This window comes from Shewanella insulae, assembly GCF_009831655.1.
Taxonomy (GTDB): Bacteria; Pseudomonadota; Gammaproteobacteria; order Enterobacterales; family Shewanellaceae; genus Shewanella; species Shewanella insulae.
The window spans coordinates 1-115,343 of the sequence record NZ_WRPA01000013.1; the positions used below are offsets into that span (position 1 = coordinate 1).

101 protein-coding genes, 1 other RNA gene and 1 pseudogene are annotated in these 115,343 nt (G+C 53.8%); 52 read left to right on the forward strand and 51 right to left on the reverse strand.

What is annotated here, in order from left to right; all coding sequences use genetic code 11:
• Window positions 1-123: 123 nt before the first annotated feature.
• Window positions 124-435 carry a hypothetical protein gene (locus GNT65_RS14180; RefSeq protein WP_070992475.1) on the reverse strand — a complete coding sequence of 104 codons (312 nt, stop codon included), beginning with the start codon at window positions 433-435 and terminating at the stop codon, window positions 124-126.
• Between the two features lie 916 nt (window positions 436-1,351).
• Complete coding sequence (locus GNT65_RS14185; protein ID WP_160797295.1) at window positions 1,352-3,529, reverse strand: OmcA/MtrC family decaheme c-type cytochrome; 2,178 nt, start codon at window positions 3,527-3,529, stop codon at window positions 1,352-1,354.
• Window positions 3,530-4,047: 518 nt separating this feature from the next.
• Here GNT65_RS14185 and GNT65_RS14190 point away from each other — a divergent pair.
• Together GNT65_RS14190 and GNT65_RS14195 are read left to right on the forward strand one after the other, a co-directional pair.
• Complete coding sequence (locus GNT65_RS14190; RefSeq protein WP_160797297.1) at window positions 4,048-5,025, forward strand: LysR family transcriptional regulator; 978 nt, start codon at window positions 4,048-4,050, stop codon at window positions 5,023-5,025.
• A complete protein-coding gene (locus GNT65_RS14195) occupies window positions 5,012-5,965 on the forward strand; it encodes a LysR family transcriptional regulator (RefSeq protein ID WP_160797299.1) in 954 nt (317 codons plus the stop codon). Before GNT65_RS14190 ends, GNT65_RS14195 begins: the two co-directional genes overlap by 14 nt.
• Window positions 5,966-6,024: 59 nt before the next feature.
• Here the strand turns inward: GNT65_RS14195 and GNT65_RS14200 are convergent, their stop codons facing one another.
• The 6 genes from GNT65_RS14200 to GNT65_RS14225 all read right to left on the reverse strand — a co-directional run bounded on the left by GNT65_RS14200 (window position 6,025) and on the right by GNT65_RS14225 (window position 15,722).
• On the reverse strand, window positions 6,025-8,241 hold the full coding sequence (locus tag GNT65_RS14200) for a PAS domain-containing protein (RefSeq protein WP_160797301.1): 2,217 nt from the start codon (window positions 8,239-8,241) through the stop codon (window positions 6,025-6,027).
• Window positions 8,242-8,358: 117 nt separating this feature from the next.
• Entirely contained in the window at window positions 8,359-8,961 is a 603-nt protein-coding gene (locus tag GNT65_RS14205) for a TatD family nuclease-associated radical SAM protein (protein ID WP_160797303.1), read from the reverse strand.
• A gap of 143 nt (window positions 8,962-9,104) precedes the next feature.
• Complete coding sequence (locus tag GNT65_RS14210; RefSeq protein ID WP_160797305.1) at window positions 9,105-12,242, reverse strand: efflux RND transporter permease subunit; 3,138 nt, start codon at window positions 12,240-12,242, stop codon at window positions 9,105-9,107.
• A complete protein-coding gene (locus tag GNT65_RS14215; protein ID WP_160797539.1) occupies window positions 12,242-13,456 on the reverse strand; it encodes an efflux RND transporter periplasmic adaptor subunit in 1,215 nt (404 codons plus the stop codon). The genes GNT65_RS14210 and GNT65_RS14215 overlap by 1 nt, the downstream gene beginning before the upstream one ends.
• Before the next feature lie 237 nt (window positions 13,457-13,693).
• A complete protein-coding gene (gene srmB / locus GNT65_RS14220) occupies window positions 13,694-14,914 on the reverse strand; it encodes an ATP-dependent RNA helicase SrmB (RefSeq protein ID WP_160797307.1) in 1,221 nt (406 codons plus the stop codon).
• 88 nt (window positions 14,915-15,002) lie between these two features.
• Complete coding sequence (locus GNT65_RS14225) at window positions 15,003-15,722, reverse strand: tRNA1(Val) (adenine(37)-N6)-methyltransferase (RefSeq protein WP_160797309.1); 720 nt, start codon at window positions 15,720-15,722, stop codon at window positions 15,003-15,005.
• A gap of 475 nt (window positions 15,723-16,197) precedes the next feature.
• On the opposite strand from GNT65_RS14225, the gene brnQ reads away from it, so the two are divergent.
• The 4 genes from brnQ (at window position 16,198) to recJ (ending at window position 21,309) form a co-directional block, all read left to right on the forward strand.
• Window positions 16,198-17,529 (forward strand): branched-chain amino acid transport system II carrier protein, encoded by a 1,332-nt coding sequence (gene brnQ / locus GNT65_RS14230; RefSeq protein WP_160797311.1) that lies wholly within the window; start codon window positions 16,198-16,200, stop codon window positions 17,527-17,529.
• A gap of 78 nt (window positions 17,530-17,607) precedes the next feature.
• On the forward strand, window positions 17,608-18,519 hold the full coding sequence (gene xerD, locus GNT65_RS14235) for a site-specific tyrosine recombinase XerD (RefSeq protein WP_160797313.1): 912 nt from the start codon (window positions 17,608-17,610) through the stop codon (window positions 18,517-18,519).
• 220 nt (window positions 18,520-18,739) lie between these two features.
• Window positions 18,740-19,465, forward strand: coding sequence for a bifunctional protein-disulfide isomerase/oxidoreductase DsbC (dsbC, locus tag GNT65_RS14240; protein ID WP_160797315.1), 726 nt, complete (start codon window positions 18,740-18,742; stop codon window positions 19,463-19,465).
• A gap of 119 nt (window positions 19,466-19,584) precedes the next feature.
• Complete coding sequence (recJ, locus tag GNT65_RS14245; RefSeq protein ID WP_160797317.1) at window positions 19,585-21,309, forward strand: single-stranded-DNA-specific exonuclease RecJ; 1,725 nt, start codon at window positions 19,585-19,587, stop codon at window positions 21,307-21,309.
• A gap of 97 nt (window positions 21,310-21,406) precedes the next feature.
• Here recJ and GNT65_RS14250 read toward each other — a convergent pair whose 3' ends face one another.
• Complete coding sequence (locus GNT65_RS14250; RefSeq protein WP_160797319.1) at window positions 21,407-22,258, reverse strand: DMT family transporter; 852 nt, start codon at window positions 22,256-22,258, stop codon at window positions 21,407-21,409.
• A 629-nt stretch (window positions 22,259-22,887) separates the two neighbouring features.
• On the opposite strand from GNT65_RS14250, the gene GNT65_RS14255 reads away from it, so the two are divergent.
• Window positions 22,888-23,373 carry a hypothetical protein gene (locus tag GNT65_RS14255; RefSeq protein WP_160797321.1) on the forward strand — a complete coding sequence of 162 codons (486 nt, stop codon included), beginning with the start codon at window positions 22,888-22,890 and terminating at the stop codon, window positions 23,371-23,373.
• On the opposite strand, the gene GNT65_RS14260 is transcribed toward GNT65_RS14255, so the two are convergent.
• Complete coding sequence (locus tag GNT65_RS14260; protein ID WP_160797323.1) at window positions 23,336-24,538, reverse strand: IS4 family transposase; 1,203 nt, start codon at window positions 24,536-24,538, stop codon at window positions 23,336-23,338. The genes GNT65_RS14255 and GNT65_RS14260 overlap by 38 nt on opposite strands.
• Before the next feature lie 205 nt (window positions 24,539-24,743).
• Here GNT65_RS14260 and GNT65_RS14265 point away from each other — a divergent pair, with 205 nt between their 5' ends.
• Both GNT65_RS14265 and GNT65_RS14270 read left to right on the forward strand, forming a co-directional pair.
• Window positions 24,744-25,154, forward strand: a complete 411-nt coding sequence (locus GNT65_RS14265; protein ID WP_160797325.1) for a DUF4279 domain-containing protein — start codon at window positions 24,744-24,746, stop codon at window positions 25,152-25,154.
• Between the two features lie 139 nt (window positions 25,155-25,293).
• Window positions 25,294-25,590: a hypothetical protein gene (locus GNT65_RS14270; RefSeq protein WP_160797327.1), complete on the forward strand. Its 297-nt coding sequence runs from the start codon at window positions 25,294-25,296 to the stop codon at window positions 25,588-25,590.
• Window positions 25,591-26,025: 435 nt separating this feature from the next.
• Here GNT65_RS14270 and GNT65_RS14275 read toward each other — a convergent pair whose 3' ends face one another.
• Window positions 26,026-27,183, reverse strand: coding sequence for a membrane dipeptidase (locus tag GNT65_RS14275; protein WP_160797328.1), 1,158 nt, complete (start codon window positions 27,181-27,183; stop codon window positions 26,026-26,028).
• Window positions 27,184-27,315: 132 nt separating this feature from the next.
• Window positions 27,316-27,987: a type 1 glutamine amidotransferase domain-containing protein gene (locus GNT65_RS14280; RefSeq protein ID WP_160797330.1), complete on the reverse strand. Its 672-nt coding sequence runs from the start codon at window positions 27,985-27,987 to the stop codon at window positions 27,316-27,318.
• A 110-nt stretch (window positions 27,988-28,097) separates the two neighbouring features.
• Here GNT65_RS14280 and GNT65_RS14285 point away from each other — a divergent pair, with 110 nt between their 5' ends.
• A complete protein-coding gene (locus GNT65_RS14285) occupies window positions 28,098-28,979 on the forward strand; it encodes a LysR family transcriptional regulator (protein ID WP_041508553.1) in 882 nt (293 codons plus the stop codon).
• A gap of 1 nt (window position 28,980) precedes the next feature.
• Here GNT65_RS14285 and GNT65_RS14290 read toward each other — a convergent pair whose 3' ends face one another.
• Window positions 28,981-29,565 carry a TetR/AcrR family transcriptional regulator gene (locus GNT65_RS14290; RefSeq protein ID WP_160797332.1) on the reverse strand — a complete coding sequence of 195 codons (585 nt, stop codon included), beginning with the start codon at window positions 29,563-29,565 and terminating at the stop codon, window positions 28,981-28,983.
• 13 nt (window positions 29,566-29,578) lie between these two features.
• Entirely contained in the window at window positions 29,579-31,003 is a 1,425-nt protein-coding gene (locus tag GNT65_RS14295; protein ID WP_160797334.1) for a coniferyl aldehyde dehydrogenase, read from the reverse strand.
• 250 nt (window positions 31,004-31,253) lie between these two features.
• Here GNT65_RS14295 and GNT65_RS14300 point away from each other — a divergent pair, with 250 nt between their 5' ends.
• The 3 genes from GNT65_RS14300 to GNT65_RS14310 all read left to right on the forward strand — a co-directional run bounded on the left by GNT65_RS14300 (window position 31,254) and on the right by GNT65_RS14310 (window position 32,831).
• Window positions 31,254-31,631 carry a SpoIIAA family protein gene (locus GNT65_RS14300; protein ID WP_160797336.1) on the forward strand — a complete coding sequence of 126 codons (378 nt, stop codon included), beginning with the start codon at window positions 31,254-31,256 and terminating at the stop codon, window positions 31,629-31,631.
• 187 nt (window positions 31,632-31,818) lie between these two features.
• Window positions 31,819-32,250 (forward strand): universal stress protein, encoded by a 432-nt coding sequence (locus tag GNT65_RS14305; RefSeq protein ID WP_160797338.1) that lies wholly within the window; start codon window positions 31,819-31,821, stop codon window positions 32,248-32,250.
• A gap of 137 nt (window positions 32,251-32,387) precedes the next feature.
• Complete coding sequence (locus GNT65_RS14310) at window positions 32,388-32,831, forward strand: universal stress protein (protein WP_160797340.1); 444 nt, start codon at window positions 32,388-32,390, stop codon at window positions 32,829-32,831.
• Window position 32,832: 1 nt separating this feature from the next.
• Here GNT65_RS14310 and GNT65_RS14315 read toward each other — a convergent pair whose 3' ends face one another.
• Window positions 32,833-33,411 (reverse strand): TetR/AcrR family transcriptional regulator, encoded by a 579-nt coding sequence (locus GNT65_RS14315; RefSeq protein WP_160797342.1) that lies wholly within the window; start codon window positions 33,409-33,411, stop codon window positions 32,833-32,835.
• Between the two features lie 131 nt (window positions 33,412-33,542).
• Between GNT65_RS14315 and GNT65_RS14320 the strand changes: the two genes are divergently transcribed.
• Complete coding sequence (locus GNT65_RS14320; RefSeq protein ID WP_160797344.1) at window positions 33,543-34,583, forward strand: alkene reductase; 1,041 nt, start codon at window positions 33,543-33,545, stop codon at window positions 34,581-34,583.
• Between the two features lie 135 nt (window positions 34,584-34,718).
• Here the strand turns inward: GNT65_RS14320 and GNT65_RS14325 are convergent, their stop codons facing one another.
• The gene (locus GNT65_RS14325; protein WP_160797345.1) at window positions 34,719-36,890 is read right to left on the reverse strand and encodes a TonB-dependent siderophore receptor; all 2,172 of its coding nucleotides are present in this window, start codon (window positions 36,888-36,890) and stop codon (window positions 34,719-34,721) included.
• 271 nt (window positions 36,891-37,161) lie between these two features.
• Here GNT65_RS14325 and GNT65_RS14330 point away from each other — a divergent pair, with 271 nt between their 5' ends.
• Both GNT65_RS14330 and GNT65_RS14335 read left to right on the forward strand, forming a co-directional pair.
• Entirely contained in the window at window positions 37,162-38,160 is a 999-nt protein-coding gene (locus tag GNT65_RS14330) for a zinc metalloprotease (protein WP_160797347.1), read from the forward strand.
• Window positions 38,161-38,164: 4 nt separating this feature from the next.
• Entirely contained in the window at window positions 38,165-38,554 is a 390-nt protein-coding gene (locus tag GNT65_RS14335; RefSeq protein ID WP_160797349.1) for a hypothetical protein, read from the forward strand.
• Window positions 38,555-38,575: 21 nt separating this feature from the next.
• Here the strand turns inward: GNT65_RS14335 and GNT65_RS14340 are convergent, their stop codons facing one another.
• From GNT65_RS14340 to GNT65_RS14355, 4 genes are read right to left on the reverse strand one after another with little or no spacing between them, the layout of a single operon-like run.
• Window positions 38,576-39,337 (reverse strand): sulfite exporter TauE/SafE family protein, encoded by a 762-nt coding sequence (locus GNT65_RS14340; RefSeq protein WP_160797351.1) that lies wholly within the window; start codon window positions 39,335-39,337, stop codon window positions 38,576-38,578.
• Between the two features lie 43 nt (window positions 39,338-39,380).
• Window positions 39,381-39,935 (reverse strand): DUF924 family protein, encoded by a 555-nt coding sequence (locus GNT65_RS14345; protein ID WP_160797353.1) that lies wholly within the window; start codon window positions 39,933-39,935, stop codon window positions 39,381-39,383.
• A gap of 54 nt (window positions 39,936-39,989) precedes the next feature.
• On the reverse strand, window positions 39,990-41,558 hold the full coding sequence (locus tag GNT65_RS14350; protein ID WP_160797355.1) for a PH domain-containing protein: 1,569 nt from the start codon (window positions 41,556-41,558) through the stop codon (window positions 39,990-39,992).
• A 3-nt stretch (window positions 41,559-41,561) separates the two neighbouring features.
• Window positions 41,562-42,155 (reverse strand): PH domain-containing protein, encoded by a 594-nt coding sequence (locus tag GNT65_RS14355; RefSeq protein WP_160797357.1) that lies wholly within the window; start codon window positions 42,153-42,155, stop codon window positions 41,562-41,564.
• A 78-nt stretch (window positions 42,156-42,233) separates the two neighbouring features.
• Here GNT65_RS14355 and GNT65_RS14360 point away from each other — a divergent pair, with 78 nt between their 5' ends.
• Entirely contained in the window at window positions 42,234-42,581 is a 348-nt protein-coding gene (locus GNT65_RS14360) for a winged helix-turn-helix domain-containing protein (RefSeq protein WP_181006310.1), read from the forward strand.
• A gap of 57 nt (window positions 42,582-42,638) precedes the next feature.
• Here the strand turns inward: GNT65_RS14360 and GNT65_RS14365 are convergent, their stop codons facing one another.
• Window positions 42,639-42,962: a DUF2956 domain-containing protein gene (locus GNT65_RS14365; protein WP_160797361.1), complete on the reverse strand. Its 324-nt coding sequence runs from the start codon at window positions 42,960-42,962 to the stop codon at window positions 42,639-42,641.
• A 186-nt stretch (window positions 42,963-43,148) separates the two neighbouring features.
• Between GNT65_RS14365 and GNT65_RS14370 the strand changes: the two genes are divergently transcribed.
• Together GNT65_RS14370 and GNT65_RS14375 are read left to right on the forward strand one after the other, a co-directional pair.
• A complete protein-coding gene (locus GNT65_RS14370) occupies window positions 43,149-44,459 on the forward strand; it encodes a short-chain fatty acid transporter (protein WP_160797363.1) in 1,311 nt (436 codons plus the stop codon).
• Between the two features lie 109 nt (window positions 44,460-44,568).
• Window positions 44,569-46,434, forward strand: a complete 1,866-nt coding sequence (locus tag GNT65_RS14375; protein ID WP_160797382.1) for an ABC transporter transmembrane domain-containing protein — start codon at window positions 44,569-44,571, stop codon at window positions 46,432-46,434.
• A 67-nt stretch (window positions 46,435-46,501) separates the two neighbouring features.
• Here GNT65_RS14375 and GNT65_RS14380 read toward each other — a convergent pair whose 3' ends face one another.
• A complete protein-coding gene (locus GNT65_RS14380) occupies window positions 46,502-47,485 on the reverse strand; it encodes a DUF4382 domain-containing protein (protein WP_160797384.1) in 984 nt (327 codons plus the stop codon).
• Between the two features lie 255 nt (window positions 47,486-47,740).
• On the opposite strand from GNT65_RS14380, the gene GNT65_RS14385 reads away from it, so the two are divergent.
• Complete coding sequence (locus GNT65_RS14385) at window positions 47,741-48,256, forward strand: lipocalin family protein (protein WP_160797386.1); 516 nt, start codon at window positions 47,741-47,743, stop codon at window positions 48,254-48,256.
• 54 nt (window positions 48,257-48,310) lie between these two features.
• On the opposite strand, the gene GNT65_RS14390 is transcribed toward GNT65_RS14385, so the two are convergent.
• From GNT65_RS14390 to GNT65_RS14400, 3 genes are all read right to left on the reverse strand, one after another.
• Window positions 48,311-49,906, reverse strand: coding sequence for an AMP-binding protein (locus GNT65_RS14390; RefSeq protein ID WP_160797388.1), 1,596 nt, complete (start codon window positions 49,904-49,906; stop codon window positions 48,311-48,313).
• A 314-nt stretch (window positions 49,907-50,220) separates the two neighbouring features.
• Complete coding sequence (ccoG, locus tag GNT65_RS14395) at window positions 50,221-51,663, reverse strand: cytochrome c oxidase accessory protein CcoG (protein ID WP_160797390.1); 1,443 nt, start codon at window positions 51,661-51,663, stop codon at window positions 50,221-50,223.
• 179 nt (window positions 51,664-51,842) lie between these two features.
• A complete protein-coding gene (locus GNT65_RS14400) occupies window positions 51,843-53,291 on the reverse strand; it encodes a sigma-54 interaction domain-containing protein (RefSeq protein ID WP_160797392.1) in 1,449 nt (482 codons plus the stop codon).
• A gap of 506 nt (window positions 53,292-53,797) precedes the next feature.
• Here GNT65_RS14400 and GNT65_RS14405 point away from each other — a divergent pair.
• Window positions 53,798-56,374 carry a TonB-dependent receptor plug domain-containing protein gene (locus GNT65_RS14405; protein WP_160797394.1) on the forward strand — a complete coding sequence of 859 codons (2,577 nt, stop codon included), beginning with the start codon at window positions 53,798-53,800 and terminating at the stop codon, window positions 56,372-56,374.
• 128 nt (window positions 56,375-56,502) lie between these two features.
• Here the strand turns inward: GNT65_RS14405 and GNT65_RS14410 are convergent, their stop codons facing one another.
• Window positions 56,503-57,042 (reverse strand): thioredoxin family protein, encoded by a 540-nt coding sequence (locus GNT65_RS14410; RefSeq protein WP_160797396.1) that lies wholly within the window; start codon window positions 57,040-57,042, stop codon window positions 56,503-56,505.
• A 197-nt stretch (window positions 57,043-57,239) separates the two neighbouring features.
• Between GNT65_RS14410 and GNT65_RS14415 the strand changes: the two genes are divergently transcribed.
• Together GNT65_RS14415 and GNT65_RS14420 are read left to right on the forward strand one after the other, a co-directional pair.
• On the forward strand, window positions 57,240-58,838 hold the full coding sequence (locus tag GNT65_RS14415; RefSeq protein WP_181006305.1) for a S10 family serine carboxypeptidase-like protein: 1,599 nt from the start codon (window positions 57,240-57,242) through the stop codon (window positions 58,836-58,838).
• Window positions 58,839-58,859: 21 nt separating this feature from the next.
• Complete coding sequence (locus tag GNT65_RS14420; RefSeq protein WP_160797398.1) at window positions 58,860-59,474, forward strand: LysE family translocator; 615 nt, start codon at window positions 58,860-58,862, stop codon at window positions 59,472-59,474.
• Window positions 59,475-59,578: 104 nt separating this feature from the next.
• Here GNT65_RS14420 and GNT65_RS14425 read toward each other — a convergent pair whose 3' ends face one another.
• Window positions 59,579-59,896, reverse strand: a complete 318-nt coding sequence (locus tag GNT65_RS14425) for a DUF3144 domain-containing protein (RefSeq protein ID WP_160797400.1) — start codon at window positions 59,894-59,896, stop codon at window positions 59,579-59,581.
• 118 nt (window positions 59,897-60,014) lie between these two features.
• Window positions 60,015-60,551: a type II secretion system protein gene (locus GNT65_RS14430; protein WP_160797402.1), complete on the reverse strand. Its 537-nt coding sequence runs from the start codon at window positions 60,549-60,551 to the stop codon at window positions 60,015-60,017.
• Between the two features lie 134 nt (window positions 60,552-60,685).
• Here GNT65_RS14430 and ung point away from each other — a divergent pair, with 134 nt between their 5' ends.
• Window positions 60,686-61,354: a uracil-DNA glycosylase gene (gene ung, locus GNT65_RS14435; RefSeq protein ID WP_160797404.1), complete on the forward strand. Its 669-nt coding sequence runs from the start codon at window positions 60,686-60,688 to the stop codon at window positions 61,352-61,354.
• Window positions 61,355-61,533: 179 nt separating this feature from the next.
• Entirely contained in the window at window positions 61,534-62,127 is a 594-nt protein-coding gene (locus GNT65_RS14440) for a hypothetical protein (protein WP_160797406.1), read from the forward strand.
• A gap of 15 nt (window positions 62,128-62,142) precedes the next feature.
• Here the strand turns inward: GNT65_RS14440 and GNT65_RS14445 are convergent, their stop codons facing one another.
• Window positions 62,143-62,601 (reverse strand): copper resistance protein NlpE, encoded by a 459-nt coding sequence (locus GNT65_RS14445; protein ID WP_160797408.1) that lies wholly within the window; start codon window positions 62,599-62,601, stop codon window positions 62,143-62,145.
• Window positions 62,602-62,918: 317 nt separating this feature from the next.
• Between GNT65_RS14445 and GNT65_RS14450 the strand changes: the two genes are divergently transcribed.
• On the forward strand, window positions 62,919-63,728 hold the full coding sequence (locus GNT65_RS14450; protein WP_160797410.1) for a transporter substrate-binding domain-containing protein: 810 nt from the start codon (window positions 62,919-62,921) through the stop codon (window positions 63,726-63,728).
• Window positions 63,729-63,749: 21 nt separating this feature from the next.
• Here the strand turns inward: GNT65_RS14450 and GNT65_RS14455 are convergent, their stop codons facing one another.
• From GNT65_RS14455 to GNT65_RS14465, 3 genes are all read right to left on the reverse strand, one after another.
• A complete protein-coding gene (locus GNT65_RS14455; protein WP_244952193.1) occupies window positions 63,750-64,361 on the reverse strand; it encodes a 5-formyltetrahydrofolate cyclo-ligase in 612 nt (203 codons plus the stop codon).
• Window positions 64,362-64,949: 588 nt separating this feature from the next.
• Window positions 64,950-65,130, reverse strand: a non-coding RNA gene (ssrS, locus tag GNT65_RS14460) — 6S RNA.
• Window positions 65,131-65,207: 77 nt separating this feature from the next.
• Window positions 65,208-65,516: a cell division protein ZapA gene (locus GNT65_RS14465; RefSeq protein ID WP_160797414.1), complete on the reverse strand. Its 309-nt coding sequence runs from the start codon at window positions 65,514-65,516 to the stop codon at window positions 65,208-65,210.
• Window positions 65,517-65,799: 283 nt separating this feature from the next.
• On the opposite strand from GNT65_RS14465, the gene GNT65_RS14470 reads away from it, so the two are divergent.
• From GNT65_RS14470 to gcvP, 6 genes are all read left to right on the forward strand, one after another.
• A complete protein-coding gene (locus GNT65_RS14470; RefSeq protein ID WP_160797416.1) occupies window positions 65,800-66,372 on the forward strand; it encodes a UPF0149 family protein in 573 nt (190 codons plus the stop codon).
• A 61-nt stretch (window positions 66,373-66,433) separates the two neighbouring features.
• Window positions 66,434-67,675: a 2-octaprenyl-6-methoxyphenyl hydroxylase gene (gene ubiH, locus GNT65_RS14475; protein WP_160797417.1), complete on the forward strand. Its 1,242-nt coding sequence runs from the start codon at window positions 66,434-66,436 to the stop codon at window positions 67,673-67,675.
• A gap of 11 nt (window positions 67,676-67,686) precedes the next feature.
• Window positions 67,687-68,895 (forward strand): FAD-dependent oxidoreductase, encoded by a 1,209-nt coding sequence (locus GNT65_RS14480; protein WP_160797419.1) that lies wholly within the window; start codon window positions 67,687-67,689, stop codon window positions 68,893-68,895.
• Between the two features lie 474 nt (window positions 68,896-69,369).
• Complete coding sequence (gcvT, locus tag GNT65_RS14485; RefSeq protein ID WP_160797421.1) at window positions 69,370-70,464, forward strand: glycine cleavage system aminomethyltransferase GcvT; 1,095 nt, start codon at window positions 69,370-69,372, stop codon at window positions 70,462-70,464.
• Window positions 70,465-70,657: 193 nt separating this feature from the next.
• Window positions 70,658-71,047: a glycine cleavage system protein GcvH gene (gene gcvH, locus GNT65_RS14490; protein WP_160797423.1), complete on the forward strand. Its 390-nt coding sequence runs from the start codon at window positions 70,658-70,660 to the stop codon at window positions 71,045-71,047.
• A gap of 168 nt (window positions 71,048-71,215) precedes the next feature.
• Complete coding sequence (gene gcvP / locus GNT65_RS14495; protein ID WP_160797425.1) at window positions 71,216-74,104, forward strand: aminomethyl-transferring glycine dehydrogenase; 2,889 nt, start codon at window positions 71,216-71,218, stop codon at window positions 74,102-74,104.
• A gap of 406 nt (window positions 74,105-74,510) precedes the next feature.
• Here the strand turns inward: gcvP and GNT65_RS14500 are convergent, their stop codons facing one another.
• Complete coding sequence (locus GNT65_RS14500; protein WP_160797427.1) at window positions 74,511-75,335, reverse strand: hypothetical protein; 825 nt, start codon at window positions 75,333-75,335, stop codon at window positions 74,511-74,513.
• A gap of 174 nt (window positions 75,336-75,509) precedes the next feature.
• Window positions 75,510-78,236: a DEAD/DEAH box helicase gene (locus GNT65_RS14505; RefSeq protein ID WP_160797429.1), complete on the reverse strand. Its 2,727-nt coding sequence runs from the start codon at window positions 78,234-78,236 to the stop codon at window positions 75,510-75,512.
• A 234-nt stretch (window positions 78,237-78,470) separates the two neighbouring features.
• Here GNT65_RS14505 and GNT65_RS14510 point away from each other — a divergent pair, with 234 nt between their 5' ends.
• Both GNT65_RS14510 and GNT65_RS14515 read left to right on the forward strand, forming a co-directional pair.
• Window positions 78,471-78,860, forward strand: coding sequence for a hypothetical protein (locus GNT65_RS14510; protein ID WP_160797431.1), 390 nt, complete (start codon window positions 78,471-78,473; stop codon window positions 78,858-78,860).
• 224 nt (window positions 78,861-79,084) lie between these two features.
• Complete coding sequence (locus GNT65_RS14515) at window positions 79,085-79,540, forward strand: GIY-YIG nuclease family protein (RefSeq protein ID WP_144201949.1); 456 nt, start codon at window positions 79,085-79,087, stop codon at window positions 79,538-79,540.
• 61 nt (window positions 79,541-79,601) lie between these two features.
• On the opposite strand, the pseudogene GNT65_RS20660 reads toward GNT65_RS14515, so the two are convergent.
• Window positions 79,602-79,703: pseudogene (locus GNT65_RS20660) on the reverse strand (dCMP deaminase family protein); the annotation flags it as partial.
• A gap of 299 nt (window positions 79,704-80,002) precedes the next feature.
• On the opposite strand from GNT65_RS20660, the gene GNT65_RS14520 reads away from it, so the two are divergent.
• Window positions 80,003-82,417, forward strand: a complete 2,415-nt coding sequence (locus GNT65_RS14520; RefSeq protein ID WP_160797433.1) for a hypothetical protein — start codon at window positions 80,003-80,005, stop codon at window positions 82,415-82,417.
• A gap of 180 nt (window positions 82,418-82,597) precedes the next feature.
• Here the strand turns inward: GNT65_RS14520 and GNT65_RS14525 are convergent, their stop codons facing one another.
• The 4 genes from GNT65_RS14525 to GNT65_RS14540 all read right to left on the reverse strand — a co-directional run bounded on the left by GNT65_RS14525 (window position 82,598) and on the right by GNT65_RS14540 (window position 85,645).
• Window positions 82,598-83,788 (reverse strand): serine hydrolase domain-containing protein, encoded by a 1,191-nt coding sequence (locus GNT65_RS14525; protein ID WP_160797435.1) that lies wholly within the window; start codon window positions 83,786-83,788, stop codon window positions 82,598-82,600.
• Between the two features lie 189 nt (window positions 83,789-83,977).
• Window positions 83,978-84,310, reverse strand: coding sequence for a hypothetical protein (locus tag GNT65_RS14530; protein WP_160797437.1), 333 nt, complete (start codon window positions 84,308-84,310; stop codon window positions 83,978-83,980).
• A gap of 99 nt (window positions 84,311-84,409) precedes the next feature.
• Window positions 84,410-84,850 carry a dCMP deaminase family protein gene (locus GNT65_RS14535; protein ID WP_160797439.1) on the reverse strand — a complete coding sequence of 147 codons (441 nt, stop codon included), beginning with the start codon at window positions 84,848-84,850 and terminating at the stop codon, window positions 84,410-84,412.
• A 246-nt stretch (window positions 84,851-85,096) separates the two neighbouring features.
• Window positions 85,097-85,645 (reverse strand): DUF2726 domain-containing protein, encoded by a 549-nt coding sequence (locus tag GNT65_RS14540; protein WP_160797441.1) that lies wholly within the window; start codon window positions 85,643-85,645, stop codon window positions 85,097-85,099.
• A gap of 223 nt (window positions 85,646-85,868) precedes the next feature.
• Here GNT65_RS14540 and GNT65_RS14545 point away from each other — a divergent pair, with 223 nt between their 5' ends.
• The gene (locus GNT65_RS14545; RefSeq protein WP_160797443.1) at window positions 85,869-87,119 is read left to right on the forward strand and encodes a serine hydrolase domain-containing protein; all 1,251 of its coding nucleotides are present in this window, start codon (window positions 85,869-85,871) and stop codon (window positions 87,117-87,119) included.
• Between the two features lie 23 nt (window positions 87,120-87,142).
• Here GNT65_RS14545 and GNT65_RS14550 read toward each other — a convergent pair whose 3' ends face one another.
• Window positions 87,143-88,039 (reverse strand): AraC family transcriptional regulator, encoded by an 897-nt coding sequence (locus GNT65_RS14550; RefSeq protein WP_160797445.1) that lies wholly within the window; start codon window positions 88,037-88,039, stop codon window positions 87,143-87,145.
• 216 nt (window positions 88,040-88,255) lie between these two features.
• On the opposite strand from GNT65_RS14550, the gene GNT65_RS14555 reads away from it, so the two are divergent.
• From GNT65_RS14555 to GNT65_RS14565, 3 genes are all read left to right on the forward strand, one after another.
• Window positions 88,256-88,744, forward strand: a complete 489-nt coding sequence (locus GNT65_RS14555) for a (R)-mandelonitrile lyase (protein WP_160797447.1) — start codon at window positions 88,256-88,258, stop codon at window positions 88,742-88,744.
• A gap of 104 nt (window positions 88,745-88,848) precedes the next feature.
• Complete coding sequence (locus GNT65_RS14560; protein WP_244952194.1) at window positions 88,849-89,199, forward strand: cyclophilin-like fold protein; 351 nt, start codon at window positions 88,849-88,851, stop codon at window positions 89,197-89,199.
• Between the two features lie 53 nt (window positions 89,200-89,252).
• Window positions 89,253-90,476, forward strand: coding sequence for an MFS transporter (locus tag GNT65_RS14565; protein WP_160797451.1), 1,224 nt, complete (start codon window positions 89,253-89,255; stop codon window positions 90,474-90,476).
• Between the two features lie 118 nt (window positions 90,477-90,594).
• Here the strand turns inward: GNT65_RS14565 and GNT65_RS14570 are convergent, their stop codons facing one another.
• From GNT65_RS14570 to GNT65_RS14585, 4 genes are all read right to left on the reverse strand, one after another.
• A complete protein-coding gene (locus tag GNT65_RS14570) occupies window positions 90,595-91,662 on the reverse strand; it encodes an alpha/beta hydrolase (RefSeq protein ID WP_181006306.1) in 1,068 nt (355 codons plus the stop codon).
• A gap of 284 nt (window positions 91,663-91,946) precedes the next feature.
• Window positions 91,947-92,267, reverse strand: a complete 321-nt coding sequence (locus GNT65_RS14575; protein WP_160797453.1) for a carboxymuconolactone decarboxylase family protein — start codon at window positions 92,265-92,267, stop codon at window positions 91,947-91,949.
• A gap of 155 nt (window positions 92,268-92,422) precedes the next feature.
• Entirely contained in the window at window positions 92,423-93,466 is a 1,044-nt protein-coding gene (locus GNT65_RS14580) for a substrate-binding domain-containing protein (RefSeq protein WP_160797455.1), read from the reverse strand.
• 277 nt (window positions 93,467-93,743) lie between these two features.
• Window positions 93,744-93,992, reverse strand: a complete 249-nt coding sequence (locus GNT65_RS14585) for a DUF3297 family protein (RefSeq protein WP_160797457.1) — start codon at window positions 93,990-93,992, stop codon at window positions 93,744-93,746.
• 178 nt (window positions 93,993-94,170) lie between these two features.
• Here GNT65_RS14585 and GNT65_RS14590 point away from each other — a divergent pair, with 178 nt between their 5' ends.
• Entirely contained in the window at window positions 94,171-94,557 is a 387-nt protein-coding gene (locus GNT65_RS14590) for a ribosome recycling factor family protein (RefSeq protein WP_160797459.1), read from the forward strand.
• An 81-nt stretch (window positions 94,558-94,638) separates the two neighbouring features.
• On the opposite strand, the gene GNT65_RS14595 is transcribed toward GNT65_RS14590, so the two are convergent.
• Together GNT65_RS14595 and GNT65_RS14600 are read right to left on the reverse strand one after the other, a co-directional pair.
• Window positions 94,639-95,571 (reverse strand): hypothetical protein, encoded by a 933-nt coding sequence (locus tag GNT65_RS14595; protein ID WP_160797461.1) that lies wholly within the window; start codon window positions 95,569-95,571, stop codon window positions 94,639-94,641.
• On the reverse strand, window positions 95,564-97,282 hold the full coding sequence (locus GNT65_RS14600; RefSeq protein WP_160797463.1) for a hypothetical protein: 1,719 nt from the start codon (window positions 97,280-97,282) through the stop codon (window positions 95,564-95,566). The genes GNT65_RS14595 and GNT65_RS14600 overlap by 8 nt, the downstream gene beginning before the upstream one ends.
• Before the next feature lie 538 nt (window positions 97,283-97,820).
• Here GNT65_RS14600 and GNT65_RS14605 point away from each other — a divergent pair.
• Window positions 97,821-98,483, forward strand: coding sequence for a LysE family translocator (locus tag GNT65_RS14605; protein ID WP_160797465.1), 663 nt, complete (start codon window positions 97,821-97,823; stop codon window positions 98,481-98,483).
• 139 nt (window positions 98,484-98,622) lie between these two features.
• Window positions 98,623-99,192 (forward strand): SOS response-associated peptidase, encoded by a 570-nt coding sequence (locus tag GNT65_RS14610; RefSeq protein ID WP_160797467.1) that lies wholly within the window; start codon window positions 98,623-98,625, stop codon window positions 99,190-99,192.
• Window positions 99,193-99,222: 30 nt separating this feature from the next.
• Here the strand turns inward: GNT65_RS14610 and GNT65_RS14615 are convergent, their stop codons facing one another.
• Window positions 99,223-100,995, reverse strand: a complete 1,773-nt coding sequence (locus GNT65_RS14615) for an N-acetylglutaminylglutamine amidotransferase (RefSeq protein ID WP_160797469.1) — start codon at window positions 100,993-100,995, stop codon at window positions 99,223-99,225.
• Window positions 100,996-101,201: 206 nt separating this feature from the next.
• Between GNT65_RS14615 and GNT65_RS14620 the strand changes: the two genes are divergently transcribed.
• The 5 genes from GNT65_RS14620 (at window position 101,202) to GNT65_RS14640 (ending at window position 107,550) form a co-directional block, all read left to right on the forward strand.
• A complete protein-coding gene (locus GNT65_RS14620) occupies window positions 101,202-102,155 on the forward strand; it encodes an ATP-grasp domain-containing protein (RefSeq protein ID WP_160797471.1) in 954 nt (317 codons plus the stop codon).
• Window positions 102,140-102,967 carry a class II glutamine amidotransferase gene (locus GNT65_RS14625; RefSeq protein ID WP_160797473.1) on the forward strand — a complete coding sequence of 276 codons (828 nt, stop codon included), beginning with the start codon at window positions 102,140-102,142 and terminating at the stop codon, window positions 102,965-102,967. Before GNT65_RS14620 ends, GNT65_RS14625 begins: the two co-directional genes overlap by 16 nt.
• Before the next feature lie 173 nt (window positions 102,968-103,140).
• Window positions 103,141-103,374: a hypothetical protein gene (locus tag GNT65_RS14630; RefSeq protein WP_160797475.1), complete on the forward strand. Its 234-nt coding sequence runs from the start codon at window positions 103,141-103,143 to the stop codon at window positions 103,372-103,374.
• Between the two features lie 213 nt (window positions 103,375-103,587).
• A complete protein-coding gene (locus GNT65_RS14635) occupies window positions 103,588-105,156 on the forward strand; it encodes a sensor domain-containing diguanylate cyclase (protein ID WP_160797477.1) in 1,569 nt (522 codons plus the stop codon).
• A gap of 207 nt (window positions 105,157-105,363) precedes the next feature.
• Window positions 105,364-107,550, forward strand: a complete 2,187-nt coding sequence (locus GNT65_RS14640; protein ID WP_160797479.1) for an OsmC domain/YcaO domain-containing protein — start codon at window positions 105,364-105,366, stop codon at window positions 107,548-107,550.
• Between the two features lie 109 nt (window positions 107,551-107,659).
• On the opposite strand, the gene GNT65_RS14645 is transcribed toward GNT65_RS14640, so the two are convergent.
• Window positions 107,660-108,145, reverse strand: a complete 486-nt coding sequence (locus GNT65_RS14645; RefSeq protein ID WP_160797481.1) for a hypothetical protein — start codon at window positions 108,143-108,145, stop codon at window positions 107,660-107,662.
• Between the two features lie 196 nt (window positions 108,146-108,341).
• Between GNT65_RS14645 and GNT65_RS14650 the strand changes: the two genes are divergently transcribed.
• Window positions 108,342-109,679 carry a phosphatase PAP2 family protein gene (locus tag GNT65_RS14650; protein WP_160797483.1) on the forward strand — a complete coding sequence of 446 codons (1,338 nt, stop codon included), beginning with the start codon at window positions 108,342-108,344 and terminating at the stop codon, window positions 109,677-109,679.
• Between the two features lie 59 nt (window positions 109,680-109,738).
• On the opposite strand, the gene GNT65_RS14655 is transcribed toward GNT65_RS14650, so the two are convergent.
• Both GNT65_RS14655 and GNT65_RS14660 read right to left on the reverse strand, forming a co-directional pair.
• Window positions 109,739-110,491 (reverse strand): sporulation protein, encoded by a 753-nt coding sequence (locus GNT65_RS14655; RefSeq protein WP_160797485.1) that lies wholly within the window; start codon window positions 110,489-110,491, stop codon window positions 109,739-109,741.
• Window positions 110,492-110,628: 137 nt separating this feature from the next.
• Window positions 110,629-111,519, reverse strand: a complete 891-nt coding sequence (locus tag GNT65_RS14660; protein WP_160797487.1) for a LysR family transcriptional regulator — start codon at window positions 111,517-111,519, stop codon at window positions 110,629-110,631.
• A gap of 178 nt (window positions 111,520-111,697) precedes the next feature.
• Here GNT65_RS14660 and GNT65_RS14665 point away from each other — a divergent pair, with 178 nt between their 5' ends.
• The 4 genes from GNT65_RS14665 (at window position 111,698) to GNT65_RS14680 (ending at window position 113,448) form a co-directional block, all read left to right on the forward strand.
• Window positions 111,698-112,003 (forward strand): monooxygenase, encoded by a 306-nt coding sequence (locus GNT65_RS14665; protein WP_160797489.1) that lies wholly within the window; start codon window positions 111,698-111,700, stop codon window positions 112,001-112,003.
• Window positions 112,004-112,014: 11 nt separating this feature from the next.
• Window positions 112,015-112,395, forward strand: coding sequence for a hypothetical protein (locus GNT65_RS14670; RefSeq protein WP_160797491.1), 381 nt, complete (start codon window positions 112,015-112,017; stop codon window positions 112,393-112,395).
• A gap of 93 nt (window positions 112,396-112,488) precedes the next feature.
• A complete protein-coding gene (locus tag GNT65_RS14675) occupies window positions 112,489-112,734 on the forward strand; it encodes a hypothetical protein (protein ID WP_160797545.1) in 246 nt (81 codons plus the stop codon).
• 243 nt (window positions 112,735-112,977) lie between these two features.
• Window positions 112,978-113,448 (forward strand): cupin domain-containing protein, encoded by a 471-nt coding sequence (locus GNT65_RS14680; RefSeq protein ID WP_160797493.1) that lies wholly within the window; start codon window positions 112,978-112,980, stop codon window positions 113,446-113,448.
• Between the two features lie 80 nt (window positions 113,449-113,528).
• Here GNT65_RS14680 and GNT65_RS14685 read toward each other — a convergent pair whose 3' ends face one another.
• The gene (locus GNT65_RS14685) at window positions 113,529-114,974 is read right to left on the reverse strand and encodes a phospholipase D-like domain-containing protein (protein ID WP_160797495.1); all 1,446 of its coding nucleotides are present in this window, start codon (window positions 114,972-114,974) and stop codon (window positions 113,529-113,531) included.
• Window positions 114,975-115,343: the final 369 nt, after the last annotated feature.

The following is a 115,343-nucleotide window of genomic DNA, read 5'->3' on the forward strand; positions in this document are numbered from 1 at the left end:
AAAAGTAGCACTGATCGCCTGCATGCGAAAGCTCATCGTGATCTTGAATACCATGCTTAAAAGCGAGGAGCTGTGGTGCGCAAAAAACGGATAAATATATTGACTAAACACCACAGTCACTTGTTATGTGCCGACCATAGACCACACTATTTGAGATGGTGATTTACTTTGCGCTATTTTTTTAGCTTCTTCAATTGTTTGACAACCTACTGAATCAGGCCAAGTAGGCTCGTCACTTTCTGTGGCATGCTTAAAGCGCACGTAATATAAAACGCCAAGCTGATTTAAAGGCTCAGGTTTTTCGTCAGGTTCTAATTGATCATCAGCTTTTGCTAGCTCAAACCACCAATCGTAATTGAGGCTGATTATATCAACAGGCTTCTCTATTGAATTTGCGTAAAACCATATACCAGATTCAACGATTGATAGAGTCATAATTCTTTAGGCACATAACGCTTATTAGCGAGAATGCCGCCTATGTAAATCACTCCCTACTAATATACATCGCGGCAAACTTTTTTAAATATCTGAAATTTATATCAATAACAGCATTACATAACAAGGACAAAATAAGCAGCCCGAAAATAAAGCGAGACTTCATTTAACGAGACCTCCACTACTCCCTATTAAATGGCTGATGCTCAGTTTTTTACTAGATTTAATCAATTCGTTACGAAATTTCAAAAAACAAAGCGAGAACAGCAAGATTACATAGTAGGAAGCGAAAGGGGTGCTTTTTTGCTAAATCCCATTATACCTGTATAGATGCGCAGTCTAGCGAGTAGAGTTTGGCAACCTGCCGAACACTCATCTAGCCCTCCTACTTACATCAAATGAGGCCAAATCGAAGAAACGTTGGATACCGAGTGCAGATACGGCTGTGACCTTCGGTTTCAGGGCCGCTCTTTGACATCCATGTCATCGCGGCATTTGTGAGTCCATTCACGTCAGATGCTGCCGTAGAGCGGCCAAGGATGGCTTTATAGCGTGTCACAGCAGTATCTGCACATAAGCTCACCGCAGGTGATAGATTGCCATGAAGGTACGACCTTCAACTCGCGTCCCAACAACACACACGATAGTCGCTACAACGGCGAAATTTGCACATCGCCGCCGGGCAGGCGTTAGATTGCCACGAAGGTGCAACCTTCAACTCGCATTCCAACAACAAACCCGGTAGACGCTACAACACAGAAAATTCGCCAGAGGAAAGGCATAAACTCGCCATGCCGGGCGCTCCTTAACCCCACTCGCTAAACCAAAAGTTTAGCGACAAAAAAAGGCACCCGAAGGTGCCTTTGACATTGCAGGGTGGAACTCGGTGCTCGGTGAGGGCGAGCACCTTTGGGTCTTACAGTTGATGACCGTGAGCGTGCATCAGCTTCTCAGGTGTATGGCAGGTCGCACAGGCTTCGCGTGCCGCCTTGGCGCTGGCCTTGTCGGCACCTATGTAGGCGCCGTTGCCTTCCATGTGAGCCACGGCCGCCTCCGAGAGATATTTCTGGTGACAGCTCATGCAGGCTGCGGCATCGGATGAGGCATACCAGGTCGCTACCGGATTGACCGCAGGGTCGTTGCTCTTACCTGGGATGAAGCTAGGTACCGTATGGGCTTGTCCTGGGTTACGACCCAGCTCAAAGCCATAGGACAGGCCGCCCCAGCCTTGCTCGGCCGAGTGACAGGTCATGCAGTCGGTCTTTAGCAGGGTGCCGCTACCGCCATGGCCATTGTCATGGCCTTTCGCCTTGTGGGCCTTGTACATAAAGCTGGTGGACTTCATCTCACCCCAGGCAACGGCGTCACCGTTGGCGTCTTCGACCGCGCCCAGCTTCTTGTCATTGGTGTGGCAGGCGATACAGTTGACGCCGTTTGAGTCATGATAGAACTCAAAGCTGTGGCAGCCATAGCAACTTTGACTGTCGATGATGGCGCGGCGATCGGCCACCACGGCTTCACTGTCATCAAGCACGGTGCGTAAGGCATCGGTCTGCACATAGGCAGGGTAGGCGTTGTCGGCATCGCAGCTAACACGGGTGCCGCTGCCTTCTGCAAAGCAAACCTTGAGTACAGGCAGGATTTCCAGCGAGCGTGAGGCGATGTCGGCTGGGAAGTTCATCGCGACCTTTACACTGACGCTGTTGTCGGCATTCCAGGTCGCCTTGGTGGGATCTTTGATGTCGATACGGCGCTGGCTGTAGGGCGACTGATCATAGTCGGGATAATCTTTCTCGACGTCCCAGCTCACCACCATGTAAGGCTTGCTGTAGCCAAGCTTGTAGACCTCTTGCTGGCTCACCAGGTTACCGGCTGGATCTGTGATGGCCATGTCGAAACTGATCTCGTTGGCGGCAGAGATGGCGACCTTGTTGATGGTGACATCATAGTCTTTGGCTGCCTGATAGGGTTTGGCATGATCGCCATGCACCGCGGCGCTATGACAGTCGGTGCAGCTCAGCGCCGGGTTCTTGTCTGACTGATGCTGGGCTGGCGAGTCGGTATGACAACCAGTACAGGCGTTGGCATTGGCGTTGGCGAGCCAGAGATCTTTGTCTGCCAAGTTGTCATCTTCGACATGGCAGGCCGCGCAGTCCATGAAGGGTTTTGTCGGGAAGGCGGGGTAGTCGAAGGCATGATCGCCACCGTAACCGGCGATGGTGTATGGCATGGGCACCACATTGCCATCTGCGTCTTTACCTTCACGGTGTGGCCCCATATGGATGGCATGGACCATGTGGCCAAACTCGACAGAGATGGCATTGGGATCTGTGACTATACCGTTATGGCAGGCCTGGCAGTTCTCCAGATCCAGGCGACGTCCACCGTGTGCCTTGAGGCTATCGGCTTGGTGGCAGGTGTAGCAGGTCTGCATGGTCACCAGCTCTCGGCTCTCTATGCCTTCGCTGCCATTGGTGGAGGGGATCCAGTCGAAGTGAGCATTTTCGGCCAGTTCATGGCCTGAGTCATATTCGAACTGCATCTCGATGGCGATACGTTGGGTCAGGTCAGGGTTAAACTCGATACCGGCGGCATCTTCGGCGGTGAGCAGGTTGGTATTAAAGGTGTAGGTGTAGCTGCCGTCGTTATGATCGACTAGGCATTCGATACAGTCTTTAATCTTCTCGAAACCTTGCTCAAAGGTGGTGCCGTCGTCGTTGGTGGTGTCGTTGAGCAGGGATATCCATTGTTTCAGGTCGCTGCCTTCATGGGTTTGCAGCTGTGCCAATGAGAAGCGGAAATCGTGAAACGGATTCTCACCAGTTAAACCAAACAGGCCTACGCCTTGGCGGTTTTCCAGCTCAAAGTCGACGCTTATGATGCCGTCGGCATAGCTTGCCTTGTTGATATTGGCGATAGCTTCTTCTGCCATGTCAATATGTAAACCGACGGCGCCAGGTGTGCCCGGTGTACCGGGTTGACCATTTTCACCGTCGATACCATCTTTTCCATCATTCCCATCTCCACAGGCCGACAGCATCATTGCCGAAGCGATAAGTGCCGCCAGTGTGGTTGTTTTTGTTGTTATCATCATTTTTTCTCCAAGATAAACCACTGGGGTATAGCCAGGAGAAATGTTAAAGAAGCGGGCTTTTGTCAGATATGAAGCACATCACCTTAACAATAAAGTTTTCAGCTGTATAAAACACTGCCTGGCTTGATGTTTGTTTGGTGTTTGCTTTGCTGGTGCGACTATTTTTAGTGCGGTGGTCTGTTTGGCTTGCTATTACCAGTGAGACATCTCGATTTTTAGAAAGTGGAACTCTCATATTCATATTATGCAAATGGCAAAAATGAATTTTATCTTCAGAGGTCTATGTCTATCTATCATCATGTTTAATATGAAGTATTCTGTTTTTATGGTGTCGGGTTATTCCCGGCTGTCGGTTATCTGTGTCAGAGAGGCATGGCATTTTTCGATGTCACATATTTAACAAATGCACGGGGAAAGAGATAAAAGTTTGCACTGGGTAAACGTAATGCCAGGTGACTTAGCGTACATTAGCTAACGGCACTAAAGCCTAATTTAAGGGCGATTCTTCAAGGAGAGGCATGAGCAAGATTAATACTAATACCCTGTTCAATATTAAAGTGTTTGTCTTACTGTTTGATACCTTAAATGCCACTGAGGTGGCCCAGCAACTCGGGGTGGCATCTTCTAAAGTCAGCCGGAGTTTAAAGGCATTACGCCACTCCTTCGATGAACCCTTGTTTGTCCGCAGGCAGCATGGTTTCGAACATACGCCTTTTGCCCAGAGTATCTATCCTCACCTGAAGCAGATGTTAGCCCTGTCTGAGGCGAGTCTCTCCTGTGCCAGTAAGGATACCGAGCAGTCTCATACCGAGCTGACGATTGCCTGCCCGCCTCCTATTTCACTAAACCTGTTAAGTTATCTGCATGACAAGGCCTCTCAGCTTAAGCAGAGTTATACCTTCAATATTAAGCCTTGTAGCAATGATATTGACAAGCTGCTTATTCGTCAGAATGTGGATTTAGCCATTACCCTGAGGGCATTTAATTCTGAACGGTTATCGTCTGACTTTGTCGCGCGGGCAGACGCCTATGTGCTGGTAGGCAACCAGCAGCATCCGATTTTTCATCACGAAGCTCGGGCGGATATTGAGGCTATGCTGCAATATCCCTATATAAGCTTTAACGGTCATGAGCTGGAGCAGGAACATGACCCGCTTACCCTCTATGCATTAGACAGGGGATTGCCCATTAACCTGGTTGCCAAGGTCTGTTTGCTGTCGGATCTCATGATTCAGCTGGAGCGTAGCGATGCGTTAACCCTTATCTGTTATCGCGATGCGGTCGCCTTCCTATGTGCTAAGGCAAATCTGTCGGCCCTGGCGTTGCCGGAGGATCAAAACAGGCTACTCAATCGCCGCGCCGATGGTCATCGTCACTACTTAACCAAGCTCAGAGAAGGGGGGAACAGGCCGCCATGGTTGGAGCAGGAGATAGCTTCCTATATCCAGGGAAATGTTATTCTCAACTGTGAAGGAGCTGGCTATGCCAAAGGATAAGCTGCTGGATATTTCCCTGTCGACCATAGAGATATTCTGCCAGGTGTATGTGAAGAAGAACGCCATCGAGGTGGCAAATCATTTAGACCTGTCACAGCCCAAGGTAAGCCGTGCCCTGGCGGCACTGCGTAACGTATTCGATGATCCTTTGTTTATTCGCAGGGAAAGCCAGTTTCAAGCGACAGACAGGGCCCACGACCTCTACCCTCTGTTTAACGAGATGCTGGCGTGTCGTCAGCAAGTGGATCTCTTGATGCGTGGTGTGACTGGGGCGGTTCACGACCATGTTGAAATCGCCACAGTGCCTCAGTTGGAAGTTAATTTAACCCAAAGCGTCAAGCAGGCCGCTTATCGTGTCTTTGACAGCGAGTTGATGGTGAGCACGTCCCCCTGGGGCGAGTTAACCCAGCAACAACTGCTCAACGACGAGATCGCCGCTGCAATCTGTTTCGAGCGGGCAAATGATCGCGCCATCTTGTCTAAATCCGTTATTCAGCATCGTGGCGGCTATCTTGTTGCTCGGGAAGATCATCCCATCTGGCAGGCGCCCAATGTGGATAACATGATCGATTACCCCTTGGTTAAGCTGAGGACCATGCCGTTCCCCGCCAACAAGTCGCCGCTGGGAAATTATGCCAAGCGAGTCGGGAAGCAGTTAGAGATCTATGCCACGGCGCCCGACTTGGGTAGTGCGGCTAACAGCCTGTTAAAGTCAGATGCCATCATTATCATCGGCGTGAAGGGAGCCGTAAATTTCTTGAGAAACATCAAAGGGCTGCGCGCGCAGCAGATAGAGCTTGTGCAGGACAACATCATCTTGGAAAACTTCAGCCACCCCACAGTCTATCTATGGCTAAGGCTCGATGCGAGTGGCAAGGTGACGACGCCATTTTGGCTGCAACACTGCCTGGAAGATTACATCCTTTCCATGCATCAGTAATGCTGACTCCGTCAGGCGTCTAGTGTGGGCTTTAGTTTTGCCGCATTAGTCTTGCCGCGTTAGTTTTGCCTCGTAAACGCCTGGCAAATATTCTGCTCACCGATCTGCTTGGCGCGCTTGAGTGCCACCTCGGCGTTACTCAGATACTGCTCCAGGTTCTGGCCTGTCTGATAGCTGGCGATCCCCATGCAGATCCCAGTACCCAGGCCTATCTCGTTGAGGCCATTTAACGACTTCACCGCGAAGTGGTGGGCGTCGTCCGAGTTGGTATCCGGCAGTATCACGATCAGCTTGCCCAGCTGCCAGTGAGACATCTGGTAGTTGACCGGCAGGGTTCTGAGGATATGGATCTCCACCTCGCGCTGACGGTTCTCCAGCTGGCCGATATCACTCATGTGGCTCAGCATGCTCTCGGCGGTGATGTCGATCAGCAGCAGGCTGGAGTGCTCGCGACTGACGGGGCTGAGTGACTTGAAGTAGTCGTCCAGATCCCTGAGGTTCACCAGGATGGCGCTGCGGTGGGGGATGAAGTCGCCGGTGTCTTGCAGCAAAGCGCGCTTCTGCGCCTGCTCCAGGGTGCAGACGATATGTTCTATCTCACCGGCGGCGTCCAGGTGCCCCTTGAGGGTCGCCTGCAGGCAGGTGTTCTCCTTGCTGTTGGGGTCGCAGAGGATCTGTCCCTTCCAGCTGCCCTGTAGCAAGATCTGCTGGGTGATCCTCGGCCACTGGGAGCTGAGGTCATTATTGAGCAGATCGGTGAGGTTCTTGCCCTGAATATCATGGATGGAGACCAGCTGCATGAAGGCCTGGTTGGCCAGCTCAAGCATGCCGTTGGCCTGTACCAGGGCGCAGGGGATGGCGTTGTCGTTCAGCAGCTCGTTGAGCTTAGCCTGATGCTGAGCCTTTCTCAGCTGAGACACATCCTCGAAGGTGACCAGATAATATTTTTCCTGACGGCTGCGGCGCGGCGAGCTGGTGACTGTGATCGCCAGATGACTGCCGCCGGGCGAGTCGAAGTCGATAACCCCTTGCCACTTGTTATTGGCCTCAAGCTGGGCAGCGACCTCGGCGTACTGTTCGTTCTCGAACTGCAGGATCCGCTGCAGGTTACGATCTTGCAGCTCGTCCAAGGGCAGGCATAGCAGCTCGGCGGCCTTCTCGTTGGCGGTCATCACCCGGTTCTTGTCGTTGATGATCACGCAGCCGATATCCTGGTGGAACAGGCGGTGGGCCAGTTCTATGCTGTATTCTCGCGAGCGCTGGCCGATGCGGTAGGAGTGGCTCAGCAGGATCAGCGCCAACGCCAGCAGGGTAAGCACCACGGCGCCGACGATAAGTATGTTACGCCACTCGGAGAACAGCTCGGCGATGGCGTCGTTGCGCACATAGGAGACCAGGTAGTATTCCCGGCGCGTCTCATACTGGGTTGTCAGCTCTATCTTGAGGTAGACAAAGGTGGCGTCGTCGCCATGGAACTGGCCGAAGTTGCTCATGGCCATCTTGCGCCACAGCGCCGGATAGGTCTGACGCAGGCTGCCGCCCATGGTATCCGGGATGCGGTTGATGGTCGGCTTGGTCTCGGCGCCTGCGTATAGCAAGCCCTGGGTGTCGAGCATCAAGAGTGGCGACTCGGCGCTGGAATAGGCGGGTCTGATGCTTTTCAGCATGCGGCTCATGGACTGGTAGGTCAGCAGGTAACCGCGAATGCTCTGATCGGGATTCTCCAGCCAGGCCAGTTGATACAGGTAAGGTTCCAACTTGCCCTTGATGGGGGTGAACTCCAATGGCGAAGTATAGACCTCGTTGCCGCCCATGTTGCGTGCGCCGCCCAGCAACGAGGGCGGCAGGGGATCGCGGCTAAAGTCGTTGGTGGTGGAAAACTTAAACTTGCCCTGGGGATCGAACAGGGCGATGTCCAGCAACTCGGGGATATTGCGTATCATCACCTCCCAGCTTTCCTGCAGCTTGCGTTGGCGCACCTCGCTGGGGATGGTCAGGTAGCGTTTGAGTAGCTCGTCGTTGGCAAACATCTGGGTACGAAACTGCTGGAAGGAGACCTTGTCGGCGATCAGGGTGCCGACAGATTGTAGCTCGCTGTATCTCTGGGTGGCCCAATCTTCCTGTAGGCGACGCTCGCCCAGGGTGATGATGACGTTGGTGAGGAGCAAGACGCTGATCAGCAAGATGATGATCTGGGTGACCACCGAGAAGATGCGTTGCGCAGACCAGTGCAGCCCCTGTCCGGCGATCAGTTGTGGTTGTTTCTGCGTCAGCATTGCAAGCGGTGTTTCCCCAGTGATATTGCGGCTATGTTAGCATGATTTTCGCCGCAGAACACAGTCGGTTACAAACCGGCAACGCCTGAGTAAATCATCGGATGACGCCTTGGTAATTCAACCGACGACGCCAAGCTTTCTGTGTTTAAACTGCGCCTTGGCATCGAGCACCAGGGCGCGGCACCTGTCGATATCCACCCCTTCCAAGCCATCTATGGCCGACACCTGTACCTGATCGATATAGTCAGGAGCCAGACGGATAAAGTCCCATAGCGCCTGATAGGCCCCCTTGAGCTTGGGCTGACAGTGTTTTAGGTAGGCGGCCTCTGTATCGGCATTGAGCGAGATGGAGAGGGCGTCGACCACCTCGGCAAGCTCGGGCAGTATGTTGCGCCGATGGAACAGGTTACCAAGCCCGTCTGTGTTGACCCTAACTCGGCCGCCGCGGCGTTTTATCTCACTTGCCACGCCAAGCAAGGTGTCGAGGTTGAGGGTGGGCTCGCCATAGCCGCAGAACACATATTCGTCGAACTGACTGACCTCGCCAAGCAGGGGGATGATCTCCTCGCGCTTGGGTTGATGGTCGAGATCCAGCTGATACTCGTGTACCTGCTTGCTGCCGTTATGCTTGGGGCAGAACTGGCAGCGCAGGGTGCAGCGCCCGGTGATGTTGAGGTAGCGGCTGTTGCGAATATCGTAGACTAAGGTGGACTGGCTCATGGCTCTCACGGGTAAGCTGTGTTGAACAAGCCCCTGGAAAGGCGGCCTGCAAAGGTGATGGCATGAGTCTACCGCTTTTGACGCGGCGAAAACCTCTGCTGGATCAAAAAGGGAGGCTTAGCCTCCCTTTGAATTTAGATAGATTAGGACTGTTCACCCTCGATGCGATAGCTGCGGGGTTGCCACCACCAACGGAAGAGGCGTCTGATATCGTTGAGAATGATATAGAGCACGGGTACCAGCACCAGGGTCACCACAGTCGAGAAGAGGATACCGAAGGCCAGCGAGGTGGCCATGGGGATCACTATCTGCGCCTGTAGGCTGCGCTCTAGGATGATGGGTACCAGGCCGACGAAGGTGGTCATAGAAGTAAGGATGATCGCCCTAAAACGATAACAGCCTGCGTCTATGGCCGCCTCTTTCAGCGGCAGGCCCTGGGCCCGGGCGCGGTTAACAAAGTCCACAAGGATCAGCGAGTCGTTTACCACAACCCCGGCCAGCGCCACGATACCACACAGGCTGAGCACGCTCATGGAGAGCCCCAGGATGAAGTGGCCGAACAAGGCGCCGATGATACCAAAGGGGATCACCGACATGATGATCAGCGGCTGGCTGTAGGACTTGAGCGGAATCGCCATCAGCGCATAGATGGTGAACATGGCAAAGAAGAAGCCCTGGATCAGGCCTATCATGGCGCTCTGCTCATCGGCGCTGCCACCATCTAGCGTGGTGGAGATGTGGCGATACTTGCTCTCAAGATAAGGCAGGAAGTCCTTCTGGATCTCACCTACCACCTTAGAGGGCTCCACCACATTCTTGTTGGCGTTGGCGATAACCGTGATGGCGCGACGGCCGTCGACACGGGTGATCGAAGAGTAGGAATCACCCAGCTCTATGCTCGCCACAGTGGAGAAGGGCACAGAGGTGCCTTGGGGCGTACGGATCATCATGTTTTCCAGATGCCCCAGGGTGCGGCGCTGCTCCAGCGGGTAGCGCACCATCACCTTGACCTCTTCCTTGTTGCGCAAAATACGCTGGGCCTCATAGCCGTAGAAGCCGTAACGCACCTGGCTGGCTAGATCCGACAGGGTCAGTCCCAGGGCCTCGGCCTCGGGTTTGATCGCCAGGCGGATCTCGTGGCTGCCGGAGGAGTAGTTGTCCGAGATGTCATACACCCCCTCGTAGGTGCGTAGCTTCTGCTTCAGCTCGTCGGCGGCTTGGGAGAGCTGCTCGAGATCGCTCGAGGTGAGCCTGAAGGAGATATCGCCGCCGGCGTCGTTGGTGCTGGCGTTGATGTTAAGCTTCTTCACCGAGATCAGCTCAGGCAGCGCCTTACGCCAGGCATCGGCGATAGTGACGCCGTCTACCTCCCTGTCTTCACCCTTGGTCAGCTCGGCGAAGATGAAGGCCGAGGTACGCGAGCCCATGTTGATGAAGCTGTGCTTCACCACTGGGTTGCCGTACTCGTCTTCCATCTGGTCATTCATTACATAGAGGGCGTTCTCGATCTCCTTGACCACCTTGAGGGTGTTAGCCTCTGAGCTGCCCACATCCATCTCCAGCCTCACCTGAATGAAGTCAGAGGGGATATCGGGGAAGAAGACCCAGCGTACCTTACCGCTGGCGACCAGGGCCACGGATAGAATAAGCACGCCCACGAAGGTGGCGACCACATTGTATCTGTGCTCGATACAGCGACCGATGAAGCTGCGGTAGCTGTGGTGGATAAAGTGTTGCACCTTGTTGTTAAGCGCCAGCTTAAAGCGCACGAAACGGTTGGGATTAGGGTTCGGGCGACGCGGCTTAAGGTGAGCCAGGTGCGCAGGCAGGATCAGCTTGGACTCCACCAGTGAGAAGGCGAGACAGAGGATCACCACCAGGCCGATGGACTTCCAGATGATCGCCATGGGGCCGGACACCATCAGCATGGGGATAAAGGCCGCTATTGTGGTCAACACGCCAAAGGTGGCGGGCATGGCGACCTTGTGGGCCCCCTTGATCACATTATCCAGCGAGTGACCGTGGCGTTCGATCTCCGTATAGGCACTCTCGCCGATCACTATGGCGTCATCCACCACTATCCCCAACACCAGAATAAAGGCGAACAGGGTCAGCATGTTGATCGACAGCGAGAAGGGTTCCAGGGGCATCAGCAGCATGGCGCCGAGGAAACAGACCGGCAGGCCCACCATTACCCAGAAGGCCAGACGCAAGTCGAGGAACAGCGCCAGGATGATAAATACCAAGAGGGCGCCGTAGAACATGTTCGACAGCATCATGTTGAGACGCCCCTTGAGGTAGTGGGTCAGGTCGCCCCAGGTGTCTAACTGGGCGCTGGCGGGCAGGGTGGCGCGGCGCTCCTCCACATAGGCTTTCACCTGAGAGGAGATATCCAGCGCGTTCTGATCGTCGACGCTCAGCACCTCGATGATGGCCGCGGGTTTGCCGTTGAAGCGGGTATATTCCAGACGCTCCTCGAAGTCATCGCGAATGTTGGCCACCTCGGGCAGCATGATGCGGCTGCCATCTTTGCGGGTCTTAACCACTATCTTGGCAAAGTCTTCGCCCGTGTAGGCCTGGCCCTTGGTGCGCAGCAGTATGTCGCCATCTTCGGCGCGAATCGAGCCGCCGGGCAGATCGATGGAGGAGTTACGCACCGCCATCGCCACATCGGCGAAGCTCAGGCCATATTCACGCAGCTTGTCTTCCGACACTTCTATGCCGATCTCATAGTCGCGCACACCTGTAACCTGGGCGCGGGTGACGGCGGGCAGGGCGGTGATATCTTCGCGTATGCTCTTGGCCAGCTCCTTCATCTCGTGTAGGTTCATGTCGCCATACACTGAGACCCAGATGACGTTGTTTTCCGGTTTGATGCGGAAGATGTTGGGCTTCTCGATATTGTCGGGGAAGGTGGCGATGGCGTCGATACGCAGCTTGGCCTCGTCCAGGATATCCTGGGCATCGAAGCCGTCTTCAACCTCTATGGTGACGCTGCCAGAGCCTTCGCTGGCGACCGAGGTCACCTTCTTGATGCCGCTGATATCCTGGATCGCCTCTTCGATCTTGATATTGATCCCCTCTTCGATCTCTTGAGGGGCGGCGCCGGGATAGGCGACAGAGATCTGTAGATAGTTGAGCTCGAAGGAGGGGAAGACCTCCTTGTTGATCAACAGGGTACTGAACAGGCCGCCGATAAGTAGCGCAAACATCAAGAGGTTGGCCGCCACGCTGTTGCGGGCAAACCAGGCAATGATGCCTTTACGGGTATTGGTCTCCATTACTGATCACCTGCTGCCACTAGGGTCTGCTGGTTATCTTCCTCCTGATCTTGGCTCTGGGACTTGTCCTCTTCGCCGATCACCTTCACCAGCTGGCCTGTGGCCATGTTGTTGATTGTGGTCAGTGAGATGCGCTCGCCATCTTTCAGGCTGTCCTTGATATAGACCTTGTCGATACCGCTACGCACCACGTTGACCTCACGCATTTCCAGCGTGTTGTCGTCGCGTACCACGGCGACTTGATGATCCCTGACGATATAGCGGGGCAGCTTGACGATCCCATCAACCGTGCGGCCCTTGATGATGGCGTTGACGAAGCTGCCATACTTGAGCGGCAATTGGCCTTCGGCCTTGTTCTGTCTTAAGTAAGGGTCTTTCACCTCGGCCACCAGATAGACCATGCGGTTATCGGCGTCGATCACCCCTTCGCTGCGCACTATCTTGCCTATCCAGCTCACGGTGCGGCCCGCCAGTTCGGCGCTCAGGGTCACCTGGGTGTCGGGATTGTCGATAGACTCCAGGTAGGCCAGCTCATGGTTGGCTAACGGCAGACGGATCTCGGCGACGCGGGTGTCGTATAGCTCGCCCAGGTTAGTGCCCAGGGTGACATATTGACCCAGATCCACGTTGCGAGCCTTGATGATGCCGTCGAACGGCGCGCGTATGGTGGTACGCTCCAGGTTGCGCTGAGCACGTGCCAGGGCCGCCTCGGCAAATTTGACGTTGGCCTGCTCCTTCTTAAGCTGAGGCACACGCAGGCCCAGCTCAGGCGGTACGCCGCCGTCGTATCCCTTCCAGTCGTTCTTAGCCACTTCGCCGCGGGCGACCTCTTCATCCAGCGCCGCCTTGGCCTGGGCCAGGGTGGCCTGGGCTTGCATCAGATCTGCCTCATAATCCGAGGGTTCGATCTGCGCCAGCATATCACCGCGCTTGACTATGCCACCGGCGACAAACTTGTCCGAGATGGTCAGCATGCGTCCTTGCACCTCTGTAACCAACTGGGTTTTGTTCTTGGGTAGCACCACCCCGTAGGAGGGCAAATTTAATGAAACGGTTTCACTCCGTACCGGCATCACGTCCACTATAGGGACCGGCATCTCTTCCTCTTTCTGCTCTGGGGCTTCCTGAGTACTCATCAAGAGGGCGGCAAACAGGCCGAAGACGATCAGGATGAGGATGGGGGGGAAAACTCTTCGTAGGATAATTTTTATCATTGACTTCATGCTATTCCGTGCTGAGCGAATGCCCTATAAATTACCAGAGTCTCCTCTGTGCGCAAAAGTCTTTTTGTAAATAAAATGTGTCAAATTTACTCTGTTAAACCAATTTAACATATTGAAAATCAAGTGAAGCTAGCGATACTTGCTATCGACTTGTTAAATTGCCAAAAAAAAAGCGCCCCTGAGGGACGCTTTTATCGCCGAGATGGCGGGGGGGTACCGATGCAGACGCTAGCGCTTCTTCTTGGCTTTCTTAGGGCTCTTCTTGTCGCCGCTCTTCACCTTCTTCTTGGTGGGTACCTTGGCTTCCTTGTGCTTAGGACGCAGCGAGTCGATCACCCGGCGCTTCAGTGGCTGCTCGATATAGCGCTCGATCTTGACGATGACGCGCATGTCGTGGGCTTCCACCAGGGAGATGGCCGTGCCCTTGTTGCCGGCGCGGCCGGTTCGACCTATTCGGTGCACATAGGTGTCTGCCGAGCGCGGCATATCGAAGTTGATCACATGAGTGATGCCGTCGATGTCGATACCGCGGGCCGCCACATCTGTGGCCAGCAGCACGTTAACCTCGCCCTTGGTGAAGCGGCCCAGCGCCTGAAAGCGCGCCTTCTGCTCCATGTCGCCGCGCATGAAGGCGCAGTTGATACCGGCCTGTTGCAGCTGACCTTCCAGGCTGGCTACGACCTCGCGAGTCTTAACGAAGACGATGGCGCGGCTGACCTCTTCACGCTTGAGAATGTCGCACAGCAGGGCAAACTTATGATCTTTGTCGTCGGCCAGGTGCAGCCATTGGTGGATCTTGGCTTTCTCACTGCGGGGTGGTTTGGTCTCTATGGTCACCGGATTGGTCAGCAGCATCTCGGCGAAGCGGCTCACGCCACCCCCTTCCAGGGTCGCCGAGAACAGCATGTTGTGCTTACGCTGCTGCGCCTCGATGGCGATAGACTGCACCGCGGAGGAGAAACCCATGTCCAGCATGCGGTCGGCCTCGTCGAGCACCAAGATCTCCACCGACTGGGCATCGAAGAGTTCCTTGTCCAGGTACTCCATCAGACGGCCGGGTGTAGCCACCAGGATGTCGATGTTTTCCTTGAGCGCCTGCTCCTGGGGGGCGTAAGGCACTCCGCCTGTGATGATGGCGATATCCAGGCCCAGGTCGGTGGCTAGGTGGCAGGCGTATCTGTGTACCTGGCTGGCCAGCTCTCGGGTCGGGGCGAGGATAAGCACGCGCGCATGGCCCGAGTAACGGCGGGGGAAGTCCAGCAGATGTTGCAGCGCCGGTAGCAGGAAGCTGGCGGTCTTGCCCGTGCCTGTCGGTGCCCTCGCCAGAATATCTTTATGCTCCAGTGCTAAGGGAATCGTCTGTTGCTGGATGGTGGTGGGGGCAAGATGGCCCATCGCCTTGAGCGACTCGAGCAGGGTGTCGTCAAGGTGGAAATCTTCAAATTGCATGCGCTGCGTCTCTCAAAATAATAGCCGCGCATTATACACCCAAAGCTGGGTAAAGTGCGAGTCGCTCGCCTCGCCGATTAGGCCCGCTCTAGAGCTTGAGGTAGAAGGCCTGGGTCAGGGCGACTATAGCCTCGCTGTAGGCCCCAGAAGCATCGCGTATGCTGAGATGTTCCGCCTCTATCTGTTCGCTAGACTCGGCGTTCGAGACGCCGTGGCTCAGGCAAAACAGATGCCTTTGAGGCGTTTTGCTGGGCACTGTCGTGATGTCGACTCTGGCATTTAGCCGCAGCTCAAACTGAGCCAGCAGGGGCAGAAATCGTCCCAGACTGGCATTGGGCAGGATCAGGCTTGCCTTGCCCTGGGGGCTGAGCAGCTGCTTGATGGCACCTAAAAGGTCTTCAAAAGCCAGGCTGTCTGTGTGTCTGGCCTGGGCGCGTTTGCTGCACTGAGACTGAGGCCCATTGTCGAAATAGGGGGGATTGCAGAGGATGTGGTCGAACTTTGTTTGTACGCCGGGATACCACTTTAGCAGATCCGCCTGGGTCAGGGTGATGCGATCGCCCCAGGGACTCTGCGTTATGTTGTGTTGGCAGTCCTGTGCCGCCAGCGGATCTATCTCTAGTGCCTGTATGGCCGCCCCGCTGCGCTGAGCCGCCATCAGGCTCAGCAGACCACTGCCCGCGCCGATATCCAGTATGGTTTTGGCCTGGGTAAGCGGCGCCCAGGCGCCCAGCAGGACGCCGTCAGTGCTGACGGGCATGCCGCAGTGGCTGTCATCGACGTGAAATTGCTTAAAGGTAAAGGGCATGGGCTGACTTTCGGGGATTAAGATGCTTGGGGGCGCATTGTACGTGATCCCGCCAAATGCAGAAACCCGCTAGGCGCGGAAAGTGCCCTGTTACCAGAGGCTAAAACAGTGAATCTTGCTAGGGCCAAATGTTGCGTGACATGAAGGATGAAAAGGAAGTGTGTCCAACTTGTTAAATTTGCGCTTTCATTTGCGTCGATTGGTTGCCCAAATCTTGTGTCTCGTTAGCCTTTTTGCTAATAGTAGGTCCTCTTGTCAGGGCTGAAAGCCTTGATTTGAGCTAGGTAAGCCAGTTTGAATGCATTTTTAGCGTTAGTTAATCCTGCTGTCGTTCAAGAAGTAGCCAAGAATGGGCTAGATTTACCACGGAGACGTGTAATAAGAAGTTTACACGCAATGAAGGTCGCGGTTATTAGCCAATAATTTCCACTAAGCGATTAAGATCATTATACAAAGCAGATTAACGGGGCGTTGTGTGCAGAACAATAAATTAAGTTTGACGGATACATTGGGCTTAGGTTTCATGACCTTTGCCTTCTTCTTGGGTGCGGGTAACCTGATTTTCCCGCCGCTAGCCGGATTCCTTGCCGGTGAGAACATGTCTTGGGCCATGATAGGCTTCCTGCTGACCGCGGTGACGCTGCCGCTGGTGACCCTGATTGCCGTGGCAAAGGCCAATGGCAAGGTGATGGGCCTGCTGCCGCCGCTTGCCGCCACCATGCTGGCTATCGCCATCTATATCATCATAGGCCCAGCCTTTGCCGCGCCCCGCGCCGGCCTGGTTGCCTATGAGATGGGTTACAAGCCCTTTATTGAAGATGCCCAGGCGAGTTTTGAGGTCGCCGGCATCGTCCTGACCAGCTCACAACTTCTCTACACCAGCATCTTTTTCGGTATCGCCATGCTGTTGTCGCTGTTCCCCGGCAAGCTGCTGGACAGCGTGGGCAAGGTGCTCACCCCTATCATGATCATACTGCTGGTGGGTCTGGCGAGTTCTGTGGTGATCCTGCCGGGTTCAGAGGTGGCAACCTCAGTGGGCGACTACCAATCGAACCCGTTAACCAAGGGGATCATCGAAGGCTATAACACCATGGATACTCTGGCATCGCTGATCTTCGGCATGCTGATTATCGACCTGCTGCGTAAGAAGGGCGTGGACTCGCCAAGAGAGCAGACCAAGTACCTGGTGCGCGCGGCCTTTATCGCCGCCGGTGGCTTGGCTTTCGTCTATGTATCGCTCTTCTATCTGGGTGCGACAGCCGGCGATCTAGCCGTAGGCGCCGACAATGGCGGGGTGATCCTGACCAACTATGTGAACCACCAGTTTGGCGCCTCGGGTCAGCTGCTACTTGCCGCCGTGGTGACCCTGGCCTGTCTGACGACGGTTGTCGGTCTGGTCTCTGCCTGTGCCGAGTACTTCAACGAGCTGATGCCTCGTCTCTCCTACAAGCTGTTAGTTGTGGTGATGAGTGTCACCTGCGCCGTGGTTGCCAACGTTGGTCTGGCTCAGCTGATCAGTATCAGCATTCCTGTGCTGGTGACCATCTACCCTGTGGCGATCGCCCTGGTGGCGGTGACATACCTGACCGAGCGTTTCGCCCAGCCAGCCTTTGCCCACCGCATGGTGCTGAGTGTGGCCCTGGTGTTTGGCATCATCGACGGTCTCAAGGCGGCCGGTGTCGACATGAGCCTGTTCGATGTTATGCCACTGTCGGCTCAGGGCATGGCCTGGTTAATTCCTACGGCAATTACCATCTTTGCCTGCCTGATGGTGCGACGCCCACGAGGTGAAGCGGTATTAAATTGATGCCAGCCTAAGCCATAGCGTAAGATAGCGGTGTTAACGCTAAGAGTTAGCACCGTTTTTGTATCTAAAGGATTTCTTGTGCTAGCTGAGAGCAACGAATATCACACCGATCCCCTCATCGAGCCGTTTCTCGATGACCTTTGGGCCGCCAAGGGGCTGAGCGATCATACGCTGCAGGCCTATCGCAGCGATCTCAACCACTTCGACCGTTACCTAAAGAAGACAGGTTTCAGCCTGTTAGCCGCGAGTCAGGAAGAGGTGCGTGACTATCTCGCCTTGCGGGTCGAGCAGGGCTTTGCCAAGACCAGCAGCGCCAGGCTGCTCAGTAGCCTGCGGCGCTTCTATAAATACCTGCTGGCCAAGAAGCTGATTGAGGTCGATCCCATGGCGATGATCAAGCCGCCCAAGCTGGCGAGAAAGTTGCCCGATGCCCTGAGCGAGGCCGATGTGGATCGTCTGCTTAATGAACCCAACCGGGAGGATCCCGTCGAGGCCAGAGATCGCGCCATGCTGGAGCTGCTCTATGCCAGCGGGCTACGGGTATCTGAGCTGGTGGGGCTGACGCTGGATCAGATGAGTCTGAGACAAGGGGTGGTACGTATAGTGGGTAAGGGCAGTAAGGAGCGCCTGGTGCCCTTTGGCGAGCAGGCGGGCGCCGAGATAGAAGATTATCTCAAGGCGGCCAGGTTCGAACTGTTAAAGGGCAAGGTCAGTGACGTGGTGTTTCCCTCCAAGCGTGGCAACATGATGACCCGCCAGACCTTTTGGCACAGGATCAAGCTCTACGCCCAGCGCGCCGGCATAGTGGTGCACCTGTCGCCCCACACCTTGAGGCATGCCTTTGCCACCCATCTGCTCAATCACGGCGCGGATTTGCGGGTGGTGCAGCTATTGCTGGGCCACAGCGACCTCTCAACCACCCAGATCTATACCCATGTGGCCAAGGCCAGATTGGCGCAGCTGCATCAAGCACATCACCCAAGAGGTTGATGCCAAAGCCACAAAATTGCACCGTGATAGCCTAAGTTATGGCGGTCATTGCGATTATTCGTTTGCTTTAACGGCCATGAGCATGTAACTTTTCAGCCTCTAGGCCGGTCTATAAAAATGACATATTGGACATAGCAAGTTTTAGTAACAATTTAGGTTGGTATACCGGCAGCCTAATTTGCTTTAATGCTATTAGCCCTAACACCCTATAGGAATTGTAATGAAGTTTACCCGAGCGCTCACCTTAGTTGTTGCCATGGTGGCTACCCCCCTGATGGCGGCATCGAACAACGTGGTCGATAATGGCGACCAGTTGAAGCAGAAATTATCAGACACCCTAGGCGTCGAGGTGCAAAGCCTTAACCAGTCACCGGTTCCAGGCCTGTATGAAGCGATCACCAACCGTGGCGTGCTCTATGTCAGCAAAGATGGCAGCAAGCTGTTCCACGGTAACCTGTATGATCTCGACAACGGCATGAAGAACCTTACCGAGGCCGCCCTAGCTGGCCCGCGTATGGAGGCAATCAAGCCATTTGAGCAGAACATGCTGGTCTACAAGGCCAAGGATGAGAAGCATGTGGTGACAGTATTTACCGACATCACCTGTGGCTACTGCCGCAAGCTGCACAACCAGATGGCCGAGTATAACGACCTGGGCATCACAGTGCGTTATCTGGCTTTCCCACGTCAGGGCGTGCCGTCTAAAAACGCCGTGGATATGGAAGCCGTATGGTGCTCGGCCGATCCGCTCAAGGCTATGACAGATGCCAAGGCGGGTAAGCAGGTTTCGGGGGCTAAGTGTGATGCCAAGATCGCTCAGCAGTATCAACTAGGGCAGAGTCTTGGGGTGAATGGCACGCCAGCCATCATACTGGAAGACGGTACCATGATCCCGGGTTATCAGCCGCCTGAGCAGCTGCTCCAGGTGCTGGACAGCGTCCAATAAGTCGCTAATGCGCGAAACAAGGTGAGCCCAGGCTCACCTTTTTTTTGGCCATCTTTTGCTGTGTGTTCCGAGCTGGCTTTGCTATGCTAGCCGCAAGATTTTTAGAGGTTGTTTGAGTCGTGATCCATAAGATAGTGCGCCGCCCCAAGGTAGATGACAGCCATCTACCCAATCATCTTTCTCCCATCTTAAAGCAAGTCTATGCCAGCCGAGGCTGCACCGTGGACGACTGCGAGTTGGCGCTGGCTAACCTGCTGCGCCCCGATACGCTAAAGGATGTGGGCAAAGCCGCGGCCATCATCGCCGACGCCATGGCCAAGCAGCAATCGATTTTGATCGTCGGCGACTTCGACGCCGATGGCGCCACCTCCACCAGTGTCTGCCTGCTCGCCCTGCGGATGATGGGGGCGACCAATGTGGATTACCTCATCCCCAACCGCTTCGATTACGGCTATGGCCTCAGCCCTGAGATAGTCCAGGTGGCCCGGCAGAAGGGGGCTGAGCTGCTGATCACCGTCGATAACGGCATCTCCTCCATCGAAGGGGTCGCCGCAGCCAAGGCGCTGGGAATGCAGGTGGTGATCACCGACCATCACCTGCCGGGCAACAGCGTGCCCGAGGCCGATGCGATAGTGAACCCTAACCAGCTGGGTTGCGGCTTCGCCAGCAAGGCGATCGCCGGGGTCGGGGTTGCCTTCTATCTGATGTCGGCCCTGCGGGCCGAGCTGAGAGGGCGTGGCTGGTATCAGGCGCAGGGCATACAGGAGCCCAATCTCGCCACCCTGCTGGATATCGTCGCTCTGGGCACAGTGGCGGACGTGGTGTCGCTGGATACCAACAACCGTATTTTGGTGGACGCTGGCCTCAAGCGGGTGCGCGCCGGGCGCTGCCGCCCGGGCATTACCGCGCTCTTGGAAGTGGCCAAGCGTAACACCTCTCGCATCGTGGCTTCTGATTTTGGCTTCGCGGTCGGCCCCAGGCTCAACGCCGCCGGGCGCCTGGACGAGATGGCCTTGGGGGTAGAGACCCTATTGTGTGACGACATGATGCGAGCGCGCCGCATGGCCAGCGAGCTGGACGGACTCAACGCCGAGCGGCGGGAGCTGGAGACCGGCATGCAGCAGGAGGCGCTAAAGAGCCTGGAGAGTCTGTCGCTTGATGAGGCCGAGCTGCCCTGGGGGATCGCCCTCTATCAGCAAGACTGGCATCAGGGGGTGATCGGCATCCTGGCGTCGCGCATTAAGGATAAGTACCACAGACCGGTGATTGCCTTCGCCGAAGCGGGCGAGGGGGAGATCAAGGGCTCGGCGCGATCCATTAAGGGCTTGCATATGCGCGACCTGCTTGAGCTGATCAATGCCCGTCATCCCGGGATGATCATCAAGTTCGGCGGTCACGCCATGGCGGCGGGTCTGTCCCTGCGCGCCGGTGAGTTCGAGCGTTTCGCCAGGGCCTATGATGAGGCGGTGCGCGAACTGCTCGCGCCGGAGCTGTTGACTGGCGAGATTGTCAGTGACGGCGAACTAAACCCGGCCCAGCTCAACATGGCGCTGGCCAGGGAGCTTCGCAGCGCAGGTCCCTGGGGGCAGAACTTCCCCGAGCCGATATTCGATGGCGTGTTTCGCATCCTGCAGCAGCGGATCGTCGGCGAGCGTCACCTCAAACTCGTGCTTGAGAGCGAGTGCGGCCAGACCATGGTAGATGCCATCGCCTTCAACGTGGATCTCACTACCTGGCCCGATGCCACCATCCAATACGCAGAGGTCGCCTACAAGCTGGATATCAACGAGTTTCGCGGCAACGAGAGCCTACAGTTGATGGTGGAGCAGATCGAGCCTAAGTAGCCTAGGCTTCAAGGTTTGTGTTTGGCCCTGATTTCGAGGGCCAAAATCGTGTTTACATCATTATTTACCGCGTCTTCGATTTAACTTCATTGCTGGCTCAATTGCCTTGTTTACTCATGACAAACAGGGCGATGCCACCGAGTACGGCAATGGAGGCAAGCAGGAGTCTGCTTGTCATCGATTCACCTAGCCAGATGAAGCCGCCAAAGGCTGCAATTACAGGCACGCTGAGCTGCACGGTCGCGGCGGTTACCGCAGAAAGCGAAGGCAGCACGAAATACCACAGGGCATAGCCCAGCCCCGAGGCGAGGGCGCCAGAGGCCACGGCGTAGCCAATCCCGGTGGCGCTGATCGTCTCGGAATTAGCGAGCAGGGCAAAAGGCACCAGGGCCATGGGCACCGCGCGAATAAAATTACCCGCCGTGGCTAAGGTTGGGCGCTCTGTGCCGCGACCTAGCAGGGAGTAGATGCCCCAGGAAACCCCAGCGATTATCATCAGCACGGCGCCTATTAGAGGCGGAGCGCTTACGCCCGGTAGCACTAACCATACCAGTCCGCCTCCGGCCAGCATGGCGCCTACCATCTGTTTTCGATTGATCCGCTCGCCTGACCACAAACCGTAGAGGATCATGGTGATCTGCACCGCACCGAACAGCAACAAGGCGCCTGTCCCTGCGCTTAGGCTGTTGTAGGCAAAGGAGAATGCAATCGCGTAGCCAAATAGCGCCGATGCCGATAGCCAGCTGCCGCCAAGGTCACCGGTGCGAACCTGGGGCAATGCGAGTAGCCCAAGCACCAGAGCACCGGAGGCGATACGTATCAGGGTGAAACTGGCCGCGCCGATACTGCCCGATGCCAGGGCCTCCCTGCAAAACAGCGAATTAGCCGCGAATGCCAGCATGGTGACCGAGGTGAGTAACAGCAGGCGTAGCCAGGATGGTTTGGGCATGGTTTATCTTCTGCGTTGAATCTCTTAGTGATATTAGTTTCAGTGTATCGTGGGATTGGTTGTTTGCCACAGTGTTGAGGGTTAATGGTTTGGCATTCAGCGGTATGTGAGTTTATAGGGGGAATTGAAGGTCGTACCTTCATTGCTACCTAACGCCTGCCCGGCGGGTGCTGTACATGGAAGTACGAATGTCGTGATCACAGGGATGTGAGAGAACGACGTATGTGCAGATACACCCGTGACACGCTGTTCGCCATCCCTGGCCGCTCTGCGGTTTCATCCCTGAAACCGAAGGTCACAGGCGTATCTGCACTCGGTATCCATCGTCTCTTCGATTTGACTGCATTTGTTGCCGATAGATAGGAAAACTTAGTGCATCTTTGCCGCTTTGTTATCTATAGGTGGCAAACCGTGTGATTAAAAAGCTCTTAAATTCATGTGCTTAAGCTTAAGTTTGTTAGGCGGGAGGTTTGGAAAAGCACATGCGCATTTTTCTGGATGGTGTATTTGAAGTAAAGGTGATAACTTCGTTGCAATACAATTAGTTAACAATGCGCGTGTTCACGGTTCTAACGAGGTAAACGCACATGCGCACTAATAAGCTGTTAGGCATACTGGTATAGATATCTATGGATGAAAAAGTAATTGATTTGGTTAACCAGGAAGATGACCTTCAAATAGTTATGAGATGTCATCTTGTTATAGAGCACTATTTGGTAAGAATCATCGAATTGAAACTCCCAAAATCAGATGAGTTTTCAATAGATAGAATTAACTTTCGTCAGAAGGTTGAGTTAGCTATTGCGTTAGAAGGAATATTTAAGGAGCAAAAGGGGTTGCTACTTTATATTAATAAGTTGAGAAATAAGTATGCCCACGACATGGATAAGGAAATAACCGACATAGAGATTAAAGAAATGGAGTCGGCGATGACAGACGGCGAGAAAGAAAAATTAGCCGAAACTGGTTACTACAATAAATGCAAGGTCGGTAAACTTGGGGGGATTTTTCTCATGCTCTACGCATATTTAACAGCCGAGTATGAGCACCACCTTAAAAAAGCCCTGGGGGATCCCCTCATAATTCAGGTCTCCCAGCAGTGTGAACCAACTTGATGTATTCATGCATTGCCCAGTGTAAATGCTGCGCTGTTATTTGATAGTTTTCTCTTCGCCTTACCTCTTTCCCCAATCTGACAATCGACAGCACAGGCCGGTGCCGAATGGTGTTGGCTTGAAAGTGTTTTTGCCAGCCTAGATGTAAGGCAACGATACCAATTAGCCATAAGGCAATTTCAGCCAGCATAGCGATGAGCAGCAACACATCTAGCCGCTTCGGACAACGACTTTTGCAGTGCCTCAGCCCCATGCCGTATTGTGGACTCTTCAAGTCTCGAAAGGTCTCTTCAATCTGCATTCGCTTAGCGTAGAGCTTTGTGACTTGAACCGAGTTAAAGTGGTTAGGCGGTAAGTTGGTTGCCAATAACCACGGCTCTTTGCTGCTTCTTCCGTAGCTTGCTTGAGCGGTATGGTTTCTTCCAGCCTTTGAGGAACGACGGTCTTTACGACCTTTTTCTTTCGCTTTGTACAGGTGTAAATGACAGGGCAATGGGCTTTTCCTAGCGAGGTTAACACGGCCGATGTATTTGGCTTTGTTCGTTGCTGTTGGGTAAAGCGACTTATTGGAGTGCCATCGATATGTTCCAACATACTGATAACTGACGTCACCACGAACACGCCCTAACCAAAACCAGCCGTGACTGGCGACTTGAGCGAACCAAGTATTGCGATAGCCAGCATCGGTGACGATTAGTGGACAGCAGCCATTCGGAAGCACCTTTGCCAACTCAGTGAGAAAAACATTGTGGCTGCGAGGTGCGTTGTAATCTTTGAATTCAAAAGTACGCTCATAAAGGGTCACGCTGCGCCCTTGAACACTGATGGAGGCGCGCAATGTCATCAAACGGAGTTGCTCTCTCACATCGGCCCAATCGACAAGTACGATAGGCATTGGGTTAGCACCGCAAAGATGCATTGCATGCCATCGATATATCGTCAATCGGTCGTTATTGATGTGGTGATTACCGAGCAAGCGGTCAATGCGTTTGATACTGTGTTTAGGCGCCACATTGCCAGAGATATTACGGCCTAGCTGGGTCAAAGATAGTTGATCACCATCTAGTAATGATTTAGTGGCAACCATAAGAGAATTAAGACGTTTTTTGTGGATGGAAGAGCATTGATTGCTAAGAGAGTCATGTAGTATTGTAATGTCGCGCATGGTGTTGTTCTAGTTTGTTTTTGGCGAAATTGATTAGATCAAACAGCACCATGCGTGTCTACTAATTGATTGTACAAGGAATTATCTGGGGATTCCCTAGAAAAAAGCCTAACATGGCCTTAAAGCCGGACACAAAACTGTTGGCTGCTTCCGCTTCGTTTCAAACCAGCAGCAAATGCGGACGTTAGGTTTCAAGGAGTATTGAGTGGATACAAATCAAGGGAGAGTATATTTTGCTTTAGATGGTGATAATTTTGATCCTGATGAAGTGACCAAATTTATTGGAATAGAACCAACCTCAATAATGAGGAAGGGTAGCAAAGCAGGCGGTAAACTACCGAAAAAAAGTTCTTGGACTGTTTCTACTGAAAACGTTGTTAACGAGTATATTGATGTTTTTGATATGGCCACTGAAATCATCAATGTACTTAAACCTAAAAAAGATTTGATTATTCAGGCGATTGCGAAGTTTAAAGTAAAGCCACGATTAGAGGTTGTTCTTTGGTTTTCTGTTAACGAAGAACACTCAACGCCTGCGATTGGCTTTGAAACAGAAACGGTATCTTTTTTAGGTGAAATTGGTGCATTCATAGACATAGATACGTACAAACATTAAAAGGTAACAAGAGGCTCCACCGGACACATTTTGGTGTGTAGTGGCCAATTAAAACTGATGACTTTATCTAACATACATGAATCTGCCAGATAAAATGGACTTAGTCGCACTGAAGGTCAGGCCCTATAGAGGCCGGCTGTTGATTGGTTTACTGGCAAGCCTAGTACCGATATTAAAGTTTATGGTTATCCCTCTGATCAATGGAATCGAACCTAGTGAAAAGGAAATTAAGTTTGTTTTTCTTAGTGGATTGGTCTTGTTCTGGTGTTTTGGGTTGTTGTTATTAAGCTTTGACTTTGGAGATAAGAAGAGAAGTAGGTTTTTTCCTACATTTAGTGCTTTAGGTCGCTGGTATGGGGCAATTTTTATCTTTGTATGGCTTGGTATTCTTACTTGCTTAAGCATTATTATACCGGTGGTGTTGATTGTAAGTTAGCTCTGCCATTAACTAGAGCTTTTGTTGTCCATAGACATTTTAATTTTGAATCCGTGAGTTAAAGCCAATTATCTCACAAGCTTGTATCCAGAAATTTTCCATTAAGGTCAAATCGAAGAGACGGATAACTGGGTGTAAACACGCTTTTGGCCTTCGAAATCAGGGATGATTTCGCAGAGCATCCAAGGATGGACTTGCTGCGTGCCAAAAGCGTGTTTGCACAGTAGGTCGTTCATTCACATCCATGTGATCACGACATTGGTGCCTCCATGCACTGCACCTGCCGCAGGCAATTGATACACCATGCTGTCTTGGTTAAAGGATGCCTTTCAAATACGAAATCGGGTAGATGTTCTAAAAGGAAACTTTAAGAAAGCGTTATTAGGCTGGCCGTTAACCAGCCTAGGTTAGAGTAACCAGCCTGGGTCAGAGGGACTAGCCTAGTACCTCGGTCAACACCCGCTGCCAATTCCCACCCATGATTTTGCTGCGATCGCCGCTGCTGAATCCGGCGCGGGACAGGGCGGTGTCGATTCGCTCCATACGCTCGATATGGTTAAGCTCTGGGATCACCACGTGCTGAGGTTCCTGGTCGAAGCCGAGTACGCCTCGGGCACGCAGGCTGTGCCACCACTGGACATATTGTTTCACCCCTTCGGCGTTGTCGTTGTTGAGTTCTAATAGCTTCTTGTGGCCCCGCAGCGGGTAGTCGTTGGCAATCGCTACGGCGTCTATGCCGCCGACATTGGCCACGTGCTTGAGCTGGGCCAGGTAGTGGTCTGTGGTGGGCGAGTGCTCAGTGGTCAGCCAGAAGGTCATCATGAAGACGCCGAACAGGCCGCCGGTGTCGGCGATCGCCTTGATCACCTCATCGGGTGAGCAGCGGGCGTGATTGACGATGGCCCGCACGGCGCCGTGGCTCTGCACTATTGGCGCGCGGCTGGCCTTGGCGCAGTCCAGTGCCGATTGGGGGCTGGAGTGGCTGACATCGATCAGCATCTGCTTGCCGTTGAGCTTGTCGATCAGCTGATGACCGGCCTTTGTCAGCGGCAGGTCGAGTCCCTGCTTGCCGTCGTTGTCCAGGGCGCCGCCGCTGAATAGGTTGCCATAGTGATGGGTGAGTTGCAGCACCCTAAGGCCGCGCTCATAAAACTCATCCACCTGATTGAGGTCTTGATTTATGCTCTGCTCGACGCAGTCTGCTCCCTGGATCTGGAAGAAGACGGCGGTGCGGCCGCTGTCATGGGCGGTCGTTATATCCTTGGCGCTGCGCCCCAGTATCAGCTTGTCTGGGTTAGCGTTCACCCTAGCCAGGGCCTCGCTTATGCTATTGACGCAGGCATTGTAGGTGCGTTTGTAGTTGGTGGTGCCGTCGGCCTGTTCTATGGCCTCGATGGCGGAGATATCACACAGGTAGGCGTCGAGTTTCGAGGCGTGCAGATCGGCTAAATCATCGGGCAGAAAAGAGAGGCCATCGATATAGAGGGGCTTCCCTGCGGTTTTTGCCCAGCCATTCAGGGGCGATAACTGAGTTAACAAGCCCGCTGCGGCCAAGGCTTTGAGTAGCTGACGTCGCTGAATTTCTACAGGCATGTTGCGCTCCCTTATGATGATCCCGGCAAACTAATATGAATTAAGTTGCTGATACTAACATCAAAAGAGTGAACCGTGGAGCGCTGGGTGACACTCATGGCCATCGTTGTGACCATGAGTGCCTGCCTGGGATTAGGCTAAGTGCGCGGCAATGGCCTTACCGACCGCGCCTGCGCTGGCGGGGTTTTGCCCCGTGATAAGCCTGTCATCCTCGATGACAAAAGCGTTCCAGGGTTGCACCTTGTTATAGCGCTTGGCACTGCGGGTGAGGGCTTCTTCGAGCAGGAAGGGGATTTTATCGATAGTCCCGTAGTCGACCTCTTCTTCGCGGGTAAAGCCGGTGACAGACTTATCGGCAATGAGTTTTTGCCCTGTGCTCAAGGTGATGGGGAGCAGGCCGGCAGGCCCATGACAGACTGCGCCTATGATGCCGCCATTTTCGTAGTGCGCCGCACTGAGACGAGCAACCTCTTGGTTGTGGGCTAAATCCGACAATAGACCAAACCCGCCGGGGTAGTAGATGGCGCTGTATTCTTGGATGTCGATCTGTGAGGCTGGAATGGTGTTGTTGACTCGGCTGATGAAAGCGGCGTCTTGCAGCATAGAGGCGTTAATCTCATCGCCTTCGATATCTGTGCCATACAGTGGTGCCTTGCCGCCGTTAATTGAAACCAGGTCATAATCCAAACCTGCGGCTAACAGCTCATGTAGGGCGTGGGTGAGTTCAGGGGCGAAGGTGCCGTTGGCCTCATCGGTATCGCCTAGGGTCGCGTGGTTTGTCAAATAGATAAGTACTTTTTTCATGATGCAATGTCTCTGTTACTGAAAGTGGACTCATTGTAATTCTTCCCTTGTGTGGCGATAATCCTGATTAATGGTAAATTAATATTGTTATATAGCAATAATGGTGATTCATGGACAGCTTTGAGGGTATTGTCGAATTTATAGCGGTTGCCGAGTCTAACGGTTTTTCTGCGGCGGCTCGTCAACTGGGACTTTCTACCAGTCATGTCAGTCGTCAGGTGGCAAGACTCGAGGCGCGTTTGGGCTGCGCCCTGTTTGCGCGTACTACGCGCAGTGTCAGTCTGACTCAGGCCGGGCAGGGCTATTATCGTCAGTGTCAGAATCTATTGGTGGGACTTAGGCAAGCGAATGAGGAGGTGACCCAGCAGCAGTTGCAGCTAAGCGGCACGCTGAGAGTCAGTGCCGCAGGTGCCTTTGCTGAGCAGTATATTGCGCCGGTATTGATTGACTTTGCAAGGCAGCATCCAGCGTTGACGATAGAGATGGACTTCAATAGTCGTATGGTCAATTTTGTCGAAGACGGTATCGATTTCGCCATTCGCTTTGGGGCGCTTAAAGATTCGGGGCTGGTGGCGCGTAAGCTGGCTAATCGAGACATGATGGCCGTGGCCAGTCCTCAGTATCTGGCTGAGTTTGGTATTCCCAAGACGCCGCAGGATCTCAGACTGCATAGCTGCATCATCTCGAACAATGATCACTGGCTGTTCCAGCAAGGGGATGGCGAGCTGAGCATTAAGGTCGAGGGACGTTGGCGCAGTAATAATGTGCCTGCCGTGATTGCGGCGGCGGAGCAACATCTGGGTATCGCCTACCTGCCCAAGAGTAGCTTTATTGTGCCGCTAGCCAAGGGCAGTCTGGTACCTGTATTGTCCTCATACTGGAATCGGGGGATCACCAGCTGGATTGTCTATCAAAATCGTCGTTTCTTGCCGATGCGGGCGCGAATGGCTATAGACCATTTGTTAGCACACTTTGCCGATTGGCAGGAGTGATTCACCGCACCGCCATCGCATTCCAAAAGAGGGCGAAGCTGGCACTGCGTTCATGGGCTTGCTGCCAGCGCTCCGGGTGGTCCACAAAGTAGCGGGTGGCGGCCAGGTATTGGCCGTGGCAGTTGTCCTGCATCAGCTCAATAGGATACTCGGCCAGCTCGCCGCTAGTCTGGCCCTGGCGGATTAATTCGGCGATGAAACCTAAGATGCCGTGCATCGCCTGATCCCGCACCGACTGCTCGAGGTTGGGGGACATGGAGTAGAGCTGAAAAAACGCCTGCTTGAGTGGATTGGCCATGGCCCAGTTTAGCGCCGCAAACCACAGCTGTTCGGCATCTTGTTTGAGGCTGCCACGGCTGCTGGCACTTGCTTGTATGGCGTCGGCAAACTCCTGCTTAACGCCGAGAAACAGCTGCTCGAGCAGCTGCTCCTTGGAGGGGAAATGGTGAAACAGGGTACCTGTGGCGACCCCTGCCTCGCGGGCGATGGTGGCCGTGCTGGTGCCATGAAAGCCCTGACTGACGAACAACCCTAGGGCGGTCTCTAAGATGGCCTGTTTCTTGGTGCGTTTGCTGCTTGCTGTCATCTGCATCTATCCGTTAGCGTAAAAACAGCTTCATCAGCAGCTGCTGAATCGCCTTACCATAGGGAGGGTGCACCAGCTTGCCTGTGTTGAGCCTGCCACGGCTCAATATGGTCTTGGCGTGGCTCATGGTGAGGAAGCCTTCCTTGCCATGGTAGTGGCCCATGCCCGAGGGACCTATGCCACCGAAGGGGGCATCGTCCGCCGCCACATGGAATACGGTCTCGTTGATGCAGACGCCCCCCGAGTGAGTATGCTCCAGCAGTCGCTGCTGAGTGCCCGCGTCGAAGCTCATGATGTAGAGCGCCAGCGGACGAGGGCGGTCGTTCACATAGTCGATGGCCGACTCCAGGCTGTCATATTCGACGATGGGCAGGAGTGGGCCGAAGATCTCCTCCTGCATCACCTTCATCTGCTCGTTCACCCCGGTTATCAGTTGCACCGGCAGCTTACGGCTACCGGGCGCCATGGTTTCAGTGCTAGTGGGGGTCACCTTGGCGCCCAGGTCGATGGCGTCTTGCAGCACTGCCTGCAGGCGATCGAACTGACGCTGGTTGATGATGGCGCCGTAGTCGGGGTTTTGGCCTATCTCGCCGTACATCTGCTTGAATCTGTTGATGAAGGCCTGCACGAACGCCTGACTCTGTCCCTTGGGCAGCAGTACATAGTCGGGGGCGACACAGATCTGCCCGGCGTTGAGGCACTTACCGTAGATCATCCGCTCCACGGCGGTATCCAAAGGCATATCCGGCGCGATGATCACCGGCGACTTGCCCCCCAACTCCAGGGTGACTGGGGTGAGGTTGTCGGCGGCGGCGCGCATCACATGGCGGCCAACTGTGGTTGAGCCGGTAAACAGCAGATGGTCGAAGGGGAGCGCCGAGAAGGCGGCGGCAACCTCGGCCTCACCCTCGACGACTGCCACCTGGGTCTCATTGAACAGGCCGGCCAGCATCTGTTTGAGCACTTTGTTGGTCTCTGGGGTGAATTCAGACAACTTGATCATGGCGCGGTTGCCGGCGGCCAGGGCGGTGATCAAGGGACCTATGGAGAGCATCACGGGGAAGTTCCACGGCACTATTATGCCGACGACTCCCAGGGGCTGATACTGCACCTGCACCTTGGCGGGTGCCAGTAAGATGCCCGCGTGGCGACGGCTGGGCTTCATCCAGCCCTTGAGCTTCTTCAGTGTGTAGTTGATGTTGTTGACGCAGGGCATGATGTCTGAGATGCGGCTGTCGTCGCTAGATCTGTGGCCATAGTCGGCATTGAGGGCCTCGACGATCGCCTGCTGATGGCTCAGCAGCGCCTGTTTGAGGGCGATAAGCTGGGCCTCACGTTGCTGCCTCGAGGGCGCACCTTGTTCTCGGAAGCTGGTTTTCTGCCTCGCCAGCAGTTGTTTGAGGCCTTGGCCGACATCTAGGTTTGCGGGCATGTTCATGGTGCTTATCCTCTATTTGTTACTGACGTTAGTGGGCGAAATGTCCTTGTCTCTTCTTCCAAGTCAGATCAGGGGGCAGATGGCTAAAATTCAAAACCGACTGATTAGTCGGTCTAATAATAGGACGTGACAATGCTTAGGTCAAATAATGTGCGATGGCGATGAAAAGTGTGATCCAGATCAAATGTGAGGTATGACCGAAAACCTAAAATGAAATAGGCACTTTCAGTTGGGATTACAGGAGCTTGATATGAGCAAATACCTACATGGGATCGCCATAGGCATAGAGCGAAATCAGGACGATTTTTACCTTGCCTTTAAGGCCGTCGGCAAGTTGACCCACGAAGACTATGAGCAGATGACGCCTATGTTGGAGTCAGCCTTGGCGGGCATCAAGACACCCGAAATCGTGGCGCTTGTCGACATCACAGAGCTCGATGGGCTGTCGCTACATGCCGCCTGGGATGACCTTAAGCTGGGCATGAAGCACGGCAAGGAGTTTAAGCGGGTGGCCATCATAGGCCAGGGGGATCTACAGGAGTGGGCGACCCGGGTGGTTAACTGGTTTACCCCAGGGGAGTTTAAGTTCTTCGAAGATAAGCGTGACGCCCTGGACTGGCTGTATTGATTGTTAAGGGATGGAGTGGGCAGGGCTTGCTTGGCTATGGCTCAGAGTAGGGGGATGCCAAGGCCTAAGGCTTGCTGAGATAGCTGATGAAAAAGGCTTGTCACATAAGCGATTTCTGCTAAGCCCTTGTCACCTTTATCCGCTATGCTTAAATGGAGCGAATGCCGATAGAGCTAAGGAGTAACAGATGAGAAGAGGTCAAATTTTATGCCCGACAGATTTTTCTGAAACGGCTTCCCATGCCCTGTCTTACGCCATCGAGATGGCGAATCTGTATCAGGTGGGATTTCGCTTACTCCATGTGGTCGAGCAGCCAATGGGTGATGAGAATTTTCAGATCCTCGCCATCACGCCGGAGGAGCTGGCCCAGTCCATGGAAGATGCCGCCGCCGAGAAGATGAAGTCCTTGCTGGCAAAGCTCGATAGTAACCTGCCTATCGAAACCATGATACGTCGCGGTGATGCGGTGACCGAGATCTTAGCCGAGGCCGAAGAGAGTAATGTCGGCATGATAGTGATCGCCAGTCATGGCCGTAAAGGTCTGTCGCATTTTCTGCATAATAATGTGGCAGAGGCTGTGGCAAATCGCGCCAAGTGTCCTGTGCTTGTGGTGAAGTAGGCGGTTGGCGAAGGAACGCAGGTGGGCGGCAGAGCCTGCGTTGAAATAGCGCTGGTGGCGAGCCCGCTACCAGTGGCGCTGTCGGTCTGACCGTTTACAACAGAGGGAGACGAGCGCCCGATTTGAGGAGGTGGAATATGCGAACCCGTCAAATATTGTGCCCAACGGATTTTTCCGAGACGGCCTCTCACGCCTTAGGCTACGCCATCGAGATGGCGACCCTCTATGGTGTGGATCTGCGTATCGTTCATGTGGTCAGTGAACCATACGGCGCCCATAACTATGGGATAGTGGTGGAGAGTCAGGAGGAGCTGGAGCAGCACCTGCATGCTTATGCCAACGGCAAGCTGGGTGAGATCGTCAGGGATGCGCAGATCAAGATGCCACCCCATCTCAAGGTTCACAGCGAGGTGCGTACCGGGGGCGTGTTAGGTCAGATATTGCTTGATGCCGAAGAATATGATGTGGGCATGATAGTGATTGCTAGTCATGCACATACCGGGCTCACACACCTGCTGAACCCGAGCGTGGCCGAGGAGCTGGCCAATAAGGCCAAGTGCCCAGTGATGGTGGTGAAATAGCCTAGCCGCGGCAGGTGTCGCGATAGAGCTGGTCCGCCAGGGCGTGTAATACCTCTGGCGCCGGCTTAGTATGGGCAAAGGTTCTGAGCCCATAGACCCCCATGACGAAATAACGCGCCAGATGAGCGCCATCCCCCTGAAGTTCTCCCCTGTCGACGGCCCGCTCAAACTGGGTCGTGAGCGCCTGCTGCCAACTCTCTAGATGCGATTGTACCGCGTCCCTTATCATCTCATCCTGCTCCGCCACCTCATTGAGCGCCTTTGTCAGCAGGCAGGCCTTGGGGGTCTCCTTGCACTGGCATTCATCGACTATGCCGGTCAGATACTGTTTAAGCTGCTCGGGGAAGGGGAGCGCTGAGCCGAAACAGGCCGTTAGCTCGGCTTGTCTGTCTTGCCCATATTGTTCTATCACCGCCAGCAAGAGGCCGCGCTTGTTGTCGAAGGCGCAGTAGATGGAGCCTGGGTGTAACCCAGTGGCCTTGGTGAGATCTTGCATACTGGTCTTGGCGTAGCCCTTGTCGATAAAGGCATTCATGGCCTGTCTCAGTACCTGCTGGCGATCAAATTCGGCGTTGCGCATCTTACTCTTTGGCTGCTCGTCGGGACGATAAATGGGATTGTACTTAATTTTGAATGAACATTCAAAAAAGATCTTGAATCCTTTTTTGACTGGGAGTATCTTGAACGCTTATTCAAGAAAGAGAGCCGATTATGACAGCCGATCTGTTTCAGCCGTATGCGCTTAATGCCAGTATTACCCTCAACAACAAGATTCTGATGGCGCCGCTTACCCGCTGTCAGGCCGACGATGATCTGGTACCAACCCAGGCGATGGCCGACTATTATGCTCGCCGCGCCGATGCCGGGCTTATCATCTCAGAGGCGGTGATTATTCGCCCCGATGGTCAGGGTTACCCCAATACCCCGGGCCTGTTTACCCCTGAGCAGATCCAGGGCTGGTTGCGAGTGACCAGCGCCGTGCATGCCAAGGGCGGCAAGATCTTCGCCCAGCTGTGGCACACAGGCCGGGTGGCGCACTCGCACTTCTTCGGTGGCCAGACGGTAGCGCCGTCGGCGGTGAAGATTGAAGGCACGGTGCCGCGTCAGCGCGAACTGGCCTATGAGACCCCTAAGGCGTTGACCACAGATGAGATAGCACAGCTGGTGGCCGACTATTCCCAGGCGGCGGCCAATGCCATAGATGCCGGTTTCGATGGCGTCGAGATCCACGGCGCCAATGCCTACCTCATCGATCAGTTCCTGCATCATGACAGTAACCGCCGCGATGATGAGTTTGGTGGCACGCCGGAGAATATGGCACGCTTCCCGCTGGCCGTGGTGGACGCCATCGTTAAGCGTATCGGCCATGAGCGCACCGCACTGCGAGTGTCGCCGGGCGCCTATGTCAATATGCAGGGCGACAGCCGGGATCGCGCCGTGTTCGATTACTTCTTAACACAGCTTGAGTCTCGCAAGTTGGCCTACCTGCATGTGGGGATCTTCGATGATGCTCTGACATTCGACTATCTCGGCGGACGCGTGTCGGACTATGTGCGTGGCCATTACAGCCAGACCTTAGTGGGTGTCGGAAGTTACAGTGCCGAGACGGGGGCCCAGGCCATCGCCGATGGCCGCTTCGACCTGCTGGCGATTGGTCGCCCCTTCATCGCTAATCCAGACTATGTGGTCAGGGTGCGCGACAGACAGCCGCTGGTGACTTACTCGGATGAGATGCTGGCCGAGCTGGTTTGATAAAGATACTCGCTTTTAGCATTGGCTTTTAAGCCTTTGCTTAGGATGAGACACATAAGAAAGGGCATATCGCGTCGGCGACATGCCCTTTTTAATGCCTGTTAGCTGGTGGCTTGGTTTGCTTTCAGCTCAAGCTTAAAGCTTCCAGGTAATGGTGGCGCTGTAGTTCGCCGGCGCGCCATAGAAGGCCTGGGCCCAATAGAGACTGTTGAGGTATTTCTCGTCGGTCACATTGTTGGCGTTGAGGCTCAACTGCAAGTTTTCAGTAAACTGATAGCGCGCCATGAGATCGACGATGGCGTAGGCATCCTGGCGGGTGATGATCGCCTCGCCCGCATTGGCAAAGCCGTCGCCGACCACACCTTGATCGCGGTAGATATCATCCTGCCAGCGCATGTTCATCCCCACCGAGAGGCCCTCGATGGCGGCCACATCATAGGTGGCGGCAAACTTCAGCAGGCGACTCGGCGTGTAGGAGGCGACTACCTTGGCGTTGTCGTCATTGCCATCTATGTCGAAGTCGGTGAAGCCCAGGCTCAGGTTGAGGCCATCGAACACCTCTCCGGCGATTTCTAACTCATAGCCCTTGCTGTTGATGCCATCGGCACCTATGTAGCGTTGATCGCTTGGTGGCAGATCGGCAGTGCGGGGATCCGGCACCGCCAGGTTGACCTGCTGGACGTCGAAATAGGCCAGGCTGGCGATCAGGCGGCCGTCGAACAGCTCGCTCTTAAGGCCTATCTCCTTGCTCTCTCCTGTCACTGGGGCCAGCAGGTTGTCATCGATATCCTTCTCGATTTGCGACTTGAAGGTCTCGGTATAGCTGGCGTAGGCCACGAGTTCTGGGGTGATGCGATAGACGGCGCCCAGGTAGGGAATGAACTGGCTGTCTTCTACATCTTGCACCTTGGCATAGGAGATCCCTTCGGCCTGCCACTTGTTGAAGCGGCCACCGGCGATGAAGTGGAAACCGTCGAACAGGTTAAAGCGACCGGTGAAGTAGGCGGCCTGTTGCTTGGCGCTGACGTCGCTGCCTTTGGGTTTGTCGGCAAACACAGGCTTAGGCGTGTTGCCATCCCAGTCGTTGAGATCCGGCATGGCTGGGAAGCCGTTGCCCGTGGTGTAGTCGTATAGTGAGCTGTCGATATAGTCCACCTCGGCATAGTTTACCCCGGCCACCAGTTGATGTTCGCGGCCAAACAGACTGATCTCCCCGTCGACATAGATATCCACCAGATCATGGCTCTCGTCCAAGTCATATTCGCTGCCATAGCCGGTGAGGCCCAGGCCGGTTTCTCTGTCTGGGGTACCGTAGACGTAGAAGAGCTCAGTGTCTTCGTCTGTGCTCTTGTGGGAGTAGGTGGCACGCAGGCGCCAGTCATCACTGAAGTAGTGGCTCAGCTCCACGACGGTATTGTGCTTGATCACCTGCCAGTTAGACCAGTTGGCCGAGGTGTTGGTGGATCTGTCGTAGTTTGTCGGACTGCCATCTGTGTAGTAGAGCGGCAGGGCGCCCCAGTTGTTGCCGGTGGCATCGTTGTTGATGTAACTGTGGCTGACCGACAGGCTGGTGTCGTCGCTCAGGTTGGCCTCGATGAAGGCATAGAGCACGCTCTTGTCTGTCTCATAGCGGTCGAGATAAGAGTCTTTCTGCTGTTTCACCGCTACCACACGGGCGGCGAAGGTGTCGTTGAGACGGCCGCTGGCATCGGCCTCGACTCTGGCGTTGTTAAAGCTGCCGTAACTTGCCTGAAGCTTGAGTTGATTATCTGCCGTGGGGCGCTTACGAATGAAGTTGACCGTGGCCGAAGGGTTACCCACACCCGTCATCAGGCCGTTGGCACCGCGGATCACCTCGATACGATCATAGATGGCGGTATCTTCGTCGGCGTGGTTGTTGCCCGAGGTCAGTGGCAGGCCGACCCCATCGATCTGGAAGTTGGTGATGTCGAAGCCGCGGGCGGTGTAGTAGGTGCGGTCTGTCTCGATGCGCTCGACATTGATGCCCGTGGCGCTGTCCAGGGCGCTATTGATGTCGTTGAGCTGGAAGTCGTCCAGTTGAGCATCTGTGATCACAGATACCGACTGAGGAATATCTATGATGGCAAGGTCCAGGCGCGAGGCGCCCCCGACCGAGTGGGCGTTATAGCCTTGCACATAGCGGCCGCGAACCTCGATCTTCTCGATCTCTTGGTCACCCTGTTGGCTGTCATTATCAAGTTGAGCAGTTTGAGTCTCTGCGTGGCCTGGCACAGTCGCCATGCTCAGGGCGCAGAATATTGCGAGGGAAATAGGCTTAAGTTTCATGATCTGTCGTCATCTTAGCAATAGAGGAATAGTGGGGCGGAGCAAGGGCCGTAGGGACTTGGCACGCCAACCAAATTTACGCAACAAATGATATACAAAAAAAGCAGGACTTTAAATGGGAATGGTTATCATTTACTTTTGTGTCAAATGTAAAGAAATAAGGCTCAGTTTTCAGGCTTGGTGGCCGCTTTCGCCTTTGCATTAGCAAGTTTGGCGGCTTTTCCTATACTCAGTGGTGTGAACTGGATCAGATTTTTAAGGTGAGGCACCCATGAGAAAAAGCATAACACTCCTATCTGGCTTGCTGCTGATGTCGGCAAGTGCCCTGGTCTTCGCAGGTCAGGCGCTGGCCGGTCAAGAGCAGGCTAAGACGAGTTCGACTCCGGCCTTCGACCATGCCAACGGTAACGCCGCATTCTTGCGCTGCGGTACCCGTACCCCCTCGGATCTCGAGGTGCGCATGCTAAACGAACACCTCAAGGCCCTGAAGAAGCCTGATGGTGTGGGTAACGGCAATGGCAATGGCAACGGCAACGGCAACGGCGGTGGTGGCGATGGCGGCACAGGCGGTGACTATTCGGCCGTGGGGTATAATATTCCCGTCTATGTCCATCTCATTCTAAGTAGCAGCGGCGACGGCGATGTGTCTGGCCTGGTTGCGGATCAGATGAGTGTACTGAACAACGCCTTCTCTGGCGCCGATGGCGGTGGTGGTTTCGATACCAAGTTCAGCTTCACCTTGATGGGGACAACAAAAACAGAAAACGATGCCTGGTATACCGCAGGGCCAGGTAGTACGGCCGAGAAGGCGATGAAACAAACCCTTCGCATGGGCGGCGCCGACACGCTTAATATCTATGTCTCTAATCCAGGCGGCGGCCTGCTCGGCTGGGCGACCTTCCCCACAGATTATGCCAGTAACCCTAGCGATGATGGCGTGGTGATCCTCAATCAGTCACTGCCCGGCGGCACTGCCTCGCCGTACAACGAAGGCGATACCGCCACCCATGAGGTTGGTCACTGGCTGGGCCTGTATCACACCTTCCAGGGGGGCTGTAGTCTTGGCGACCAGGTAGCCGATACCGCGGCAGAGCGTTCGGCGGCCTATGGCTGCCCAACGGGACGCGATACCTGCAAACGGGATGGCGGTGAGGATCCCATCTACAACTTCATGGATTACACAGACGACAACTGCATGTTTGAGTTTACTCCGGGCCAGTCGGAACGCGCCGATATCTTAAGCGGTGCCTATCGCTGGCCAAGCAACTAGCCTCATGGGCAATTCACTGCTGAAAGCTGGCCTATGGTGTTTCGCCATAGGCCTTGGTTTGTGGGGAAGTCCTTGCCTGGCGGAGCGACTGCGTGCCCCAGACTTTGTACCCTGTGGCCGTGACCAGCTGACGTCTTGGCAGGGGGAGGTATTTAATTATCACAGGAGCGAGACTCAGTTAGCCTTTGGCGTTCGCACCGTCGATGGCACCCTGGAGCACCTGGATATCGCCTATACACTCGAACAGATGCGGCTCAATGGCGGACTGTTTACCCTGCCTGACTGGAAACGGCTCGAGCTGTCTCCTGGGATGCTTAAGCCCTCGGTGCAAGTGAGGGTGTGGCGCTGCGATAACGCCGGCGCCATCAGCTTCATGATCGACTGGCTCGAGTGACCCTAGCTTTCCTGCCCCGATTTAATCGCTGAGCATGGCGGCGACACTGCCGCAAAGCGTCATCAGAAACAGAAACCACTTCAATACCTTGGGGCTGACCTTGATGGCCAGCTTGACTGCCAGGTGGGCGCCCACCATGGTGCCTGCGGCCAGGATAAGCCCGGGAACCCAGAGGATGAGATCTTCCTTGATGAAGACCAGCAGGGAGGCCAGGGTGAAAAATAAGGTACAGAACACCTTTAGGGCGTTGGCCCTGACCAGATCATACCTCAGGCTGCCCGCTAGGGCTGCCAGCAAGACGAAGCCCACCCCCGCCTGCACGAAGCCGCCGTAGATCCCGGCCAGGGTCAGCCAGAACCAGGACTTGGGGGTGTCTTTGACCCGGTTGACCGGGGTGCCCAGCTCGGGGGCTATGATGGCGGGGCGCACTAAGATGATGAGCGCCATCAGCAGCATGGTGCCCAGTAGCAGGGGCTTGATCAGCGTGCTGGGGGCGTAGGCGGCTAATGCCGCACCTATGAATCCGCCGAGTATGGTTGGCAGCAGAATCGGCCCCTTGTCATCAGTATCTAGCTTGCCATGTTTGTGAAAGCCAATCATGGCGGTGATCGATTGCACCGTGACGCCGACCCGGTTGGTGGCGTTGGCGACCTCGGCGGGCAGGCCCATCACCATGAGAGCCGGCAGGGTAAGGTTAGAGCCGCCGCCGGCCAGGGTATTGATGATACCAGCCAGAAAGCCGGTGACGACCAGAAGCAGGCCGTGGGTGAGGGTGATCTCCATGGGTACTCCTTACGCCCTAATGGGGAATGACTCGGTGGATAAGTTAGAAACTCGAGCCAGGTTCGGCGAGAAACGCCAGCTCCTCCTCGGTGGACTGGCGCCCTAAGATGCCATTGCGATGGGGATAGCGGCCGAAACGGTCGATAATGGCCTTGTGTCGCTGCTCGAATGCCAGGTTGTTCTCGGCGCCCTCACGGCTAAAGAGGATCAACGCCACCTCGTGGATCGCCTGGGATTCGCTATGCATGTAGGGCATGTAGAGAAAGGGCACCTGCTTAGGTTGCAGTTGCTTATCGATACCGGCGGCTACGGCCTCCTGAGCCAGGGCCAAGGCCATGGGATCGGCGGCGAACGCCTCTGGCGTATCCCGGTAGATATTACGGCTAAACTGATCCAGGACTATGATCTCCGCCAGGCGACCCTGGGGTGTGGTGCGCCAGTGGTAGAGTTCGCCCTGTTTGGCCTGGATGAGCAGCTCACCGAAGCGGGCCTGGAGAGCCTTGTCGAAGGTGAGGTCTTTAACAAACCAGGCTTTAGGCTCTATCTCCTCGAACCAGAAGCGAATGATGTCGTCTGGGGCATGGCTTATCCTGTTCATCTGTGTTCCTTATCTTCGGGCTTAGTATCCAGTTTTAGCTATATCCCGTGTTAGTTATATCCAGTTTGTGGGATCTTCCCTGGTCAAATTTAACGCGGTTTCGGCGATCAATCTAGCCTCTTCGAGGGGAATATAGGGGATCACTAAGGGGCCAGAGGCCAGGCCTAAGTGGAGGCTAGCCAATGACTTACGCCGCTGCCCCGGCGTCTGTGAGATACAGACATCCTGAGTCTTACTCAGTGGCACCAACTGCCAGGTCTGCCCCAGCACGCCTGTATGTATCCAGCAGTCGTCGCCCGCTAGGTGATAACCCCATTGTCGATAGTTGAGATAGAGGCCGATAAGCGCCACCAGGGTGAAACCAAAGAGGAGTTCGGTAAAGGGGGTGAGGCCGAGGAGCAGGGTCATCACCACGGGGAGCAATGCCAGCGGGATAGCGCGGCGCCAAAGCCAGCCGCTGTCGATCCCCTGATATCTGTCTGGCAGGGCATTGGCCTTAGTCGCCAGGCCATCTAGTCGGTCTAAGGCCTGTGGGATCTCTGTTTGGGTCATGCTGGGGATCAGCAGGTGACGCTTGCTCAGCTGCTCAACCTCATTGCCCTTTACCTGTTCGAAATGCACCGTCCAGCGGCCGATTAGCCGGCCTATGGCGGGCTGCTCGAAGCGTACCAGCTGTACCCTGTGTAGGCGCAGGGCATCTTGTTGCTTGGCCAGTATGCCGCCGGTTCGATGAAGCGTGCCCTGGCGCAGGCTGAGGCGATAGGGGTAATACTTAAGCACGGCCGAGGCGATGGAGATTAAAGAAAGCAGCAGGGCGAGGAGTGCCAACGCGGCCAGCGCCGCCAGGATCTGATAGACAAGCCCAGTGGCGACGTTGGCCTGATACCAGTGCCAGACCCCTTGCACCAGGCTGGTTTGTCCCAGGGATTCCCAGTCTACCTGGCCTATGATGGAGCCGGATATAATGGAGAGCCAGACGAGGTTGTTGTGATAGAGCCCGAAGATTAGCAGCGCCTTGAGATCCTTAGCCACCACCAGGCCTTCACTCTGACGCCAGGTTTGTACACTCGCCGTAGTGGCTGCTACGCCAGCCTGCAGTGGCTCATTAACATGCGCCGTCGACTCGCCATCGGCAGGCATAGCCTCTGGACTCGTCTGCAGGTACTGGGAGGCAAACAGGTGTTTCTTGAGTAGCATGGCCTGGCGATAGTTGACCGCCGCCAGCACCGCCTCATCTTGCTTGGAACCGGCCGTCTCCACCACCAGGCTATAGAGGCCGAGGGGGCGGAAGTAGAGGGGTTGCTCCAGACGCACATTCTGTATCTTATTGAGGGGGATCTCCTGGGCGCGTTTAAACACCAACCCCTGACGTATCCCCAATTTGGCGTCTTGTAATCGATATCGATACTTGGCCCACTGCAGGCTGGCATAGGACAGGGTGGCCAAGACCAGCCCCGCGGCGACCAAGAGCAGCCAGGGTGAGTTAAACCCCTGTTGCCAACCCGTGTAGACCAGGGGGATAAGGGCATAACCATTGGTGAGTAGCTGGCGTAGGCTGCCGACGCTGAAGCTGATGATCGACCAGGGAGACAGGCTCGCCCACTGGGCGAAGCGGGCACTCATGGGTTAGTCCTCGCGTTCTGTGAGGGGCTGTTTCTGCGATGCCTGTATCTGGGAGGCCTGTTTCTGGGAGGCTTTGGCCAGCAGGTGTCTGCGCAGCGGCTCGGCGGTGTCATCGCCCAGGCCTGGCAGGCTGATCTCGGCGCTGCCGCTACCTGCGCTGAAACACTTGAGGGTATGTTGATGAAAATAGCGCTCCAGCGGTCCCTGAGACAGGCTGACATGCTGCAGTCGGGTATAGGGCAGGGCGATCTTCTTGTGCCAAATTAATCCCTTCTGCATGATAAACTCATGGTCGAACACACCGTAGGCGATAGTGAGGGCATGTCTGTAGCGGCCGTAGCTGACGATACCAGCCAGCATAAGCAGCGCCGTCACCAGGGCAAGGATAAGGCTTCCCGGCAGGTTGAGCAGCATGGCGGCCAGGGGGGCTATGATCAGCAGCGGCGTGAAGATCAGCAAGTTCTCTATCTGTACCTGATGTAGATAGGCCTGCTCCAGTGGTGTCAGCGGCACTTCATCTATGGCGAGCCAGTCTGGCTGCTCCAGCCGACGTCTGACCTGCATTGATGCCGAAGGTTGAGGAGTCACATCTTCCATTTGTCATCCTGCTTAAATTACCTAGTGGCTGACTATAACATCTTTCCTTTGCCTGTCAGCCATTTGCAACTGTATGTGATGTATCTTTTATGTTACAAGATAATAAAAACAAATGAGAGAGAGGATGCTTTGAGCACCGAGTTGTCTAAGCAGAAAATCGCCTTCCTGAGAAAGCTCTATCTGGCCCATCTTATCGATAGCGAGCAGCATAACTTGCTGTCGCTGAACAAGGCCACAACCATGCCGCGGCGCACCTTGCAAGATGCCATTGCCGCCATGGGGGATATAGGTATCACTTGTGTCTTCGTGCAGGATGGCGAGCGTCATAATGACGGTTATTATCGACTCAAGGAGTGGGGTCCTATCGACAAGGCCTGGGTGGCCAGAAATATCGAGACCATAGTGCAATCGCTGAGGCCTGACTGATAGCTAAGGCCTGGCTGATAGACAAGGTGGAATGACAGGCTTAGCCATTGAACTCGCTTAGTGATTGAGCAGGTAGAAGCCGATAAAACCTAGCCAACTCAGGGCCAGTAGCAGCCAGGGCATTTTGCTACCGCCTCGTGTCACCTCGGGCTGGTCATCGGCTCTCTCTATGGTCTGACGCTGCTTCTCCTTGAGGGCCTGCTTGCGTTGCTTGTCCCTGTCTCTGGCCTTGCTCTTCTGGCGTTTCTTATATTCGGCAATGCCCTTTTCTATTCCCTGGGCGATCAGCTTGGTCTGCTCCTTGGTTTGCCCGGGTTTCTGGGTGGCCTTGGCAATTTTCATTGCCTCATCTTTGGTTTCGGTGGAGATCTGCTGCGCCATAACGTCTTTAGCTGATGAATGATGGCCTCACTATAACATGAGTCGAGGCTTAGGGTGGTGAACCTTGGCCGCTGGTATGGCCTCGCGCCCTATACCATAGTATGAGTATGATTTTGTTAAGTTATCGCTTAACCTGTCTGTGGCAAATTCAATCTATAATAATACCCTGCTATCAAGGACAAGATCATGCTCAATAAGGCCGCAAAACCTCTGGTCAAGTTGGTCGACCGCTATTTACCCGATCCCTATATTTTCGTGTTACTCCTCACCCTGCTGGTGTTTGGTGCCGCCATGGTGGTGGAACAGCAGAGCCCGCTGCAACTGGTGACCTACTGGGGACAAGGCTTCTGGGCACTGCTCAGTTTCTCCATGCAGATGTTGTTGGTGCTGGTGGCCGGTTACATGCTGGCCAGCTCGCCGCCCATTAAACGCCTGTTAGATGGTATTGCCGCCCTGGCTAAGAGTGCGCCCCAGGCGATCATCTTGGTGACTCTGGTATCTCTGCTTGCCAGCTGGATCAACTGGGGCTTCGGCCTAGTGGTCGGTGCCCTGTTTGCCAAGGCGCTGGCGCGTCAGGTGAAGGTGGATTACCGTCTGCTGGTGGCCAGTGCCTACTCTGGCTTCGTGGTCTGGCATGGTGGCCTCGCTGGTTCGATTCCCCTGACCATAGCCACCGAGGGTCATTTCGCCGAGGATAAGATAGGCATTATCGCCACAGACAACACCATCTTCGCCGGGTTTAACCTGGTGCTGCTGGCCGTTCTCTTCGTGCTGATCCCTCTGGTTAACCGTTTCATGCTGCCAAGCGAGGAGGAGAGCATCTATGTCGACAGGGAAAAGCTAGCAGACCCCGAAGTTGAGACCGAGGCTGTCACCCGCCCGGCGGATTACCTGGAAAACAGCCGCCTGCTGGCCTGGGCCGTGGGTGGGGCAGGCCTGGTATATCTGGGGCAATACTTCTTCGTCGCCGGCGGTAAACTCAATCTGAACATCGTTAACTACCTGTTTCTGTTCCTCGCCATCATATTGCATCAGACGCCTCGCAGCTTGCTGACCAGCCTTAATGAGGCGATCAAGGGCGGCGCCGGCATAGTGATTCAGTTCCCCTTCTACGCGGGGATCATGGCGCTCATGGTGCAGTCGGGGCTGGCCCAGAGTATCTCGTCGGGTTTCGTCGCCATCGCCAGTGCCGACAGCCTGCCGTTCTGGAGCTTTATCAGCGCCGGCATAGTTAACATCTTCGTGCCCTCCGGTGGGGGCCAGTGGGCGGTGCAGGCACCTATCATGTTGCCCGCCGCCGAGGCCTTGGGGGCCGATGTGGCGCGTATCGCCATGGCGGTGGCCTGGGGGGATGCCTGGACCAATCTTATCCAGCCTTTCTGGGCCCTGCCTGTGCTGGCGATCGCCGGGCTCAAGGCGAGGGATATCATGGGCTTCTGCCTGATGCAGTTGATCATCACAGGCATAGTGATCAGTATCGGCCTGACCTGGTTCTAGTCAGATCCCGACCGATTAATCTCCGCAAACAAACAAAACCCGCTTTTCCCGGCGGGTTTTGTTATTCTGTTTGCCAAGCCTGATACCGCTGCCGAAAAGGAATGCCAGCTTGTCTCAACCTCTCTCACCTACTGCCTCTCATGATGCAGCTTCCGGCCCTAAGCGGTCAGCACCTCAACCTAAGCGACCAGGAGCTAAGCAAGCCGTTCTGCCCTGGATAGGCGGCTTCCTGCGTCCCTATCGCGGCAAGGTGTTCGCCGCCATAGTGTTTCTGTTTATCGGCTCGCTGGCCTGGCTGTCCCTAGGCCAGGGGGTACGCCTCATGGTGGACGAAGGTTTCCTTAGGGAGAACGGTGAGCGGCTCAACGAGATCATCCTGCTGGTGATCGGCATCACGGCCCTGAGCAGCTCGGCCATCTTCTGTCGCTTCTATCTGATGACCTGGCTCGGGGAGCGGGTGAGCGCCGATATTCGTCTCAAGGTCTATGACCACCTGCTCAAGCTCTCCCCTGGTTTCTACGCCAGGCTGCGTACCGGCGAGGTGATCTCGCGCTTCACCGCAGACGCCACCTTGTTGCAATCAGTGGTGGGCTCCAGCCTCTCCATGGCGCTGCGGGCCAGCGTCACGGTAGTGGGGGGCCTGGTGATGATGGCGATCACCAGCCTTAAACTTACCGCCCTGGTGCTGCTGGCCGTGCCCCTGGTGCTTGGGCCTATCTTCTTCTTTGGCCGTAAGGTACGTGAGCTGTCTCGTCGCAGCCAGGACAGGGTGGGAGACCTGGGTGCCTATGTGGATGAGTCGCTACACGAGATCCATACTGTGCAGGCCTATTGCCATGAAGACAGCGACAGGCAGCTGTTTTTCGAGCGGGTCGAGGCGGTGATGGAGGCGGCCAGGGGACGCATCAAGTACCGCGCCATACTCATCTCTCTGGTGATGTTTCTCAGCATACTGGCCATTGCGTTAATTACCTGGGTGGGGGCTAAGGATGTGATGATTGATGCGATCACCCCGGGTGAGCTCTCCGCCTTCATGTTCTACGCCGTGATGGTGGCGGGCGCCGTGGCGACCATCAGCGAGGTGATTGGTGAGATCCAGCGCGCCGCCGGTGCTACGGAGCGGCTGATCGAGCTGGTGGAAACGCCGATCGATATTCCTCAGGCGCAAAACCCTGCCAGTCTGCCGGCCAAGGTGCGCGGCGAGCTGAGCCTTGAGCAGGTGCGTTTTAGCTATCCTGCTCAGGCCTGTGTCGACAGCGCTGAGGAGATGGAGCTGCAGGCTGGCATCGAGGTGATCCGTGGCCTGAGTCTGCATATCGCTCCCGGTGAGCGAGTGGCTTTGGTGGGGGCGAGCGGCGCCGGCAAGAGTACCCTGTTTGAGCTGTTGCAGCGCTTCTACCCGTTAGACAGCGGGGTGATCGCCCTGGACGGTATCGATATCGCCAGCCTGCGACCACAGGATCTACGCCAGCAATATGCCCTGGTGCCCCAGGAATCGGTGATCTTCGCCACTAGCGTGCTGGAGAATGTGCGTTACGGTCGCCCCGACGCCAGCCTGGAGGAGGTGCAGGCGGCCTGTTTTGCCGCCCGCGCCGATGAGTTTATTCATGATTTTAGCGAGGGCTATCAGACCAATCTGGGTGAACGCGGCGTGCGTCTATCCGGCGGCCAGAAGCAGCGCATTGCCATCGCCCGGGCGATATTGGCCGACCGACCGGTATTGCTGCTGGATGAGGCCACCAGTGCCCTGGATGCGGTGAGCGAGCAGAAGGTGAAACAGGCGCTGGATGTGCTGATGCAGGGGCGCACCACATTGATCATCGCCCATCGCCTGGCTACAGTGCTCAACGCCGACCGTATTCTGGTGATGGATAAGGGGGAGCTGATCGCCAGCGGCACCCATGGTGAGCTGATGCAGAGCAACAGCCTCTACCGTGAGTTTGCCAGCCTGCAGTTACTTACCGAAGAGTCCTAAAGGACGCCAGAGTGAGTAGAGAGTCGGGCAAGCCGTAGATGCTTGCCCTTATCTAATCGTATATCTATTAGCCTCTATGGCCGCCGTGGCCACCACCGCACCGGTGGCGGGTTTCTCTGCCGCCATCTTCGACACCTATCTCACCACCATCCTCAAATAGCTTGAATGCTCCTTGTGTCATGTCATTTTGCGCCGGGTCGTCCAGGTGTCCCAGGCAGGTGTAACCCACACGGTAGCTGCCAGAAGGCAGGTAGCCCATGGCGAACGACCAGTTGCCATTAATATCTTGGTGTATGGGAGAGATGGCTACCGGGGAGAAGAGGCCGTCGTCTCGGCTCTGGGCTATGTCCCCCATCTGCGACAGGCTGGTTACCTCACTCGGGTAGAGATAGGCCATGTGATAGAACTGATCGCCCTCGGGGGCACTAGTTGCGTATTGGGTCTCGCAATCGGCAATCCACTGGGGATCCATCTCGCCGAAGATATGCCCCATGGTGTCGTCGTCGACGGAGTAGATACCATGGTGGTTGAGCTGATATTGGCCGTCGGAGAAGTGCATCGACTGGTAGAGATCAATCTCCATCGTCAGGTTAAGGTGCTGATGTTCACCTAGGGTAAAGTTCGCCATAGGAAGGCGGCCATTTTCTATCATCAAGGGGTGTAAGCCCTGACCGTTCTCAATGGCGCAGCCTTGTGCCTGATCGCCGTTGACTAAGGTGAAATGCACATCATGATATTGGCCTGCAGGAAGTTCGAGGCCATCGATCACTTTGTGGCTCTCTTTACCTTGGTAATCGAGCAGATTAAACCTATGTTGAGCCATATCCCGGCTATGTACTTGGCCATGAGCATCTGTCATCACCAGTTTGTCGAGCACCAACTCGACCCGGCTGACCTGACTCATGGGGGCATCTGAAATGGCAATACTTACACTGCCGGTGCTAACAACTTGTTCTGGTGGGGTGTTATCGTCTGAGCCGCCGCAGCCCGCTAACATAAATCCAGAAAGAGCAAAGGGTATGAGGGTAAGGGGTAGAGTAAAGGATCGCATCTTGGGTACACCTTTTAATGAGTTTTTTCTAATGGTATTACTCATTCTAAGGGCACCTTAGTTAAAGAATAGTGATTTGTTGGTTAAAATTTATACTTTGTGAGCGGGCTAACGCTTAGGGAGAACAAGAGTTGAAGGCCCAATAAAAGTGCGATAGGAAAGCAATTTAGCCCCTAGTGAACCTTAGGGAAAATCGCTGCGTATTGCTTTAAAGATATGATTTTTCAAGCACACCTCAATAATTGGAGTATCCAAATGAAATGGCCGTTAACCCTGAGCTTGGTTTGTCTGTTAACTTTTTTGAGTGGCTGTACCAGCGCGCCCAAGGGCATAGCGCCGATTGAGGGATTTGAACTCTCAAGATATCTGGGCACCTGGCATGAGATCGCTCGTTTAGATCATGGCTTCGAGCGCGGCCTCAGTCAGGTGAGCGCAGAATACCGACTGCGTGATGATGGTGGTGTCAGTGTGATCAACCGTGGCTACTCGGCGGCGGATAAAAGCTGGAAAGTTGCCGAAGGCAAGGCCTACTTTGTCGAGAGTTCAGATATTGGTCATCTTAAGGTCTCCTTCTTTGGCCCCTTTTATGGTGCCTATGTGATCTACCGGCTCGACAGTGATTACCAATACGCTTTTGTGACCAGCTACAACCGAGATTACCTCTGGTTGCTGGCGCGCAGTCCAGAGATAGATGAGAGCTTAAAGCAGGATTTTATGAATCAGGCCAAGGCGCTGGGCTTTGATACCCAAGCGCTTATCTGGCCGGGATGAGCAAAGGCGAGGTCAGCGCCGGGCGTTGAGAGAATCCCCGGCGTGATGCGTGGCCTATTGTCTTAGCTCTCTGCGTAGTATTTTGCCCACGGTCGATTTAGGTAAGGCGGCCGTAAATTCGAAAATCTTCGGCACCTTGTAACCCGCCAATTGCTCGCGGCAATGAGATAGCAGCGCCTCTTGGGTCATCTGGTGATGAGATTTAGGGTCTCTCAGCACGATGACGGCTTTAACGGCCTCGCCGCTGCGGCTATCTTCGACACCAATGACAGCACATTCCAGTACGCTCTCATGGGCTGACAGCACATCTTCCACCTCGTTAGGGTAGACGTTAAAGCCGGAGACATTGATCATATCTTTCATGCGATCCACTATCTTGTGCATCCCATTATCAGTAGCCAGGGCAATATCTCCTGTCTTGAAGAAGCCATCCTGAGTCATCACCTTGGCGGTCTCGTCCGGCTTTTGCCAGTAACCGCTCATCACCTGCGGACCTTTAACAGCCAGCTCGCCGACCTCTCCGTGGGGAACCTCTTGTTCATTGGCGTCGATGATCTTCACCTGAGTGTCGATCACCGGGCGACCTATGGTGCCAAGACACTCGAGTCCCGGCGCGTTGAGGGAGACCACGGGCGAAGTTTCCGACAGGCCATAGCCTTCGGAGATGGTGCAGCCTGTAGTGGTTTGCCATATGGATGCTGCTGCCTGGGTCAGTGCTGTGCCGCCGGAGATAGTGATCTTAAGGTGGCTGAAATCCAGTCCTTGAAAGGCCTTTTGATGGCACAGGCCGACAAACAGGGTGTTGAGTCCGGCGAATCCGGTAAACGCATGCTGTGACATGGTCTGGATCAAAGCGCTGATGTCTCTCGGATTTGGGATGAGTACGCTACAGCCACCTTGTTCAAAGTAGACAAAATTCACCATAAAGGCATAGATATGATAGATGGGCAGGGGAGCGATGAAGATCTCTTCGCCCTCGACAAACTTATTGGATAGGCGTGATTGTACCTGCAGCATATTGGCCAGCAGGTTACTGTGACTGAGCATAGCGCCCTTGGAGAGGCCCGTGGTGCCGCCCGTGTATTGCAGTGCCGCCAGGCTCTGCTGCTCGGCCCGTACCGGGCTATACTCGGCCTGGCTGCCCAGGGCCAATACCTGGTTAAAGCCTATGTGAGCCAGCTGGCTGTCGGCCTGGGGTTGGGTCGCTATCAGATCCAGCGGGTGGGTAGAAATTACCGTCTCTATCTGGGTCTCGGGGACCACTGCTTCCAGCGTGGGCAGCAGATCGCTCAGCACCACCAAGGCCTTGGCGCCCGAGTCTCGGTATTGGTGGATCAGCTCTCGCTGGGTATACAAGGGGTTGGTGTTGACCAGTATCATGCCGGCCCTGAGCGCCCCATAGGCGGCGATAACGAACTGGGTGAGGTTGGGCAGTTGGATGGCGACCTTGTCGCCCGCTTCAAGCTGGGTATGTTGCTGTAGGTAGGCGGCGAAGTATCGGGAGTCGCGTTCTATGTCGGCAAAACTGCTGGCCTTGCCCAGACACACATAGGCTGTCTTGTCGCCAAAGCGTTCGGCGGCGGTTTCGATTAGATCGATTAGCGAGGCATATTTTTCCAGATCTACATGGGCGTGCGAGTCATAGGCCATGGACGCGTCTCCTTTGCTTATTATTGTCGGTATTCTTGGGCGCAGCTAAAAATCAAACAAGTGTTTAGACTGTGCTAAAACTGGCCTAAGGTCAACCTCTACTGGATTAAAATAAAACAATCGTTTAACTCTTATCTATCTGTTTAATATCGCTATTTTTAAGCGTGATGAAACCAGGCTGGTCTGACCTGATGGGCCTTGTGCCATCAGTTATTTAGGGGAGGGGAAGAGTGAGACTTGAAAGTGATAGAAAGGGGAAGTGCTTAAGTGTCGGCCCCGGTGGCAAGTAACACCACCGAGGCATGCTCGCGTCTTTAGAAGGCGCTCAGGCTGAAGAAGGGGCTGGCCTGGGAGGCCTTCTCCTTGGGGTTACTCAGGTTGGTTACCGTGAAGGCGATGGTCTGTTTCTGCAGCTTAGTGCCGGCAAAGTCCGCCTGCTTCTGTTCGAAAACCGTTACCGGGTAGCTAAGTTGTTCACCGGCCCTGATCAGCACCTTTTGTGAGGTCTCCTTGGCGATGCCGTGGTTTGCCGTATTGGCGAGGCTTATCAGGTACTGGTGATCTTCCTGGGTCTTGTTGCGGATCTTCAGGGTGTAGCTGTTTTCGATGCGGCCGTCTCCCACCTCGCGGTAAAGGCTCTGGCGGTCGCGGATGACGTTGAGATCTATGCTCTGGTGACGATAGAGATCCAGGGCGAATACACTGAGCATGGTGATCACCGCGATGCCATAGCCGACAAACTTGAAGGAGGTAAAACGTTTCACTTCCTTCTTTTGCAGCTCGTTCTCGCTGGCGTAGCGAATTAAACCCTTGTCATAGCCGAACTTGTCCATGGTCTGATCGCAGGCATCGACACAGGCGCCGCAGTTGATGCACTCATATTGCAGGCCGTTACGAATGTCGATCCCCGTGGGGCAGACATCGACACACAAGTTACAGTCGACACAGTCGCCGAGGTCGGTGGCCTGTTTGCGTTTGCGCGGGCCGCGAGACTCGCCGCGGGCGGCATCATAGGAGACGGTCAGGGTATTGGCGTCGAACATGGCCGACTGGAAGCGAGCGTAGGGGCAGCAATGCAGACACATCTGTTCGCGCATCCAGCCCGCGTTGAGGTAGGTACACAGGGCGAAGAACCAGACCCAGGCGGTAACCCAGAAGCTGGCGCTTAGGGTAAAGATCTGTGGGTAGAGCTCACTGGCGGGGATGAAGTAGGCGATGAAGCCACACCCGGTGATCAGCCCCGCCAATGCCCAGGCGAGATGCTTGACGCCGCGTTTAACAACCTTTTCAAGACTCCAGGGGGCCTTATCCAGGGCGTGGCGCTTGTTGCTGTTGCCCTCTATCTGCCGTTCTATCCAGACGAAGGCGAAGCTCCAGCTGGTCTGGGGGCAGAGATAGCCACACCAGACGCGGCCCCAGAAGACGGTGACGAAGAAGAGGGCGAAGGCGGCGATGATGAACAGCCAGGCCAGCAGGGTGAAATCCTGAGGCCATAGGGTCAGGCTGAAGAAGTGAAACTCCTGGCGCTCAACATCCAAGAGGAGCGCCTGGCGGCCCTGATAGGGGATGAAGGGCAACAGGAAGAAGAACAGGATAAGCAGGCTGTTGAGGCCGGTACGCAGACGCTGAAAGCGCCCCTTCTGTTCTTTAATGTGTATCTTACCGCGCTGCACCGGCAGGTTGGTCACGGGGATGGCCTGGCCCAGGGCGGCCCTGGTGGCGATTGGGTTCTCTTTACTGCTGAGATCTTGACTCATTGGCTTTCCAAACTCTTGCTAAGGGAATTGCCACAGCCAATGCAAGTTGGGAACCAAGTTTTGAAAGTGTTTAAGTCTTTGAAATATGGTGAGTTTAATTCTTGTGATTCATTTTTAGATAGCGATATATCGTGCATCGGTGATATATCGCTATTTTGTGTGGTGTCACCCAAGACGCATTAGGCCGGGCGTTTGATCCCCAGCTTGAGCATGCGTGATCTCAAGGTGCTGGCCGGCAGCCCGAGCACGTTGGCGGCGCCGTTGGGGCCCGAGATGCGCCAGTTGAGGCGCTTCAGGGTGCGGCGAATATGGGCGGCCTCCACCTGCTGTAGGGTCTGAGACTCCCCCTTGTCCTGGGCCTGGGGGTCGGCCTGTAGCGCCGGGATCTGAAGGATCTGACCGTGACAGAGTATGGTCTGACGCTCGATAACGTTCTGCAGCTCACGCACGTTGCCGGGCCAGTGATAGGTCATCAGGTGCTGCATGCCCTGCTTGCTGACCCCTTTGATCTTCTTGCCCAGCTTATGGTTTAGGTTGAGCACTATATCTTTGACCAGCAGCGGAATATCTTGTAGTCGCTCCCTGAGGGGCGGCACATGCAGGGGGAAGACATTGAGGCGATAGTAGAGATCCATGCGGAACAGACCCTGCTGTACCCGCTTAAGCAGATCGTGATGGGTGGCGGTAACCAGACGGATATCCACCTTGATAGGAGTGCTGCTGCCCACTCGCTCGAACTCCTGCTCCTGGATCACCCTGAGCAGTTTTGATTGGGCCTCGAGGGAAAGCTCGGCCACCTCATCGAGAAATAGCGTGCCCCGATGGGCCAGCTCGAATCGCCCCTTGCGGCGGCTGGTGGCGCCGGTGAAGGCGCCCTTCTCGTGGCCGAAGAGCTCGCTCTCTAACAGGGTGGGGGAGAAGGCGGCGCAGTTGACGCTCACCAGGGGCTGATCGCTGCGATCGCTGAGGGCGTGTATGTTACGGGCTACCAACTCCTTGCCGGTGCCGTTCTCGCCGTTGATCAGTACTGTGCTGCTGGTGTTTGCCACCAGTTTTATCTGCTGGATCAGCGACTGTATCGCCTCGCTCTCGCCCGAGATGTTGACCTCCTGACGGTGGCTGGCCAGCTCGGTGAGCAGGTAGTCATTCTCGTTGGCCAGCTTCTCCGATAGAGCCTGTACCTGCTTGAGTGCCTCCCTGAGTGAGGCCTCTGTCTGCTTCTGAATGCTGATGTCACGAAATATCGCGACTACACCTATGAGGCGGTCCTGCTTATAGACGGGGGTCGAAGTGTAATGCACCGGGAAGCTGCTGCCATCCTTGCGCCAGAAGAGGTCGTGGCTGATCTCCCGGGCGATGCCGTCGTGCAGCGTGTTGTAGATGGGGCACTCCTCCTGGGGATAGGGGCTGCCATCGGCATGGCTATGGTGGTGACAGTCGTGGATATTCTTACCCAGCAGCTCCTCGGCCTTCCAGCCCGTCATCCGCTCGGCGGCAGGATTGATAAAGACGGCGTTGCCCTCGAGATCGAAGCCGTAGATCCCTTCGCCTACCGCGTTGAGTAGCAGTCTGTTCTCGGGTAGAAAGTCCACATGGGCATCATCGACCCTTGGGTGTTTACAAGCCATGTCTGCCGCTCCTTGCTGGCAATGATTATTGTGTATTCTCTCGAAATAAGAGGACCGGAATATCGTTTGCTCCCTATATTAACCGCTTTCCTTAGTTATGGTCATCAATCAATAGCGCGATATATCGCTAATCGTCTTCAGTTGTCTGGCTCTTGTGGTTTGTCCCATGCCGAAGTGAGCCTCTTTGCTATCTCATTAGAGGTAGATGTTAATCATGGGTTAACTTTTTCGCATCTTTTGAATATTTGCTTTAATCGAAATTGTTTGAGCTTTAATGGCTAATCTTTTTGGGGTTTTATAGTGAATTCCTTATGTTTGTTCGATTTTTAGTCCGTGTTCGTATCCTGCTCTCGTCTAAATTAGACCAATTAGTATTAGCAATTAATTTTTGTTTGTTATAAAAGTGTAAATGAAATGTGTTCATTTCACTCTGTGGAATGCCTGTGGTGGTTCGTGTGAAAAAGGCACGAATGATGGCGAAATATAAAAAAAACTATGCGGGAAAAATGATGACAATACATAAAAATAAAGGTTTCGGCGTGAGTGCGCTGAGTTTTGCCATCTCTTTGGCATTGACAGGGTCGTTAGCGAGTACACAGGCGTTTGCCGATGATCAACAGGCAGAAGTGTCTGAGAATATTGAAAAAATAGCCGTAGTGGGAACACGTTCTGCGCCGCGCTCTATCGGCGATTCACCGGTACCTATCGATATCATCAGCAGCGATGATCTGAAGAAGAATGGCTCGACCGACATGATCGACATGCTGGTGACCTCTGTGCCATCTTTTAACTCCCGTGCCCAACCTATCAGTGATGCGGCCACCCTGATCCGTCCGGTCAACCTGCGTGGCCTGCCGTCAGACAGCACCCTGGTATTGGTCAACGGTAAACGCCGTCATCGCGCCTCGGTGATCGCCTTCCAGGGCGGTGGCATCAACGACGGTGCCCAGGGCCCGGATATCTCGGTGATCCCGAGTGCGGCGCTAAAACAGGTCGAGGTGCTACGTGACGGTGCGGCGGCGCAATATGGCTCTGACGCTATCGCCGGTGTGATGAACTTTGTTCTTAAGGATGACGCCGAAGGCGGCTCTATCACAGTCGGTCAGGGCGAGTACTATGAGGGCGACGGTGCTACCACCACAATCGATGCCAACGTGGGGCTGCCACTGTCTGATGCAGGTTTCGTGAACCTCAGCCTGCAATACAAGAATGCCGATCCTACCAGTCGCAGCATACAGCGCCCAGATGCGGCTAATCTGAGCGCCCAGGGCAACACCTTTATAGAAGATCCGGCACAGGTGTGGGGTAACCCTGAGATCAAAGATGACTACAGCTTCTTCCTTAACTCAGGCTACGACATCAACGACAATGCGCGCCTATATGCCTTCGGTAACCTCTCTTCGCGCGATGTGGTCGGTGGTTTCTACTATCGTAATCCACACAACCGCGGCAACGTCTACTCGTTAGATGGCGGTGAAACCCTGTTGGTGGGGGCGGTCAATGGCGATCCTTCTACCTGTGCCGTGGTGCCAATTCCTAAGAATGCCGATGGTAGTGACGGGAACGTACTCGAAACCGATGCCTACAAGGCGATGGTGGCCGACCCTAACTGTTTCGCTATGAACCAGCTGCGTCCCGGTGGTTATACGCCACAGTTTGCCGGCACGGTGGAAGACACCTCCTTCTTTGCCGGTGTAAAAGGTGAGCTAGGTGCCTGGAACTATGATTTCAGTGCCGGTATGGGTAACAACAAGTCGACCTTCAGCCTGAAGAACTCACTTAACCCATCCCTGGGCCTAGACACACCCACCGACTTTGAAACCGGCGCCTATGAGCAGGCCGAGACCACGGTTAACCTGGATTTCTCGCGTATGCTCACCCTGGGCAGCGTCGAAGATATCAGCTTCGCTACAGGTTTCGAGTGGCGTGAAGAGTCATTCGAGATCACTCAGGGCGAGGAAGCCTCTTGGGTGGCCGGCCCTTACGCCGACCAAGGTTTCAACATTGGCTCTCACGGCTTCAAGGGTTTCGGTCCAGAGGCGGCGGGCAAAAACTCACGTAACAACATAGGTGTCTATGCCGACATGGAAGCCTATCTGGGTGAGCGTTGGTTACTTGGCGCCGCGTTGCGTTACGAGGATTTCTCAACCTTCGGTGATACCCTTAACTACAAGTTGACGGCGCAATTTACTGCCACAGACGATCTCTCCTTCCGCGCCTCGCACAGCACAGGTTTCCGTGCGCCGACCGTGGGTCAGGAGAACGTAGTGAACACTCAGACCTCTATCGTCGAAGGCGATCTGATCCAGACCTTTATCGCGCCGCCAACGGATCCGCTATCGGCCTTCTATGGCGGTAAGGTTCTTAAACCTGAGGAGTCGGTGAGTTACGCTCTCGGCGCCGTATTCGAGCATGAAAACCTCTTCGTGACCCTGGATTACTACAACATCGAGGTGACGGGGCGTATCGCGCAGTCGAGCCAGATAGCGGTTGAGGCCGATGACTATGACGCGCTACGCGCCGCCGGTGTCGAGTTTCCAGAGTTGATCTCTGCGGTGACTTACTACACCAACGACTTCGATACCACGACTCAGGGTATCGATCTGGTGGCCTCCTACGATACTCAGCTGTTGTCGGGTGATACCAAGTTCAGCCTGGCCTATGGTTGGACAGATACCAGTGTCGATAAGTACAATCCGAATACCACTGACGAGGGTAAGGTGCGTCGTCTAGAAGATGGTATTCCGGCGCATCGTGCGACCCTGACCTGGGCTCAGTCTTGGGACAGATTCAGCATGTCACTGCGTGGTAACTACTTCGGCGAGTACTATGCGACCCACGCCGACGACACCTCGGATTGGGGCTCGGAGATGGCCGATTCGGCGGTCACAGTGGATCTGGAGCTAAGTTATCAGTTCCTAGACAGCCTAACGGTCTCTATCGGTGCCAACAACCTGTTTGACCAGGAGGCGCAGAAGCTGAAAGACGGCACCCGTGGCGTGCTAGGTGCCGTGTACTATGAGAGTGGCCCGTTCGATTACAACGGTGGCTACTACTATGGTCGCGTGAACTATCGCTTCTAATCTCGGCGCCCTAGGCGTTAGCGATTGAAATGACCAGGCGTTAGCGATTGAAATCACTAGGCGCTAGCAATAAAGATAAGAAGGCTGCATCGCAGCCTTCTTTTTTAGCTTTCTGGTGCTGGACGTGTCTAGCCGCGAGGGGGAAGGGCGGTGAGCAGATCCTCTATAGACAGTACCCTGGGGAGCACCAATCCATTGGGGTGAGCCTGACTGTAGACGATATTGAAGGGCACACCATAGGCCTGATACCTGGCGAGATAGGCCTCTATCCTGGCATCGCTCTGGGTGAGATCGCCGCGCATCAACACCATATCCTTATCCTTTAGCCGCTCAACCACCAAAGCCTGATGCAGCACCCTGTCTTTGTTGGCCTTACAGATGTTGCACCAGTCGGCGCTGACATCCACAAACACCGTCTTGCCCTGGGCCAGTTGGCCTGGGATCGCATTAGGTCTTAGCGACTGCCACACCAGCTGTTTATAGGCATTGGCATCTGCCTTGGGGTAGATAAAATAGCTGATGACGCCATTGATGGTGGCAAATACCAGCAGCAAGACCAAGACGAGCGTGGGAATCTGATTGCCCCTGGCCTTCTTGTAACTGAGCCAAAGCAATAGACTCAGCAGTAACCCCAGTGTGAGTGCGCTGACCAATAAGATACTATTCATGCCGTCCCTAGTTGTAGTTTCATTAGCGTAATTTATGCTATTGCCATTAGGGCTACAGTCTAACACCTCTGGCTTAATCTAAGCTTGTTGACGGTCGCGGCGTGAAAGATTTGTTTGCAATTGATGCTTTGCGAGGGGCGAAGATTCTTTGTAAGCTGACCTGCCCAAGTGAGAATAACAATAATAGGACGCGCTTCATGGCCGATCTTTTTAGCTGGCGACACTCAAGTCAACATCCACTCAATCATCAAACTCATCCCTTATCTAGGCTCAAGTTTTCCAGGCGGTTGCTGGGGGCGGCGGGTTTGTCTCTGCTGCTTCTGAGCTTACCGGGTCAGGCGGCGGAGAAGCCTAACGGTAAACAAGCCAAGACTGAGATATCTATACCAGAAGCTAAGGTTTATCAAACCACAGGTCAGGTAAGGGTAAATGGTGAGCGGGTGCACTATGAGGCTATCGCCTCGGAAACCATCTTAGAAGATGACAAAGACAAGCCGCTGGCCAGCATCTTCTCGGTGACTTATCTACGCACCAAGACAGATAGTAAGCAGCCACGCCCTGTGACCTTTGTGTTTAACGGCGGTCCAGGCTCGGCCTCGCTCTGGCTACACATGGGACTGTTTGGCCCCAAGCGTGTGGTGGTGCCGGGTGATGCCAAAGACGATGGCGCCGCGCCCTATCGCTTGGTGGACAATGAATTTTCCATGTTGGATAAGTCGGATCTGGTGTTTATCGATCCCGTGGGCACAGGCTTTAGCCGCGCCCTGGGTGAGCACAAGGGCCAGGATTTCTGGGGCGTGAAAGAGGATGCTCAGTCGATTGCCGAGTTTATCCGTCGTTGGCTGATAGAACATGGCCGCTGGAACTCGCCAAAGTATATCGCAGGTGAAAGTTATGGCACGACCCGCGCCGCGGCTTTGGTGGACGAGCTGCAATCTGGTTGGACAGATATCTCGGTCAACGGCGTCATGCTGATCTCATCGATTCTCGATTTCAGCCATGCTCGCTATCAGCCGGGCAACAACCAACCCTATATCGGCTTTCTGCCTACCATGGCGGCGACCGCCTTATACCATGACAGAGTTGCTGCGGCCGATAAGGCGATGGGGCTGAGCGCCTTTGTCGAGGCGGCGCGTCAGTTTGCGATGAACGATTACGCCCTGGCACTGCTCAAGGGCAGTCGTCTGCCTGAGGAACAGTATCAGGCGGTGCGCCGGCAGCTGGCACGCTTTACCGGACTGACAGAGGACTACCTGGACAGGGTGAATCTGAGAGTCAGCGCCAGTCGCTATACCAAGCAGCTGCTCAGGGGTGAAGATCGCACCGTCGGGCGCTTGGACAGTCGCTATCTGGGCGTAGACTATGACAGCGGCGGCGAGCGTAATGATGCCGATCCATCCGGTTATGGTATAGATGGCGCCTATACGGCGGCCATTCATCAGTATCTGTATCAGGATCTGGGGGTTAAGATCACCCGCCCCTTTAATGTGCTCTCCGTCGACGTTAACCGTGGTTGGAACTGGAGCATCAGCGGCAAACAGATGCACTATGTGAATGTGGCCCCCTATCTCGGTCGCGCCCAGCGAGAGAACAGGGATTTCAGGATCCTGGTGGCCAATGGCTACTATGATTTTGCCACTCCCTTCTTCGCCACAGAAAACACCCTGGCCGATAACGGCATAGACAATAGCCGCGTCGAGATGCACTACTACGAGGCGGGCCATATGATGTATATTGAGCCCTCGTCGCTAAAGGCGCTGGCCAAGGATATTCGCCAGTTCTATCAGGCGGATTAATCAGGACCGCGAGGATGAAAGATGAGTTTTAGTGCATGGCTGGGGCTGTTGGCCATCTGTTGTTTGGGCGCCATGTCGCCCGGGCCGAGTCTGGCCATGGTGGTGCGTCATACCTTAGGCGGTGGCCGGGCCAACGGCATCGTTTGTGCCTGGGCGCATTCTATCGGCATAGGTGTCTACGCCCTGGTGACGCTACTGGGGCTGGCGGTGCTGCTCAAGCAGGCGCCGCTGGTATTTAACGGTATCGCGATTCTCGGCGCCCTCTATCTCGCCTATATTGGAGTGCAGGCGCTACGCTCTAAGGGCGGCATGTCGGACAAGCTGGCGGCGGGTAAGTCGACGGATTGGTTAACGGCGGCCAGAGACGGCATCGCCATCTCGCTGTTTAATCCTAAGATCATGCTGTTTTTCCTGGCGCTCTTCAGTCAGTTTGTGATGGTGGCCGATGAGCTGTGGGGCAAGTCGCTTATCGTGTTGACACCGTTGGTGGTCGATGGCCTCTGGTACACCCTGATCGCGCTCTTGCTGTCGCACAAATCTGTGCTGCCTAAGCTAAGAGAGAAGGCGTCGCTAATCGATAAGCTCTCTGGCGTGGTATTGATTCTGCTGGCGGTGCGCGTGTTGGTGACCCTCTAGCCTGAATTGGTATTGCTTGAAGGGGATAAGCTCTTATAAAAATGCGGCTAAGGAATATTCCTTAGCCGCATTTTCTTATCTATCTATGCTTAAACCTAAGCAGACTAGCCGTTAAATACCTGCACGGCTTCATCTTTGGTTGGCTCTTGCTGAGCCGTAGGCGGATTGTCGATATGATCGTCTAAGTTATCGTTCAACATATCCTTGTATTCTTTGGTAAACCACTCCAGTGCATTGGCTTTCTCGGCCTTAAGATCGGCAGATTTTAGCGCGGCCTCGAAGGCGTTAAAGCGGGCGGCAGCAAAGCGCAGCGCGGTACCTACTTTGGCGATATCCTGCTCTTCGGTGCTAAGCTCGTTGGCTAAGGCAATAAACTTATCGGCTAACTGAAAAATCGTGGTCTCTTTTTGCTGTTCTGACATGCGCATGCTCACAGGTAGGTCAATAGTATGCAGGCATAGTAACGTAAATTAGCCGTTAATGAAGCAAAGTTTTTGGCGTATTGGGATCTGTATCGCCAACAGCTGTGTGCGATACTGGCTAACTGGCGGGATCGCTGTCTACCTGCACCCGTCCATCCCGTGAATCATAGTAGATGCTGAGATTTTGGTTGTCGCTAAGGTGGTAACGACATTGATTCGCGCTGATATAGTTGGCCTTATAGTCTGTGCTCGTTTGGGCATCGCTGCGTGAGACGCTGGGCTCGTCGGCTTCGAAGACGGTTTCCCATACCGAGATACAATCTTCTACGTTATCCAGCTGCGGCGAGGCCTCATTATCGGTAAAGTAGTGCTGCGCCGGCCAGCCATTGGCGTTAAAATCCATTTCTCCGGTCTCGCTGTCGCCGAAGGTCTTAAGGTTTTCTGCCGGCCCGGAGCCTACACGTATGGCCCATACAGAGTGGGCCAGATCGATGCCGGATTTTAAGGCGCCGCCGGTCGCCTTAACGCTGGCCACTTGAGCGTCTTCGGAGAGGTTGATAAATTTTGGCAGGGCAGTTACCGCAAGGATCCCCAGCACTATGATAACGACCACGAGTTCGATAAGGGTAAAACCGCGTTTATGGGCCAAGGACATCGTGGAAACCTCTTGGGGTTGTAGAGACTCGTCTCGGTAGGTTTTAATCTGGCGTTTTTTATTGTCTGAGCCGGATAACGCCAGAAATTCCACTCGATTCTAAGTTTTTTTTGAAAGAATATAAAGAGATAGCTATGACAGAGATCAGCCAATGGCAAGATTTTATCGATCAGGAGGCCCAGCAGGAATACTTTGGCCGGTTGCAGGCTTTCGTACAAGGGGAACGCGATGCGGGTAAGGCTATCTATCCGGCTAAGGAGCAGGTATTTAGCGCCTTCGAACTGACGCCCCTGGATAGGGTCAGGGTGGTGTTAATTGGTCAGGATCCCTATCACGGAGAGGGCCAGGCACATGGCCTCTGTTTCTCGGTGCAGCCTGGGGTGAAGGTACCGCCATCCTTGGTGAATATGTATAAGGAGCTGGCCAGTGATATCGATGGATTTGAGATCCCCGAGCATGGTTATCTGGCCAAGTGGGCCGAGCAGGGCATCTTAATGCTCAATACGGTATTAACCGTGGAGCAGGGCAAGGCGCATTCCCATGCCAAGGCGGGGTGGGAGATCTTTACCGATAACGCCTTAAAGTTACTCAATGCCCAAAATCGGCCGATCATCTTTGTCTTATGGGGTGGGCATGCTATGAAGAAGGGCAAGTTTATTAAGGCAGAGCAGCATCAGCTGGTCAGCGGACCGCATCCATCTCCGCTCTCTGCTTATCGCGGTTTCTTCGGCTGCAAACACTTCTCAAAAATCAATGAGTTGTTAAAGGCCTCCGGTCAGCCGCCGATTGACTGGCAGGTATAAAATCCGCACTAAGCTGCTACAAAATCATACTTGCCGTACGATGAAAAGCTAATTATATTGATAGATGATTGTAACTTATCTGTTAATGGCTTGGGGTGGCCCTTTCATTATCTAGACGGGTTACAGTGGCTTGGGTAGGTAGCCGCCTCCCAGGTAAGGCTTTCAAGGCGGACAGGAATATGGATATTAGAGCTAAGCGAGGAACGCTTGTTCGTTGGAATCAGGAGCAGCGGGTAGGCTTTATTGCCCCGGACGATGGATCGGACGAACTCAGAATTTTTGGCATCAATTTACTCCCCTATGAACATATGCCCAGAGAGGGTGAATCTGTGGTGTATCGCCAGTGGAAAGACTCGCTGCGAGGCACAAAGGTCACCAAGGGGGAGATAGATCTGGGGAATCCCATCACCCTGACTTCTCCTTTTGAATCCCATGATAGATTCGATAGTGAGGATGCGATCAGCTGGCGCGTCAAAGTCGGTCTGGTGGCCCTGGCGATCGCCTTCGGTAATCTACTCTATCTGTTTATGGTCAACTACGACTACTCAGCCGATGTGGATATTAAGCCGCCAGAAGGACTGTTTCCACCCGGTTCCGAATATTACGTGGGCAAGCAGGAGCTACAGGATGTGGTCTTTAGCTGTGATGCCCGGCAGCAGTGCCTGCAGATGACCTCCTGTCAGGAGGCCAAATACTTCGCCAGTCATTGCCCCGGATTTGAGGTTAATGTGGGTGACACGCCCTGTGTGCAACTCTGGTGTAAATCAAATTAAGTCTGACAGGCAATATCAATTGGCTTTCAACAGTTGATATTGCTGGGCAAGTACTCCCTTAATCCGCTCTCCCTTATCGTCCAGCATGAAGAGAATATTCTCACCCACCTGAAGCTTCATGCCTCTGGCCTTGGCGTCTAGGGTGATCTTGCTACCCGTCTCATTCCAGTTAAATTGCCCACTGAGCGTGACATTAGCGTTAGTGCTTGGCTTGCCTAGGTATTCCTGACTCAATCGATAACTGTTGTCGCCATTGAGTTGCAACTTCATGGCTATCCCCTGACAGTCTGCGCAGGGCAGGGTGCCCCGATAGAGTCCTGGCCAATCCAAGGCATTACGGCTGGTGTCGCCAAGGGGCACCGCAGGCGCAGAGACCTGTGGCTCAGGCGTTGGGGGTTCTGGCTGACGGGATTGCTGGGCGCAGGCACCGAGGGCCAGCAGCGCTAGTGGGAGGAGTCTTGCACTAATCTTCATCGTCTCTTCCTTAATGAGATAAGCTAATCCCTAATAATAGGGGAGTCTGCTTGCTTTAAGCGTGTCAGCACACTTTAGCCCGTCTTCTCTGTGCTTTCAAAGTGGATTTAGCGATGCTGCACTCGGCCAGCAGCTTAAACAACGGCCCCGAAAAATTAGGCTAGACTGTGAATTATCCAATTGTAATTTATTATGAAACTTGAGTTATGGCCAATGTATGTGTTTCAGTGAGAGCGAACTTTATTTGCCGCCTGCGTAGATTAATACCATCGCCTGGTTTTTGGCCGGTCTGCCGTTTGCTTTTGGTCTTGGGCCTAGTGTGGCTGACGTTATTTCCTGTCGCCAGCCAGGCCGATGATGGTGCAATGCCCGTCGGCATTGAGACGGCGCCCCAGCCTTTAAACTTGCCGATTAATAAGCCCGCTCTCATCAGCATTTCAAATGACTATCCGCCTTTCTATTCGCCCTACCTGCCTTCCCAAGGGGTTATCTATCATCTGGCCCAGGCTGTGTTTCAGCATGCAGGTTATCCTATGTCTCATCGTTACTATCCCTTTGCCCGAGCCAAGGCCATGATGAAGAAAGGTGATGCGGATGTAATTCTTGGAGTCTGGCATCGTCCATCGCGGGAGGAGTGGATTGCTTTTTCTGCCCCCCTGCTGTCGGTCAACATAGTGTTCTATAAGAGAATTGAGTCGCAGATAGCTTTTGAGACCATGGCGGATCTTAGCCGATATCGCATTGGTATCGGCCGAGGATATGCTAATCCGGTGGCATTTCAGAATGCCAATCTGAAAACAGAGGATGCCAGTTCAGATAAAGTCAATTTAAAGAAGCTGCTCGCCGGGCGAATCGACTTAGTGTTGATCAGTGAAGATGTGGCGCAATACCTTATCGCACAATCCGGTGACAAGTTTAAGGATAAGTTTGAGGTGGTAGGTGAGCCATTAGGCGTGGAACTGTTTCATCTTGGAGTGTCGAAAAAGCTGCCTGACCATCAGAAGATTCTTGATGATTTCAATGTGAGCCTGGCCGAGCTGCAAGGCAGTGGTGAGCTGAGTAAGATACTGGCAGCCCATGGTTTTGAACGCAATGCCTATTGGCTGCAGCAACAGGCCAGCCGTTAGTTCATCTGTGGCGGCAAATGTTTAGGCTGAGTGAGTGGCCGATGGGGTCACTATTAGGGGGAGGGGCACATCCCAATGCTCGGTAGGCAAGGCTGCAACCCGTTGACAGTCATGGGCATAACCAATGGGATAGGGTTTACCTCTTAACTGCCAGTCATTCAGGCAGCGATCATAATAGCCGCCGCCCATCCCCATGCGATTGCCCTGCTCATCGAAGGCCACCAGAGGCGTGATAATCACATCGAGCTCCTGAGGCAAGATCATCTCAATGATGTTGAGCTTAGGCTCCCAGATTTTTAGGCGATTCTGGATCAGATGGCTAGTGGGATGATATTTAAAAAACAGCAGGTTACCTCGTGAAAAAGGGTGCAGACGTGGCAGATAGACGTTAATGCCTGCCTGCCACAGGGTTTCAATCAGGGGCTGGGTATCTAGCTCGCCGTCACTGGTCAGGTAAAGCGCCACATGTTTGGCCTGACGTTGGTAAATAATATCCATCAGTCTGCTGGCCGCCTCTTGGGCAACTCGTTTCTGAGCCTCGGCGGGAATTGCCCGTCTCGCAATGCGGATCTGATTTCTAATCGCCTGACGATTTTCCTGATTGGCGGCGCTCGGCGCAAAGGCTGGTTTCAATATCCTTAACTCCATTAAAGGCTGTCATCTATTCTATCTGATTAGCGCAGTCTAGCTCTGTTGCCATTGTACTTTCAACTGCTCGGCAATTTAGCTGGTGGGCAGAGGCGAGCAGTTTGCTAGGGATACAAAAAAGCCAGAAGGTTATCTTTTCAGATCAATACCTTCTGGCTTCTTAATTTGAATTGCTCTCCAAGATGCCGTTATCTGTGTAGCTCTTGAACCCACATAGGCTTCGAGGCGGGCAGTTTGCGTGGGGTATAAAAAAGGCCAGAAGGTGACCTTTTCTGATCAATGCCTTCCAGCCTCTCTAATTTGAATTGCTCCCCAAGATGCCGTTATCTGTGTAGCTCTTGAACCCACATAGGTTTCGAGGCGGGCAGTTTGCGTGGGGTATAAAAAGGCCAGAAGGTGACCTTTTCTGATCAATGCCTTCCAGCCTCTCTAATTTGAATTGCTCCCCAAGATGCCGTTACCTGTGTGGCCCTTGAACCCATAAGGGTTTCGAGGCGGGATGCTTGCTTGGGATATAAAAAAGCCAGAAGGTTATCTTTTTAGATCAATACCTTCTGGCCTCTCTAATTTGAATTGCTCCCCAAGATGCCGTTACCGGTGTAGCCCTTGAACCGTAGGTTCAAGGCGGGTAAATGATTAAATCCTAAGGCTTCTCGGTTCGCGCCGAGCTTGCGCAATGTCATTAAAACATTCACCCTGAGTTTGTAAATATCGGCACAGGGACATAACCGACTCACGCACACCACAGGGAGCAAAATTGTTGCGTATCGACCTCATCGGTCGGGCAGTGATTTCAATGATAAATCACTTCGCCTCACGCGTAATTACAGTTTAATCGCCTTTTGTTGCGCGCTCAACCAGCGCACTCTCTAAGGTCGACTGCAGCAGACCGATTTTTTCATCCATCTGCTTAATATAATCTTGATTCTTCTTCTGTTCTTCCAATAACTCGTAGCCAATATTTAACGCTGCCATGATGGCAATTTCTTCCCGGCTAAGGTTATTGGTTCTAGCACGCAGGGAACTCAGCTGCTTTTCCAGCTTGTTGGCCACATGACGCAAGGCATCTTCCTGTCCTATCGGACAAGCGATGGAGTAGGTGCGGCCCAATAAGCTAATCTCGATAGCATGGCTACTCATTTGCGATGTAGATCCTTTTATCCTGTCGTTGAGCGGACTATATCGGGCTGCCCTGGAAAGTGCAATAACACTGGGGCCTTAATAACACTTTGTTAGATTAAATGTTGTTTAGATAACCAATAGCTTAGCCCTGACGGTCTAAGGCTGTGTGAATAGTGCGCAAGGGCCATGGTGGCTTAGCTCTGCCTGAGTCGTAACCTGGCCTTTGGGCTATGCTTTTGGCTTGGTCGCGCAGGCCAGATCTGCTAGCATGTCCTGAGTGATATTATGATTGGAACACCTTATGGCAACCCCTCCCTCTTTACGCATCGAAATTCTGTTCGCCGAGCTTAACGCCGCCGATATTGCCCAACATCCCGTTGAAGTCCATGGCTCCCTGGTGGGACTGATCTGTGGTGGTGTCGGTCAGGCCAAGAGCGAGTGGATTAAGCCCCTACTCGAGCTGATCAACGACGGTCAGTTGCCGCCGCCTTCTCTGGTGCAGCTGCTCGAAGAGCTTTACCAAGATACCCTGGCACGTATCACAGATGCCGATTTCGGTTTCACGCCTATGGCACCGGAAGAGGAGGAGCCTCTGACCAAGCGGGTTGAGGCGCTCTCGCTATGGGTGCAGAGCTTCCTGACGGGCATCGCCATGGCGCAGCCTAGGCTCAATCGCGCCTCCAGCGACGTGAAAGAGGTGATCCAAGATCTCGCCGAGATAGCCCAGGTAGAGTTCGATGTGGCCGAAGATGAAGAGTCTGAGGCGGCCTACATAGAGCTAATGGAGTTTGCCCGCATGGCGGCGCTGCTCTGTTACGCCGAATTCGGTCCCGAGCCGAGTGAGATCAAAGATCAAGACCCCATGATTCATTAATATTGTCTGCATTTGAAGCGGCAGGCGCCAGTTAAGCGCTTGCCAACAATAGAGAAAGTGAATGACCACTTCGTCTGACCCTAAGCAGTTTGATATCGCCATCGTTGGCGGCGCCATGGCAGGTGCTACCCTGGCCTTGGGCCTGGCCAACCTGGCACAGCAACGGCAGCAGGTGCTGCGCATCGCCCTTATTGAGGCAAACCGTCCCGGTGACGGCCATCCGGGTTTCGACGCCCGCTCCATCGCCATCGCCCAGGGCTCCATCTTCGAGCTGACCCGTCTCGGCATCTGGCCCAAGCTGGCCCATCTGGGCACGGCCATCGAGAATATCCATGTCTCGGATCGCGGCCATTTCGGCATGACCACACTCAATGCTAAAGATTTTCATCTGCCCTATCTGGGTCAGGTGGTGGAACTCGAGCGTGTCGGCGCCAAGCTGTTTAGCCTGCTGCTGCAAGAGGAAGTCAGCCTGTTTTGTCCCGCCAAGGTGGCCAGTATCGTTGCCGGGGTCGATGAGCAGCAGCTGATGCTAGACGATGGCACCGCGATAAGCGCCAAGCTGGTGGTGGCGGCCGACGGGTTACATTCTAAGGTCAGACAAGATTTTAAGCTGCCGCTTGAGCAGGTGGATTTCGAGCAGGTGGCGCTGGTGGCCAACGTGCTCACCGACAAGCCCCATCAAGAATGGGCCTATGAGCGTTTCACCGACAGCGGCCCGCTGGCCATTCTGCCTATGGCCAATGTGGATGGTCAGCCCCGGGTCTCCCTGGTATGGGCCCTAGCGCCCGAACATGCCGAGCTGATGCTGGGGGCCGAGAAGAGCGCGTTTTTAGATGCGCTGCAAGATGCCTTTGGCCACCGCGCCGGGCGATTTATCGATGTGGGCGAGCGTCATGCCTATCCGTTAAAGCTCTCTTACATGGCCCGTCCCATCTATCAGCGCACCGTGTTTATCGGTAACGCGGCGCAGACGCTGCACCCTATCGCCGGTCAGGGCTTTAACCTGGGGCTTAGGGATCTGGTCTGTCTGCTGGAGGTGATCGATGAGGCGCTCGAACGCGGCGAGGATATCGGCGGCGCCAGGCTGACCCACGAATACCTCTGTCGTCGTCAGCAAGATCGCGACACCACCATCACCAATGTCGAATTCTTAGTGCGCGGCTTCTCCAATCAGCACTGGCCCCTGGTGGCCGGGCGTAACCTGGGGCTACGCCTGCTCTCCTGGTGTCCGCCGCTCAAGACGCCCATTGCCCGCAAAGCCATGGGGTGGAAATCACCCCAATCTGCCAGTCAACTTGGATAAAGGATCGCTATATGTTCAGTACACAAACCTATGACGTTGCCATCATCGGCGGAGGCATGGTCGGGCTGGCAACCGCCATTGGCTTGGGGCAGGAAGGGCTGAGAGTCGTGGTGATCGATGCCGGGGAAACCCAGGCGGTATCCGGCGAGGCCAGATTAAGAGTCAGCGCCATCAACAAGGCGAGTCAGCGATTGCTTACTCATCTTGGAGCCTGGGCCTATATCGACGAGTCTCGCGTCGGCCCTTATCAGAAAATGGCGGTGTGGGATAAGGATAGCTTGGGCAAGATAGGTTTCGATGCCCACTCTATCAGCGAGCAGACCCTGGGCAGCATCATAGAAAATGACAACATCAGCCATGCCTTGGCGACCCGTGCCGGCGAGCTAAGTGAGATAACTCATCTGGAAAATCACCGCCTGGAGAAGATAGCCTTTGGCGAGCGTGAGGCCTGGCTGACCCTGGATAACGGCGACAACCTGTCGGCGGCCTTGGTGATCGGCGCCGACGGTGCCAACTCCTGGGTGCGCGAGCAGTGCAAGATCCCCATGACCTTCTGGGATTATGGTCATCACGCCATCGTCGCCTCGATTCGCACCGAGCTGCCCCACAATGCCACCGCCAGACAGGTGTTCTTAAGTGAAGGCCCACTGGCGTTTCTGCCACTGTTTGAACCAAATCTCTGCTCCATCGTCTGGTCGGTGCCACCGGCCAAGGCGCAGGCGTTGCTGGAGGGCGACAAGGTGCAGTTCGAGCGCAGCCTGACCGCCGCCTTCGACGGAAAGCTGGGCATGTGCACGCTCGAGAGCGAGCCCCAGGCCTTCCCGCTGCGGATGCGTTATGCCCGTCACTTTGCCCGTCACCGTCTGGTACTTGCCGGAGATGCGGCCCACACCATACATCCGCTGGCTGGTCAGGGGGTTAACCTGGGCTTCTTAGACGCCGCAGCCATTATCGAGACCCTGAGCGAACTCAAGGCCAAGGGCAAGGATATCGGCGATTATGCCAATTTACGTCCGCTAGAGCGTTGGCGTAAGGCGGATGCGCTGGAGATGATCGCGGCGATGGAAGGTTTCAAGCGACTGTTCGAGGGCGGTAATCCGGTGAAAAAAGCCCTGCGGGATCTGGGACTCAACCTAGTAGATAACCTTTCTCCTGTGAAAACACTGTTTATGCAACAGGCTATGGGTAACAAAACCCGCTTGCCTGAGCTGTGTAAATAAGCTGGAAAAAAATGCGGCACCTTATCATTTTGTTTTTAAATACAAGTGGTTGACATCATTTGATTTGATATACGGTTTTTCATGTAACAAAACTACATTTTTAACATGAGAAAAAGTAATGGGAAAATGGTTCGGATTAGAAAATTCTCTTGTATACAAAACTGTGACGCAAGGTATAATTTCGCCGCATTTTGATACCAAGCGCGTATCTTAAAACAGAATTTGTTGATGCATCTTATTCGACGCAATTGATGCAAAAACTCATCTTTGCAATCACATCCTGGCCCTACGTACCCTAGGTTCAGGTGTGTCAGTTCGAGGTGGTTCACCATGACCGCCTGCTTCGCTACCGCCTATTGATGACAAGATAGTGCTTGACCGACCCTTTCGGCCTTTGCCCCATTTCATCAATTTTGCCTAGCGCTGAGGCACCGCCAGGTAAGACCCGAAAAGGGCAAAAAAGAAGAGATAATAATGGCTAATAAAACTGTACTCTTTAACAAGCACCTAGAAGCTAACGCCAAAATGGTCGACTTTCACGGTTGGGACATGCCGCTAAACTACGGCTCTCAAATCGAAGAACACCATGTTGTGCGTCAAGACGCAGGTATGTTTGACGTGTCTCACATGACAGTAGTAGATGTTACGGGTGCTGAGGCCTGTGATTTTCTTCGTAAACTACTGGCCAACGACGTCGCCAAACTCAAGGTGCCGGGTAAGGCACTCTACGGTGGCATGTTAGACCACAACGCAGGCGTTATCGACGACCTGATCACCTATTATCTCAGCGACACCCATTACCGTATCGTAGTGAACTCGGCCACTCGCGAGAAAGACCTCGCCTGGATCACCGAACAAGTTAAAGGCTATGACGTGACCGTCACCGAGCGTCCTGAGCTGGCGATGATCGCCGTTCAAGGGCCTAACGCTAAGGCGAAAGCAGCCGCGGTATTTTCCGACGAGCAAAACACAGCGGTCGAAGGCATGAAGCCTTTTTTCGGTGTGCAGTCTGGCTCTCTCTTCATCGCGACCACAGGTTACACAGGCGAAGCCGGTTACGAGATCATCGTACCCGAGACGGAAGCCGAAGCCCTGTGGCAAGCGCTGCTAGACGCTGGCGTTAAGCCGTGTGGTCTGGGCGCCCGCGACACCCTACGTTTAGAAGCAGGCATGAACCTGTACGGCCAAGACATGGACGAGAGCGTTAACCCGCTGGCGGCCAACATGGGCTGGACCATCGCCTGGGAACCCGAAGACCGTGACTTCATCGGTCGCGAAGCGCTAGCCGCTATCAAAGCCGCCGGCGCTGACAAGCTAGTTGGCCTGGTGATGGAAGCTAAGGGCGTACTGCGCACCGGCATGCCAGTCTTCTTCACCGACGCAGACGGCGTTGAGCAGCAAGGTACTATCACCAGCGGCACCTTCTCACCTACCTTAGGTTACTCTATCGCCATGGCCCGCGTGCCGAATTCTGTTGGCGATGTCGCAGAAGTAGAGATGCGTAAGAAGCGCGTCCCTGTTAAAGTGATCGCACCTAGCTTCGTGCGCAACGGTAAGCAGGCCTTCTAACTGTTTGATAAGGGTTATCCCTGTTTAGCCGTCAGGCTGCCAAAAGGGCAATAGCGGGGCCGGGTTGCTCTACCTAAGCAACTCGGACCAAAGCTGCTAAAATATCGGCTAACCCAGTCGAACGACAGGCGCTTGAGTGGTTATACAGTCTTAGTTTTTAAAATTTAGCACTACGGAACAAGGAACAAAAATAATGAGCAATATTCCGACTGAATTGAAATACGCTTCTTCACACGAATGGATCCGCAAAGAAGAAGACGGTTCATACACTGTTGGTATCAGTGAGCACGCCCAAGAGCTTCTAGGCGACATGGTATTCGTTGAGCTGCCAGAAGTTGGCGACACCGTTAGCGCCGGTGACGACTGCGCGGTAGCCGAGTCGGTAAAAGCCGCTTCAGACATCTACGCACCACTTTCTGGTGAAGTAGTAGCGGTTAACGAAGCGCTCGAAGATTCTCCCGAGCTGGTTAACAGCGACGCATACGGCGATGGCTGGTTCTTCCGCATCATGCCTAGCGACCTGAGCGAACTAGACAATTTGCTTGATGCCGAAGGCTATCAAGCAGTTATCGACGAAGAGTAATTGTCGATGCCCACGAAGCCCCATATCGCAAAGAGATGGGGCTTCGTTCGTTATAAGCCCGCGCAATATGCCGGCCGATAACGAGAAGCAGAACCACGTCAAACAACGAGACCGGTAACACCAGCCCCCTACAGCTAGGATACTGGCAAATATGGAACTAGGTTAATCATGACCACTGAAACCCTCACTCAGTTAGAGCAGCACGAACTATTTATCCGTCGTCATATCGGCCCGGACGGCGCAGATCAGCAAGAGATGCTGAACTTCGTTGGTGCAGAATCTTTAGAAGATTTAACGCAGCAGATAGTCCCTGAGTCGATCCGTCTTGGACGCGATCTTGCCGTTGGCAGCGCCTGTGGCGAAGCCGAAGGCCTTGCCTCAATTCGCGAGTACGCGGATAAGAACAAGGTGTTCAAGAGCTACATCGGCATGGGTTACTACGGCACTATCGTGCCAAGCGTGATTCAGCGTAACGTATTCGAAAATCCTGGTTGGTATACGGCGTACACCCCATACCAGCCAGAGATCGCCCAGGGCCGTCTGGAAGCCATACTTAACTTCCAACAGCTGTCGATGGATCTTACCGGTCTTGATCTGGCCTCAGCCTCTTTGCTGGATGAAGCCACCGCCGCCGCCGAAGCCATGGCGCTGGCCAAGCGTGTCTCTAAGGCGAAGAAAGCCAACATCTTCTTCATCGCCGACGATGTGTTCCCACAGACTATCGACGTGGTGAAGACCCGCGCCGAGTGTTTCGGTTTCGAAATCGTGGTTGGCCCAGCCAGCGAAGCGGTTAACTACGAGCTGTTTGGTGCCTTGTTCCAATACACCAACCACTATGGTCAAATCACCGATTTCACCGAGCTGTTCGCCGCGCTGCAAGAGAAGAAAGCTATCGTGACTGTGGCCGCCGACATCATGTCGCTGGTATCGCTCAAGTCGCCAGGTGCCATGGGCGCCGATGTGGTCTTCGGCAGCGCCCAGCGTTTCGGCGTACCAATGGGCTTTGGTGGTCCACACGCCGCCTTCTTCGTGACCCGTGACCAACACAAGCGCTCGCTGCCTGGCCGTATTATCGGTGTGTCACAAGACACCCGCGGTAACCGCGCGCTGCGTATGGCGATGCAGACTCGTGAGCAGCATATCCGCCGCGAAAAGGCTAACTCAAACATCTGTACCGCACAGGTGCTGCTGGCCAACATGGCCTCTTTCTACGCCGTATTCCATGGCCCACAAGGCCTGAAGATTATCGCCGACCGTATCCACCGTCTGGCTGACATCTTCGCAGCTGGCTTGAAAGCCAAGGGCGTTGAACTGGTAAACAACACCTGGTTCGATACCGTTTCCTTCAAGGTTGCAGATAGCGCCGCCGTGCAGGCTCGCGCCATCGCCGGTGAAGTTAACCTGCGTATCGACAGCGACGGCATCTTAGGTGTCGCCATGGCTGAGACCACCACGCGTGAAGATGTGGCGCAGCTGTTTGATATCGTACTGGGCGAAGGTCATGGCCTGGATGTAGCGGCAATCGACGCCGACATCATTGCCAATGGCAGCAACTCAATTCCAGCCGAGCTGGTACGTCAAGACGCTATCCTTGAGCATCCAACTTTCAATCGCTACCACAGCGAAACTGAGATGATGCGTTACATCAAGCGTCTGGAAAACAAAGATTTAGCACTGAACCACTCGATGATCTCACTGGGTTCTTGCACCATGAAGCTCAACGCGGCGACCGAGATGATGCCGGTAAGCTGGCCAGAATTTGGCAACATGCATCCTTTCTGCCCTCAAGATCAGGCCGAGGGTTATGCCGAGCTTATCGAAGAGCTATCTAACTGGTTGGTCGACATCACCGGCTACGACGCCATGTGCATGCAGCCTAACTCGGGTGCATCGGGTGAATACGCCGGTCTGCTGGCTATCAAGAAGTACCACGAGTCTCGCGGTGAAGGCCACAGAAACGTCTGTCTGATCCCTCAGTCTGCCCACGGTACTAACCCAGCTTCGGCCCAGCTTGCTGGCATGAAGATTGTGGTTACCGCCTGTGACAAACAGGGTAACGTGGACATGGAAGATCTTAAGGCCAAGGCTGCCGAAATGGCCGAAAACCTCTCTTGCATCATGGTCACCTACCCATCGACTCACGGTGTGTACGAAGAGACCATCAGCGAGATCTGTGAAGTGATCCATCAGCACGGCGGTCAGGTATACCTGGACGGTGCCAACATGAACGCTCAGGTAGGGCTTACCACGCCGGGTTCAATCGGCGCAGACGTGTCGCACCTTAACCTGCACAAGACCTTCGCGATTCCACACGGCGGCGGCGGACCAGGTATGGGCCCAATCGGCGTGAAATCTCACCTTGCGCCATTCGTTGCCGGCCACGTTGTCGTTAAGCATGGTCGTGAGTCTGACAACAACGGTGCGGTATCGGCAGCGCCATACGGCAGTGCCAGCATCCTGCCTATCACCTGGATGTACATCAAGCTACTGGGCTTCCAGGGCCTGAGACAGTCTACTCAGATGGCACTGCTTAACGCCAACTATGTGATGAAGAAGCTGTCTGCCCATTACCCTGTGCTCTACACAGGCCGTAATGACCGCGTGGCGCACGAGTGCATCATCGACCTGCGTCCGCTTAAAGAAGCCTCTGGCGTCACCGAGATGGACATTGCTAAGCGTCTGAACGACTACGGCTTCCATGCGCCGACCATGAGCTTCCCGGTTGCGGGCACCCTGATGATCGAGCCGACAGAGTCTGAGTCTAAGGCCGAGCTGGATCGCTTCATCGAAGCCATGATCGCCATCCGCGGCGAGATCGCCAAGGTTGAAGCAGGCGAATGGCCAGCGGACAACAACCCGCTGCACAACGCGCCGCACACCATGGCCGACATCATGGACAGCGAGTTCGACTTACGTCCATATAGCCGTGAAGTCGCAGTGTTCCCAACGGCTGCGGTTAAGGCTAATAAGTTCTGGCCGACTGTGAATCGTATCGATGACGTGTACGGCGATCGTAATCTAATGTGCTCATGTGCACCGATTGACGATTACAAATAATTGCTGCTTGGACTCGCTACTGCGGCGTTGAATCTCAGCTTTCGTGCTCATTGACACAAGTCAACTCCGCGCGAAAGCTCTCAATCCGCCTTGCATTAGCTTCGTCAGCGACGCAATTATGTAATAGCTAGCTTCATCTGAAGTTTAGATATAAAAAAGCGAACCCTTTGTGGTTCGCTTTTTGTTGGCTAATTAGCTTATATAGCACGGCGTCATCCCGTTGTTTTCGCTGCTCATTGACTAGAGTCAACTGCGCGGCGAAAACAGCAGGCTTCCTTGTCTTATCTTCGGCAGTAACGCCATTTGGGAGAGTATCCTCCTCTAAAAAAAGCGAACCTAAGGTTCGCTTTTTTTTAATGCTCGTTAGTTTTGCGTGGCTTCGTTTTAGCTGTTTGCGCCTGAGTGGTTAACGGTATTGATAGTCGCAGGTGACGACGTCTCTATCTTGGGTTGTGGTGGTGCCGTCGGGGGTGAGTCGTGTCGTGGCGATAGTCCTGTGCCAGCACTGGTTCAGGCGGATCTTATTCATTACAAAGTGCTCGGCCCAAGGTCTGTTTTGATGAAAGACCTTATACTCGCTCTGGCTGAAGTTAATCAAGGGCAGTTGCTCTGCTACGCTCAAGCCGTCTTTAGCGGTTTCTGTGCTTCTTAAGCCTTCTTCAATGGTCTCTGCGATTAACCAGGTTTTGCCTGTAAGCATGAGTTTGAGGTGTAGTACTAAGCCATGTTCGCCAAGGAGTTTGACGTAAACTATGGGTTGGTTTCCTTCGTTAATTCCGCTCTCAATGTCCGCTGTTAATAAGTTAGATATCTCGGCCTTGCTTTGCGAGATGCGGATAAATAGCGACTCGTTATCATCTTTTACCTTAACGTCTTTGGCACTCCGTAGGTTAAGTTGAGGCAGGTTGGCGAGGTAACGATTAAAGGTGAGAAATAGCTGCCCAGCGTGACGGTTTAGGCCGTTCATGGTGTCGCAGTCGCTATCACAGTTGAGTGTCATGGTGGCGGAGAGGAATTTGGCGGCGCTGATTTGTGGTGTGGCTTGTTCATCAATCCCGTTGCTAGCTAAGGTGAGCTCGATTTCGCTTACCATGTGAAGCTCTTGCCCGCTCTCAAGTTGGGCGTTATTTCGATAGGTGAGGTTTGCCGTGTTATCGATCACGTCCTTTATGTAGTGAGCCTGTGGGTCGGTATTTTCCAAGCTGGGGATGGCGGCGTTTGCGGCACCCACTGACAGCCCTAAAACGAGTGTGGAGGTCAGTGATAAAGTCAGCAATAAAGCCGGAAATAAAAACGGTAGAGGTATGCGGTTAAGCTGTGTCATTCCCTTTGACATACTTGCTATCCATTTGCTCTAAAAATATAACCTTGCGGTATTAACTGGCTGTGGGCAATTGAATTTTCTTCAAGCGACCTCTTGGGTGGGCGCTATGCCGAACTGCTTGCAGATGTGGTCGATGCACAGGGTTTGCTGCTGGCTCCACAGGCCGTAGCTCAGGGGCATCAGGCTGACGCCGGCGCGCTGCAATAGCTTGTAGAGATTAATCTCGAAGAAGTCTTTCCAGGGGCCGGGGTAGCCGATTAAGTCTATCGCCAGATACTGGTCGCCGTAGCGGCAGAGGATATCCAGCTCCAGTCCCGCCATATGATAGGCGCGCCACACAGTAATGCCTTTTGCCTCAAGCGCCTGGGTCACCGCCTGACCAAACTCGTCGAGGGCATCGACATAGTTGTGTTTAGCCTCAAATTGGGTTGCCGAGGTGAGGTATTTGGCCAGCAGATTATTGTTAGGCAGCGCGGTTTCATCCAATGACAGAAACAGCCACTGAGCCTGTTTGGCGCGGGTGATGGCCACGTTAAACATATCGGCGCGGTTAAGGTAGGCCGCGGCGCGACTGTCCTGTGCGGTCACGCTGAAAGAGAGCAGCATGATGTCGCGCTCCTCGCCTTGAAAACCAAAGGGCGTGGCGATACGCAGCTGATGACGCTCTATCTGTGCCAGGCTGAAACGGGCCATGATCTGCTTCGACAGATACTCGGTCTGATGTCTAAAACAGGAGAGCACCCCAATGCTGGAGGGCACCAAGGCATCGGCCTGTTCGTTGATAAGCTTGGCTAGCTTGTCCATCAAGGCTTCGGCCTCGAGGAGGTTAACCCCCTTGGCGTCGCGCTCACCATTAACCTGAACTCTGTGCAGGTGCCCCGAACTGGTGCAGGGCCTATGCTGCATCACCTTGAGGGCATTTTGATAGAAGGCCTGATTACTGAACTGGATAAGCTCAGGCTTGCTGCGAAAATGCTCGTCCAGGAAGGCGACCTGCGCCTGGGCACTCAGCGAGCCTGATACCAGGTCGAGCATGCTGGCATCGCGATAGCTCAGCAGTCCGCGTCTGTCTGGCGCGATACCGAGTTGGGTTTGAATGCTGGCTTGTTTCTCGCGAGAGAGAAACGAGAAGTGTCTCAGCTGTTTACTGTCGCCCACCACTAGCGCCGTTTTGGCGCGCTGCAGGGCGGGCAGACACTCGGCAATATTGGCCTGGGTGGCCTCGTCGATGATTACCAGATCGAACATCTCCTGCTGCAGGGGCAACACCCTATGCAGATTGGCGAGACTGGATAACCAGATGGGAAAGGTCTGCTGCAGCGCCGAGAAGTCTGTGTTGTAGAAAGCCTCCAGCTGTTTCGCCGACTGACGTGCCCGTATCGCCTTGGCAAAGTTAACCAAGGAGCTGCGCTTGTTTTGTAGCAGGCGGTTTTGCCTGTGGCTTGTGGCCAGTTGCAGATACTCAAGGCTGAGCTTCTCTTTCTGCGCTATCAAGTTGTTTAAGCTGTCGAGCACCTCCCACTGACGGGAGAAGCGCTTAATGCCGCCACGATAGAACCAGTTATAGTAGGGCAGGCGCCAGCGGGATTTTTGCTGCTCGAGCCTCGCCAGCTTCTGGCCTCGGCCGATTGCGCGCTTGCAATGGCGGGTAAAACTGGCTTCCAACTTTGCTTGCTGCTTGGTCACTATATCGAGCTGCTTGTAGGCCTTCTGCAGCTCAATGTCAGTTACCTTCTTGTTGGCGACGGGATGTATGCCGTTAAGCATGTCGTCCACCTGGGACTTGAGCTGCTTGATAAACTGCGGCGAACCGGCGCGGATCAGGCTGCTGCCCAGCTGAAACTGTTGCTGCAACTTATCGGCTATCACGTCCACGGCAACATCTGTGTGCGCGGCGATCAATACCGACTTGCCTCGCAATATCTGCTCGGCGGCTATGGTGGCTATGGTGTAGCTTTTGCCTGTGCCGGGCGGGCCTGAGATCTGCCCTAGGGTGTGGTTGGCGGCGATATCCAGCGCCTGCATCTGGGCATTACTCAGCAGTCCCGGCAGGCAGTCTTGCTGGGTAACTATCTGTCGTTTGCTCTGGGGCGATGGCTGCTGCTCGGCAAACAGGGCTTGTAGCGGTGGCGAAAGATCAGGCGCAGCCATCAATAGGTCGAGTTCGTGTAGTATGCCGCGACTGGCTAGGGATCGCTCGGCCAGCACCAGTTGGCTGCGGCTCACCAGAAAGCCTTTGCGCTTGCGCCTTAGGCCTTCAAATATCGCTTCATCGATCAGCTTGGGAAAATGCAGTAGCTGGGTGGCATCCACATCGGCCTGTCCGGCGCGCAGCCATGCTATCCAGCCGCTCACGTCGGTGGGATTATCGCGTAGCTCCTGGGTTAGGCTATGGCCTTCCACCACGAGTTTTTCGAGTAGCGCCTCGTTGATGGTAAAAGGGTTTTGCCCTGTCAATGACTCGCTGGCCTGCAGAAAGATCTCATCGCCATCGGCCTGTATCTGGCACTCGCGATAGAGCAGCGGGGTAACCACCTTACGCCGCTCGCCATTGAGCTCTATGGTGCCGCTAAAGAACAGGCTGCAATGCAGTAATACCCGCTCACGCAGATAGAGGGCGCTGCGGTTCATTAATGCCGAGGCTAAGGCGTGGGGCAGGGGGAGGCGGGGGAGAAAGCCACTGGCCAGCTCATCTTCACCCTGTAGCAGCAGCTGATCTTGCTCGGCCAGCTTATGACACGACCAGAGGTTGATCTCGGCGCTGTCGTGCGCAAAGCACTGTTTGTAGTAGCTCAGAATCCCTTGCAAACCCTATCCATCCCCATGGTTTATTAGCGTTGCAAGAGTAACTTAACCATTAAATTTCAACAAGGTGTGGTGGAAGATTGCGCCCTGGGATTTGGTCTTTACCATTGCATCTGAGGCGGTTCACCAGCACAATCAAATCCTATCGACAGACCGAGGTCATTTCCGGCAGCCAAGAACAAGAGCAAGCTGGCGGGTAAAGTAAGCGGCAAGCTTACGCAAGAGGTAAAGAGAGCCATGCAGCAAGGATTCCCCATCACCATCACAGCCGATGATAGATTTTCGAGTTCACTTAAGCCCTTACTGGCCAAGCTTGAGATGTGGATTAACTTCCAGGCATTAAAGGCGGATTGGTATGGCAAGGAAGACCACGTCTTAACCTTCGATTTCACCCTGGTCAGAACCTTGGATGAGAAGGCCGAGCAGTTAACCTCAGAGAACTGGATAGTCGAACCGGGTTACGCCTATCACTACGAGAGCAGTCGCCTGATGACCATCGCTTTCATCGCCGTTGATGACTTGCTTGAGCACGGCACGGGTATAGAACAAGCGATAAAAGACCGATTGGTAGCAGTTACAAATGCTGTGGGACAGCAGCACGGCCTCATCGCGCTAATTGCTGCTTGAGCTTGATAATACTGCCTCAGTTAGAGATTTTCGCTGCTCATTGACTTCAGTCAACTCCGCGGCGAAAACCCCAAACTTCATTGTCTTATCATCGCCAGCGACGCAATTGTTGAGTAGCTTTATTAGTGGGCCTAGCGTTCTGTGATGGCTCGATCTTCATTGCTGTTGACTCTAAGGTAGACTCGTGAAGACCTGGCGTAATTAATCAAGAAAGTAGAGGCTACATGCGATTTTCTAATACTAATGATCCTCATGGGCCTGGATTTATCTATGTAATGCGTGAGCCTGAAAATCTCAACCAGATTAAGATTGGACTCAGCATAGACCCTATACGCCGTGCTCGTGACTTGGATACGACTGGCCGTGCTCAAGAACTCGATGTCTATTTTGCCATGCAGGTCGATGACATGAAGAAAGTCGAGACCATTATCCATAACTACTTTGATCACCTGAGGTATCCGGGCACAGAGTTTTTTATGGTGGTACATCCACTGCAAGAGGTAGATCTTGGCAATCCAAAATATTTGGATGAATTGACCATGGATATCTATCTGGATACGCGTATTGAGGAGATCTGTGACGGTCTAAGCTCGATAGGGATCAAGTGGCACGAGGTTTCGATTTCCTATCTGCGCCAGAAGCATTTTGAGAGTGAGAATAATGGTGGGGGATTCTGGTAAGTATTTAGCGAGTACTGAGAGATGGTTTAGAGACAGTCAATGCAGAGCAAGCTCATCATTTGTTTTCAGTGATTACGTTAACCACTTGGGTAGAGGACTCTTCACTCCAAGACGCTACGAGTTCGGTCATCTGTAAAAAACGTACCGCCCACTTGGTCATCATTTTTTTCGTGGTTTTTATCTATTATTCAATATCTTGGGTGTTTTTTTGTGACTGGAACGATAAGAAGTCAAAACGTTCATGGTGGAAAATAACTCGTAAAAGCGTTCTGGTATTACTCTACTTATTCACAAGCGCTATGACGCTAAGTCATTAAGGGTCTAATGCTCATGGCAGTATGTTCACAATGTTATAACAAAGCTTACCTAATTTGAGGTAGGTCAATATTAGATAAACCCCATTGGTTAAAATTTAATCGTTAGCTGTCGCCTTTCCACAGCTTAGAATCAATGGAGGCAAATATGATGTTCAATAGACTCCCCTTTATCGCGCTTGGCGCGAGCTTGCTCATCGCTCAATGTTTTGCGGCAGATGTGGTGCCTACCGAAGTGCAGATGCCTGGGACTCAGCAGGGGCAAGCAGGCAACTTTGAGTCACCGGATAAGTGTGATAACTGCCACTCTGGCTATAACAAAACCAATCCTGAATATGAGCCTGCTACGGGCTGGCGCGGTAGTGCCATGGCCAATGCCAGTCGCGATCCGATCTTCTGGGCGACCATGGCGGTGGCAGAGCAAGATTTTGATGGCGCAGGGGATTTTTGTATCCGCTGCCACAGCACCAAAGGCTGGTATGAGGGGCATTCAACCCCAACCGATGGTTCGGGAATTCCTGCGATGGATGACAATGGCGTGGATTGCGATACCTGCCATGTGATGACCAACACCGACAATTCCGATCCCGTGCTGCAAGGTGCGATGACAGCACCCTTTATCGCTAACTGTAGCGATAAGACATTAGCGCCGTCGGGCACATGCCAAAGTGCCGATGAAGGTTTCTACGGTAGCGGCATCTTGTCACTCTGGAATGCCAGCAGCGCCAAGTTAGGCCCTTATGTCGATGCCGATGCCCGTCATCAGTTTATGCAGTCTAAGTTTCATCGCCATGTGGATTTTTGTGGCTCCTGTCATGATGTTTCCAACCCTGTGGTGGGCGATTTAGCCCCGGGTAATGGCACGCAGCCCGGAGCGCCGCTGGTGATCTCCTCTCAGGACGCCAGTGGAACCCCAAATGTGGGCGGCTCTGTGGTTGATAAGGCCGCGTTTAATAATCCTCCTTATGCCTATGGGGTGGTTGAGCGCACCTTTAGCGAGTATAAAGCCAGTGCATTTCCCACCACACAGGTGGCTGACTTTCTGTCTCTGCCTGAAAATTTACGTCATCCAGGCGGCGCGATTGAGCAGACCTATCAAGCTGCGCTATTAGCGGGAACCGGCGGTAATTATGCCGATGGTGATATTCGTTATTTCAGCTGTCAGAGCTGTCACATGCGGCCAGTGCAAGGCGCCGGTGCGAATAAGCGCGGTGTCCAAGTGCGTAAAGACTTGCCGCAACATGACTTTACCGGCGGTAACAGCTGGATTGGCGATGTCATCAAATATCAGGATAGTCGCTCGCAGCTAAGGCTGGGTGATGGGCTGACAGCGGTGCAGTTGTCGGCTATCGATCTGGCGACCGAAAGGGCGAAGCAGCATCTGCAACAGGCGGCCAACTTGAGTGTGGACGGTAATCTGGTCACTGTGGTGAATCTCACCGGGCATAAACTGATCTCGGGTTATCCCGAAGGTCGGCGTATGTGGCTTAACATCAAGTGGTATGACGGTGACGAGCAAATGTTACGTGAAGATGGCGCTTATGGGCCGATAGGTGTGACAGTGGCGAATCCTGCCGGTGGCACTGCTGTTGAAGTGGAATCGATAGTGGATTTAACTGGTGCCAATACCCGTATCTATTCGGCGCATTATGGGATCACCCAAGCCTGGGCTGAGCGGTTAGTATCCTTAGGGGTCAGCGGTGATATAGCGCTAGCCTATGACCGCTTGAGTGGTGAGGTGGTAACGACTCTGGCGGATTTAGCCGCTGGTAGTGCCGACAATGTGGCGGAGAGTTTTCACTTTGCGTTAAACAATCGTGTGGTGGCCGACAATCGTATTCCTCCCTATGGCATGAGCTTCGATGAGGCTAAAAGACGCAACGCGCTGCCGGTGCCCGCCAATCAATTTGGCGATCCCGGTGTTGGCGGTGTGTATGACTATTATGATCGGCTGACTCTCAATCCTCCGGCTGGTGCTGTGTATGCCACTATCGACCTGCTTTACCAAGGCACCAGTTGGGAGTACATCCAGTTCCTCCACTTGGCCAATAATCGCCAGAGCACATTTCTCGGCGCCGAAGGCGATAATATGCTGGAAGCTTGGCTCAATACCGGCATGGCTAAGCCGCAGTTGATGGCGTCAATCACGTGGGGCTCTGCACCTGTGACCGATGATACCTTGGGGGTGAGCAGTATCAGTACCGGGTATTTACAGCAAAGTGGCAAAGGCAAGTCTCAGACAACCACTTATATCGCTTCAAGCACTATTACTGTGGGTGATGAGGTGGTCATTAGAGCCTTGGTACAGGAAGCCAGTGGCGAGCTAGAGGAAGGTGCCCTAGTCAGTATGAATGTGACCAACACTGCGACGCTGGAAAGTTTTCCCCTTGTTAGCGGCGCCAGTGACAGTAATGGAGTTGCTGAGGTCCGCTGGAAAACGGCTGCGCCCAACAAGAAAGGCAATGGTGGTACGGCGCTAGGCACTTATACCATTAGCGTCACCGATGTCAGTGGCAGTTGGGATGGTGTGCCGACCAGCAGCAGTTTCAACTTGGTGAATTAAAGCTAAGGGCTGTAAATTGTTTCAGGCACCGAAAGGTGCCTGATTTTTTGGGCTGCTCATTGGCCTGAGTCAACTACGCGGCGAAGCCCCTAGCTTCATTGTCTTATCATCGCCAGCGACGCAATTATGGAGTAGCTGGTATTAATGGCCTTGGTTAAAAGTCGCGAGACGGCAATGGCACTATTCACGCATCCACAATGCAGGCCAACCATAAACCTCTGAAACGGCTCTGGATATTTCGTGGATTAATTGGAAACCGTTGTCCGAGTTTGTCATCACAACGAAGCCTCTTCCCGAATTTGCAAAAGAAACTGCATAGCAGGTGTATCCGGCGTTTCCGCCGCTATGCCTAAAGCGAAAAGCGTCTGCTTCACCATCTATTCCTATGCCTGTTCCACCCGCGCCGGGTACTCTGGTTAACATTGTTCTGGCCGATTGTTGTGATAGCAAAGTTTCATCCTCGCCACGGTAGGCTTTACCCAGTGCTATCATAAATTTTGCCAAGTCGGTGGGCGTGCTCCATAGACCCGCCGCAGCCTTCTCTGGATAGAGATGGTAGCCTCCTTCAATCATGGTTTGCTGGCTATCGTATCCTTTTGCAATTTGGTCCTGGAGTTCATTAGGTTGTTCGAATGAGCTTTGCTTCATATTCAACGGCTTGAGTATCAACTGTTGCATTAGTTGTGAGAAAGGCTGCTCACTTGTATCTTCCATCAAGAGTTGTAAGACTGTCATGCCCCCGCCAGAGTAATACTCAGATTCCCCCGGTGTTTGAAAGACCCTGACGGCAGGGGAGTTACTCAGGTCACTGCCTTGTAATATTTGAACTACGGACGGGAGCGTTTGGTTTTGGGCATAACCTTCGAATCCGGAGACATTCAGCCCAGATGTATGGCTCATGATGCGACTTGGCGTGACTTTCTGCTGTTGAGTAAATTGATTTTCGGGTACCTGCCAGCGTTTTAGTTTTAAGTTCACATCTTGATTAAGCTTAAAGTTGCTGTTCTGAATCATTTTAAACGCTGCGACACTGGTGACCGCTTTTGAAATGGAAGCCGCCTGAAATAGGGTCTCGGTGGTTACTTTTTGGTTCGAGGCTATGTCTGATTTTCCGTATCCCTTAGACCAGATAACCTGGTTGTTATCAAATACTGCAATACTCACCGCCGGGACACCATAAGCCTTCATTCGGGCTTTCAAAGTATTGGCTAACGCGCTGCTGTTACCATCGCTATCGATTGAACGAATGGTGTTTTCGAATGCCTGCTGACGAGCGAGTTGTTGATTGGCGGCTGTCGATTCTTGGTTGTTGACCGAGCATCCAACCAAAGCAAGAAACATCATTGTGAGTGTGGAATGGTTAAGCTTCATGGTGTTGCTCCTATTCTTCTTATGTCCTGTCCCTGAGAAGTCACTTTTATGCTGTTCGCTTTATCGACAATAAAGGGGATTTGCTATGTATTCCAACACTTACATATTTCCAATTGTTACATTAAGTGTTTAGGGGGCAGTCTCATTGGGAGCAGAGGGGAAGTTAGCGAGCATCTGTGATGGTGTGTGTTAGCTTAGCTCTGGTGTTTGATGGCTATCGTCTTCTTTTCCGGTTGCACCATCGAGTTCATCAAGAATGTCGAATCCCCAATGTTTAAATTTCACGCCTAAATAGGTAGAGGGGAGCATTAGCAAAAACAGCAAGAGAAGTGGCCATTGGTTTTCGAGTATTAACATCAACAGCCCTGATATACCGGCCACTTTCCCTTCGATAACTTGCTTACTGAGAAAGATCATAGGGGCGACAAATAAGGTGAGGATAATGGCGTTATGGATATTCTCACCGATCTTGATCAGTGATTCTGCGTGGCGGGCTTTTGAGGTGTTAGATCTTGATTTCATCATCTCTCCTTAGACTAGAAGGGCTAAATCCATTAGCCCTAATTTTACGGTTTCATACTCGAGGAGGCATTTGTGCCCCGAGGGCATGAATCACTCAGGTTATGATGGTTCAACCTGCATCCAATCGACCTCGACGCCAGCCTGGTCAAACATATCCTGGCTGACTTTGATCTTGTCGCCCCAGCGGGAAAGGAAGTCGTCGCTGGGTTGCGGACTGTGCACTATTTTTAGCCCAGTCTGGATGATCTTGGCGGCGCAGTTGGGGCAGGGAAAGTGGGTCACCCAGATCTCGCAGCTGCTAAGGTCGCGCTTGGCGTAGAGAATGGCGTTCTCTTCGGCGTGCAGTGTCTTGAGCAGTTTCATCTCACGGTTATCTGTCTCGGCGCTGTCGGAGATCCCGCGCGGGTAGCCATTGAAGCCTAACGAGACAATTCGGTTGTTTTCAGTGATTACGGCGCCCACCTGGGTGGAGGGATCTTTACTCCATGAGGCTACCAGTTCGGCCATTTGCAAAAAACGTATCGCCCATTTGCTCATCATCTACTTAGGGTTCCTATTCTATGTGGCTGAATATATTGACTTAACCAAAAACAATTCTTTATCGAGAACAATAATAAATCAAGCCGCGCTCAACACAAAGTAAAGTCTGACGGATTGAGTGTTCTCGCCTTTATTCATAGGTATTGAGTCAACAAGACTAACTCATAAAAATCATGGGGATGACATTGGCTATTTTCCAAGGCCCTGGCCGATCAATTTCTGCTCGCAGTTATTAAGGGAATGGTTTCAATTTCTGCTCGCAGTTATTAAGGGAATGGTTTCAATTTCGGGCTCAAATTCGGGCTCGAGTGTCGATGCAATAGTGGTTCTTACGCTATCGACATGGTAACTGCGTTTGGCGTCGAACCGAATCAGAGCAAGCCCCGCTGTGTGGCAGGCATTTTCCACCAGCTGGTCGCGCGCTATGGTCTTGGCCTGCTTGTGGCTCTTGTCGTCGAGCTCGATGGCCGCGATAACCTCTAGGGTCTGCTTATCGCAGAGAACGTAATCAAAATGCTTGGCGGAGATCTTGTTGAAGGCATTTTGCCAATGTTGGCGCGTCATCCCTTTTTCTGGAGTGATCACATCGGCAATGCGTACCTTGCTAAGGATACGGTATTGCTCGCCAATGGCGTTATCTAACACCCCCAGAAATGAGCGCTCGGCAGGGGTAAACAGGGCTTTATGTTTACGATATTGGTAGTGGCGGCTGCTGGGCCTACTGCCTAGTCGCGACAGCAGGCTCAAAATGATGATAAAGCCAAAGGCCATTGCGAATAAAAGGTTGAGGTTCATCGAATATCCATCTCTCGAGGTTGGCGTCATTGCCGAGTTGAGTTGTTTGCACAATAAGCCTTGTCCATCACTTTTTCAACTCGCAGGCTTTTCAATCGCGGCTTTGCCAACTTAGCTTGAATCCCAATCGAAACCGGACTAGCTTGGGGTATTGCAATGGATGGTCGGTTTTTAGGCTTGCTAGGATTCGGATCCTGGATGCAGGATGACAAAGGGAGTGTGAATGATGTTGAAAAATACCTGGGAACGGCGCAACTCTAGAATGGATAAAGCTGGCTTAAAAGCATTGGTGAGCAACCTGGTGAGTGCCTTGCTGGTCACTTCAATCTGCGCCGCTTTCAGCGGTTGCAACAGTGACGACAAGGAGGCGCTTAACGCCATCGACACGGCCAAGATGCAGCAGATGGTGGCGCAGCTGGCCGAGGATATGCTGGTGCCCGGCGCCGTGGTGATACTGCATACTCCCAAGGGGAACTTTGAATACAACTACGGGGTGAGCCGGTATGGCGGCAGCGAGCCGACCCGTTTCGAACAGCATCTGCGGGTTGGCTCCAATACCAAGACCTGGGTTGGTACTATCATTCTACAGATGGTGCAGGAGGGTAAGCTTCAGTTAGGTGACCCCGTGGCCATGCACTGGACTGGCGTGCCGAGGGGTGAGCAGATCACCATAGCTCAGCTGCTGTCGATGGAGAGTGGCCTACATAACTACACCACCACACTAGCGCTAAATCAGACCTTAGATCAGGATCCCACCAAGGCCTGGACTCAAGTTGAGCTGCTTGAGCTGAGTTTCGACTATCCGCTGGATTTTGCGCCGGGCACCGCCTTTGGTTATTCCAACACCAATACGGTATTGCTTGGCCTGATCGCCCAGAAGCTGGATGACAGCACCTTGCCTGAGATCATGCAGCGCCGCCTGTTTGCGCCACTCGGCATGACACAAACCCTGTTTCCTGAGATCACCGATAACGTGCTGCCCGAGCCCTACGCCCACGGCTTTATGTATGGCACCAATGTGTTGACCATGGACGGGGCGCTGCCTGAGGCGATGCAGCAGGAGGCGCGCGATGGGGTAATAACGCCAGGGGATCAGACACATGCTAATCCTTCCTGGGGCTGGGCGGCTGGTGCGGGGATCTCTACCGCCAGGGAGCTGCAGGTCTGGGTCGAGGCCTTGGTTGGCGGCAAGCTGTTGAATGAGGAGATGCAGAAACTGCGTCTGGCCAGCGTAAAGCCTATCGATTCCGACAATCCCAACACCGCCTACTATGGCCTGGGTATCGCTAAGTTCGGCCAGCTCTATGGTCATACCGGCGAGCTGCCGGGTTATAACTCCTTCATGGGCCATGACCCAGAAAACAAGGTGACCCTGGTGGTCTGGACTAACCTGGCACCTAGCGTGGATGGGCGTGACCCTGCCACCACGATTGCGGCGGCGCTCATCAATCAGCTCTACCGGCCGGTAGACTAAAATCTCTGAATAAATCCAGCAGCTTACTGCCAGTGGGTTGCCACATCCTTCTTGGGGGAGGCGCCAAACAGGCGGGAATATTCCCGGGAGAATTGCGATGGGCTCTCATAGCCCACGCGATAGGCGGCGGCCGAGGCGTCGATATCTTCCCCCAGCATGAGGCGGCGCGCCTCTAACAGCCTGAGGCGTTTTTGATATTGCAGCGGGCTCATGGAGGTGAGCTGGCGAAAATGGTGGTGAAAGGTGGATTTACTCATTCTGGCCATGTCCGCCAGGCTGTCGACGCTAAGATGCTGGTCGTAATGCACCTTGAGCCACTCTATGGTGCGGGCGATACGCAGCCCGTGACTACCGGCCGAGACAATCTGGCGTAGGCGGGCGCCTTGCTCGCTCATCAACACGCGCCAATAGATCTCACGTTTAATCAGCGGCGCCAGCACGGCAATGGATTCGGGTTCATCCAGCAGGTTAACCAGGCGTGAGATAGCCCCAAGTAACTTAGGTGTGGTGGCGCCTAATATCATCCCCTGATCCGATGCCGTCTCTTTCTGCATTGTTAGCGGTGTCTGCAACATGAGGTCGCTCATCACCGCCAGATCCAACTTGATGACCACACCCAGATAGGGCGCCTCTTGGCTGGCCTCTAACACCTGCATCTTGGCGGGCAGATCCAGCGAGGTGATTAAGAAGCGTGACGGATCGTAGCGAAAGGTCTGCTCCCCCAGGGTCATTGCCTTGGCCCCTTGCACCACCAGGGCAATGCTGGGCTCGACGACGCAGACTGAGCAGCTGGTGGGCGCCGACTGGCGATAAAAGTCCAACCCCGCGATCTCGGTTTCGCACCAGTCGACTCCTTGAGTGCGGTGCTCGACCTCTTTGGCGATGGCCGCTGAGAGAGACTGAATCACTTTTTCTTGCATCGGTATGGCCTCCTTGATAGCCGGGGAATGGATGTTTGACGTTGCAATAAGTGTAAGCCAATCGCGCTGGCACTTAACGGATTAATCTGCCTTTTCGGAGAATTAGGCAAGCATTTGCCAGTAATAGACTATAGATCGCCCCGGCAAGCTGGAAGAATGGTGCCCATCTGCTCTGGTGCATGCCAGCGTGTCGTTTTGCTCCCGCTAGGAGGGTCTATGAAATCCATCATCTCTGCATTCGTTATTTCCTCATCCTTTCTGGGCCTGAGTGGCCAGGTGGTGGGAGAGACGCTCTCGCCGCCATCGATCAGCGTCGCGAGCAATGGCACTCAGCTGCCTATGCAGGGCCTGGAGCCCTATTTCATCGGTAAGACGCGGGTCGAGCCTCTGTTCGGCGCCAAGGGTGAGGGCCGCACCTCGGGCGCCATGGTCACCTTCGAGCCGGGCAGTCGCACCAATTGGCATACCCATCCCATAGGTCAAACCCTAATCGTTACCAGCGGCCTGGGCTGGGTGCAGCAATGGGATGGTCAGCGCGTCGAGATAGCCCCAGGCGATGTGGTGCAGATCCCGGCCAATGTGAAGCATTGGCATGGCGCCACCGACAAGACGGCGATGAGCCATATCGCGGTGCAGGAGGCGAAAGCGGGCAGCGTCGTAAACTGGCTTGAGCCGGTCAGGGCCGCCCAGTATGAGGGGCATTGAGTGACGCGAACCATTCGTTGGCGCACCAATCCTTGGCAGACCCTGTTTCGGTAGCGCCAGCATGGGGTAAGCACACTTTCGATAATCAGAGACGGGCGATGACGATGAAGATTCAACTTGTGGTTAAGGGAGAACGCCTATGCGCCACCTTGGTCGATAACCCAACGGCACATGATTTCTATGCCCTGTTGCCGCAACGGTTCACCCTGAAAGATTACGCCCAAACGGAGAAGATAGCGTATCTGCCGCGTAAGCTGACAACCGACTCGGCGCCCCCAGGTGCTAAGGGGAGATTGGGCGATATCTGTTACTACGCCCCTTGGGGTAATCTGGCCATTTTCTATCGCGATTTTGGCTACGCCGCCGGGTTGATCCCATTAGCGCATATCGGTGGCGATCTCGGCGGGCTCATCATGGCGGATAGCCTTGAGGTGGTGATCGAGGCGGCAGAGTAAGTTTCAGGTTTCATCATTGCAGTTTTAGTCTAAGGAAACTGGAGTAGTACACCATGAGGTTAGCAACGGGCAGTGCATTTGTGATTGCCGCAACGGCGCTGATCTTGGTGTTTGCGACAGCCGGCGCCCCCATATCGCTATTTAATAGCTACCGGCTAGACGATGGTCTTTCTAATGCAGATCTTGGTCTGGTTTCCTTAGGCTATTTTTTTTCCGCCGCCACGGCGCTTATCGTGTTTGGGCGTCTGTCTAATGTTGTTGGTCGCAAGCCCATGGCCCTCGCCGCGCTGCTGTGTGCAGTGGCTTCCTGTTGTTTGTTGCTCAATATGCAGCATATCCTTGTGTTGTTTGCCGCCAGGGCGCTGCAAGGCTTTGCCTGTGGTATCGCCACCGGCAGCATAGGCGCCTATGTGGTGGATACCTCTCGCGGCCGCCCGGCCTGGTTAGTCGCGGCGATCACCAGTACCTCTCCCATGATAGGTATCTCAAGTGGCGCCATTGTGAGCGGGGCCTTAGTCACCTGGGCGCCCATGCCTAGGATGCTGATCTTCATCTTGCTGATTGCCATATTATCTCTCTGTTTACTCTTGTTTTTATTCTCACCTGAAAGTATCAAGTCGCGTGCAGGTGCTGATGGATATGTTAGTGCACTGGCCTCGCTGCGTCCGCGGCTCTATTTTCCGGCCATGCGAAAATGGGCGTTTCTGACCCTGGCCTGTGTGGTAGTTGCTACCTGGTCGCTGGGCGCCTTCTATCAAGCCTTTGGTCCGTCGATTGTTGCCGAGCAGCTTGGCACTAACAGTCCCATCCTGGCTGCGCTGGCTTTCTCCTCTGTGATGATACTGACGCCGATGGGCGGCTATCTCACCAGTGGCCTGACGCCGAGGCGGGCGGTGCTTCTTGGCATGCTGCTCTATATCGGCGCGGCGTTGATGATTCTCGTTTCGTTGGACAGTGGCTGGCTGCTAGCCTTTTTGTGCGCCAGCCTGCTGGTGGGCATAGCCCAAGGAGCGGCGACCACGGCCTGCTTTAATGTCTTGCTGGCGGGCCTAGCCGTGGAGCAAAGGGCCGGGCTGCTCTCGAGTGTCTTCGTGATCTCTTACGCTGGCGCCGTCGTGCCTGGGCTGGTGGCCTGCCAGGCGGCAAGCAGCTTTAGCGTGTTTCAGATCTGTATCGGCTGTGTGCTTCTGGGCGTGGCGGCGGCCATCGCTGCCACGGTGTCATCATTCTGGCTAGAGGCGATTCCAGGTTGTGGGCGGGCGGCAGAGGTGGTTTGACGGGAGGAGATTTGAGATGGAGATGCAAGAGAGAAAAGGCGCCGATGGGCGCCTTATAGCTTAGCTGTGTTCGATGGCTAATCCGTTAAGTTGGATGTTGTGTCATGCCAGAGATAAATCACAGGTGGTTGGTGAAAAATGCGCTGATCTTATCGAAGGGGATCAGCTCTACTCTGTCGTAAAGGTCGACATGGCCGGCGTCCTCCACCAGGTAGAGCTCTTTGGGCTCGGCGGCGAGGGCATAGGCTTGCTGGCTAAACTCGATAGAGTGCGCATGCTCGCCGGCGATAAACAGTAACGGGCGCGGCGAGATAGTCTCGATATCGTTAAAGGGATAGAAGTTCATAAACTTGGTATTGCTGCTTAGGGTGGGATGTGTCGTCAGTTCGGGCGAGGAGCCTTCAGGCGTGTATTCACCCCTTGGCGTGCGATAGAAGTCGTAAAACTCCTTGGCGATAGGGTGAGAGTTTTCATCTACTTCATGGGGGGGGCCGCCCGTGTACTGGGTCTCGCCGCCGGTGAATTCGACGTAGCGTTGCTTGGCCGCCGCGGCGATGATCTGCTTGCGCTGCTCAAGGGTTTGCACCTTGCCATACAGATGACGGCTAAAGCCGCCCATGTCGTACATGCTCACAGTGGCGATGGCCTTCATACGTGGGTCTATCTTGGCGGCGCTGATGGCGAATCCGCCGCTGCCACACACACCAAGCACACCTATGCGCTCGCGCTCGACGAAGTCGCGGGTGCCTAAGAGGTCCACGGCGGCGCTAAAGTCTTCGGCGTACATGTCGGGTAAAACTGCGTTACGCGGCTCGCCTTCACTCTCGCCCCAGAAGGAGAGATCGATAGCCAGAGTGATAAAGCCTCGCTCGGCCAATTGTTGGGCGTAGAGTACGGCGCTCTGCTCTTTGACCGCGCCCATGGGATGGCCGACTATGATGGCGGCGCGTTTCTCACCGGGCTTGATATTGCTCGGCAAGTAGAGGTTGCCGGTAACATTCATCTTGTACTGGTTCTTAAAGGTAACTTTCTTCATGGTGAGTTGCTCGCTGTGATAGAAATTGTTGGCACCTCGGGATAGGTCTGGTTGATAGTCGGATGCGGCGGCGATGGCGCCGCCGATAGAGGCTAAGCCTGCTGAGCCCATTAGGGTCGCAAGGGCCAATGCGGTTAGCGTTCTCTTCATCTTGATTCCTGCATAATGGTTTAAATTGGCCATGGCTAAATTGTCGATAATTTGGCCGGTGGCTTGAATACACGAAAATCGTGCATGCTTGCCTAAAACTCCGAAGTCTAGGTTTTGCATTAGGTTTTGCATTAGGTTTTGAGGGGGAAGTTTTGGGATTTGGCTTAGCGATGATCTTGCTTGCCTGAGTGCGAGCGGTAGGACTGGGTAGGCCAGGGCAAGGCAATGGGGCTAGGTTGCCTTGTCCCGAGACTGGTGAGGTGGGTTAGGTCTCTCAAATCCGTTTAGGATTCGGCGAAGACCTCTTGGGCGACTTGAATCGCCGTCATCGAGCTTGGCCAGCCGACATAAAACGCCAGTTGGGTGATCACCTCAATCAGCTCCCGCTCCGTCAGGCCATTCTCTCTTGCCTTGGCGAGGTGAAAGCGCAGTTGGTCGGGTCTGTGCTGGGTGATGAGGGCGGCCACAGTGATCAGGCTTCTGTCTCGTTGGGATAGCTCATCTCCACCCCATACTGGGCCGAAGAGTACCTCGTCGGTTAGCTGGGCGAGCTTGGGGGCAAACTCGCCAAAAATTTGTTGGGCGACACCTGGTGTCTTAGACATCTCGGCCTCCTAAATACAATGAGTCTGTTCATTGGTTATGCTAGGCCGGTACTCGGTTTTTTCGCTTGCCTGAAACTGTCGCATCATTGCTTATTCGTACGAGATATCGAATTTAGGTGTGTCAGGAGAGGGGCTATACAGGGCTAAGGCCCTGCCTATTTTTGTCTCTGAGCGATTGAGTCGCTGGCACTCTTGGTGCAGGTCTCGGCGTTTTCGGGCGTGCAGAGCTTGATGGGAGTGTAGACGATCTGTTCGAACGCCTGGTTGCTGACGATTTTGTGCAGGGTAAAGATTGACTGGCGGCCCATCTCATAGGGGCTCTGGCCTATGTTGGTATGGGCAAGGCGGTCTTGCAATAAGGCGAGCTGTGGCGGCGCCGCATCCGAGATGATTACGACTATCTCTTTGTTATTTAGTTTAATTTTATATGGCGCTATCATCTTGCGATACAGGGCTTCATCATTTTGCGGCCAGCCGCCTACGGCGATAAAGGAGTCGGCCTTGATGGGTTTGCCTTTCATGACCGACTCCATCTGCCTCAGCGCCTGACCGAGCTGATCGAAGTTGGAGAAAGGTTCCCTGAGCTCTGTCCAGCCATTGTCGTTCTGTAGGCGCTTACCGGGCGGGGTGGTGTAACGTTTGCCAGACAGTGCGCTGCGAATGCCCATGATCCTTTGGTTGAGGTTAGGGGAGTCGGGGCGGCCGGTTTGGATGATTAGGGTGCCACCATTGGGCCTGAGTTTTTTGAGCTGCTCGCCCAGTGCAAGGCCAAAGGCATAGTTGTCTGTGCCGATATAGGCGCGGCGAAGATCTTGATGCTCGATCAGGGTCGGGGCGTCGAAATCAGAGTCATAGGTGATCACAGGGACGCCAGCGGCCTTGGCCTTGGTGAGGCTGTTCTCGGCGAGAAACTTGGACTGGGTGATGGCCACAGCGATGCCGTCTATCCCTTGTTCGATAAGCTGCTCGATCACCTTATCTTGCAGGCGTACGCTGGAGATCTCTGGCCCCAGATAGATGCACTCAACATCCTTGAGTTGTCTGGCGGCGGCTTGGCAGCCGAGCTTACTCTGATCGAAGAAGGCGCCGTAAAACTTAGGCACCACGGCAAACCTCAGTGTCTTGGCACTTAGATTGGCGCTGATCGTAGCTGTGGCCAGTAGGGTCAGCGAGATGAGTGTGATGAGTAACCGAGTCACAATAGCCCCTCGAATCCATTTCCTAGTAGCTAAGGTATTAGTAACTAAAGTCTTGATAAGCATAGCCAAAGCAAGCCAGGCCAATATTTCACATTTTGATAACCAAATGTAGCAGAGTGATACGGCCAAAGATATGTGTTGGATCAAGAATTTTTGGCGATAAAGATTCGTAAAACTAAGCGGGCTCAAGGTGTCGGCGCCTTAGGATTCAGAGCAGGCATGAAAAAGGGAAGCCTAGCTTCCCTTTAGTGTCGTGACTCTATCTAAGCTTGCCGCTTTATTTATAGAAAGCCTCGATTTTACCTTTGACTGTAATCATCAGCGGTTGGCCGTGACGGTCCAGGGCCTTAGGGCTAGGGATCTTCACCCAGCCTTCACTGACGCAATACTCTTCGACGTTGAAGCGCTCTTTGCCGTTGACGAGAATGCCTATGTCGTGCTCGAAGTAGTCGGCCACATGGTGTGGGCTACGTGGATTGACAGATAGGCGATCGGGCAATGCAGGTAGTGATTTAGTGTCGGTCATAGTAGTTATCTTTAATCAAATGAGTTGTGCGCTATTGTAGGCAATAGTGTTGGTGGGCTCAAGATATAACAGGCTGTAGACCGGCGGTTGCGCCTTTACCTTGAGTTTTTGTGTGGGGACTGGAAAAATGGCCTGCCTGTTTTACCGTTGCCGCCCATATCTAGAGGAGTTTGTCGCCATGAATGAAGCAATCGTCATCGCCTTGCCCTCGCTGATCCATCGCATCGGGCGGGAGCAGGTGATACAGGCGCAGATCCTGGCGGTTGAATTTGGCTGTAGCTTGAAGCGGGTGCGGCGTTCGCGCAACTGGCAACTGACAGGCGGTGCGGTAGATGTGCAGTCTTTCACCCTGGCGCTGAAGCAGCGTCAGCCGGCGATGGCACCCTATCTGATTGGCAAGCTCGAGGCGGGGCTCTTGCCACACGCCGACAAGTTAGAACCCTTGTCGGTCAAGTTGGTACGTATGATCCACGAGACCCCGGGCATTACCCTGGGAGAGCTGATGGAGCAGACCCAGTGCAGCATCATCGAGGCGCGCCAGGCCAGGTTCGATGCCGATAGCTAAGCCCAGTTTTCAAGGGAAAAAGTAAGGGGGATGGCCAAATCGGCTATCCCCCTTTGTGATGAGTCTCTTTGACCGCTTACGCTAGGCGCTTAGCTTGCGCCAGGCGCTGCCCATCAGGGTGAAGATAAAGGTGAATAGCTTGTAGGTGAGCCAGCAGATAAAGATAAAGCCGCCGATCATCAAGACCCAGACGATCGCCTCTATGGTGGAGGATGGTTTCTTCTTGGCCTTGCCTGAGTCTTTATCTGACTCGGCGTCGATCGATTTCTCGGCCTGTTTAATCGCGCTGGTTTGTGCCGGCTCGCTGTCCTTAACGCTCGCCTTGCTGTCATTGGCGCTGGCCGTGTCAGCTTCGACCGTCTTGCCGCCGATGGGCTGCAGGCTGACACCAAATTGATTCTGGTTGTGGTCCAGTCTCACCGTAAGCTTACGGGTTTTATAGCCCTTGTCGCTGATCTCCAGCTTGTAGTTACCGGCGGCGAGCGGCATGCCGAACTCATATTTGGGCCCTATGTTCATCACCCTGACCTTAGCCGTGGTCGGCTGGGTCACTACCTGCAGCGGGAAGGTCTTACGGCCCTTCTCCCAGAAGGTGAGGTTAGTGATGCTGCGGCGCTTGGCCTGGACATAGATCTTGCGCGAGATGGCCTGTTTCTTCTTGTCCTTGGGGCTGGCCTTGAGCCAGTAGGTGCCGGGCGCAAGATAGGCCTGGCGGCTTATCTCGAAACCTGCACCATTGGCGCGACGCGACAGGGTCGCCTTGTCGAGATCTGAGTTGCGGCCCAGATCCAACATGCCGGCATTCTTATTGGCGGTCACCAGCTGATATTGGTTGCTCTCCACCTGAGCGATCAGGTGTGACAGACCGGGCAGCTTGGCCAGCTCACCGGCGAAGGCCTCGAAGATGCCGTCTTCAATCTTGTCTTTGATCTTCTGCTTCAGATCGGCGTGGGCGACCTCGGGAGAGAGCAGCAGTAGCAGCGCCGTGCAGCAAGGTAAAATCCATTTATTCATCTGAACCTCCGATGATCTGCAGCAGTCCTGCGGCCAGCTCTGGTGCGGCATCGCCCAGTAGGTCGATAATCATCAACACGGTATCTGTATCGCCGTGATTGACGATATAGTCGCGAATGACCGCATCGACCATCTCCTTGTTTTGTCGGTAAAGCTCCTCACCGCTGCTCTTGATCAGCTCGTCCAGCGCCTCGCCTCTGAGGGCATCTTCGAGCTTATCGGCCAACTTGTTTGACGCCTGTGTCTGGCGTTTTACCTCAAAGGCCGTCTGGTTATTCAGTTCGATAATATGAGCGTTAATGCGCTCTTCACTCATGCCCATCATCTGGGCGAAGAGGGAGCTGATGTTAGAGAGGGCGACCACATCGAAGATATGTCTCTCGATCTCCGCCTTTTCCGGCATCTTTTGTTGGGTTGGGCGGCTAATGTTACAGACGTTGGAATCGGGGAAACATTTATATTCTCCCTTGGCAACCTCCTGCTCATCTATCAGCAGTCGCCATTCGAACACCAGCCCAAATACCAGCCAGAGCATGTTGCCACCCGGATATTCGGTGTCGCCCATGGTGATCGTCTTGTGTTTGAGCTCTCCCGTCCAGACGCCGGATGCACGCTTACCCTGCTGGGTGTTGAGCGACTGCATGTAGCTGAATTCCAGGCGTACGTTAGGCTGTTTAAGCCCAATCTCGCTATGGGGAATGAACTGCACCAGCTCGTCGCCAAGGAAGCGCTTCTTGCCCTGGTTTAGCACGCTGGCAAGCTGTTTCTCCAGTAGCCTGCTGGCGACATGGGGCTCAGGATAGGTGAAACGCAGGTGCTCAGGTGTCTTGAGCAGCTGAGCCTCGAAGGCATCGGGCTCGGCCTTCTGCTCGGCGCGCGCCTTGCGATTGGCATAGTAGCGCTGCATGAAGAGCTTAGGATCTAAGCCACTCCAGCCGGAGACGAGCATATTGATATCGTCGATCTCGGCGGCAGACTTACGACAGGGGGTATGCGCGGCCTTGATGCTGATCTGCGAATGACCCGATTGAATCACTCTGTGCAGCATGTCAAGGAACTCGGCGTTGAGTCCCCTCTCGGCCCAGCCCTTGCGGTACATCTCGAGTTTCAGGCGCCCGCGCTGATCGATAGATTGCATGGCGATATCCGCCTTCTTGAGCATGCCGGTGCAGTGGGCTCGCCTGAGGGGGTTGCTGCGCGCCCAGGTTAAGAAGTCGCGATAGCCTGCCTTGGTGTCAGTGCTGACGGCTTCCTGCCAGCGCTTGTCGGTATGGCGGTGGCGAGACAGGTAGGCGGTGAGCCAGATGAGAAGCAGCAGGGTGCCTAAGAACTGACTAAGCCCCTGAGAACGGGGCTCATAAGGGAATTGCTGGCTGAGGGACTTCTCTGTGGTCTTGCTCATGGGGTAGCTGGTCTGGTAATCCAGCGACAGCAACACCGGCTTGGCCAGCGCCTTGATGGGGAGCAGGCGATTCTCTTCCCAGGCAAACACTGTCTGTACCTTGCTCTTGTAGGTAAATATCTTGTCTGTGTAGATCTGATATTTTACCGAGCCGAAGGCGACGACCACAAACCAGGCGACGGCGCCGAGCATCAGGTAGCGGGCGAGTCGTCTTAGTTTGAGTCGCCAAATCGAGTCGGGTTTAGACTTGCTGAGCTTGCGAATAAACATCCATGCCACAAAACAGCCAAGAATGATCAGTTTTATCATTATCTCTTCCGTGTCCGAGCTGAGGTGTCATGGCGCAAGTTGGATTGAGTGATTGACTAGGCGGCGCCATGATCTGGGGTTACGTTTGTTAAAAACTATACCTTTAGCCGAATTGAAAAGAAACCTAAGCACCAGCCTAAGTGTGTGATTAATCACAGAAGATTAACAATTTCTCGCTTCGGCATGATTGGACCCGTCTCGATATTTAGGTAGATATGTCTGGGAAGGAAAGTGAGCGAAAAAATTTCATGCAGTCGATTAGCCTGCTTGTGCCTTTATTGCTAGCGGGTTAATCTGCTGAATCAGAATCCATCGATATTTTTGCAGAAAAAGGAAGTCGTAATGACCCCATGCACCGCTTGTGTGCGAGCTAATCGCTGCCCACCACAGGGCTGATTGGCATGACGCCGCGGTTAGCCAGTTAGCTAACCCCACAAGTTAATTTGACCTAGGTTGCGTCGACGAGTGTTCGACCAATGCAGCCTGTCGGTCCGTGCATAGATTTAAAGAGACCTGGTTATGGTCTCTAGGAGTCATTATGAGTATTGATACCCTTGTTGTCTTCGCTGGCATAGTTTTTATGATTGCCATCATTCCTGGCCCTAACGCACTGTTAGTGCTGTTTACCGCCTTAACCGAAAGCCGCGCCTTGGCATGGAGTAATGTGCTTGGTGTGAGCTGTGGCTTCCTGGTGCATGCCTTTGTCTCGGCTCATGGCCTGAGCCTTCTGTTGAGTCAGTCAAGCTGGGCATTCATGCTGTTCAAGTATCTAGGTGTCCTCTACCTCATCTATCTGGGCTTGAGCAGCATTCGAGCCGGATGGCATACCCGACAATTAGTTGTTACCGAGTCGGCTCAGGATGAGAGGCAGACTAAGGGGGAGCGTCATAGGCCGGGCGCGGAGGCGCTGTGGCGTAGTTTTAGCAAAGGTTTTCTGACCAATATGCTTAATCCAAAGATCATCATGTTTTATCTGTCTATTTTCCCGCAGTTTGTGTCATTGGACAGAGTGGTGAGTGATAGCCTGCTGCTCGGCGCGATTCAGGCCACAGTGGTTGCCACTTGGTTTTCCGTGGTGATCCTGATGGCGCAGAGATTTAGAGCCTGGTTGAGCAGTCGCCGGGCGGCGAGGGTGATACGTTACCTCTCGGGAGGCGTATTCCTGGGCTTTGGTGCTAAGTTGGCGACAACCAGATTGTGAGTATAGATTGTCAACATTAGTTGTATAGACGAAGGCTGCATCGCAGCCTTTTTCATGTCTCTTTATTGTTTTAGTTAGCCTGCTTCTGCGAGTATGGGGTAATAAGCGGGTGAAACTTTTGCTAAAGAGGGAACAGTCAATGTGTGGGCGACTCAACGTGATAAGCGATCCCCTGTGCGACTGGGTGTCGGGTCAGCTGGGGATTAAGTTCCATAGCGAGACCAACAGGGATCTCAGGCCGACCCAGCAGGTGGCGACCATTGCATTGGATGGGGCGGCGCTCAAGCAGATCGATGCCAGCTGGGGGATAAAGCCAGCTTGGGCCAAGCGGCTGTTGATCAACGCTCAGGCCGAGACGGTGCGGCAGAAACGCACCTTCGCTCAGGCGTTTGCTCAGCACAGAGTATTGGTGCCCTGTAGCGGCTGGTTCGAGTGGCAGCAGGCGGGCGCTGTTAAACACAAATACCTGTTTCAGGGGCGCGACGAGCAGCCGCTCTTGATGGCTGGGATCCTCTATCCCCAGCTTGATGGCCGCCACGCCCTGGTGACCCTGACCACTAAGCCGATTGCCAGCTGCGCGCCCTATCACCATCGCATGCCGCTACTTGTCGCGCCCCAGGCGGTGGATTTCTGGTTTCATTCTCAGCCCCATGAGCTGGATGCACTGCTCAACTCCCCCGAGATCTCGCTTTTGATTCAAGCTTGCTAGGGGGCCATGCTCATTGGCGTTGGCGAGAGGCTAGGTATCTTTGTCCAGATGAAGCTGTAGCCAGAGCTCTAAGAGTGTGACCTGCCACAGACGCGAGCCGAAGCGAGTGAGTTGTTGCTCTGGGCTGGCGAGCATGGCGTCGATATAGTCCATATTGAAGATCCCCCTTGCTCTGGCTTCTGGACGGGAAAAGACCTCTTTAGCGAGGGCTAAATAGGGGCCCTGCATGTTACGCAGGCCAGGGACAGGGAAGTAGCCCTTGGGCCTGTCTATCACCTGATGGGGTATGATGCGTCTCGCCACCTGTTTGAGTAGGTATTTCCCCCCTTCCTTGAGCTTTAGCTCAAAGGGGATACGGTTGGCCAGTTCCACCAGTTCATGATCTAAGAAGGGGACTCTGGCTTCGAGCCCGAAGGCCATGGTCATGTTATCGACTCGCTTAACAGGGTCATCGATTAACATTACCTGTGTATCCAGCATCAGGGTCTTGTCGATGGCGAGTTCGGCCGGGCACTGGGCGAAGTAGTTTCGTACATAATCGCCCGCATGGTCGCCATCGAGGAGCGGCTCGGCGACGAGCTGTTGGTATTCTGAATATTGCCAGGAAAAGTAGGCATCCTGATAGGTTTGCGCCTCATTTTCGGTAGTGGCATCGACCATAGGGGGATGCCAATGATAGCCGCCAAATACCTCATCAGCCCCCTGACCACTCTGAACCACCTTGACGTGTTGGCTGACGGTTTTAGACAGCAGATAGAAGCCGATCACATCGTGAGACACCATGGGCTCAGACATTGCCATCACGCAGTCGGGCAGGTGGGTAATTAGTTCACTGTGACTGACCGTTATCTTTTGATGTCGAGTCTGGTAGTGCTCGGCGATTAGATCTGAGTATTTAAACTCATTACCCAACTCGTCTTCGACATCATCAAAGCCGATTGAGAAGGTATGGATCTCTTTCTGTCCCAGCTCGTGCAACAGCCCCACAATCAATGAAGAATCTAAGCCACCGGAGAGGAGAACCCCCACAGGTACGTCGGCCTCTAAGCGGCGTTTGGCGCTTTCATACAGCTTTTGTTCCAGTTGTTGAGACCAGGTCTCCTCGGTTTCCGTCTCAAGGCTAGAGCCTGGTGAGAGGTGCCAGTAGGACTGGTGGTCAACCTGGCCGTCGGGTCTCACCAGCATCCAATGGGCTGCCTCGAGTTTGTGGATCTGTTTGAATAAGGTTTTGTCGCCGACGATGGCCCGAAAACAGAGGTAGTGGTTGAGGGCCTGAGGGTCTATCTCGGTATCGGCGGCGGGGTGACGCAGGAGGGCTGGCAAACTGGAGGCAAATATCAGGCTGTGGCCATTATTGAGGTAGTAGAGGGGTTTTATGCCCAACCTGTCTCTGGCGATAAAGAGTCGTCCCGTATCACGCTCATAAATGGCGAAGGCAAACATGCCGTTGAACTTTTCGACACATCGGCGACCCCATTGAGCATAGGCTTTGAGTATCACCTCGCTGTCGCTATGGGAGAAAAAGCGGTAGCCCATCTCTGTCAGTTCGGCCCGTAATGCGCGGTAGTTGTAGATGCAGCCGTTGAATACCAGTGTAAGCCCTAGCTCGGCGTCAACCATAGGCTGGGCGCCATGTTCACTCAGGTCGATGATCTTTAATCGCCTGTGGCCCAGACAGCAGGCCCCTTGGCTATAGAGGCCCTGTCCGTCCGGCCCTCTTGGTGCCAGTTTATCCAGCATGGTGGCGACATGGTTTACCTCGACCGCATTGGTAAAAGAGAGTTCTCCGGCAATCCCGCACATAATTACTCCTGTTAAGCTGAAATTAATATCAGTTATAACTATTTACATTAGTAAAACTCACTGGTTTCTCAAGTGAAATCAGTCAAAAGAGGTGAATCATTTTAATGTTTTACCAGGAAATAAATTGGTGGGGGCAATCTGAGCTGAGGCTGCTACACTTTTAAACAAGTCGAAAATTTGTTCACCAAAAAACTAATGAAGGACTTATGAAAATAGCTATCCTGACAACTAATCAAGTTGATGATGACAACAGATTGGTTGAAGTAGCTCGCGCCAAGGGACATGACGCCTTTCTGCTCGACCTGCGCCAATTTAGTATTGAGTTGCTCCCCAATAACCCAGAAATTTACTATCAAAATGAAGTAATTACGAATCAGTTTGATATTGTGATCCCCAGGTTAAATGTTTCCTACACAGATTTCGGCATCAATATTTTGCAGCAATTTATCTGCGCGGGAATCTATGTCAGCGAATCACCGGAGGCATTGCGCCTGGGGAGGGATAAGCTTAAGTGTCTGCAATATCTTTTGAGTAAGGGACTGCCATTTCCGGCCACCGCCATTGCCTATACTCCAGAATATTTAGAGACCCTGGTTGGTCATCTGAAGCTGCCGATAGTAGTGAAGCTGATCGAGAGTACAGAAGGCACAGGAGTATTTTTAGCTAAAACTAAAAAGGAGGTCGATAATCTGTGTAAGACCTTCTCACTGGCCGGAGTCAGTTATCAGATTCAGGAGTTTATTGCCGAGGCGGCCGGACAGGATGTTCGAGCATTTGTGGTTGGGGACAGAGTGGTTGCCGCGATGCAAAGGGAGTCTCAGGACGATGACTTTAGAGCCAACGTTTCCCTGGGTGCTCACTCTGCAGCTGTGGGGTTGACCCAGGAAGAGGAGGAAGTGGTATTAAGGGCGACCCAAAGCATAGGCGTCAACATTGCTGGCGTCGACTTTGTGCGCTCCTCTCGCGGGCCACTGTTGCTGGAGATCAATGTATCGCCTGATTTTACCGGTAAACAGGGCCTCGAGACTGTCACTGATTGTAACATCGCCGCCGCCATCATCGACTATACCCTGAGAGAGGCAAAGGGCTTTTATCGAGAGCAGACCTTGACGGTCGCCTTATCACGGCAGGAGGAAGAGCTGCTATGTGCCGATGGCTAGCTTACTCTGGACGGCCCATTTTCTTGGATACCTTAGTGACTCAGCCGAGTCACTCTCTGGTAGCCCAGAGTCTAAATAGTGAGTTAAACATCAGCCCGGCTGGGGTGTTGCTAAGCACCAATGGCGATGGTTTTGGTGTTGGTTGGTACAATCGACGTGCCGAACCTGGGGTGTTTAGGGATGATAAGCCCGCCTGGCATGATGAAAACCTGAAAAACCTCTGCCATCAGGTGGAGTCGCATATCTTCTTCGCTCATATACGGGCGACGACTACAGGTGATGTACAGCGCACCAACTGTCATCCGTTTCAATTTGAAAATTGGCTGTTTCAGCATAATGGTCATGTCAGTGATTTTGAGAAGATTCGACGTGAGCTTCAGTTGGAGATAGCCCCTGAGTTATACCCCTACCTGAGAGGCACCACAGATAGCGAGACATTTTTTATGTTGGCGCTGACATATGGCTTACAGAAAACACCTAAGTTGGCACTGCAGAAGATGGTCGAACGGGTGTTGGTAGCCCTAGAGCGGGTCAATCCCAAGGGGGTGTTGAATCTCTCTTGTGCCCTCTCCGATGGTGACCGGCTCTATACGTTAAGGTTTTCCCATAACGAGGAGGCGATGACTCAGTTTTATTCGTCGGATACTGAGTGTATTCAAGATTTTGACGATCAATTTGAGCTCATGCCACAGGGCAGTATTGTGGTCGTCTCCGAACCTTTGGACAAGGCTAGTGAGAAATGGAAACCTATCCCCGCCAATACTTTTGCGACTATAGAAGAGAATCAGGTGAGTAGCGAAGCCTTCCTTTGATGTATAAGTTATATGCAGGTCTTGTTGCCACTTGTCTCACAATGAGCCGGCTCAATAAAGAATTGCCTCCAGGTTGTGGCCACAGAAATCCTTTTGATCTGAATCAATGCCAATGCTTTGATAACTGGTCAGTATATTAGGGAGTTTTGATATGTGGGTTAAAGGAGGCGTTGGTGACAGATGATAAGCTTATTCGGCTGCTAAAGGTCTGTATCGTCATCGGGCTCAGCCTGATCCTGCTAGGTATCTATCTACATAATTTTAGCGACACCATGGAAGACATGGGGGTGACAGGGATCATCATCAGCGCCGTCTGTGTGGCCTTAGGTATGGTACTCTCGCTGCCAACCAAGATGTATCTCACCTTTATCCTGGTTAAGCGCGAAGCGGGCAAGTCTGATGACTAAGGCTAGCCCGACTTGTTTCCCTTCTCATCTCATTCGGGCTTGTCAGCCAGCTCGCCGATTCTTATATTTGGTTAGCTAACGTCGAATTTAAGCGTCGGTTATTCGTAAAAGGTTAAGGTTTTGAAAGGTAAAGTAATTTATACTAGCCCCAAAATGAGGTCGCCGCTTAAGGCCCTATCTTTAAATCTGATTGAGTAGAAACATATCGCCGTTATGGATAGAGATGACTCTCAGGAAATCAACCTGACCTACGCCAAATACAAGAAGAGTATGCTGTACTCACTGCTGCTCCTGCTGTTTCTGTCTGTTGTGCTGGCCATTGTTTATATGACGTCGAGCAGCAATATCTCCCGGGATCGGGAGATGCGCCAATATGCCGAGCTGGGTAATATGCGGGCGAGCCTGTTGGCCGAGCTCAACATAGTGGGGACAGATTTAGCCTACTATGCTCACAGTGAGCTGGCCATATCCACTCTGCAGCAGGAAAATCTCGCCGCGAAAAACTATTTGACCTCTCTGATGTTTCAAATCGGTAACCTCTACAAGCATTACGATCAGATCCGCCTGCTTAATGACAAGGGCGACGAGGTGATCCGTATCGAGCAGAAGAGGGATGCCAGCCTGTATCTGGTGCCCGAAGAGGCGCTACAAAATAAGGCGAATCGCTACTATTTTCGAGAGCTTGCCGGGCTTAAGCCTATGGAGATCTATGCGTCGCCCTTCGATCTCAATGTCGAGCACGGCGAGGTCGAGTTACCGCTAAAACCCACCATACGCTATGCCACGCCTATCTATGATCAGGCGGGGGATTTTATCGGAGCCGGGGTGATTAATTACAACGGTAACGATCTGCTGGAGATCGTCGAGGACCTTAATGTTCATGACCACGATAAGGTGTATCTGCTCAACGGCGCGGGTTTCTATCTTAAGGGTGATGAGGCCGGCAAGGAGTGGCGCTTCATGTTCCCCGAGCGCGAGCAGCTGGTATTTGGCGATGAGCATCCCAATGTGTGGCGCCAGATGCAGAAGGCGGAGCAGGGCAAGGTGGTGACAGACGAAGGCGAATATTACTTCAGTCGCTTTCAGCTTGCGCCTCACTCAATGTTTAACATAATCAACAAGGAAAGTGCGTTCTTGATCATGTTTGTACCTGATAGCAAGATTCAGGCGGCGCAGAAGAATCTTAACAACAGTGCCATCATCGCCTTCCTGTTGGTGTCGCCCATGTTTATCTTTCTGGCCTATAAGCTTGCTAGCTCTCAGGTAGAGCAGCAGAAACTCTTTAGTCAGCTCACCTTCGATGCCCGCCACGATGCCCTGACGGGCCTGTATAATCGCAGTGCCATCATAGACTTCCTGGGTAAGAGTATCAGCCGTAGCCGACGCCAGAAGGCCGAGCTGGCGGTGAGTTTTATCGATGTGAACGATTTGAAGAAGACTAACGATCTCTATGGCCATGAGGCGGGTGATGCCCTACTAAAAGGGGTAGCCAAGGTGATCAACATGTCGATTCGTAATGGTGACTTTGCTGCCCGCATCGGTGGCGACGAGTTTTTGATCGTCTTCGTAGACTGTGACGGCGGTTGTGCTAACGATATCATGGAGCGGATCCAGGCCGCCTATGGCGTCATGGGGCTAGGCAAGACGGGCAAGGAGTGGAGCCTGAGTTTTGGTTGTACCCAGCTGCTGCACGATACCGACGATGTCGACAGCATAATAGAACGGGCCGACAAGTTGATGTATGAACACAAGACGGGGCAGAAGAACCAGCTATTGCCCTAATCCGCTCTTTTATCTGTTCTCCTCATTATCCCCTTTGGGGCGGCGCTATTCCCTCGCCGCCCTGGTGGTTAATTTTGGCCTTTTGGCCTTTTTCGGTAATTAACCCAAGACTAATGACTCAAAAACACCGATAATTCCCCCCAATTGTCTCATTTTGAAATAAAGCATGCTGGGCCTTAGGCGCTGGCGCGCAGTGGAAAGCACCCCATGGAAATCAAAGTTAATTTTCTCGATAACCTCAGACTCGAAGCCAAGTTCGACGATTTTACCGTCACCGCCGATCAGCCTATTCGCTACAAGGGTGATGGTTCGGCGCCTAGTCCCTTTGATTACTTCTTGGCGTCGTCGGCACTGTGCGCGGCCTATTTCGTTAAGGTCTACTGCAAGGCTCGCGACATTCCCACCGACAACATTCGTCTGTCCCAGAACAATATCGTCGATCCAGAAGATCGCTATAATCAGATCTTCCAGATCCAGGTAGAGCTACCCGACGATATCTCCGACAAAGATCGCGAGGGGATCCTGCGCTCCATCGACCGTTGTACGGTTAAAAAAGTGGTGCAGACAGGCCCAGAATTTAAGATTGAGACGGTGGAGAACCTGGACGCCGATGCCAACGCCATGTTGATGGGCCAGCCAGGTGGCGACACCAGCACCTATATCTTGGGCAAAGATCTGCCGCTTGAGCAGACCATCGCCAATATGACCGGCATTCTGGCTGAGCTGGGGATGAAGATAGAGATCTCTTCCTGGCGCAACATAGTGCCTAACGTTTGGTCGCTGCATATTCGCGATGCGGCCTCACCCATGTGCTTCACCAATGGTAAGGGCGCGACCAAGGAGAGTGCACTCTGCTCGGCGCTGGGTGAGTTTATCGAGCGTCTGAACTGTAACTTCTTCTATAACGATCAGTTCTTCGGCCTGGATATCGCCAATAGTGAGTTTGTTCACTACCCCAACGAGAAGTGGTTCGCCCTGACCGATGACGACTCGCTGCCAGCGGGTATGCTGGATGACTACAGCCTAGAGATCTATAACCCGGATGGCGAGCTGTGCGGCTCACACCTGATCGATACCAACTCGGGCAATATAGAGCGCGGCATCTGCACCATCCCCTACAAGCGCCGCTCGGATGGCGAGACAGTCTATTTCCCTTCGAATTTGATTGAGAACCTGTTTTTAAGCAACGGCATGAGCGCGGGCAACAACCTGCAGGAGGCCGAGGTGCAGTGCCTGTCGGAGATCTTCGAGCGCGCGGTGAAGCGCCAGATCATCGAACAGGAGATAGTGCTGCCGGACGTGCCTATGGCCGTGCTGGAGAAGTACCCCAGCATACTTGCCGGCATCAAGGGGCTTGAAGAGCAAGGTTTCCCCGTGGTGGTGAGAGATGCCTCCCTGGGCGGTCAGTTCCCCGTGATGTGTGTGACCCTGATGAACCCCAAGACAGGTGGCGTGTTTGCCTCCTTCGGCGCACACCCAAGCTTCGAGGTGGCACTGGAGCGCAGCCTGACCGAGCTGCTACAGGGCCGCAGTTTCGAGGGACTCAACGATGTGCCTAAGCCGACCTTCAACAGCATGGCGGTGAGCGAGCCGGAAAACTTCGTCGAGCACTTCATCGACTCTACCGGGGTGATCTCCTGGCGCTTCTTCAGCAACAAGGCGGACTATGCGTTCTGTGAGTGGGACTTCTCCGGCAGCAACGAGGAGGAGGCCAAGGGGCTGTTCGGCATCCTGGAAAGCCTGGGCAAGGAGGCCTATGTCGCCGAGTTTGAAGAGCAGGGGGCATCTGCCTGCCGTATACTTGTGCCCGGTTATTCTGAGGTCTATCCGGTGGACGACCTCATCTGGGACAACACCAACAAGGCGCTGGACTATCGCGAGGATATCCTCAATCTGCATCGCCTGAGCGACGATGAGCTTGCCGAGCTGGTCAATCGTCTGGAAGAGAGCCAGCTGGATAACTACACGGATATCCGCACCCTGATCGGCATCGTGTTTGATGAAAACACCGTCTGGGGACAGCTGACCATTATCGAGCTTAAGATTCTCATCTATCTGGCCCTGGGTGCCCAGGAAGAGGCGCTGGAGCTGGTGGAAGACTTCCTGCAGTTTAACGACAACACGGTTCAGCGTGGCCTCTTCTATCAGGCGATGAGCGCGGTACTCGAGGTGACGCTGGATGAGGAGCTCGAGCTTGAGGACTTCATCGGTAACTTTACCCGCATGTTTGGTGACGAGGTGATGGCTCAGGTGGTAGGTTCTGTGAACGGCGAGGTACGCTTCTCAGGCCTTACCGAGACCAGCATGGCGCTGGAAGGCATAGAGCCGCATCTGCGTCTCATCGAGAGCTATAAGAAGCTGCATCAGGCCCGAAAAATTAAAGCCGGACTGTAATCTTTAGTGCTGTGAGTTACGGATAGTGAGTAGCGAATAGTGAGCTAAAAAAGCGAGCCTTGGTGCTCGCTTTTTTGTGCCCGCTTTTTGGTATTTGCTAGCCGAGCTATTAGCCGTTGGCCTTGGCGCAGGCTATCGCCTTTTGTTGTTGCACCTCGGGGCTCTTATCTTGCATCGCCTTGAGGATCAACTCGTTACAGCGCTTCTGCGCCTGTTGCTGCTCGCTGCGCGAGCTTGGCTTGCCTATGTGGGCGATCATAGGTTTATAGCTGAGGGAGGCGTTACAGTACATGGTCGACAGGTGTCTGCCGTGCTGATTGAGATCGTCACGCCTGGAGAGCTGCTGGCACAGACTGGTAAACATGCGCTTGGCCTTGCGGGTGCAATAGGCGTATTGGGTGACGTCCTGTTTGGTGTCGGCGCAGACGCTCTGCTCCCGGATACGCCACAGCTGATGTTGAAAGCCGATGGCCGTATCTTCATACACCAGGCGCTGACTGACAAGGCGGGTGTTGGCGGCATCTTCATAGCTGGTGACAATGTTGCTGCTGACCATTTCCAAATAGGCGGCAAACAGCTGAGAGATAGGGTCCATGACTCGTCCTTAAGTGGTTAGCCTTAGCGCTTTCCTTGCTAAGGTTTTTGGTTGTTTTTAGTTATCAATTACTTGGTTCGTTTAATTGGCGGCGATATTTTACGCAATTTGGCGCACTTAGGCTAGTGATTAGCCGCGGCTTACCCAATTTGCATCTACACTTTGAGCAAGTGTTTGCTTTGTTGAGAATCTAGCTATGTCATTAAAAGCCATGCCAATAAAAGCCATGCCGTTAAAAGCCAGCGCCCTGTTGGCAATGAGTCTGAGCCTTACCGCCGTGGCGGCACCCGATAATGCCATTAATGAGTCGATAGACGATGGGTTTGTCGAGGCCGGGGACATACTGGTGATCGCCATTCCGGCGACGGGTTACCTGGCGTCCTGGCTCTATGATGACTTTGAGGGAGCCAAGCAGCTAACCTTTTCTGTACTGACGACGCAATTGATCGTTGAGGTGACCAAGAGCACTGTGGGGCGCTATCGACCAAATTCGACCGTGGCGGGCGGCAGTTATAAGTCTTTTCCTTCGGGCCATTCCGCGGGAGCCTTCTCTGGTGCAGCCTTTTTGCAGTCGCGATATGGCAGCGCTTGGGGGATCCCTGCCTATCTTGGAGCCGGCGTAGTAGCGGCCAGTAGGGTACATGGTAGGCGTCATTATGCCGATGATGTTCTCGGTGGTGCTGGCATCGCCATCCTGGTAAATCAGTATTTCGTCGAGCAATACGATAACCAAGGTCTGGCCGTATCCCTCTTTCCCAACGATGAAGGTGGTCTGCAATTTAATATCTCAATGCCTCTGGATGGCCCCCTGAATGGACGAGCTGGTCCGCGCGCCGAGAAGCTTGCCCAGCCTTACGTCCAAGGCCCCAAACGTCATCGTTTTGCCGTCAATCTTGGCTTTAATATGACTGATTCCCTCGGTATGGCGGGGGTGAAGAGTTTGCTACCCGATGAACAGCTGGTGGACGATCATCAGCCTTTCTCCTATCTCATGTACGAGTACTTAGATTCTGACGTGACGTCGTTACAGCTGGAGCTTTCACCCAACGAGACCCGTGTCTTTGGCACCCTATCGGGAGAGTTTGAACTGGATGGTAAGCAATATCAGGATGGCGACTCCCTCTATCTGGCCTTTAAGCAGTGGAGCCTGGGATCGCAATATTTCTATCGATTCGCGCCCCAGGGAGATTGGCATTTTAAGCTGGGGGGGGGCCTGTACGCCTATTGGGTCGAGCTGGAGGCAGACTATCTGACCGGTGGCCAGTATGCCGGAGAGGGCAGCCTGGAGGTGATGCCCTCTATCGAAGGGCTAACCCGTTATCATATCGGTGGCGGCCTGTCGGCCGATGCCATGGGACGTTTTCAGGCCTGGTCTGGCAATCAGCTAGTGGCGGCGGAAGCTGGGCTAAGCTATGCCCTGGGCGAAGAGTGGCTGATGGGACTCAAGTATGCCTACTCTGAGGCCAAATGGGATGGGCTCAATATGGAGTATCAGACAGATTCTATCGTGCTCACGGTCGAGAATCGCTTTTAGCCTGGCCACCTGCTTGCAATCTGCAGGCGGCAGGCTTTTGGTGTCCTAATGTGGCGATATTAACCGAGTAACTCTTCCACGTATGGGCGCACAGCTTCTATAGTGTCTAGCTCGTTGGGAATGGCGATGCTGCGATAACCGTCACCCAGGAAGGCGCGATCCACTTCGATCAGTACGCCTGTCTCCTCGCCGTTGTCGACGAAGCTGACTTCCAGCTCCCTGGCGCCGAAGAAGGAGTGAGACTCAGGTTTAAACTCATATTCTTGATAGCAGGGCAGATGCGAGGAGAATTCGTGGGCGTGGATATAGCCCGCCTCGATATCTGTCTTGTAGAGACGATAGCCCGCCTGCTCGATAAGCTCTAACACTGCCAGCTGGGTGGGGGAGGGTAAGATGGTCAGCGGGTCTTTGTCGCTACCGTCGATGCCGTTCTTGATATCCAGGCCGGTCTGCAGCCAGATCTTGCCGATGCGCTGGCCGAAGAGGCGGGTGGCCGGGATCTCCGGATGCAAGTTGAGGTTAAATTGGCGCGTGATGGTCTCACCCGGGGCTATGGTCTGCTTCAGCATGGGCTTCCAGCTCTGCAGTACCAGGCTCTTATTGTATTTTATCTCATCGTCGCCAACGCTTTTTTCCGCCTTGGCCTCGGCCATGATGGCGAACTCCAGGCCGTTGAGTTCCTGTTCTACCTCACCGCCTGTGATCACTACCTCGATGCGAAAGGGCTCTCCGGCGCGCAGTTGCTCATCGAGTAATATGGTATCGACGCTGGCCTTGCCTATGCCGACACTGGCTAAGATCTTCTTTAACATTCTCTTTCCTTGTTGTTTTTCGAGAGGATTTTTAACTTGCGCAGACCCTAACATTGTCTGTTTAGGGCTGCAACTCCGGCAGCGTAATCGCCTATTGCGCCTAAAGGCCGGGCTTTCGCTGAGTGCTCTTCTGGCGACTAAGGCGCCGCTCGCTGGGCCGTCGAAGCCAACAGCAGCTGATAGAGGTGTTTAGCCGCAGGCCCCGTCTTTGCCCCCTTGGGGAGCGTCAGATGCAGGGGCACCTGATAGCTGTGGGCATGCTCTAGGTTGAGCACGCTAACGTTTGGGTCTCGGTATCTCTCAATGACGTGGTGTGGCACGCGGCAGTAACCGAGCCCAAGAGTGACCGCCTGCCAAGCGTGGTCGAAATTATCTACCGTGATGCGTTGATTGGACTTTAGCCAGCCGACATCCTGTTGACTTGTGTCGCCCAGATCGCGGATCACTATTTGGCGGTTGATGGCCAGATCAGCCGTAGTCGGCGAGGGAATAGCGGCGAGGGGATGTTGCCTGGCGACAACGGGGTAAAGCTTGACCAGGGCGAAGGTCTCAGAGGGATAGTCTTTGATAGGCAGATTGATGATGGAGATATCAGCCTGCTCCTCCACCACCATCTGGGTGGTTTTTGACAGGGAGGTTTCGACCACCTTGACCGAGGTGGCACTGTTGTGGGTGAGGAACTCACTCATAGGCTGAAACAGCCAGCTGCGGTCGCAGAGATGATCTATGGCGACCACGAGTTGTGACTCTAAACCGCTGGCGATCTGGGTGCTGAGTTCCTCGAGGGTCCTAGCCTGCTCTAGCATGGCATTGGCTCGCCTAAGTAGCGACTTGCCCTGATCTGTGAGCACCGCCTTGCGCCCTTCGATGCGCAGCAGCGGCAGGTCCAGCTGAGCTTCCAGTTTCTTCACTGCGTAGATCAAGGTGGTGTGGCTCTTGTTGAGGGACAGCGCCGCCGCCTGAATGCTGCCCGCCTTATCTATCTCCAGTAGCGTCTGCCACTGATCTAGGGTCGTCTTGAGTTTCATTGGTTTAATTTCTCTACATTAATGCGCAATATTATGAACTTTAATGTCTATATTTTGCGAGTAGTATGACACTCATCAACGGAAAACGCCTAGCACGTTTGCCAAGAAGCCTTACAAGCTCCCTCACCTTTGGAGGGAGCTGATTGATGATCAATTAAACCGCATCTGGAGAGAGACGATGAGCAAGTTATTACAGGTAGATTTTGCATTTGAAGGCCCTTTTGGTCAGGAGATGGCCGAGCAGTTGGTAGGGCTGGCCGAGTCCATCAATCAGGAGCCTGGAATGATCTGGAAGATCTGGACGGAGAGTGAGAAGAATAAGTTAGGCGGCGGCATCTATCTGTTCGAAGATGAAGCCTCGGCGCGTGCCTATCTTGCGATGCACAGCGCCCGCCTCAAGGCGATGGGCGTCGACGAGGTACGCGGTCAGATCTTCGATATTAACCTGCCACTGTCGGCTATCAATAAGGCCCCGCTGGCCTAAGGAGTGCTGAGATGACCAACAAGGTTTTCTTGAGTCTACACGGCGCCATTTACGGCTTGTTCGCCATAGTGCTCTTTTTCCTGCCGTTGCAGGTATGGCCCCTCTATGGCGTGAAGATACAGGATCAGTATGCCTATTTCCTGTCTCAGCATACGAGCATCTTCTTAGGTGGCGTTGCACTTGTGGCCTGGCTACTTAGGGAGTTAGCCCAGGGGGAGGTGGCGAAGAAGCTGATATTGGCGTTACTCCTCACCAATCTTTTGGGAGTGGTGATCACCACTTATGCCGGTGTGAAGGGAATATTTACCGGTTTTGGCTGGAGCGATCCCATCTTCTTCGCCGTGATGGCCCTGCTGTCGGCGGCCCAATATCGTAAACAGGGGGGGCTTTAGCCCAATAAGGTTCACATCTTGGCTCACTCAGGGTAGAGTACGCGTCATTGAGTTAGGCCTAATTGCAGGCCGATAGAGATGAGAAGCAAACTGATGAGCGATGAGCAAAGCGTAATCGATAACCTGGACGATCTAGCCAGCTTCCTGCTGCAGGTAGAAAACGGTGGCCTGGGACTGGAAGGGGTCGAGGGCGTCGGCATGGCAACCAATAATGCCGATGGCCGTCATTTTGTGGCCGTATTCGATAAGAACCACAAGCTGCTGCATGCCCGCTGGATCACAGATGAAGTGTTCGAGCAGGGTAAGGAGATGGTTCGTCACGGCGTCTCTAAGCACTGAGACCTGGCTAAACGCTAAAGATAAGAGAAGCCCATGGCATCAAGTCCTGGGCTTTTTTATTTGCGGTATGATGTGACGTGCTTACCTAGTCGCTTAGTCACTTAGTCACTTAGTCACTTAGTCGCTTAGTTGCTTAGTTCGAGTCACAGCATGAAGCATCAATATAGGTTAGAGTGCTAGGTCGTTGGCGTAAGGCCATGGGCCCTAAAGCCAAGGCGAATTAAATATTGAGAAGGAGAAGTTATGCAGCGCGCGGAAGATTTCATTAACGCCTTGCAGTTAGAGCAACATGTGGAAGGGGGTTACTATCGCTCCTCCTATCGGGCGGTAGAGGCCTTCGATGACAGGCGTCAGCTGTGGACCAGTATCTATTTCCTGCTACGAACCGGTGAGGTGTCTCACTTTCATCGTTTAACCGCCGACGAGATGTGGTATTTTCATGGCGGCGAGCCTCTGACCATCTATATGATCGATGCAGCTGGAGAGTTGACCACGGCTGAGCTGGGGCTGGACGTTGCCGCCGGTCAGCGGCCACAATTTCTGGTGCCTAAGGGTTGTATATTCGGCTCAGCCATGAATAATCCGGGCTTCTCGCTGGTGGGCTGCATGGTATCGCCAGGCTTTACCTTCGAGGACTTCGAGTTGTTTGAACGCCAGCCTCTGCTGGATGCCTATCCTCAGCATAAGGCGATCATAGAGCGTCTGACCCGTTAATTCTGTTGCCTGTCTTGCTGCTTATTTAGCGGATAAAAAGGGCGGCCTATAGAGGCCGCCCTTAATGCTTTAGCGAGAGACTATTTGCTCTGCCACTGAGCGATATAGTCCTTCAGGTCGATCATGGCGGCGTTACCTACGTATGGCACGGCGGCCAGGGTGTCCATGTCGGCGATCGGTCTGGCGGCGATGATATTGTTGGCGGCAGTCTTGTTCATGGCCGCGTCAATATCCAGCTCGGTCAGGGTCGCGTTATTGACGATATCGAGCACCACACTCACGTCGCTTGCGCTGAAGAAGACCCCTTCCCAGGTGCCTTCCTCATAGGCGGGTTTCGCACACTCAGCGCCGTTGCCTGCTACGCAGTAGGTGTAGCTGAAGTGTCCTTCGAACTCGGCAGCGGTTTCAGCGTCGTGGATCACTACGATGTTTTCGTCGTTACCGAAGGCCGCGGCGCCACTGATGTTGTGTGAGCCCGTCAGTACCATGTCGTCGATGATCATGTACTTATGATGGAACTTATCGCCACCATTTAACTTGGCGACACGCACGTCGGCAGGGTTTTCCCAGATGTTGTTGACGGCCCCTGTGTAGCTGTCTACCTCGATATTACCTGAGGCATTAGGCTTCTCTATGCCCAGCATGTCCTGGAACTCAGAGTAGTAGCGTGAGAAGAAAGAGGAGTCACCCAGGCCCTGTATCTCGACACCTGCATCGTGTCTCAGCTCCATCTCATCGGCCACATCCTGGGCGCTAATGACAAACTGTGCCAGGTGAATGCGATACTGGGCGTTGCGAATGTACTGCTGCATGTTGTACAGGGTCGAGCCCACATAGACGCTTGGGGATTGCGGAGTGAACTGCACATCGATGCGGATATTGTCGTTATTGGTGTAGATGGTTTCCAGCTGATGATCAGGCTTGCCCAGGCCAAAGAGAGAGTCTTTGGCGCCGCCCTGGCCGTCGCCCCACATCAGGTTGAACTGATGGGTATAGACGCTGGCCAGTTGGTTGGAGTCTATGATAACGATATGGTTATCATTGCCTTCGCTGATCAGGTTACCCTGGGCATCCAGATCGCCATGTACACCAGACTGGCTAAAGTTGGTGCTGCCTGTGAGCACCTTCTTGCCGTCGACGACGATGAACTTATTGTGTTGGATCTTGGAGCCTGCGCTACCGTTTTCGGTATCGTCTATCCAGGGGACGCCGCCTTGATTCAGGATGGCGATGGCCTGGTCGTTCTCGCCGGCGATGTTGTCTTCGTCGGTGACAAACTTAACATCGACGCCGCGTTGCTTGGCGGCCACCATGGCATTGGCGATGCCGGGCAGGTCGAGGTCATAGATAGCCATATACAAGGTGCTATTGGCAGAATCGATTAGCTCGATAATTTTCTGTTCAAGGTTGGCTTGAACGGCGGGTGGATTGACCACGTGATTAAAGTAAACTTCAACATCATCGGCATAGCTCATTGTAGAAGCTAGCGATAACAACAACCCCATATTCAGTTTATTAATTTTCATGTTTTACCTTATTTTTATAATAAAAGTGTAAATCGAAAATGAGTAATCTGAATCCAAATTTCATTGTAGTTTTTTTCTACATTTAACCATCCTTAGTTTAAAAACTCGACAGCATACTAACAGGCTGTTGTGACATTTAGTAGGTTTTAGTTAACAAAAGTTATACAGATGTCTCATTTTTCGGACATTTGAAAATATTCATATTGTTTGTTAGTTATGCAGTATTTTGAATATAATTTGCGCGATTAGTCGGTTAAAATGACTAATCATTCTTGTTGCATTGTTTTGCTTTAAAAACAGTGAGGTAAGCTTAATTGAACCCGCGTATGGTGCTAAGTGTTAGGGAGATGATGGGGGATAGCATATAAA

Bases quoted from the DNA above. Each gene is read 5' to 3' on its own strand.
- GNT65_RS14180 (WP_070992475.1), bottom strand. From the start codon at position 435: ATGACTCTATCAATCGTTGAATCTGGTATATGGTTTTACGCAAATTCA.
- GNT65_RS14185 (WP_160797295.1), bottom strand. From the start codon at position 3,529: ATGATGATAACAACAAAAACAACCACACTGGCGGCACTTATCGCTTCG.
- GNT65_RS14190 (WP_160797297.1), top strand. From the start codon at position 4,048: ATGAGCAAGATTAATACTAATACCCTGTTCAATATTAAAGTGTTTGTC.
- GNT65_RS14195 (WP_160797299.1), top strand. From the start codon at position 5,012: ATGCCAAAGGATAAGCTGCTGGATATTTCCCTGTCGACCATAGAGATA.
- GNT65_RS14200 (WP_160797301.1), bottom strand. From the start codon at position 8,241: ATGCTGACGCAGAAACAACCACAACTGATCGCCGGACAGGGGCTGCAC.
- GNT65_RS14205 (WP_160797303.1), bottom strand. From the start codon at position 8,961: ATGAGCCAGTCCACCTTAGTCTACGATATTCGCAACAGCCGCTACCTC.
- GNT65_RS14210 (WP_160797305.1), bottom strand. From the start codon at position 12,242: ATGGAGACCAATACCCGTAAAGGCATCATTGCCTGGTTTGCCCGCAAC.
- GNT65_RS14215 (WP_160797539.1), bottom strand. From the start codon at position 13,456: ATGATAAAAATTATCCTACGAAGAGTTTTCCCCCCCATCCTCATCCTG.
- srmB (WP_160797307.1), bottom strand. From the start codon at position 14,914: ATGCAATTTGAAGATTTCCACCTTGACGACACCCTGCTCGAGTCGCTC.
- GNT65_RS14225 (WP_160797309.1), bottom strand. From the start codon at position 15,722: ATGCCCTTTACCTTTAAGCAATTTCACGTCGATGACAGCCACTGCGGC.
- dsbC (WP_160797315.1), top strand. From the start codon at position 18,740: ATGAAGTTTACCCGAGCGCTCACCTTAGTTGTTGCCATGGTGGCTACC.
- GNT65_RS14250 (WP_160797319.1), bottom strand. From the start codon at position 22,258: ATGCCCAAACCATCCTGGCTACGCCTGCTGTTACTCACCTCGGTCACC.
- GNT65_RS14255 (WP_160797321.1), top strand. From the start codon at position 22,888: ATGGATGAAAAAGTAATTGATTTGGTTAACCAGGAAGATGACCTTCAA.
- GNT65_RS14260 (WP_160797323.1), bottom strand. From the start codon at position 24,538: ATGCGCGACATTACAATACTACATGACTCTCTTAGCAATCAATGCTCT.
- GNT65_RS14275 (WP_160797328.1), bottom strand. From the start codon at position 27,183: ATGCCTGTAGAAATTCAGCGACGTCAGCTACTCAAAGCCTTGGCCGCA.
- GNT65_RS14280 (WP_160797330.1), bottom strand. From the start codon at position 27,987: ATGAAAAAAGTACTTATCTATTTGACAAACCACGCGACCCTAGGCGAT.
- GNT65_RS14285 (WP_041508553.1), top strand. From the start codon at position 28,098: ATGGACAGCTTTGAGGGTATTGTCGAATTTATAGCGGTTGCCGAGTCT.
- GNT65_RS14290 (WP_160797332.1), bottom strand. From the start codon at position 29,565: ATGACAGCAAGCAGCAAACGCACCAAGAAACAGGCCATCTTAGAGACC.
- GNT65_RS14295 (WP_160797334.1), bottom strand. From the start codon at position 31,003: ATGAACATGCCCGCAAACCTAGATGTCGGCCAAGGCCTCAAACAACTG.
- GNT65_RS14300 (WP_160797336.1), top strand. From the start codon at position 31,254: ATGAGCAAATACCTACATGGGATCGCCATAGGCATAGAGCGAAATCAG.
- GNT65_RS14305 (WP_160797338.1), top strand. From the start codon at position 31,819: ATGAGAAGAGGTCAAATTTTATGCCCGACAGATTTTTCTGAAACGGCT.
- GNT65_RS14310 (WP_160797340.1), top strand. From the start codon at position 32,388: ATGCGAACCCGTCAAATATTGTGCCCAACGGATTTTTCCGAGACGGCC.
- GNT65_RS14315 (WP_160797342.1), bottom strand. From the start codon at position 33,411: ATGCGCAACGCCGAATTTGATCGCCAGCAGGTACTGAGACAGGCCATG.
- GNT65_RS14320 (WP_160797344.1), top strand. From the start codon at position 33,543: ATGACAGCCGATCTGTTTCAGCCGTATGCGCTTAATGCCAGTATTACC.
- GNT65_RS14325 (WP_160797345.1), bottom strand. From the start codon at position 36,890: ATGAAACTTAAGCCTATTTCCCTCGCAATATTCTGCGCCCTGAGCATG.
- GNT65_RS14330 (WP_160797347.1), top strand. From the start codon at position 37,162: ATGAGAAAAAGCATAACACTCCTATCTGGCTTGCTGCTGATGTCGGCA.
- GNT65_RS14335 (WP_160797349.1), top strand. From the start codon at position 38,165: ATGGGCAATTCACTGCTGAAAGCTGGCCTATGGTGTTTCGCCATAGGC.
- GNT65_RS14340 (WP_160797351.1), bottom strand. From the start codon at position 39,337: ATGGAGATCACCCTCACCCACGGCCTGCTTCTGGTCGTCACCGGCTTT.
- GNT65_RS14345 (WP_160797353.1), bottom strand. From the start codon at position 39,935: ATGAACAGGATAAGCCATGCCCCAGACGACATCATTCGCTTCTGGTTC.
- GNT65_RS14350 (WP_160797355.1), bottom strand. From the start codon at position 41,558: ATGAGTGCCCGCTTCGCCCAGTGGGCGAGCCTGTCTCCCTGGTCGATC.
- GNT65_RS14355 (WP_160797357.1), bottom strand. From the start codon at position 42,155: ATGGAAGATGTGACTCCTCAACCTTCGGCATCAATGCAGGTCAGACGT.
- GNT65_RS14360 (WP_181006310.1), top strand. From the start codon at position 42,234: ATGTATCTTTTATGTTACAAGATAATAAAAACAAATGAGAGAGAGGAT.
- GNT65_RS14365 (WP_160797361.1), bottom strand. From the start codon at position 42,962: ATGGCGCAGCAGATCTCCACCGAAACCAAAGATGAGGCAATGAAAATT.
- GNT65_RS14370 (WP_160797363.1), top strand. From the start codon at position 43,149: ATGCTCAATAAGGCCGCAAAACCTCTGGTCAAGTTGGTCGACCGCTAT.
- GNT65_RS14380 (WP_160797384.1), bottom strand. From the start codon at position 47,485: ATGCGATCCTTTACTCTACCCCTTACCCTCATACCCTTTGCTCTTTCT.
- GNT65_RS14385 (WP_160797386.1), top strand. From the start codon at position 47,741: ATGAAATGGCCGTTAACCCTGAGCTTGGTTTGTCTGTTAACTTTTTTG.
- GNT65_RS14390 (WP_160797388.1), bottom strand. From the start codon at position 49,906: ATGGCCTATGACTCGCACGCCCATGTAGATCTGGAAAAATATGCCTCG.
- ccoG (WP_160797390.1), bottom strand. From the start codon at position 51,663: ATGAGTCAAGATCTCAGCAGTAAAGAGAACCCAATCGCCACCAGGGCC.
- GNT65_RS14400 (WP_160797392.1), bottom strand. From the start codon at position 53,291: ATGGCTTGTAAACACCCAAGGGTCGATGATGCCCATGTGGACTTTCTA.
- GNT65_RS14405 (WP_160797394.1), top strand. From the start codon at position 53,798: ATGATGACAATACATAAAAATAAAGGTTTCGGCGTGAGTGCGCTGAGT.
- GNT65_RS14410 (WP_160797396.1), bottom strand. From the start codon at position 57,042: ATGAATAGTATCTTATTGGTCAGCGCACTCACACTGGGGTTACTGCTG.
- GNT65_RS14415 (WP_181006305.1), top strand. From the start codon at position 57,240: ATGGCCGATCTTTTTAGCTGGCGACACTCAAGTCAACATCCACTCAAT.
- GNT65_RS14420 (WP_160797398.1), top strand. From the start codon at position 58,860: ATGAGTTTTAGTGCATGGCTGGGGCTGTTGGCCATCTGTTGTTTGGGC.
- GNT65_RS14425 (WP_160797400.1), bottom strand. From the start codon at position 59,896: ATGTCAGAACAGCAAAAAGAGACCACGATTTTTCAGTTAGCCGATAAG.
- GNT65_RS14430 (WP_160797402.1), bottom strand. From the start codon at position 60,551: ATGTCCTTGGCCCATAAACGCGGTTTTACCCTTATCGAACTCGTGGTC.
- ung (WP_160797404.1), top strand. From the start codon at position 60,686: ATGACAGAGATCAGCCAATGGCAAGATTTTATCGATCAGGAGGCCCAG.
- GNT65_RS14440 (WP_160797406.1), top strand. From the start codon at position 61,534: ATGGATATTAGAGCTAAGCGAGGAACGCTTGTTCGTTGGAATCAGGAG.
- GNT65_RS14445 (WP_160797408.1), bottom strand. From the start codon at position 62,601: ATGAAGATTAGTGCAAGACTCCTCCCACTAGCGCTGCTGGCCCTCGGT.
- GNT65_RS14465 (WP_160797414.1), bottom strand. From the start codon at position 65,516: ATGAGTAGCCATGCTATCGAGATTAGCTTATTGGGCCGCACCTACTCC.
- GNT65_RS14470 (WP_160797416.1), top strand. From the start codon at position 65,800: ATGGCAACCCCTCCCTCTTTACGCATCGAAATTCTGTTCGCCGAGCTT.
- ubiH (WP_160797417.1), top strand. From the start codon at position 66,434: ATGACCACTTCGTCTGACCCTAAGCAGTTTGATATCGCCATCGTTGGC.
- GNT65_RS14480 (WP_160797419.1), top strand. From the start codon at position 67,687: ATGTTCAGTACACAAACCTATGACGTTGCCATCATCGGCGGAGGCATG.
- gcvT (WP_160797421.1), top strand. From the start codon at position 69,370: ATGGCTAATAAAACTGTACTCTTTAACAAGCACCTAGAAGCTAACGCC.
- gcvH (WP_160797423.1), top strand. From the start codon at position 70,658: ATGAGCAATATTCCGACTGAATTGAAATACGCTTCTTCACACGAATGG.
- gcvP (WP_160797425.1), top strand. From the start codon at position 71,216: ATGACCACTGAAACCCTCACTCAGTTAGAGCAGCACGAACTATTTATC.
- GNT65_RS14510 (WP_160797431.1), top strand. From the start codon at position 78,471: ATGCAGCAAGGATTCCCCATCACCATCACAGCCGATGATAGATTTTCG.
- GNT65_RS14515 (WP_144201949.1), top strand. From the start codon at position 79,085: ATGCGATTTTCTAATACTAATGATCCTCATGGGCCTGGATTTATCTAT.
- GNT65_RS14520 (WP_160797433.1), top strand. From the start codon at position 80,003: ATGATGTTCAATAGACTCCCCTTTATCGCGCTTGGCGCGAGCTTGCTC.
- GNT65_RS14525 (WP_160797435.1), bottom strand. From the start codon at position 83,788: ATGAAGCTTAACCATTCCACACTCACAATGATGTTTCTTGCTTTGGTT.
- GNT65_RS14530 (WP_160797437.1), bottom strand. From the start codon at position 84,310: ATGAAATCAAGATCTAACACCTCAAAAGCCCGCCACGCAGAATCACTG.
- GNT65_RS14535 (WP_160797439.1), bottom strand. From the start codon at position 84,850: ATGATGAGCAAATGGGCGATACGTTTTTTGCAAATGGCCGAACTGGTA.
- GNT65_RS14540 (WP_160797441.1), bottom strand. From the start codon at position 85,645: ATGAACCTCAACCTTTTATTCGCAATGGCCTTTGGCTTTATCATCATT.
- GNT65_RS14545 (WP_160797443.1), top strand. From the start codon at position 85,869: ATGATGTTGAAAAATACCTGGGAACGGCGCAACTCTAGAATGGATAAA.
- GNT65_RS14550 (WP_160797445.1), bottom strand. From the start codon at position 88,039: ATGCAAGAAAAAGTGATTCAGTCTCTCTCAGCGGCCATCGCCAAAGAG.
- GNT65_RS14555 (WP_160797447.1), top strand. From the start codon at position 88,256: ATGAAATCCATCATCTCTGCATTCGTTATTTCCTCATCCTTTCTGGGC.
- GNT65_RS14560 (WP_244952194.1), top strand. From the start codon at position 88,849: ATGAAGATTCAACTTGTGGTTAAGGGAGAACGCCTATGCGCCACCTTG.
- GNT65_RS14565 (WP_160797451.1), top strand. From the start codon at position 89,253: ATGAGGTTAGCAACGGGCAGTGCATTTGTGATTGCCGCAACGGCGCTG.
- GNT65_RS14570 (WP_181006306.1), bottom strand. From the start codon at position 91,662: ATGAAGAGAACGCTAACCGCATTGGCCCTTGCGACCCTAATGGGCTCA.
- GNT65_RS14575 (WP_160797453.1), bottom strand. From the start codon at position 92,267: ATGTCTAAGACACCAGGTGTCGCCCAACAAATTTTTGGCGAGTTTGCC.
- GNT65_RS14585 (WP_160797457.1), bottom strand. From the start codon at position 93,992: ATGACCGACACTAAATCACTACCTGCATTGCCCGATCGCCTATCTGTC.
- GNT65_RS14590 (WP_160797459.1), top strand. From the start codon at position 94,171: ATGAATGAAGCAATCGTCATCGCCTTGCCCTCGCTGATCCATCGCATC.
- GNT65_RS14595 (WP_160797461.1), bottom strand. From the start codon at position 95,571: ATGAATAAATGGATTTTACCTTGCTGCACGGCGCTGCTACTGCTGCTC.
- GNT65_RS14600 (WP_160797463.1), bottom strand. From the start codon at position 97,282: ATGATAAAACTGATCATTCTTGGCTGTTTTGTGGCATGGATGTTTATT.
- GNT65_RS14605 (WP_160797465.1), top strand. From the start codon at position 97,821: ATGAGTATTGATACCCTTGTTGTCTTCGCTGGCATAGTTTTTATGATT.
- GNT65_RS14610 (WP_160797467.1), top strand. From the start codon at position 98,623: ATGTGTGGGCGACTCAACGTGATAAGCGATCCCCTGTGCGACTGGGTG.
- GNT65_RS14615 (WP_160797469.1), bottom strand. From the start codon at position 100,995: ATGTGCGGGATTGCCGGAGAACTCTCTTTTACCAATGCGGTCGAGGTA.
- GNT65_RS14620 (WP_160797471.1), top strand. From the start codon at position 101,202: ATGAAAATAGCTATCCTGACAACTAATCAAGTTGATGATGACAACAGA.
- GNT65_RS14625 (WP_160797473.1), top strand. From the start codon at position 102,140: ATGTGCCGATGGCTAGCTTACTCTGGACGGCCCATTTTCTTGGATACC.
- GNT65_RS14635 (WP_160797477.1), top strand. From the start codon at position 103,588: ATGGATAGAGATGACTCTCAGGAAATCAACCTGACCTACGCCAAATAC.
- GNT65_RS14640 (WP_160797479.1), top strand. From the start codon at position 105,364: ATGGAAATCAAAGTTAATTTTCTCGATAACCTCAGACTCGAAGCCAAG.
- GNT65_RS14645 (WP_160797481.1), bottom strand. From the start codon at position 108,145: ATGGACCCTATCTCTCAGCTGTTTGCCGCCTATTTGGAAATGGTCAGC.
- GNT65_RS14650 (WP_160797483.1), top strand. From the start codon at position 108,342: ATGTCATTAAAAGCCATGCCAATAAAAGCCATGCCGTTAAAAGCCAGC.
- GNT65_RS14655 (WP_160797485.1), bottom strand. From the start codon at position 110,491: ATGTTAAAGAAGATCTTAGCCAGTGTCGGCATAGGCAAGGCCAGCGTC.
- GNT65_RS14660 (WP_160797487.1), bottom strand. From the start codon at position 111,519: ATGAAACTCAAGACGACCCTAGATCAGTGGCAGACGCTACTGGAGATA.
- GNT65_RS14665 (WP_160797489.1), top strand. From the start codon at position 111,698: ATGAGCAAGTTATTACAGGTAGATTTTGCATTTGAAGGCCCTTTTGGT.
- GNT65_RS14670 (WP_160797491.1), top strand. From the start codon at position 112,015: ATGACCAACAAGGTTTTCTTGAGTCTACACGGCGCCATTTACGGCTTG.
- GNT65_RS14675 (WP_160797545.1), top strand. From the start codon at position 112,489: ATGAGCGATGAGCAAAGCGTAATCGATAACCTGGACGATCTAGCCAGC.
- GNT65_RS14680 (WP_160797493.1), top strand. From the start codon at position 112,978: ATGCAGCGCGCGGAAGATTTCATTAACGCCTTGCAGTTAGAGCAACAT.
- GNT65_RS14685 (WP_160797495.1), bottom strand. From the start codon at position 114,974: ATGAAAATTAATAAACTGAATATGGGGTTGTTGTTATCGCTAGCTTCT.